Below are 110321 nucleotides of genomic sequence, written 5' to 3' on the forward strand. Positions count from 1 at the left end.
TGGACTTGGCCTGCAACATATTGAAGGCCAGCAGCATGAGTACCATGCCGCCCGCCACCTGAAAGGCGGCGATGCTGATCCCGAAGAATTGCAGGATATATTCCCCCAGGAACGCCGACGTGAGCAGCACCACGGCGACGGCGCGCGATGCCAGCTTCGCCGTGGCGAGTCGTTGTTGTGGGTCTTCGTCGCTGGTCAGGGCAATGAAAATGGGGATGGCGCCGACGGGATTGAGGATCGCGAGCAGGGCGATGAGCGTTTGCAATGCGCTGTGCAGTTCAGCGGCCACAGGCATCTGCATCGCTCCCGTGTCGCCTGTGCTGGCACAAGGCCCTTGAAAATTGCGGCGTGAGGTCGTATTTAATAGGCATCTTTTAAAGCAACAACCCAATACGGAGTCGATACAATGCCAACTTACGAGTATGTATGCAAGGATTGCGGGCACCACTTGAGCGTCGAGCAGCGCATGAGTGATCCCCGCCTGACCGACTGCCCTCATTGCGGAAAGCCGGGGCTGGAGCGGCAACTGAGCGCAGGGGGCTTCGCCCTGAAGGGCTCCGGCTGGTACCAGACCGATTTCAAGGGTGGCAGCAAGGCCGGCGAGAGCAAGCCGGAAGCAGCCGCTGTGCCTTCCTGTCCCGCCGGGGGTTGTGCCTGTCATTGACGCGGCGCGCGCCGCAAGGCTAGATTGTGCGCGGGCCTCCCGGTCGGGTGGCCCTTTTCTTGTTGACTCATACGGGACGCAGCATGCGGACACACTATTGTAACGGCATTCACGAAGGCCTGATCGGCCAGACGGTCACCCTCTGCGGCTGGGCGCAACGGCGTCGCGACCACGGTGGCGTCATTTTCATAGACCTGCGGGACCGCGAAGGTCTGGTGCAGATCGTCGCCGATCCGGACCAGGTCGACGCCTTCGCGGCCGCCAACGAATGCCGCAGCGAGTTTGTGCTGCAGGTCGAGGGTGTTCTCCGTGCCCGTCCCGCGGGTACCGAGAATCCCCACATGCCCAGTGGCAAGGTCGAGCTGGCCGCAGCGCGCATCCGTATTCTCAACCGATCCGAGCCGGTCCCCTTCCCCCTGGATGAGGAAGACATCGCCGAGAACCTCCGGCTCAAGTACCGCTATCTCGACCTGCGCCGTCCGGAAATGCTCCATCGTCTGCGCCTGCGCCATCAGGTCACCCGCTTCGTGCGCGGCTATCTGGACAATGCCGGCTTTATCGACGTGGAAACCCCCGTCCTTACCCGCTCCACCCCCGAAGGCGCCCGTGACTATCTGGTGCCGTCGCGCACCCAGCCGGGACACTTTTTCGCGCTGCCCCAGAGCCCGCAGCTCTTCAAGCAGCTTCTGATGGTGGCGGGACTGGACCGCTATTACCAGATCACCAAGTGCTTCCGCGACGAAGACTTGCGAGCCGATCGTCAGCCGGAATTCACCCAGATCGATATCGAGGCCTCGTTTGTCGATGAAGAGGCCGTCATGGGGACTGCCGAGCCCATGATTCGCGGGCTGTTTGCCGAGGTGTTGGGCGTGCAGTTGCCCGATCCCTTCCCGCGGATGACCTACCGGGACGCCATGCACCGCTTCGGCGTCGATCGCCCCGATCTACGCAATCCGCTGGAACTGACAGAGCTCACCGATCTCATGCGCGCGGTGGACTTCAAAGTGTTCCGCGAAGCCGCCGAACGTCCGCATGGGCGGGTGGCCTGCCTGCGGGTGCCCGGTGGCGCCCAGCTCAGCCGGGCGCAGATCGATGCCTATACCCAGTTCACCGCCATCTACGGGGCCAGGGGCCTGGCCTGGATCAAGGTGAATGCCCTGGATCAGGGTAACGAAGGCCTGCAATCCCCCATCGTCAAGTTCCTGCCGGAAATGGTCCTGAGCGAAATCCTCCGGCGCAGCGGCGCAGCGGCGGGCGACATCCTCTTTTTCGGCGCGGATACCGCCAAAATCGTCAACGAGGCTCTCGGCAACCTGCGTAACCGTGTCGCCGCTGATCTGGGTTTGCTGGAGGGCGAATGGTGCCCGGTCTGGATCACCGACTTCCCCATGTTCGACTATGACGACAAGGAGGATCGCTGGACTTCCACCCATCATCCTTTTACCGCGCCGCAGACGGAACACCTGGAAACCCTCGGTCAGGATCCCGGCAATGCCTTGGCGCGGGCCTACGATCTGGTGCTCAATGGCAACGAGATCGGCGGCGGCAGCATCCGCATCCATCAGGAGGCGGTACAGGAAAAGGTCTTCGCCGCCCTCGGTATCGGGGCGGAAGAAGCCCGGGACAAATTCGGCTTCCTGCTCGATGCCCTGCATTATGGGGCGCCACCCCACGGTGGTCTGGCTTTCGGGCTGGATCGACTGGTGATGCTCCTGTGCGGCGCCGAGACCATTCGTGACGTGATCGCCTTTCCCAAGACGCAAAAGGCCGGTTGCCTGCTCACCGAAGCCCCCGGTACGGTCGCCGACAAGCAGCTTCAGGAACTCGGCATCCGCCTGCGCCCCGGTGTCGGGGGTGGCGTTCCCAATCCCTGAAAGGCGGGCGCTTGACGGCTGGCGGACGGCTTCGTAACGTGAACGGATATTTTTGCACGCGCAATGGCGCCTGAGAGGGTCGGTTATGGGTGTGGAAACGGTGAGGATTCAGGGGCTGCGGAGCAGTGACGCGGCGGAATTGGATGCGCGAATCCGGCGGGCCAAGGCTGCGCTGGGCAAGCGTGCGGTCATTCTCGGCCACCACTATCAGCGCGAAGAAGTCTATCGCCACGCCGACTTTCATGGCGACTCCTTGCAACTCTCCCGTGCTGCCGCCGAGCAGGAGGCCGAGTTCATCGTCTTCTGCGGCGTTCATTTCATGGCCGAAGTGGCCGATATCCTCAGCCGCCCGGAACAGGCGAGCATCCTGCCGGACCTCAATGCTGGCTGCTCCATGGCCGATATGGCCGACATGCCCCAGGTGCAGCGTGCCTGGGAGGAGCTGGCGACGGTGATCGATGTGGAGCAGGAGGTGACACCGGTCACTTACGTGAACTCTTCGGCCGCGCTCAAGGCCTTCTGCGGTGTCCACGGCGGTACCGTCTGCACCTCCTCCAATGCCCGCAAGGTGCTCGACTGGGCCTTCGGGCAACGCCCCAAGGCCCTGTTTTTCCCGGATCAGCATCTGGGACGCTGGACCGGGTACCAACTGGGCATTCCCCTGCGCGACATGCCGGTCTGGGACCCCAGCCTGCCGCTGGGCGGCCTCACGCCGGAAGAAATCCGTCGTGCCAGAATCCTGCTCTGGAAGGGGCATTGCTCGGTCCACCAGATGTTTCAGCCGGCCCACATCGAACGCTGGCGCCGCGAGCATCCCCAGGGGCAGGTGATCGCCCATCCGGAGGCGTCTTTTGAAGTCTGCCAGATGTCCGATGCCGTCGGTTCCACGGATTTCATCCTGCGCACGGTCAAGGCCTCGCCACCCGGCAGTGCGTGGCTGGTGGGCACGGAAATCAATCTGGTCACCCGCCTGGCCAGCGAGGTGCGCGCCGAAGACAAGACCGTGGAGTTCATGTCGCCCATGGTCTGCATGTGCTCCACCATGTTCCGCATCGACCCGGAACAACTGGCGTGCTCGCTGGAGAGTCTCCTCGCGGGCCAGGTGGTCAACCGCATCCAGGTGGACCCGGAGACCGCAGCGCAAGCCCGGCTGGCGCTGGAGCGCATGCTGGCGGTTTCCTGACGAACCCCATGGGGCAACCGTCTGCGGTGGCCGACCAGGCAACGGAATGGTCCTTTACCCAGCGTGGCCTACATGCCCTGCTTTATGGCTACACCCGCTTTTATCAGGGAGGCCGCTGGGAGCGCAGCAGCGTTCCCGAGACCGGACCGGCCATCCTCGCCTGCAACCATGTTTCCGTGCTCGACCCTTTATTCCTGGTGGCCAGCAATCAGCGGATCATTTCCTTTCTGGTCGCGCAGGAATATTACGACAAGGCCTGGGTGCGCCGCCTACTGGAGCAGACCTACAGCATCCCCGTACGCCGCGACCGTCGTGACGTGGCCGCCCTCCTGCAGGCGCGACGGATGCTGGAAGACGGACGGGTGCTGGGCATATTTCCCGAGGGCGGGATCAACCGCGAGGAAACCCAGAAAGGCCTTGCCTGGCTGGTGCGGGAAAGCGCCGCGCCGGTGGTGCCCGCCCATATCAGTGGCGCGCGACAAGGCCGCTCGGACTTCAGCACCTGGGTACACCGCCAGCGGCCTTTGCTGCGTTATGGGGTGCCTCTGCATTTTCATCCGGATGCTCACGCCGATGAGGTGCTCGGCGCCACCATGAGCGCCATCGCCACGCTCGCATGACGGCATCCCCGCCTTTGCGGTACCATGAGCGATATTTACTTTTGGCAGAATAGTCCAGTGATAGAACAGGGAGTGCGTCATGTCCGGGCATAGTAAGTGGTCCACCATCAAGTTCAAGAAGGCGCTGAAGGACGCCAAGCGTGGCAAGATTTTCACCCGCCTCATCCGCGAAATCACGGTGGCGGCGCGGGCGGGCGGCGGTGATCCGGCCAGCAACTCCCGCTTGCGTCTTGCCCTGGACAAGGCCTACGGGGCCAACATGACCAAAGACACCATCGAGCGGGCGATCAAGCGCGGCACCGGCGAACTGGAAGGCGTGGACTATGAAGAAGTCACCTATGAGGGCTATGGCCCCGGCGGTGTCGCGATCCTGATCGAGACCATGACCGACAACAAGGTGCGGACCGTCGCCGAAGTGCGCCACATATTTTCCAAGCGCGGCGGCAATATGGGTACCGCAGGCTCGGTGGCCTATCAGTTCAAAAAGCTTGGTCTGATTGTTTTCCCGGCGGATGCCGATGAAGACCGGATTCTCGAAGCGGCCCTGGAAGCGGGTGCGGAAGATGTCGTCAACGAAGGCGAGCGGATCGCCGTTTATACGGCTCCATCGGATCTGCACAGCGTGGTTCTGGCCCTGGAAGCGGCGGGGCTCAAGCCGGAAGAAAGTGAAATGACGATGATCCCGGAGAATACGATCGAGGTCAGCGGTGAGGAGGCGGAAAAACTGCTGCGGCTCATCGATTTCCTCGAAGAAAACGATGACGTGCAGAACGTCTATGCCAACTACGACATCAGTGACGAAGAAATGGCCCGCCTGGAAGCGACATCCTGAACCTGCGGCGGAATTCCCGGCGAGCGTGGCGGCCGTGGCGCTGAACGGAGGGGCAACGCCTGCCTTCCTGCCCCAGGCTGCGGTGCGGATCATCGGTATCGACCCGGGTTCTTTGCGCACCGGCTACGGCATTATCGAGTCCGACGCGGCCGGAGAACTCCGGCATGTGGCCCACGGCTGCCTGAATGTGTCCGGACAGCCGTTTCTGGAGCGCATCGGCGCCATCTACCGTGAACTGAAACAGATCATCGGCACGTATCATCCCGAGGAAGCCGCCATCGAACAGGTGTTCATGGCGCGCAATGCGGATTCCGCCCTCAAGCTGGGGCAGGCGCGCGGCGCCGCCCTCGTCGCCTTGTTGGAAGCCGGGTTGCCCGTAGAGGAATACACGGCGCTGCAGATCAAAAAAGCCGCCGTCGGCGGTGGCCACGCAGCCAAGGAACAGGTGCAGAGCATGGTCCGCTGGCTCCTCAAACTCAGCGAAAACCCGCAGGCGGACGCGGCGGATGCGCTGGCCTGCGCCATTTGTCATGCCCACCATGGCCGCACCCGGCAGCGCTGGCAGCCTGCGGTCAGCCGCTGAACCCGTTACGACCAGAGGGCCCTCCGTCATGATCACCTCCCTTACCGGCACCATCCTGCAGCGGCGTCCGCCCTGGCTCTGGCTCGATGTGCAGGGCGTCGGCTATGAACTGGAGATGCCCCTGTCCGGTTTTTACCAGATGCCCGCCGAAGGCGCGGCGCTGACCGTCCACACCCACCTCACGATCCGCGAAGACGCGCATCTGCTCTATGGTTTCATGACCGTGGCGGAACGCGACATGTTTCGGCTGCTGATCCGGGTGAACGGCATCGGCGGCAAGGTGGCGCTGGCGTGTCTGTCCGGTTTGCCCGCCGAGCGGCTCAGTCAGGCCGTGGCCGAGGGCAACACGGCGCAGCTCACCGCCATCCCTGGAATCGGCCCGAAAACCGCCGAGCGGCTGGTGGTGGAACTGCGCGACAAGATGGGCGGCATCGCGCCGGGGCCGATGGGGCGCGGCGGTGCCGGTGATCCCCGTCAGGAAGCCATTGCAGCGCTGCTGACTTTAGGTTATAAGCCTGCGCAGGCGAGCCAGGCGATAGCCGGTCTGGCGGACGGACTGGGTCTGGAAGACCTCATCCGTCAGTCGCTGCAGAATTTGTCACGTCACTGATTTTTTGGAACCCGCCGCTGCACGGACGGTCAGAGCAGGATGATGGATAGAGGCCCTCTCAACCCCCAGGAAGCCCACAATGATGCAGTAGACCATGCCCTGCGTCCGCGCCGGCTGGCGGAGTACCTCGGGCAGGCCAAACTGCGGGAGTCGCTGGGCCTGTATATCGATGCCGCCAGGGGACGCAGCGAGGCGCTGGATCATGTGCTGCTCTTCGGGCCGCCCGGACTCGGCAAAACCACCCTGGCCCACATCATCGCTCAGGAGATGGGCGCGGGCCTCAAGGTCACTTCCGGCCCGGTGCTCGACAAGCCCGGCGACCTGGCCGCCATCCTCACCAACCTGCAACCCCACGACGTACTCTTCGTCGACGAGATTCACCGTCTCAGCCCGGTGGTGGAAGAAATTCTCTACCCCGCGCTGGAGGACTACGAGCTGGACATCCTCATCGGCGAAGGGCCGGCGGCGCGCTCCATCAAAATCAGCCTGCCGCCCTTCACCCTGATCGGCGCCACCACCCGCGCCGGCCTGCTGACCTCGCCGCTGCGCGACCGCTTCGGCATCAGTTTTCACCTGGAGTTCTACAGCGACGCCGAGCTGACCCAGATCGTCACCCGCTCCGCCCGGATTCTCGGCACCCCCCAGGCTTTGGAAGGCGCGCAGGAAATCGCCCGACGCGCGCGCGGCACGCCGCGCATCGCCAACCGCCTGCTGCGTCGGGTGCGGGACTACGCCCAGGTACGGGGTAACGGCGAAATTGACATGGCGACGGCACAGGCGGCCCTGACCCTCATGGAGGTGGACCGGCATGGCTTCGATGGCCAGGATCGCAAGTTGCTCCAGGCCGTCATCTCCCGTTTCGCCGGCGGACCGGTGGGGGTGGAGAGTCTGGCGGCCGCCATCGGCGAGGAGCGCGGCACCATCGAAGATGTGCTGGAGCCCTTCCTGATCCAGCGCGGTTATCTGATCCGCACGCCGCGCGGGCGCTGCGCCACCGAGCTCAGCTATCTGGCCCTCGGCCTGCCTGCGCCCAGGGAGCCGGGGGGAGCGTCCGATGCCTGTTGATGCCTCCGTCAGCCGCTTCCAGATCCGCGTTTATTATGAAGATACGGATCATGGCGGGGTGGTGTATCATGCCAACTATTTACGTTTCATGGAGCGCGCACGTACCGAGATGCTGCGCGAACGGGGTTATGAACTGGATGTGCTGGAGCAGGATGCCGGGATCATTTTCGTGGTGCGCCGCGCCCGGCTGGATTTCCGCGCGCCGGCCCGCTTCAACGACCTGCTCCTCGTGGAAACCCGGATCGTGAGCAAGAGCCCCGTGCGCATGGGCTTTCAGCAAATCGTTTCGGTGGGGGACAGAACGCTCTGTAGCGGAGAGGTGGAAGTGGTCTGCCTGGATGCCGCCGGTTTTCGTCCCCACGTCATCCCTGCAGCCTTGTTGCAGGCCATCCCGCTTTCTGTTCAGCCGTGAGAATTTATGGATCCGCATAGCATCGCCAACACCGCGCAGTCCCTCTCCCTGGGTCATCTGGTCATGAACGCCAGTTGGGTCGTGCAGGGCATCCTCGCCATACTGATGATCGCGTCCGTCATCTCGTGGACCATCATCTTCCAGAAGTGGGCCATTTTTGCCGCCGCCCAGCGTGCCCTGGAGCGATTCGAGAAGCGCTTCTGGAGCGGTGGCGAGATGAGCCAGATTTACCAGCACGTTTCCGGTAACGCCAACCTGGAAACCGGGGCCGGCAGCATCTTCTGCGCCGGTTATGAAGAATTCCAGCGTCAGCGCAACAAGATTCGTCCCAGCGATGCCCTCGATGCAGCGCGGCGCGCCATGCGGGTGGCTCAGATGCGCGAGGTCGGGCGCCTGGAAAACAATCTCGCCTTTCTTGCCTCCGTATCTTCCGTAAGCCCTTTTATCGGCCTTTTCGGTACCGTCTGGGGCATCATGACCGCCTTCATGAATATCGGCATGGCGGGACAGGCCACCCTGGCGACGGTGGCGCCTCCCGTCGCCGAAGCCCTCATCGCCACCGCGGCGGGTCTGTTCGCCGCGATCCCGGCGACCGCAGCCTATAACCGCTATATCCACCAACTGGACAAGCTCGACGCGCAATACGAAGTCTTCATGGACGAGTTCACCAACATCCTGCACCGGCAGGTGCCCGAGACGAAACCATGAAGCGACGGCGTCTCATGGCGGAGATGAACGTCGTCCCCTACATCGACGTGTCTCTCGTGCTGCTGGTGATTTTCATGCTCTCGGCGCCATTGCTGACCCAGGGCGTCAACGTCAATCTGCCCAAGGGCGTGACCAAGCCGGTATCAGACAAAATCCCGCCGGTGCTGATTTCGGTGACGCGGCAGGGCGCCATCTCGGTGCAGTACAAGGGGCACCACAGCGCTGTCGCCCTGGATGACCTCGCGACGGCGGTGGGGCATATCGCCGCCGCCAGCCACGATCAGGTGCAGGTGCTGGTGGGCGGTGACGCCCATGTCGATTACGGCAAGGTCATGGCGGTCATGGCGCGTTTGCAGGAGGCGGGCATTTCCCATGTCGGTCTGCTGACCCGCCCGGAGGGACATTGAAAAAACGCAAGTCAGCCTGGCCGCTGGTGCTGGCTATCGTGCTCAACGGCGCGATACTGCTGGCTCTGTTCTGGAGCTATCACATCAATGTGCCCGAGGCCGGGGGTACCCCCATGCAGGCGCAACTGAGCGGCGGCATGCCGGCGGCGCCGGTACCTCAGCCCGTGCCCAAACCCGCGCCGGTACCGCAGCCGGCGCCCGCCCCAGTGCCAAAGCCGGCACCGGTGCCGAAACCCAAGCCAGCCGCTCCGCCGCAGCCCAGCGCCGCGCAGATTGCCGCGGAAAAAGCGGCGCAACAAAAGGCCGCAGAGCAGAAGGCCGCACAGATCACCGCCGAAAAACACGCCGCCGAAAAGCAGGCTGAGAAACTGGCCGCGCAACGGGCGGCCGAAAAAGCCGCCGCGGAAAAGGCGGCTGCACAAAAAGCTGCTGCGCAGAAAGCCGCCGCCGAAAAGGCCGCCGCCGAAAAACAGGCGGCGCAAAAAGCGGCCGCTGCACAGCGCGCGGCGGAGCTGAAGCGGCAACTCGCCCGGCAGCAGGCAAAGGCCGCGGAAGCCGCGCGGGCCAAGGCGCTGCAGCAGCAGATGGAGGCCGGGGCCAAGCTGCGGGCCGAGGCCAACATGGCCGCGGCCCGCGCCCAGCAGGCGGCGGAAAATCAGCGTATGCTCGGGATGTTGATCAACACGATCAAAACGCGGGTATCAGAGAAGTGGAGTACTAATTTTTCTCCCGCCTTGTCCTGCGTATTACAAATCCATCTCGGACCTCAGGGTCAACTCCTGGGTGCCCCGGTCGTAGTGCGTTCCAGCGGTAATCCCGGCTTCGACCGGTCTGTAATCGCAGCAGTGGAAGCAGCAGCGCCATTCGTACCACCCATCGGGCTGGCTTACAGCACCTTTAATCAGCCGATAAACCTTAAAATGAATGCGGAGGATCTCAATCATGGCTAAACGCTTTTGGACCCTGGCCATTTTTCTGCTGGCATGGGCCTTCGTTCTTCCCGCCCAGGCGGCGCTCACGGTGGAGATCACCAAGAATGTGGCCTCGGCACTGCCTATCGCCATTCCTTCCTTTGGTCCCGGCATAGCCGGGCAGCCATCCGTTGCCGAGGTGGTCCGTAATGACCTGCGCCACAGTGGGTTGTTCCGGGTCATCGACCCTGCGGGCTACCCCGCCGACCCCCGCGCCCCCGGCGGCGTGAAGGCCGCGGACTGGACAGCGGTAGGGGCCACCGGCCTGGCCGTGGGTTCCGTGGAACCGCGGAACGGCGGCTACGCGGTCAACGTCTACGTCTACAATGTCAGCACGGGGCAAGAACTCACCGCCCACCGTTTCACCTGTTCGGCCGCCGAGTTGCATATGACCGCGCATCACGTCGCGGATGTCATCTACCAGGCGTTCACCGGCAAACCCGGCCCCTTCGCCAGTCGGATCGCCTATGTCCGGCAGACGGGTGCAAACTACGAACTGCTGGTGGCAGAATCCGACGGCTGGAATCCGCACCCCATCGTGCGCGGCCGCATGCCGGTATTCTCCCCCGTCTGGTCGCCGGATAACCGGCGTCTGGCCTATGTCACCTACGCCAACGCCCGCGCCGTGATCTATGTCCAGGATCTGGCTACCGGACAGCGTCAGTCCATCGCCCCCGGTGGCGAGATCGTCAGTGCTCCGGCCTTCTCGCCCAACGGGACGGAACTGGCCTATGCCCGCTCCTCCGGTGGCCACACCGAGCTTTACGTGGCGAACCTGCAGACCGGGCAGCGCCGGCAATTGACCCATGATGACGCCATCAACACCTCTCCCACCTGGTCGCCGGACGGCAGTCGGATCATTTTCGTCTCTGATCGTGCCGGTGGCCCGCAAATCTACGCGATGAACGCGAGCGGCGGTGCGGCGCATCGTCTGAGCTACGACGGCAGCTACAATGCCAGCCCGGTCTATTCGCCCGCGGGCAACGCGATTGCTTTCATTCATCGCACCAACGGCGTCTATGCCCTCGCGGTGATGAACCCGGACGGCAGCGGCGTGCGCGTGCTGGATGCCCAGGGCAATTGCGATCATCCGAGCTTCGCCGGCAACGGCCAGATGATCCTCTACGGCACTCAGCGCGGCGGGCGCAAGGTGCTGGCCGAGGTCAGCCTGGACGGCAAGACCATGGCCATTCTGCACAGCAACGCGGGAGAAGACAGCCAACCGGCCTGGTCCCATTAAACGGAGCCGGTGATGGAGCGCGGTTCCGGCTGGAGCCGCGCTCAGGAATCCTGATAAGGCGTGGGGTCGGCGATGCCGGCCTGACGGAATCCTTCCCGGCGCAGGCGGCAACTGTCACAGCGACCACAGGACCGGCCTTCGGCATCCAACTGATAGCAAGAGCGGGTCATTCCGTAATCCACACCCAAACGGCTGCCGAGACGAATAATCTCGCTCTTGTTGAGAAACTGCAGCGGCGCATGGATACGTGGCCCGCGGGCTTCATCGCCGAGGCGGGTGGCCACCTGCGCCAGGGCCTCAAAAGCCTGGACGAACTCCGCCCGGCAGTCGGGATAACCGCTGTAATCCTGACTGTTCACCCCCAGGAAGATATCCCTGGCGCCCAGCACCTCCGCCAGCGCCAGGGCCAGCGACAGAAAGACGGTATTGCGCGCGGGCACATAGGTGATGGGGATGCCCGGCGCCAGGCCGGTCTCGGGAATGCTGAGTTGCGGATCGGTCAGCGCTGAGCCGCCAAAGGCCGCCAGATCGATACGCAGCACCCGGTGGCTGGCCGCCCCCATGGACTGCGCCAGCAGCGCCGCATAGCGCAGCTCTTCCTTATGCCGCTGCCCGTAGTCAAAAGAGAGGGCGTGGACCGCAAAGCCGTCCCGGCGCATGAGCGCCAGCACGGTGGCGGAATCCAGTCCGCCGGAGAGCAGTACAATGGCGGGTGTGGCGGGCGTCGGCATGGTCAGTGTCCGGGCAGGTCGCCCCAGATCAGTTTGTGCAACTGAATCTGCAGGCGTACCGGCAAATGGTCGGCGAGCATCCATTCGGCGAGATCGCGCAGGGCGAGCGTGCCATGGCTGGGAGAAAAGAGTATTTCGCAGCGTTCGGCCAATGCCTCCCGAGCGAGCACCTCCTTGGCCCAGTCGTAATCGGCACGGCTGCACAGCACAAATTTAATCTGGTCCTGCGGGTTGAGTAAGGGCAGGTTTTCCCAGAGATTGCGTTCGCACTCCCCGGAATCGGGGCTTTTGAGGTCGAGCACCTTCACCACCCGGGTATCCACCCCCGCCAGTGAAAGGGCGCCGCTGGTTTCCAGAAAGACTTCATGGCCCGCATCGCAAAGCTGCGTCATCAGCGGCAACACATCGGCCTGTGCCAATGGTTCGCCACCCGTCACCACCACCAGCCGGTTTCCCCCCGCGCGCACCTGTTCCAGAATCTCGGGGATCCGCCGCCACTCGCCGCCATGAAACGCATAGGCGGTATCGCAGTAACGGCAACGCAAAGGGCAGCCCGTGAGACGCACAAAGGTCGCCGGACGCCCGACGCTGCGGGTTTCCCCTTGCAGGCTGTGGAAGATTTCCGTGATGCGGAGCCGCCCCTCCATCACTTTCCGGCGGACAACGCCTGTAACTGCGCCTCGGCCTTCTGAGCCGACGGTGTGCTCGGATACTGGCTGATGATTTTGCTGAGAACGGTGCGGGCTTTGCCGGACTGGCCGATGGCCTGATAGATTTCCGCCATCCGCAGCATGGCCTCCGGCGCCTTACTGCTCTGGGAGAACTGCGCCTCCACGACATGGAGGCTCTTCAGGGCGGCATCGTTCTGGCCCAGCACGTACTGCGCTTGCCCTAGCCAGTAGTAGGCGTCGGGCACCAGACTGCTCTGCGGGTATTTCTGAATGAAGCCCTGCAATCCGGTGACGGCCGATCCGTACTTGCCCTGCCGCAGCAGATCGAAAGCCCGTTGATAATCGGCTTGCCCCAGACCCTGAACCGCAGGCGCGGAGGTATTGCTCGCCGCGGAGGCGACGGCCGCGGCCGGACTGATGATGGCGACACCGCTGCCCAGCGCGCTGCTGGTGCTGGCGGTTGCCGCCGTGCCCCCCGTAAGCTGCGCGGTCAGGGCCTGTACCTGAGCCGCCGTAGACTGCTGCTGGGTTTGTAGGGCGTGAGTTTTGGTGTCGAGTTCGCCGCGCAGGTCGCGCACTTCCTGCTCCAGATGCTGGGTGCGCCCGAGCAGGTCGGCCAGCGCGCTCTGGCTACCCTTGTTGGCCTGTTGAACCGCCACCAGACTGCTCAGTTCGCCCTGCATGACCGCCATCTGCTGTTGCAACTGCAGCACTTTCTCGCCGGTTGACTCGGCCTGTGCGAAGGGACTCAGGCATAGTAAGGAAAGGACGGGATAAAGATGCCAGCGTTTCATCAGCATGCGCTCCTTGGTGTTCAGCCGTTATAGCCACCGCTATAAACGAAGTCCACGCGGCGGTTTCTGGCCCAGCAGGCGGAGTCGTTGGTGGTACACAAGGGATTGTCCTTGCCGAAACTCACGGTGCTGATCCGTGCCGCGCTGACGCCCTGGGACTGCAGGAACTGCTTCACCGTCTCGGCGCGCTGTTCACCGAGGGCCAGGTTGTACTCCTGGGTGCCGCGATCATCGGTATTCCCCTCCAGGCGCACCTGGACATGGGGATGGGCCACCATGAACTGCGCGTTCTGGGCGGCGATCTGTTGCGCCTGTGCATCCATGGCACCGCTGTTGAATGCGAAATGTACCCGCAAGTTCTGGGGCAAAGCGGCCAGTTCAGCCGCACTCAGGCCGCTGCTGCCACCTCCGATGGGTCCGTTGGCATTGAGATTCTGGCCATTGATGCCCTCACCGGCAAGACCAGCCGTGGCCGCCGAGTTGGCTGGCGCCACCGCGCCAGCCGTCGTGGGCGCCCCGCTCCCCACATTGTGCGCACAGCCCGCCAGCACCAGCGCTCCAGCCGCGGCAACCACCACCTTCAGAAAATCAGAACGCATATCTTCAACCCCCAGCGAAAAATTTGGAGGAATTGTAGCCCGTAGCCAGAGGCAATAGCAATGCGGCGACTTGGCGCGGTGCTCTCAGTAGGCCCCCTCTCGCCGCAAGACCACTTTGACGGTGCGCAGCAGAAGTGTGGTCTTGATCATAAAACGCTAAATGTCCTACCTTCTGTAAGGCCATTTCCCTGGCTCGCCGCCATCGTCCCGCTCATCGCCCTGATCTCCGTCCTGGCGGGTACTCTCGAAGCGCGTCAGGCCTTTCTCTCCCTCCCAGGTAGCCAAGAAAGCAAGATGCTTGTATCTTTATGTTTTTTCCCTGAGGAATCGTGCCATGACTACGGTGGAGATGGTTGAAAAAGCCGTTCAGAGCTTGCCCCCTGCCGACCTCGCAGCATTCCGACGCTGGTTCGCTGAATTTGACGCCGCTGCCTGGGATACTCAGATTGAGGCCGATGCGACGACAGGTAAACTGGACGCATTGGCGACCGAGGCGCTCGCCGAGTACCGCAGCGGCACGGCACGCGAGATTTGAGGCACTTCACATCCAGTCGATTCTGGCATTGCTTTGACGATCTGCAAGAGGGATGACAAATGATGCGCCGCAAGTGGCGACACTCTCAATAAGCCCCCTCCCGCCGCAAGACCACCTTCACCGTCAGGAGCAGGATGACGATGTCGTACCAGAGCGTCCAGTTCTTGATATACCAGGCATCGAGGTAGGCGCGTTCGTCAAAGGTGGTCTCGGAACGGCCGCTGACCTGCCACAAACCGGTAATACCCGGATAAACCATATGATACAGGCAGATATTGTCGCCGTAACGGTCAAGCTCCCGAGCCAATAATGGGCGCGGGCCCACCAGACTCATGTCGCCACGCAACACATTGAACAACTGGGGCAACTCATCCAGGCTGCCACGCCGCAGAAACTTCCCGATCCGGGTCACCCGGGGATCGTTGCGCAGCTTGAAATTTCTTTCGTACTCGGCGGCCAGTTCGGGGTGACTATGCAGGTATTGTTTCAGGCGGTCCTCCGCATCCATCACCATGCTGCGGAATTTCAGGCAACCAAAGGTGCCACCCCCTCGTCCCACACGCTCCTGGATAAAAAATACCGGCCCGCCATCCTCCCTGCGTATACGCCAGGCGACGTAGAGGAGCAGCGGCGACAGCAGAACGACGAGCAACGACGCGGCCAGCAGGTCAAAAAGGCGTTTGGCGATGCGCGGACCCGGCCGGGCCAGGTTGTCCCGCACCCGCAGCATCAGCACCTCGTGGCCAAAAAAATGCATGGCCTCCATGCCAAACAGAGGCAGACCGCGCAAGGGCGGCACCACGGTAAGGTTGGGGTAGCTGAGCCCCAGGGAGCGCACCAGTTTTTCCTGCGCGTCCCACTGATCCATGTCCAGGGCCAGCACGACATGGGGTTTGCCCAGACGGGCCAGGGTAGCCAACGGATCGTCTCCCAGAGCTTCCATGGGCGCCTGGGTGGGAAGTTCGCCAGAAGCCGGATCGCACCCCCCCGGCGTCAGCACCCGTTGTACGGCATAGCCCAGCATGGGTTCGCTGTCCAGGGCGCGGATGGCCTCGGCGGCGTTCCGTCCGCAGCCAACGACCACCACGGGCCGCATCCACACGCCCAGGCGCTGCAAGATATGGTGTACCAGCCATCGGGCCAGGGGCAACAGCACCAGCGCCAGCACCCAGGTGGAAAAAAGCCATAGCCGTGACAGAGGCCATTTGCCGGAAAAGGCAATGGTGGCATTCAATGCCAGCAAGAGCGTGAACACGCCCAGCACTTCACCAGCCTCGTCCCAAAAAGCCTTGCGCCGGGCATAATGCCCCTTGACGGCGAAGGCGGTAATGCCCAGAGCCATCAGCAACAGGAACAGAAGCACATTGACTTGCGCAAGGCTCCCCCACCAGTAGAGCAGCACCCAGCCGGGACTCAGGTGGTAATAGAAGGCGTGGGAAAGGCGGCCAAGATAAAAGGCGGCCAAAAGCGCCAGCACATCGCCCAGCACCAGCGCATAAGGCACCCATTGCGGTCCACGCAAACAGGTACGGCCCGTTGCCGCCGATTTCACGAGTTCACCGATCAGAACTGCCCATTCGCCACTCCGTCGCTCCACATCATGACGCCGAAATTAGACTTGGGAAAGTACCTGCGCGTCAAGCCGCGCAGGGCCAACCGGTACAAGCTTGGACGTTTAGCTGCTACACTCAGCGGCTGTACGAATTTGTCAGAGGATACCGCATGCCGATAGAAGATAACGCCGGAGCCGGACAGCCCCAACGCGCAAATGCCGCTTATACCATTTCCGAGGACGAGATCAGCCTGCGCGACCTGTGGGAGATCATCGCCAAACGCAAATGGCTGGTATTTCTCAGCACGGTGGTCTGTTTGGGGCTGGCGGCCGCCTACGTGAGTCTGGCGCCCACGATCTATGAGAGCACGGCCGTGGTGCAGATCGGCAAGGTCGCCGGGCAGCCGGTGGACAACGGCCTGCAGTTGGCCAGCCGGCTGATGAACCAATACACCCCGGTCAATACCGAGGAGGCACAAAAGCAGATGCCCAAGCTGTACGCCGTGACGCCGGACAAGGCCGACGGCTCCATCCTGACCCTGGAGGCCCGGGGGCGCTCACCACAAGAGGCGCAGCAGTATCTGCAGGGGGTCATCCAGCGACTGCTGGCGGAGGATCAACAACGCTATCAGCAGATCGTGGGGACCCGCCAGGCGCAATTGACACGGTTGCAGGCGCAGTATCAGCGTATGCGCACCTCCCTGAACGCCAAAAGTGGTAAAGGGCAGGCCGATTCGACGTCGACTTTGCTGTTGCTGGAGCAGTCTCGGCGCACCGACGCGCTTACCAATATACAGGCAGCCATCGCCAATATGGAAAACGCACTGGCACCCAATAACACCAGTCCCACGGTGCAAACCCTGTCACCCCGTTATGACCCCATCCCCGTCGCGCCCAAACGCGGGCTGATTCTGGTGCTGGCCGGTCTGGGTGGCCTGATGCTGGGCGTGTTTCTGGCGCTCCTGCAAAACGCATTCCGCAAACAGCAGGCGTAACGGCCCGGCAGATGCCAAGGCTGTACGCCTTGACGCCACCCACCGGACCCCCTACGCTACCCATACGTTCACCGCATGAACAAGACTATGCTCGACGACGCCACACGCTACCATTTACTCAAGCTCCTCACGGAGCACCCCGAGAGCACCCAGCGCGAGTTGGCCGCCGCCATGGGCGTGAGCTTGGGTAAGACCAATTATTGTCTCAAGGCTCTTGTGGATAAGGGCTTGGTCAAGATGGGAAATTTTCGTAGCAACCCGAACAAGGACGTCTACGCCTACCTGCTGACGCCAGAAGGCATCCAGGAAAAAGCCCGGGTCACCGTCCGCTTCCTGCACCGGAAAATGGCGGAATACGACACTCTCCAGGCGGAGATCGCCGCCCTGCGCCGGGAAGTGGACGGCCTCAGCGCATCCGGCCTCGATGCCGGGAGGGGGGCGGCATGACCGCCGCCGAGCGCCTCGCGCGCTACGAACGCCCCTTCGCCGCCATCCCTCTTTCCCTCGCCGGGCTGTGGGTGGATTGAACCCATGCGCCTCAGCCCCGAACAAATCGCCCAGATCCGCCAGGGTGCGGCGGAAAGTTTTGGCCCCAAAGCAGGCAACCCAGGTGGCCATGGCACGGCAAAGCCCCTGACATGACCGCCCCCCACCCCCGTATCGCCCGCTCCACCCTCATCAATCTGGTGGGCGCTGCCATACCTGCCGCTCTGCTGTTAATCACTGTACCCATCTATCTTCACCTCATAGGTGAAGCCCGCTACGGCGTCCTTGCCATAGTCTGGCTGCTGCTTGGCTACTTTGGGGTATTTGATTTTGGATTCGGGCGGGCAGTCGCCAACCGCATCGCCGCCCTCCACGACGCTACGGCCGAAGAGCGACAGGGTATTTTTTGGACCGGATTAGCGATCAGTGCCGTTACCGGCCTCATTGGCGGAGCCATTCTCTATCTGCTTGGGGATTGGCTGTTTGCTCATGTTTTCCACATCTCCGGCTCTTTGCGAATCGAAGCGGAAAATGCAATGCCGTGGTTGGCACTTGCGTTGCCACTAGCCATTATTATCTCGCTGCTGGCAGGCGCCCTGGAAGGGCGACAAGCCTTTCTCGCGCTTAATGGAGCACAAATTTTTGGTACGGTGCTCTATCAGCTTTTCCCGTTAGTTGTAGCCTATGCGGGATGGATAACGCTACCTTATTTGATATCGGCCGCCATTGTCGGACGGCTATTGAGCGTCCTATTACTTTTCGCTCTTAGCTATCGCCATGTACCCCTGTCGCCACGCCCCCGCTTTGCCCTCCATCAGGTGAAATCCTTGCTGCACTACGGCGGCTGGATCACGGTCACCGGGCTGGTCGGCCCCCTGTTGACCGTTTTTGACCGCTTCCTCATTGGCGCCAAGGTGGGCATGGTGGCAGTCACCGCTTACACTGTGCCTTATAACCTTGTCATGCGGCTCTCCATTCTTCCTGGCAGCCTACAAACTGCATTGTTCCCCAGATTTGCCATGGTGGACCCCACCGAGGCAAAGGTGCTGGCGGCGCGTGCCATATTATCCATAGGGGCTATCATGACCCCGATAGTGGTGATAGGGTTGCTGCTCATCAAACCCTTTCTGATCCTTTGGGTGGGCGCAGCGCTGGCGGAAAAAACCGCCCCGGTCGGACAAATACTACTCGTCGGGATATGGATCAATACCCTGGCCATTATTCCCTTTACCTATCTCCAAGGCAGAGGGCGCCCCGATTTGCCCGCCAAGTTCCATGTCCTGGAGCTTCTTCCCTACGTTGCTATCCTGTGGGTGCTTATCGACCGGCTTGGCATACCGGGCGCCGCTTGGGCCTGGGATCTGCGTGTCCTTGCGGATACCCTGCTCTTGTTCTGGGCGGCGCAGACTACCTCCGGCTTGAACCGCACCATGGCTGGTATCCTGCCCATTACCGGGGCCTTCGTTATTGCCTTTGAAATGCCTTATGACTCTGCCCTGTATGTGGGGATTTCGCTACTGTTGGCAGGTGCAAGCATTGGCTGGTCCATTGCCAGCATTCCTCAAGATCAACGCACCACCCTCTCGCGTCGCCTTTTGGCGCGAACGCCTCCTGTCAACTCAACGGTCTCGCAGGAAAAACATGGATCATGAACAGATAGAAAGTCAGCCCTGGCCCCAGGAAGGTCTGGAGCGAGTAGAACGCTGCCCGATCTGCGGTGAGGTAGACCGAGCGCTGCTTCATGACGGGCTGACGGACAAGATATTTTTTTGCGCGCCGGGGCGGTGGTCACTATATCAATGCCCGACCTGTGGTGCCGCCTACCTGGACCCAAGGCCGACCCCTGCCACCATAGCCATGGCTTATAGTGACTACTACACCCATGAAGAAGGGGATGATGCCCCCAAGGGAAGATTCGCGCATTTAAAGCGCCGTTTGCGCAATGATTACCTCAATGCCCGCTATAATGCCGATCTCCAGCCTGCATGGAAGGTCGGGCGATGGATCACCCCCCTGTTGGGCCGAAAACGAAAGCAGATAGACGAAAGCGTTCGCCACCTGCCCGCCACTGGAAAACCGGGTGTGCTGGTAGACATTGGCTGTGGCAATGGTCAGTTCCTCGGCGTCGCCATGCAGCTGGGTTGGGAAGCTTGGGGCGTTGATCTCGATCCCAAAGCAGTGAAAACTGCGCAGAAGACGGGGGCCACCGTCATACAGGGCGGCTTTCCAGACACTGGCCTACCTTCTGCACACTTCGATATTGTGACGCTCAGCCATGTGATTGAACACGTTCATGACCCCCTAGCTGCGCTTCGGGAAGCATTTCGAGTACTTAAACCTGGTGGACACCTCTGGCTTGCCACGCCAAACATGGGGAGTTTCGGCCACGTGCGCTTCGGTGCCGATTGGAGAGGGCTTGAGCCGCCGCGGCACCTCGTCCTTTTTAACAATAATAGCCTAGAAATAGCGTTAGATGGCGCTGGATTTATAGATATTAAGCAAAAGCCCTGTCTGGCGCAGGCAGCATGGTTTTACCAAAGCAGTTTGCGTATCTCTCGTTGTCAAGATCCGTACGATGCTAGCGCAAGTGGCTTGCCCCTAACTCTGTGGATTGCAGCCAAGCTCGTTGATTTCAGAGTGGCGGTGTCACCCTTTCGCTGTGAGAGCATCGTGGTAACCGCGAAACGGCCAGAATCCGATTAACGCCGAAAGGATGGTAACAGTTCATGGTTATGGAAGAAACCAACAGCGCTAAAGGTGTTACAGTGGTCACTGTAACATATGGCGAACGTCGGCATTTTCTGGAGCCCATGTTGCGTGCAACATTAGCCCAAGGTGTAGAAAGGATCATCCTTGTCAACAACGGCACCAATTGGGATGTGGCAGGACTTGCGACAGAGATCGATCGTACGCGCATCGAGCTCGTTCAATCAAGTAAAAACATGGGCTCTGCCGCTGGTTTTTCCACTGGGATATCTAAAGCCCTGGAGCAAGGCGCCGAGATGATTTGGTTATTGGACGACGACAATAGGGCAACCGAGGGGTCCTTGAAGGTGCTACTCGGTGCCTATGCAAAGTTGCGGGAGACACACCCCCATGAGGAGTTCGCCGCCCTAGCTTTTCGGCCCGAGCATCAAGCTGACGTTACCATGGGAGCATCCCAGCGGCGGGTCAATCCACGGCGCTCCAGCTTTCTTGGTTTCCATATTTTTGACATTCCTCATAAATTTTGGCGGCGGACGCCGCTGGGCAAGCGGCGTCCGAACCAAGCGTTGCCCAAAATAATCCGGCTGGACACAGCCATTTATAGTGGTCTCCTCTTTCATCGTAGGCTAGTTGATCGTATTGGTTTACCTCGGACGGACTTCGTTCTCTATGGTGACGATAATGAATTCACTTACCGCATCACCCGGTATGGGGGTGGTACCTACCTGATCACCGGAGCGTTGCTGGAAGATATGGAATCATCTTGGAATGTTAAGCGCCGACATAGCAATTCCTTTTCTGGCCTGTTGAAAGGAGAAGGCGACTTTCGAGCCTATTATGGTATGCGCAATGGCGCTTTTTTCGATACTTATTGCAAAGATCATAATCCAATGATGTATGCCATCAATCTTAGGTTTTATCTTGCTATTCTTTTTCTATTCTCCCGTATATACAATCGCCATGAGCGTTATCGCTTGCTTTCCCAAGCGGTGAAAGACGGCCTCGCGAAGAGGCTTGGCCTCCATTCAGATTATCCGTTATGAAAATATTGCACCTGAATACCTTCGACGACCCGGTCGATGGTGGAGGCGCTGAAGTTGTTCTTTGGGAACTGATACGGGGACTCGCTAGTGCAGGCCACGATAATGTTCTTCTTGCGACCCGCGACCAACCTGGGCTGCAAAGGATCGAGCGCGATGGCATTCCCATCTGGCGTGCGGGGCTCCGCAATTGGTACTGGTCAGGGAACCATACACCCAAAGGAGCCGCTCTGCGGGCCATGTGGCATGCATTCGATAGCTACAATCTCTGGATGCAGGATTACCTGCTTCGGGTATTGCGGACAGAGCGGCCTGATGTGGTGACGGTACATGGCCTATCCGGATGGTCAGCCGCATCATGGAAAACGATCCAAAGCCAAGGCATCCCCATCGTGCAAGTCCTGCATGACCATTATCTATTATGCCCAAGGGCAACCATGTTCAAAAAGGGGCGTACTTGTGAAAAACAATGTACTAGTTGCCACTTGCTGCGCATTTGGCATCCCAACTTAAGCAATGCGCTCTCTGCGGTAGTAGGGGTAAGTCGCTATATTCTTGATCGCCATATGGCATTGGGCTACTTTCAGGACGTGGCTCTGCGTGAGGTGATTCACAATGTCCGCAGCCCCAGCGCCTTGGGCCTCGATGAGCCTACGCCAGTGCGTGAATCGCCTACGGGCTTGCGTATAGGCTTTATCGGCCAGCTAGTCCCTGCCAAGGGGGTAGAGGTCCTAATGGGAGCGTTCAAAACTGCCGTGTTACCGAATGCGGAACTCTGGATTGCGGGCAGAGGTAAACCAGATTATGAGGCGTCATTGCGTAAAAACGCTGCATCAACTCCTGTGCGCTTTCTCGGTCGCATGGCACCACGAGACTTTTATCCTCAGGTGGATATTGTTGTGGTACCTTCCTTGTGGCAGGAGCCCCTTGGCTTGGTCGTGGCGGAGGCTCTCGCATTTGGTAAGCCCGTCATCGCTTCAAAGCGTGGAGGCATTCCGGAGATGATCAAAGATGGTGAGAATGGTTTGTTATTCGAGCCGAATCGTCCGGAAGATCTACAGGAATCTTTACATCGTCTTGGCAGTGATCGGGCAATGCGCGTCCGTATGGGGAAAACGGCCAAAATATCGTCCGCCAATTTTCTCGACGTAACCCGATGGATCGACGGATATATAGATATTTATAGGCAACTTGATAAGCACGGAATATAAAAAGAGGTTTATTGCATGGATGATATTTTGGCGCATGAAGCAATCCCGAATTATTTTGGTCGCCGTATGCGCGGTATGTTATCAATGTCTACTATGGTCCTCTGGACAACAACGTTATTTTTACTATCATTGGTTTGCTATGGTCCATTTCGTTATTATATGGCGAAGTTTGGCCTTGCTGAATTTGTGTATATACCCAAGATTCTGTTGTTCATTATGATACCATTCATGATAAGTTATATTGGGCGCGCTAGTAAGGCTTTAATTATTGGGGGCGCGATTGTAACGCTGTTCGCTGGGTGGGGTATGGTAGAGCTTCCTTCTCTTGATCAATCATTATTTGGAGTGTGGGTGATCATACCGTTGCTATATGGTTTGTTGTCGGCGCACTATTTTTTTAATAATACGAACGCATACAAAAAGATATTTGTTATCTTATTTATTATAGCGTTGTCAGGGGTTCTTATTAACGTTTTCGTGCAATATCCGTGGGTTGGTGCAAGCTTTAAAATTGGTGGGGAGGAAGTGCAAATTTCTCGGAGATGGTGGGCGTTTGGGATCAGTAGGATTGGCGGATTTTCCGGCGCCTCTTTCGATGCAGCCATACAGATCATGTTTTTTTCTGTCTGGCTGATGTTCGTTATAAACAGCAACGCCATAAAAGTATTGGTGTGGATTGCTTCTGGTGTAGGTGTTACGCTGACAACAACAAAGGGTGTCCTTGGAGCATATTTGATATTAACTACATTTTTTATAAGCGGAAAAGTATTTGGCCATAAATTGTTGTGGCGCCAAATCTGGGTGCTGCTTTTGTTGGCTAATCTCAGCCTGTTAGTTTTTTTGCCGTTGTCAACTGTTATTATCCATTATAATCCAACATTTCATGGTTATTTTGACCGGTTTATCTTTGCGAGTTTCGGCGATAGGCTGAACTATACATGGCCAGCGTCATTCGGCCTTTTGCACCATGATGTAGGGTGGCTTTTCGGTCGGGGGATTGGCGGAATCGGCACCCCGCAAACCTATTTCGAGCCATCAAATGCGTTGCCCGCAGATAATTTATATGTTTATTTGGCGGTTGACCTTGGGCCGATTCTCGCCGCCGTAATATTGATTGCCATTTGCTTAAAGGCAGCCCGGTCCTTTTTGAGGACGAATGATGCATCTTTAATGTTTTCTATCCTTGTTTTTTTGATAGCATACGGTATGGTGGTAAATATCGTTGAAGCACCAATACTATCCCTTTTCTTTGGGGTAGTCATTGGTAGATTATTTCAGAAGGACCGAGAGGTATGATTAAACTTGTTCTACGTTAATTCCAGAATTTTAGGTCAATCCATAACCGGCGTGCAACGCTATCTGCTGGAGTTGCTGCAGCGAATGCCTGCTGGTGGCATACAACAGATTGCCCCCCGGCACCCTATCAGCGGCGCCCGTGCTCACCTCTGGGAGCAGGCGGTCCTGCCGCTGCGGACGCGAGGGCATCTGCTATGGAGTCCAAGCAACACCGGACCCCTGGCGGTCTCCCGGCAAGTAGTGACCATCCACGATGTAGTGCCGATTGATCACCCCGAGTGGCTTAACCCGCGCTTTTCGGCGTGGTACCGCTTCCTCACGCCGAAATTGGCGCGGCGGGTCGCGCGGGTGATTACCGATTCGGAATTTACCAAGGCGCGTCTTCTGGAAACCACCGGCGTCGCTGACAATAAGGTGACTGTCGTTCCGTTGGGAGTGGATGCCCGTTTTGGTCCGCAAGACGGGGATGATGTGGAGAGCGCCATTCAAAAACTGGAATTGCCGACCAGTCGTTATGTTTTGAGCCTTGGGTCCCTGGAGCCGCGCAAGAATCTTGGCCGCCTGCTGCGCGCCTGGGCAATCATTTATCGCCGCTTGCCGGAAGATGTTTGGTTGGTCGTGAGCGGGGCGAAAGGGAAAAGCCTGGTATTTCAGGACGTACCGGAGTTGAAGGCGCTGCCGCCTCGGGTCTTTCTTACCGGCCATGTCCCCGATGAACTTCTCCCCTCTTTATACGCGGGGGCGATCGCCTTCGCGTATCTTTCCGTCTACGAAGGCTTCGGGCTGCCCCCTCTGGAGGCGATGGCATCAGGCACCCCTACGCTGGTGGGTAACTGTGCGTCATTGCCGGAGGTGGTTGGCGATGCCGCCGTGCAAGTGGACCCCTATGACATCGACGCCATTGCGGATGGTCTTCAGCGGCTGATCGAAGATGCTTCCCTGCGCGCGGTGCTACGGGAGAAGGGACTGGAGCGGGCCGGGCAGTTTAAGTGGGATAAAACCGCCGAACAGACCTGGCGGGTGCTTGCGGAGGCTGCGGAAGACTGATGCGCATCGCCATAGTGCATGACTGGCTGGTGGTTTATGCCGGCGCGGAGCGGGTGCTGGAGCGATAATGTCGGCAAATAAAGTTGCAGTGATCATTCCAACGTGGAACGGTGGCGAAGTCTGGTTGCGCTGCCTCGATGCCTTACGCCAGCAGATTCCACCGCCAGGGTATGTGTTGGTTGTAGACTCTGGCTCGAAAGATGGAACGGATGCGGCCGCATTGAAAGATGGTTTTGATGTCCTGCTCTTGGCCAAGGGGACATTCGACCACGGAGGTACGCGGCAGATGGCTGCCGAACGGCTGGCGGCATTTAATGTGCTGGTTTATCTCACCCAGGATGCGGTGCTGGCAGATCCCAATGCCTTGGCGCAGTTGGTGGCGCCATTTGCTGATCCCCGAGTAGGCGCTACTTATGGGCGCCAGTTGCCTAGGCTGGGCTCCGGCGCTATAGAGGCCCATGCGCGGCTTTTCAATTATCCACCTCGGTCGACTAAGCGAACCATTGCAGACAAGGCACGTATGGGTATCAAGGCGGCTTTTACTTCCAATTCCTTTGCGGCTTATCGCACAGAAGCGCTCATGGCGGTTGGAGGCTTTCCCCAAAGCCTGATTCTGGGTGAAGACATGGTGGTGGCCGCTCGTATGCTACAGGCAGGGTGGACCATCGCATATGTGGCCGAGGCCCAGGTGAGGCACTCGCATGGCTATAGCGTGGCGCAGGAGTTTAAGCGCTATTTTGATATTGGCGTGATGCATCAGGACCAGGCGTGGATTCTTCGGGATTTTGGAAAGCCGGAAGGCGAGGGCGGCCGCTTCGTGCGTTCCGAGATTGCCTATCTCCTACGGCATGCGCCTTGGTTACTGCCGTCTGCTTTTATTCGCACCTTGGCCAAATATCTGGGATATAAGCTTGGCCAGCATTCGTCCTCGCTGGCCTTGCCCATCAAGCGAAAACTGAGCATGCACCAAGGTTTTTGGGATAAGCATGGGTAGGAGTGCGCGCGCCTTCGTCTTCGCGGCGGAGGAGGACTTCGGTATCACCCCCCTGGAGGCCCAGTCCTGCGGCACGCCCGTCATCGCCTTTGGCAAGGGCGGGGCGCTGGAGACCATCGTTCCCCTGCCGGAGGCGGAGTGCGCAGCGTCATCCCCTGCGCCCACCGGCGTATTCTTTTACGAACAATCCGTTGCCGCCATCATCGCCGCCGTGGAGCGCTTCGAGGGAGCGGGTGCGGCCATCACCCCGGAAGCCTGCCGCGAAAACGCCCTGCGCTTCGCTCCGGAGCGCTTCCGCACGGAGTTCACGACCTTCGTGGAGCGAGAGTGGGCGGTGTTTCGGGGTGGTAAACAGGGCTGATGTTCGGCTTGATGGATTGCGTAAGGTTCGCTGGCGCCGTTGCGGTGGTGTCTGTTGCGGTTGTGTCTTGACCGGCCACTGCCTGCACCCGATAATACGCAGCCCTGTCGGGTATCTTGCAGGGTCTTTGGGGATGTAGCTCAGTCGGTAGAGCAGCGGCCTTTTAAGCCGTGGGTCGCGGGTTCGAATCCCGCCGTCCCCACCAAATAAAACAGGTAGTTACAAGAGCATCCAGACGGACCACGGCGCACAATATCAATCTGGTCCCCATACAGTCCCCACTTGGCGGGTTTTTTCGTGCTGGTGCTGCCCCTATCCACCCGCCACGAATCCGATCAGTAATCCGTCTGTGACAGTACCAGACGAAGAAAAGCCCCTGCAACATGATGGTGAGGGGATGGCTGAACGTTTACGATCAGACCGCCATTCGGGTTATGACAGAAAGCATGAGAAATCTCACTGACAAGCCCGAGCTTTAGACAGCAGAATTTATGCCAAAGGTTCCGGAAGGCTAAATTGCTTGGTGAAATCAACGGCCCGCTCTGTTCGTTCATGAAGTTGCTCTGCGGGCTTCACGGGATCTCGGTACTGCCGGCTCAGTTCTCGAGCGCATCTGTTGTGCTTAAGCGACAACCAATCGCAACGTCGGGGCCCTGGGAAGTCGGCGATGTGCATATGTTGTTGCCGGACACATCTGTAATGTACACTTTGATGTACATCATCTGACGGGAGCACATTCATGCCGGAAACCACCTTCACCGATTTACGCAACCACGCCAAGACCTGGTTCGATCTGGTCGAGAGCGGCCAGACGGTGCGCGTATTGCGCAATGGCAAGCCAATCGCCGAAATCCACCCCATCCCGGCGCAACTGCCCTCGTGGAAGCAGCGTCCGGCACGCCCGCTGGCCATCGGCGGCAAGGAGATCAGCCGGCTCATCCTCGACGAGCGCGGAGACTGATGCGCGTCTATTTCGACTCATCGGCCTTTGCCAAGCGCTACATCGACGAGACCGGCACCGCGGACGTCCTGGCGTGGTGCGGACGGGCCAGCGAACTGGCGCTGTCGGTCATCGCGGTGCCTGAACTGATCTCCGCCTTCCGTCGCCTGCAACGGGAAGGACGCCTGACGGACGCGCAATACCAGATCATCAAGCGCGCCCTTATGCTCGACATCGCCGATGCGCTGATCTGCGATACGACGCCCCAGGTCATCCAGCATGCCGTCAAGGCGTTGGAAAACCACACGCTGCGCGGCATGGACGCCATCCACCTGGGCGCCGCCCTCGCCTGCACCGCCGAAGTATTCATCTCGGCCGACGCCCGCCAATGTCGCGCCGCCGAGGCCTTCGGTCTGCAAGTGGTATCGCTGTGAAACACCCGCCGCGCTCCGGAAACCGCCTGCCGGATTTTCGCCGCGCCGAGCGTCTGCCCTGGGCGCGCGCCATGCTCGATCACCTTGACGACCCCGCCGTGCTGCATTGGGACTACGCGGAAGGCGACGGCGACATCCACACCTATGTGTGGCTGCAAGCCTTGGACTACCTGATCGTGATGAAAAAGTACCACGACGGCAGACGACGGCTGATCATGGCATTCTGGCTGGAGTATGAGAACAAGCGGCGCAAGCTGGCGCAAAAACATGCGCAGCGTCTGTTGTAGCTACCCGGAAACGAAAAGGCCAACGCACATGGCGTTGGCCCAACTCCTTCAGCCTTGAAGTTTGTGGGCAAGGCGTGCGCCAGCGACTGTCAACAGATGGTTGACACCTATGGCACTGCGGTGTAATTTTTAACAGGACGGTAACAACCTCTCCGAGGGTTCCACTTGATACGAAGTTTTGTGCATAAGGGCCTCAAGCAGGTTTTCGAAACAGGTCAATCGGCGAAAGTCGGTGCGGATTTGGTAACCCGCTGCAAGCGCAGGCTCGATGCCATAAACGCTGCGACATCCCCGGAGGAGTTGAACGTGCCGGGTTTCGACTTCCATGCTTTGGAGGGGAAACCGAAGCGGTACACGGTTCATGTGAATGGACCCTATTGCATCACCTTCGAGTGGCGTGAAGGAGATGCCTGGCGCATTGATCTGGAGAATTACCATTAAGGAAGGGGGTGTCCAATGGACGAAATGACCGTTGAGCAAGTGGATCGGATACCGACGCATCCTGGCGAGATATTGCGGGAAGAGGTACTGCCCGCACTGGATATCTCTGTAGCAGAGTTTGCCCGTGGCCTGCGGGTCTCGCGCCAGACCGTTCACGGCATCCTGTCTGAGCGCAAGGGCATCACCCCGGAGATGGCCTTGCGTATCGGCAAATATCTGGGTAACGGGCCGGGGATATGGCTACGCATGCAGCAGGCTTACGATTTGACCGTTGCAGAACGTCGGTTGGCCGAAGAACTGGCGGCCATTCACAAGCCCGAGCAGGCCGCCTGACCAAAGTCGAACGCATGGTACGCCAGCGCATCGGCCAGCAGAAATTCCGCGAAGCCATGTTGACCTACTGGGGTGGCGCCTGCGCTGTCACCGGCCTGGCCTTGCCCGACGTGCTCCGCGCCAGCCATGCCAAACCTTGGGTACCCGAGTTTCCCCTTGGCGAAAGAAAACATTCTGGCCATTCATTGGCTTAAACAGCATCTTTGGCTCTTTTTACAGGAGGTCCAGGATGCCCACACTGAAGATGACCATGAAGGCGATTCAAGAAGTGTACCCACCTGATTCAGGGTGCATCACTCCACCTCGTCGGCGGGATATTCTGTCGCGTCGTCATCGTCGCCCGCCGCTTCCGGTATGCCTTCCGACTTCGTGTGGTACTCGGTCTGGAACACGACAAGCATCCAGCCGGCGTCGTCCGCCAACCGCTTCGCTGGCAATGTCGCCCATCTTGAGCTTCGACAGGAGGGTGATGTGCTCCGGGGCGTACTGCCCGACGGCTTCCAGAATCGCGGCCTTCGGTGCTTGCTGGAGCCCAAATATTACTGCAGAATGCCATTCTATTAAAAAACTACCGTTTTTGTTTAATAGCAAAGCATCTAATTAAAGGATTACCATGTTTCGAGAAGCGACAGGCCATTACGAAACCAGCACAGCCGGGGGAGAGACTGTCCGTTCCTTCATACCTGACGCGCTGCCTCCTGTGCCGCCGCTGGAACTGAATGGTACCCGACAGGCGGCGCTGGAGCGGGCCACTCTTGCCTTGGGGCGTCTTGACAGCATCGCCCTGCTGCTGCCAGATCCACAGCTTTTCCTCTATGCATATGTTCGGCGCGAAGCGGTGCTTTCCTCGCAGATCGAAGGAATCCAGTCCTCACTGTCTGACTTGCTGCTATTCGAGTTGGATGAAACCCCCGGCGTACCATTCGACGACGTCGTGGAAGTTTCCAACTACGTCGCCGCCCTGGAGTTTGGCATGGACCGGCTGCGTGAAGGCTTTCCTCTTTGCAACCGGCTGCTGCGTGAGATACATGTTCACCTGATGGCGCGGGGACGCGGCGCGGAAAAGGCTCCAGGCGAATTCCGCCGTACCCAGAACTGGATCGGCGGCACTCGGCTTGGCAATGCCCGCTTCGTGCCTCCGCCGCCGCAGGAGGTTGAGTCCTGCATGGCGGCGTTGGAGCGCTTCATCCATGACGATGGAACCACCCTTCCTGTATTGCTGAAAGCGGCGCTCGCTCATGTCCAGTTCGAGACCATCCACCCCTTTCTGGATGGCAACGGCCGCCTGGGCCGGTTATTGATCGCCATGCTGTTGCATGAAGGTGGCCTGTTGATTCAGCCCATGCTCTACCTTAGCCTCTACTTCAAGCAGCACCGCGATATGTACTATGAGCTGCTGGATGGTGTGCGTCGCCACGGCGATTGGGAAGCCTGGGTTGACTTCTTTCTCGAAGGTGTGGAATTAACGGCCACGGGCGCGGTGAACACCGCCCGCCGCCTGGTGGATCTGTTCCAGCAGGATAGCCATCGTGTACGGGCCGTCGGACGTGGGGCCGCAAATTTCCTGCGAGTACTCGAAGCACTACGCCAGCGCCCCCTGAACGACCTTGGTCAGATCAGTCGGCAAGCTGGCATCAGTTTCCCCACAGCTTCCAAGGCTATGATGGCGTTGGTTGAAATAGGCATCGCTCGCGAACTGACCGGTCGGCGCCGCAATCGTGTTTTTGTGTACGACGCCTACATGAATATTCTCAATGAAGGGGGAGAGGCATTATGATTCAGATCAGTCAGGAATTATTGAAGCCGCGTGCCAGCAGCCGCCATCTGGTCGTACCAGCGGTATTTACTCTTCCGTCCAATGCTTGGCGTGCCCGCCCACGCTCATATCGTAGCGCAGACAGCGACTTGGTCAGAGGTGAGCCTCCCAAGGATTGATGATGGCCACGCCGGTCGGCTCGAAGTCGGCTACATTCCGGGTCACCACGGTCATGCCATGCACAAGTGCGGTGGCTGCGATATACGCGTCTCGCTCGGGGCGAGGATTGGGCACATGGAGTTGGGCACAACGAAGTGCTACAACCCCTCATCGATCGGCAGCGTGCGTTCGGAAAATTCAGGAAGAACATGGTGGTCCATCCAAGTGCGCAGCCGCGCTCCTTGAACGGCGTCACGCCGCTCCACGCGGAGAATACCAACCTCAAGTTCCATGGTGGTCACGGCCGAGATGTAGAAACTCGTTGCGTCCGTGCCCGACAGCCATGCTGTAACGTTGGCATCGGCCCTGCCGTCGCCGGCCTTGCGCAGCTCGGAAATAACATTGGTATCAAGCACGAACATCATTCAAAGGCCGCTGGCCGGGGAAACTCGCGTGAACGGGGGATCTCCATTTCGATATCGGCAATGCCCGGCATGGACAACGCCTCAACGAGGTTCCTACGCTTGCCAGTAAGTCGCCGGTATTCCTCGATGCTCAACAGCACGTGTGCTGGTTTGCCGCGATCCGTGATGAACACTGGGCCGTTCTTGGCACGAGCAACGTCCTGATTAAGTTCTCGGCTGGATAGGGTCGTGATGGTCATGGCGACACCTCCTGGATGGGATAGTGTAGGTAAGTTGCTACACGCACGCCACATTTGCAAGCTCATCTACGACCGAACTGACGCTAACCCATCAGTTTCCCTTTGTTGGCATCGAGAAACGCGGCGGTGACTTTCGGTTCGCCCGCTTCCCTGGCGGCCTTCTCGATTTTGGCCTTGGCCATGTTGCGCACGAAAGAAGGCATCTTCTCCAGGCGTTGCAGTGCGTCTTCGTCCCAGGGCAGCGTCTGTTCGCTCATTCGTCGACTCCTTCATCAGGTGGGTACAGGTAGGGGATTGCGCTTGCGCGCACAGGTATTGAGGCCATTATCAAACAGTCTGCGCGGCAAGTCACGACGCCCCTGTGACATCAGGAAAACCAACGCAGGAATGCCGCGGCGGTGAGTGCCGTGACACCCAGGCCAAAATCGGCACCCAGAACCCGGCGCTGCCCCGCGCCCGACCATCCGCTTTCAAAGCCCAGGTAGGTCATTCCGAGGATGATACCCGCAACGGCACACGCCATCTTGAGGAACAGGGCCGTCAGGGCGATCCCGTGAATGTCGGGCAAACGGCCATCATAGGCATAGCTGGTAATCCCGAAAAGGGCGCCGGTTACCCCCTGGTTAACCCATCCCAAGGTGATTACCCACACCAGCGTTCTCTGCGTGCCGGGAGAACGGCGCGCCAGCAGCAGCGCCGCGGCGCCGCCGCCGACGATGGCCACCGCCCCCAGATTGTGCAGCGCCTGAATGCAGGCATAGAGCAGAAGTTGGGTGCTGAAGAAGAAGCCCGACATGGCTACTTGACCGTAACCAAAATGCACCGGTTGACCCCGATGAGGACGTGCGCCACCGTGGCCTCCTTGATGCAGATGTCATGGGTACCGGGCGCCAATGTGCCCAGGGAAAAGGTCCCCTTCAGTTCATGGCTTAATCCGGCCATGTGGTTGTCGACGTAGAAGTGGATGTGATTGCCGTTAGGGGCCAGGGTGACATCGTAGGACAGGACCACGGGAACGCCGGCAGCGATCTCGGCGCCATTGGCGGGGGCGAGGATCTGGATATACTTCAGGCCGGAAGGCGTGGTACCGCTGCCTTGGGGCATTTTTCCAACGGGGTTGCCGTTCATGGCGAGCTGCAAGGGAGGACTGGCCGCAGCTCCGAGCGAAACCATCATCGGGCATAGCGACACAGCGGCGACCAACAGGATACGGCGGATATCGGGGCTCATAAGGCACCTCCAGTGTATGGCCGGACACTACTCCTGATTGGAGTATAGCAGGTGGGAAAGAGAATGCTTCCGTCCTAGTCCGCAACGGACACCAAACGTGCTGCACTGCGGTTGGCCCATGCGATTTTCATCGGGATAGGCCTGTTCAGGGCCGTTCGATGGTCCTTATGACAGGATTTTCTGCCAGAGACGCCTCGTTTCCCGTGATCAGGCGGGTGCCCCGTTTGAACGTGAGATAGGCCCAGAACCAGTTGAACATCACCGAGATGCGGTTGCGCAAACCCACGAGAAGAGCTACATGAATCAGGCCCCATAGCCACCAGGCCGATGCGCCGCTCACGTTGACGCCGTTGAAGCTTGCCACTGCAGCTTTCCTGCCGATGGTGGCGAGGCTGCCCATGTGGCGGTATGCAAATGGCGGTTGCTCCGACTGTCCTTGTAGTTTTCGGCGAATCGTTCTTGCCACGTAGGCCCCGCCCTGCTTCGCCGCCGGTGCCAGGCCGGGCACCGGTTTTCCCTTCCAGGCATTGGCCAGCGCGGTGTCACCGATGACAAACACGTTTGGCAGACCGGCTACCGAGAGGTCCGGTTCGACTTTCACCCTGCCGCTGCGGTCGGCTGCAGCGTTGAGCCATCGCGCCGCCGGGGATGCCACGACCCCCGCCGCCCACAATACCGTGCGAGACGCCAGGCGTTCGCCGTTGATGCGCACTCCCTCCTGATCAATGTGCTCTACCCTGCTTTCCAGCATGACCTCGACGCCCAGCCGTTCGAGTGAGCGCTGCGCCTTTTCTGATAATACTCCGGGAAAAGTCGGCAGGATGCGCGCAGCCGACTGAATCAGAACCACGCGGGCGCTGGCCGGGTCGAAATAGTGGAACTCCTTCTCCATGCCGTGGCGCACCAGTTCGGCAATGTCGCCTGCCAGCTCGACCCCTGTTGGTCCGCCTCCCACAATCACAAAGGTGAGCAGGCCCAGACGCTCGGCGGGATCTTCGGCAGATTCCGCCTGTTCGAAGGCGGAGAGAATCCGTCGCCGTATTTCCACCGCATCGTCGATGGTCTTCAATCCCGGCGCATAAGGCTCCCACTCGTCCCGTCCGAAATAGCTGTGGGACGCGCCCGTAGCAAGCACCAGGTAATCGTATGACAGGCGTCGTTTGCCGATCAACACCGCCCGTTGCGTGGTATCGATCCCGGTCACCTGACCCAGCAGCACCTGTACGTTGAGGTGATCGCAAAACAGGCCACGCACCGTAGCGGCGATATCGGCAGGGGAAAGCGAAGCCGTGGCGACCTGATATAACAAGGGCTGGAACAAGTGGTAGTTATGGCGATCGATCAGGGTCACCCGCACCGGCGTTTTGGTCAACCGCGCCGCGCATGCCAGCCCACCGAAGCCGGCGCCCACGATCACCACGTGCGGCGCACCCTCCGGCGGACATGTCTGCCTGCCGCTGATCTGCGGGAGGATAGCCGAAATCCATTTGTCGAGCGACAGATCGCCCGGCCCATACAGGCCAACCAGTGCCAGCGTCATCATGAAATAGACATCCGCCGGATCAGCCGCGCCGGCTGCATGCATCCCGGCAACGGCCAGCATAAGCAGTAGTGCGGCGGGGCGGGCGGCCAGGCCGAAAGTCACGAGCAGCGCGCCCACCAGCGCCAGCGTGGGCGCCGGGGCAAAATGGGCCAGCGACTTTTCCGGAAGCAGCTTTGTCAGCCCGACGGGTATCGAGGTTTCCGTACTTGCCGCCAGCAGTGCCAACCCAAGCCACAGACGGATAAGCAATTGATAGTACGGCCTGAGATATCGCGTAACGGCGCCCGCCAGGCGGGTCAGCGCCGTGGCGAAGGGCAGCGCGGTATCCCCCAATCCTCGGGCGAGGAGATGGTCCAGCGACAGTGGCCCCGCACCACATATCACGAACCACCCGAACAGCACCGCCGAGTACAGGTTGATATCCAGAGCGAGGTAGTTGAACTGGACCACCAGCACGAGAATGAGCATGTACAGCGCGGCCCACCGGGTTGCCAACCCCAGCGCGAGCAACATCGGGATGATCATCTGTATCGCGGCGCCCAGATAGGTGGGGCTGAGCGGCTCCACCCACGGCACGGGATATGCCGCACCGGACAGGTAGGGCTCGATGCTCAGGCCGAAAATCCTTAATACGCCCGACACAAAAAAGACTTTCGCCAGCCACAGGCGGATCAGGAGGTCCACCACAGGTCCGCCCGAATGCTCCAGCAAGCGGTAGGTGGCAGCGAGGGCGCCTGTCGGAGCCGGCAGCCACCGGGTGGCGAGGTCGCGGAGGCTTCGCTCTGCCCTGTTCAATCTACCGGACCGCGATGGCCATAGGTTTGCCGGCGCATTGCAGGTAACCTGAACCCTTGGGGGCAACAGCAGTATGCCGTGTCCATTAAATATTCCATATGATTCATAAGTTGGTATTATAGGCGGTGGGGCACATCATGGGAACGACTTGTGCTTGTAATACCCAGACGGATGAGGAGCGCGTTATGCCGCAAAGCAGCGGATTATTGGTCATTGATCTTCAGTTTGGATTTTCCCCCAAGCCGGACCTGGTGGACCGTATCAGGGATGCGGCCCAGGATTATTCGGTTGTCGTGGCTACCCGTTTCTGCAATCTGCCCGACAGCCTGTTCCGGACCCGCATGAACGACGGCAACGATGGCGGTGCGGTGATCGACGTGGGGCACGCGGTGGTGATCGATAAACCGGGTTACGGATTGAATCACGCGGCGATCACCGTCTTGCGTGAGTTTACGGGAATCACCGAATGGGGGCTGGTCGGTAGCCGGACGGGCGCCTGCATAATGGCCTGCGGGTTTTCCCTGTGGGACGCGGGGATACCCTTTCACGTCATTCGCGATCTGTGTGCTTCCGAAAAGGAGCCCATGTGCGGAGCGGTCAGCACGATCCTGCAACAGAAGTTTGGCGTGTGACCGCCGCTATTTCTTGCCTATATACACATCCACCAGCTCGCCGGGAAACAGGTTCATGTGTGCCGGAATTTTGAACTTGAAGAGAATCGGCAGCACCCGTACGTCCACTTTTTCGGTTCTTTGATTGGACAGTTCGATCTTCGGCGTCACGTAGGGCTGTATCCGTACGAACTGCAGCGGTACGCTGACATTGCTGAGTCCGCGAATGAACATTTTCGCGGTAATGTCTGCGGGGGCCGGAAGCCGTGGCACCAGTATTTCATCCAGATAGGCGCGGACCTGCATATAGGCGGTCTTCTTGCCCATCACCACGACCGGATTCATCCCCTGCGTATAGGTGCCGTAGACTCCCTGGGGGGACGCGTAGCTGCCGACGGCGGTGCTGATGCGCAGGACATCGCCGGTGACCGGCGCCCGCACCACATATTCCCGCAACAGGGCGCTGCTGGACGCGTAGGTTTTTTGCGCCGCGTCATATATGGCTTGTTGATTCCGGATATCGTAACGCCAGGCGCCGGCCCTGGTCAGCGCATACTGCGCCTGTGCCACCTTAAGATTGTTCCGGGCAATCAGGACCGAGTTTTGCACGTTCTCCAGGGCAAGTTTGCTCACCGCCTGGGGATCGATGGCCCTTTCCCTTTGGGTGATTCCCAGTTGTGCCTGCTGGTATTTCAGGCTGGCCCGGGCATATTCGACCTGTTTTTCGGCAATGGTCAGGGTCTCTTTCCGGGGTTCCGCTTTCAATTCCTGCAACAGGGCCAGGGCGGCCTGGGCCTGGGCCTTGTTCTGGGCCACCAGTTCCTTTTGCACGGAGTCATCGATGGCGAAGATCGGCGCGCCCTTCGCCACCGTCTGCCCCTCCTGGACGAAGATGCCGGTCACCCTACCGGATACCTGGGGGTAGATGTTGATGTTTTCGCCATCGGCCGCGTAACTCTCGATGATGCCGTTGGCGAATATTCCGTTGACGTAGGGATTGTAGTTGGTGGCCAGAGGGGGTTGCGGTGGCGTTTGCCGGCTGTATATGTAGGCGCTGACCAGGCCGATGAGGATGCCAACGATGGCGAGCCCGAATAGTATCTTATTTCTCATGGTCCGCTCCTGCCTCGGGGACGATCCGGCCATCTTCCATACGGATGATCCGCGTCGCGTATTCATAAATTCTGCTGTCGTGAGTCACGATGATGATCGCACGCTGCATATTCAAAATATGCTCCTTGACGAAGGCGACGATTTTCCTGCCGGTGTCCCCATCCAGGGAAGCGGTAGGCTCATCGAAAATCAGCAGGTCCGGTTGGGCAACGATGGCGCGGGCGATGGCGACCCGTTGTTGCTCGCCCCCGCTGAGTTTGTAGGGCGGCAGGCTTTCTTTTTCCGCCAGACCGACGACCTGCAGCGTTTTGCGCGCCGCCGCCAGACTCTTGTCCCAGGGCTCGCGCCGGAGAATCAGCGGAATGGCCACGTTTTCCAGGGTGGTCAGGCGGGGAAAGAGATGGTAATCCTGAAAGACGAAACCGATGGTCTGCAGACGAAAGCCGGCCAGTGCGTCACTGCCCAGCTTCCAGATATCCGTATCCTTGACCACCACATCGCCGTCATCGGGGCGCAAGATGCCGGAGATGATGCTCAACAGCGTGGTTTTGCCGGAGCCGGAGGGGCCGACGATATACAGCATCTCGCCGAAATTCACCGCGAAGCTGACATCGCGCAGCGCGTAGGTCTGGTTCGGTGCCTCGCCAAAGGATTTGGTGATATCCCGCGCGGTCAGGATCATGCTAACCCCGGAAGACGTCAAAGGGGTCGATGCGGATGACCTTGCGAATGCCGATATAGCTCGAAAAGGCGGAAATGATCAGGACCATGATCAGGGCCAGAAACAGGTTTTCGTAAGTGACCATGGCGGCGTAGTTGGCGATCTCCACTTTGGAGATGGCGATCATGGTGGAAGACAGCAGCACGCCGAAGCCGAAACCCAGGAACCCCACGACCAGCGACTGAAAGACGATCATCTGGATCAGTTCGCCGCTTTTGGCGCCAATGGCCTTGAGAGCGCCGAAATGCTCCAGATTGTCCAGAACGAACATGTAAAAGGTCTCTCCGGCGATGGATAGTCCTACGAGAAAACTGATCAGAGTCATGATCAGGATGCTGGTGCCCATCCCGGTCTGAAATTCATAGAACCGGTCGTTGCGGGTGATGAATTGCCGATCGGTCAAGGCCAGATAGCCCAGTTGCTTTACCTGCTGCTCGATGGCGGCGATATCCCGGGTGCTTTTGGGCTGCACCAGGATGTAGGAAATCAGGTAGCGGGTGGAGGGCAGGTCCTGGGTGGCGCGGTTATAGGTGGTATACAGGGTCGGCAAACCGAACAGGCCGGACACCGGGGTGTGGGCCAGGGCTACGACAACCGCGCGATGATCATTGATCTCAAAGCTGGTGCCTATTTTGGGGCTGCCCAGTTTGGCGTAGTTGGCGTCCTTGACCATGATGAAAGCGTTGTTCCTGTAAATATCCAGAATATTGCCGGAGATGATCGTCGGTCGGCCGAACAGGCTGGCGTCGTCCAGACCGATGATGGTGGCGGACTGATAGGTGCCGTCATTGAGCTTGACGAGGCCCGCACCCACATAAAAGGGCACCGCAAACTTGACGCCGGGTATGCTGCGCACCGCGTCCAGCACATAGTTGGGCATGGGGATACTGTTTTGCGGGGTTCGGACGGCGGGGTCCATCACCCACATCCTGGCACCGACATTCACGATGTTGGCCGCGGATTGATAGAGTATCCCGGAAAACATGGAGGTCATCTGCATCATCAGAAAGACGGAGAAGGTGATGCCGATGACCAGGGTGGCGAATTTGCCTTTGTCGTTGAGCAGCAGTTTCAGGGCGATGCGGAGCAGGCCGTTCATGGCTGAATGCCTTTTGGTGCGTTGCCCCTGTGCGTGATGCTGATCGCACCCATAGTTCTCCAACCTCCGCCTGATTCCAGACAACCCCGATCCTGCCGGCCCGCCAGGTAGAGATGACGCTTCCTCGCAGCCATCGTGTCACGATGCGCGATCTGCTCGCGTAAAGAAGGATAGGGGTGCGCCACGGGATGCGCAAGGTGCATCGGGGACCATCGCCCGTGCATCGGTTCGGCGCTGTGGATTTGAAGCCGCCCCCGTGGGCGTTTACACTGCAGAGCAGCGCGGGGCCTGGTGTTCCGGCCGACAATCTTTTCCGGGTGGAGAGCTTCTAAATGAGCACAGAAAATGCGGATGGCAGAGAAATAAAGCGCTTCGTCCTGGCGATCACTACTGCGCGCACACGCAGAGGGCGGTACATGAAAACGGCAACGTTATTTGTCTCTCTTATTTCCAGCCTGCTGATTCCCATGGGGGTCCTCGTTATCTATTACCTGTGGAAGCATGGCAACCAGATTCTGGACGAACAGCGCGGGGCGATCCGTCAGGGTATGAACACCGGCGAGGCGTAGGCGTAGCCCGGTGCCGGAGGTGGCGGCATGCTGCGTCTACCAACCCGGAATGCTGTTCAATCCTCCGTAAACTCCCAACCCCCCCGCCAGAATCACCACGAACAGCACCAGCCAGAGATAGGGGCCGCGCAAGCGGTGTTCGGCGGGCAGCGCCTTGATGGACAGGGCCACCAGAAAGCCCAGCACCAGGGGCAGGAGCAGCGCATTCATCACTTCGACCCCGATGTCGAGGCTGACGAGGTCGGGGATGGTGATCACTGCCGCGGCGCCAGCCGCGATGATGGTGGTGTAGATCCCGTAAAACCAGGGCGCATCTTTGGGGTGATGCTCCAGGGAGTGGCGAAAGCCGGTGACTTCCCCCCAACCCCAGGCCCCGGCGAGGGAGGCGACGATGGCCGCCACCATACCTGCCCCAAGGATGCCCAGGGAAAACACAATCCGTCCCCAGGTGTTGCCGAGATAGGGAATGATGGCCTCCGAGAGCTGATGCACCGTATTGAGGGGTGCGTTGGGGTTGAGGCGGCCAATGGTGGCGGCTGTGGCGATCAGCACCGCCGCCATGATCGCCTGGGTAATGATCGCGCCGAACGCGGTATCCCAACGGGCATGGCGGTAATGTTCGGGGTGCAGACCCTTATCAGCCACTGCCGACTGCTGGTAGAACACCATCCACGGCATGATGACGGCACCGATATTGGCGGCGACCAGCATCATGTAGTGGTCGTTGGTGATGGGGGCGTGCAGCAGGCCATCCAGGATTTCATGGATGCTGGGATGACTGGCCCAGGCGATACCAAAAAAGACCAGCTCAAAGAGGCCCATGATCAAGGCGATGCGTTCGACGCGTCGATACGAACCGGTCCAGACGACGATCAGCAGGGTGGCTGCGGCCAGGGCAACCCCGACCCAGCGCGGCAAGCCATAGAGATGGCTGACGCCCGCGACTCCTGAAAATTCCGTCAGCAAGGCGCCGGTGGTGGCGATACTGAGACCGGCGACGGAGAGATAGGCCCAGCCTTTCCCGAAGGTTTCGCTAATCAGTTCACCGTGTCCTTTACCCGTAAAAATGCCGAGACGGACCGTCAGCTCCTGCACGATGTAGAGAATAGGCATGAGGACGAATTGCAGGAGCAGCAGCTTGAAGCCCCATTGTGCGCCACTCTGGGCGGCGGTGATGATGCTGCCGACGTCGGTATCGGCGAGCATGACCACCAGGCCGGGACCCAGTACCGCGAGGAAGATACCCCAGCGCGAGCGATGGGCCAGGGATTGGATATTGCGGGCAGCGGGCGCAGCAGACATGGAATGATCCGTATTTACATTGGTAGACGAGAATGATTCCCGTTTATTGATGCCTTGTCAAGCATCAGGCCGTCCGAAAAATACCCCTAAAAGGAGCTTGTGGCCAGCCCCGGCGCGACCGTTCCATGGTCGGGAAATGCAAGCTTCGCGATGAGCCCGCCGGTTCGGGCGTTGGCGAAACGCAGCGTACCGCCGTGCAAAGCCATGATGCGCCGGCAGATGCGCAGGCCGATGCCGGAACCGTGCCCGGACTGACGGGGCAGCGTGCCGCTGTTCATCGCTTCTATATCCCGTTCAGGTACGCCGGGGCCGTGGTCGCGTAGACGGATTTCGGTGCTGTCCGGATGGCGGATGATCTGGACGTCCAGACGCCCGCCACCATACCGTCTGGCGTTGTCGAACAGGTTGCGGAACACTCTTTCCAGCGCCAAAGGGCGGCAGCGCAGGGGCGGCAAGGCGGTCGCCTCGGCAGCATGTTCTACCTGTACCTCCAGACCGTAGCGTTCGCGACCCGTTTCGGCCATTTCCATTACCCAGTCGGTCACCTCTACCCGGATGACTTTTTCCTCGTCTCCGCTGCGTACCAGGGTCAGAAACTTGTCGATGGTCTCGTCCATTTCACTGACGTCCACCAGCATGGCCGCTTTCCCGGCCAGCAGATCGGGGTCCTGAAGATGCAGGGTCAGCAGCAGACGCGACAGGGGCGTCCGCAGTTCGTGGGAAATGCCGGTGAGCAGCAGAGTGCGTTCTTCGTGCAGGCGGTGCAAATCCTTGGCCATGCTGGTGATGGCCTGTTCCAGGTGGCGTACCTCCAGGGGGCCGCCAATGGGTGCGAGGGACTCCGGCATGTCGCCTCGGCCGATGCGCGGCGCTTCCGCCGCCAGGCGGGCCAAGGGGCGATTGATCTGGCGAACGATGATCCAGGCGCCGAGCAGGGTGCAAAGGGCGATGATCCCTAGGCGTATGAACATGAAGCCCCGGCCGCCGAACTCCATGGGGGAAACGCGCAGACCCAGCCAGGGCTGGTGGTAGTCCCCGCGAATCCACATCCAGGTGGTATGGGCATCGGCGGGGCCGACCCGGAGTGCTGCGCCGGGGGCAATCCGAGCCAGATAACGGGCGCTTTGGCGCAAAAAATAGTTGTTGGCGGGGGTGCCGGGCATAACCTGGGGTGATCGCCACTGCAGGGTGCCGATGGCGCTGTGATCGGCGCCGGCCGCAATCAGGGCGTGGTCAGTCTGCCAGAGAAATTCCGCGAAGCGTTCGGCTGCGGGATTCAGCACGTACTGATGAAACAGGACATAGACGGCGCCCTGGGTCCCCAGCAGTAAAACCGCGAGCAGGAGCAGTGTCCGACCCAGAGTGCTGCGCGGCCAGAAACTCCGCATGCTCAGGGTTCCGCGACGAACAGGTAACCATGACCCCAAACCGTGCGGATGTGCCGGGGTTGGCCGGGGCTGCCGTCGAGCAGGCGGCGCAGGCGGGAGATCTGCATGTCGATGCTGCGGTCATCGTTTTCGAGTTGACGGCCACGGGTCAGCCACATGAGTTTTTCGCGGGTCAGGGGCTGGCCTTCATGCTGAATGAGGGTTGCGAGGGTCTGGAACTCGGCACTGGTGAGGGACAGGGCTTTCCCGTCACGCAGGATCTCCTGCCGGCTCATATCCACGCTAAAAGGGCCACACTGAAAGGGGGCGGTCGCCATGCCGGGTGGTCGGTCGGCCCCGCGGACCCGGCGCAGAATCGCCTGGATGCGGGCCACCAGTTCGCGGGGATGAAAGGGCTTGGCGAGGTAGTCGTCGGCGCCCATCTCCAGTCCCAGAATACGGTCTACTTCATCACCCCGCGCGGTGAGCATGAGGATGGGGACATCATGATGCTGGCGCAGGCGCCGGCAGATTTGCAGGCCGTCTTCGTGGGGCAGGCCCAGATCGAGGACGATCAGATCCACGGGCGCTTCGGCAAGCAGGCTTTCGATCTGCCGACCATCGCTCATGCCTCGCACCCCAAAGCCAAAGCCCTGCAGATGCGACTCCACCAGACCGCGCAGGCGCAGATCGTCGTCCACCACCAGAATCTGTTTCCGTGTATCCATGAGCACACTCTAACCTGTTGTTCCCGGACGGACCAACATGAATTGTAACAAGACCTTTCGGTGCGCCACAAAGTGACACTCTGTTACGTTTCAGTCCCTCTACGGCAGAGATTGTTACAGGCATCCCCGTTACCATTTGATCGGTTGCGATGACGGTATTGCAGTCTCTGTTTGCGCTTCTGGAGCGCATCCATCTTCCCGGTTGATCGAGTGAATGAGGGTTTGCATGAAAAACGCCAGGTATCCGCATGGCCACAGGCGGCAGAAGGCGGGGCGATCCGCCCCGGGCATGGCCCGGCTGGGCGTCTTGCTCGGGATTGTCGCTGCGGCCGGCTGCGCGGTGGGGCCGCAGCCTGGTGCGCCCAATGTGCGGGCGCCTGCGGCCTATAACGCCCATCCCCTGGACTTGCATGGCGGGCCGCAGCGGATTCGGTGGACGCAGCAGGAATCTCAGGCCTGGTGGTCGCTCTTTCATTCGTCCGCCCTGAACGGCTACATCCGGCAGGCCATGGAGGCCAACCCGGATATACAGGCGGCGCGGGCAGCCCTGGCGCGTGAGCAGTCCTTGATCGCGGTGGCCCAGGGCGGACTGCTGCCCAGTGTCGGTGCCGGTGCCGGAATCAGTCGTGGACGGGCACAACGCACCGGCGCGAATGGCGGGGCAAGCTACCGCATTCCCGGCAACCTCTATAGCCTGCTGCTGGGCACCATAAACGTCAGCTACAACCCCGACGTGTTTGGTCGCCAGAAGGATCTGGTACATGCGGCCAGGGCCCGGGCTGCGATCAGTCGTGCCAGTCTGCATCAAAGTGAAGTCTTTCTGGCGGCGGCCGTGAGCCGGGCGGTAATCAACGGTGCTGCGGCGCGGGCTCAGCTCGACGCCGCCCGGCAGATCGCCACTGCCGATGCCCGTCTGTTGCGCCTGCTGCAGCAGGAATATCAGTTGGGTTATCAGAATCTGCAAAGTGTGGATCAACAGGAGGCCATCACCGCAGCCGCGCAGGCGCGCATTGCCCCCTTGCAGGCCGATGTGGCGGTGGCCCGCCACGGGCTGGCGGCTTTGCTGGGCCAGTCCCCCGATACGGATCTGCCCATGCCGACACTCGCCAGTCTGCAATTGCCGTCCAGCCTGCCCACCACCCTGCCTTCGGCTCTGGCCGCGCAGCGCCCGGATATCCAGGCCGCAGCGGCGGAGCTGAAGGTGGCTGCGGCGCAGGCCGATGTGGCCACCGCCGATCTGTATCCCCAGTTCAATATCACCGCCGACATCGGTAAGGCGGCCATGACCGGGGGGATGTTCTTCAACCCGATTTCGACCCTCTGGTCCCTGGGGGCGGGGATCGCGGCGCCGATTTATAACGGTGGCGCCCTCCATGCCCAACGTCGTGCGGCGCTTGACCAGTACAAAGCGGTCAGCGACCAGTATCGCGGCACCGTACTCGACGCCTTTCGTGAAGTGGCCGATGCCCTGCGTGCTTTGCAGGGCGCCGACACGTCCTATCAACATCGTCTGGCCGCACAGACTGCCGCCGGGGCCGCCCTGCGTCTGGCGGAAGCCCGCTACCGTGACGGCGCCACCGACTATGCCACGGTGCTCGATGCCGAAATCGCATATCAACAGGACACGGTCGCTGCCATCAGCGCACGTGGTCAGCGTTATCTGGACAGCGTGGCGCTCTTTGTGGCGCTGGGCGACGGCTGGCAGCCCGAAGCCGGTGATGCCCGCACGGCCAGCGACGCGCAACCCCATTCCGCCATTCACCAATCTCCGGGAGCCCCTGCATGAAGAAGGCCTTTTTCTTACTGGGTATCGTTGTCGTGCTGCTTTTTGGCGGTGTTTATGGCTGGTATCAATGGCGTCAGGGTCGGTTGCACACACGCCTGGCGGCGGCGGCCAACCCGGTGGTCACCGTTTCTGCCACGCGCGCGCAAAACGAGTCGATGGCGGGTGAGTTGACCGCCGTGGGCGAGATCGTGCCGCAACAGGGAGCGGTGCTCAGTCCTCAGACCGGGGGGGTGGTGCAGCATATCGGCTTTCACTCCGGTGCCACAGTGCAAAAGGGACAACTGCTCCTGTCTCTCGACCCCGGCGCTTTGCCTGGCCAGTTGCAGGCCGCCAAGGCCGAGGCCGACCTCGCGCAGGTGGATTATCAGCGCGCCGAGAAGGTCTTTGCCATCCACGGCATCTCTACCGCTGCACTGGATAAGGCTCGCTATGGTGCCAGCGTGGCCCAGGCCCGGGTGACGGCCTTGCAGGAGTCTCTGGCGGATACGCAGATCCGTGCCCCTTTCAGCGGAGTATTGGGGTTGCGTACCGTGAACCTGGGGGAATATGTCCATGCGGGTATGCCGGTGGTGCATATCGAAAACCTGCAGACGCTCTACGCCGATTTCACGGTACCTCAGCGTGATGTGCAGGCGGTGCGGGCGGGCGGGCCGATACAACTTGACGTGCATGACGGGATTATCCTGCGCCATTACAGTGCCAAAGTGCAGGCAGTTTCCAGTCATGTGGATGCGCAAAACCGGGCAGTCAGCGTTCGCGCCCTCGTCGATGCGCCACTGGGCTTGAAACCGGGCATGTTCGTCCGCGTCGTCCTGCAAAAGGAGGCACCCACGGCACGCCTGATGATTCCTACGGTGGCAGTAAGCTTCAATACCTATGGGGACTTTGTCTATGTGCTGACCCCGGGACCGGACCGTACCCTGATCGCCAAAGAGCAGCCGGTGACCACGGGCCTGCAGCGCGGTAACCAGGTGGTGGTCCGTTCCGGCCTCAAGGCGGGCGACCTGGTAGTCACCGCGGGGCAGGTCAAACTGCACAGTGGTGACCATGTGCGCATCAATAACGCTGTGCATCTCTGAGTCTTCCAAGGATTTCCATGCACTTCACCGAACCCTTTATCCGCCGCCCCATCCTTGCCATCTCCCTGAGTCTGGTGCTGTTTTTCTTCGGATTGCGTTCCCTCGGCCTGATGCCCATCACCGAATATCCGCCGACCAACAGCTCCATGATCACGGTGACCACCCATTACTTCGGTGCCACCCCGAAAACCGTCAATGCCTTTATTACGGCGCCACTGGAAAAAGCCGTCGGGCAAGCCCCCGGCATCAACTATATGACGGCGGTGAGTGAGGACGGCATCTCCATTCTCACCCTCTATATGCGCATGGGCGAAGATCCCAACGCGGCCTTGTCACAGGTGCAGAGCAAGGTCAATACGGTCCTCAATCAGCTCCCCAAGGGGGTGATGCAGCCGGTGGTGCAGGAAATGTCCGGCTCCGGCGCCTACCTGATGTTGTTGAGCTACCATGGTAAAGGTTTCAATCAGCAGCAGATCACCGACTATCTGACCCGGGTGGTGCAACCCGCCATCCAGTCCGTGCCGGGGGTGGGCCTGACTTCCATCTTGCCGCCGGGCACCGGACCCAACGGCAACACCTATGCCATGCGCATCTGGCTCGACCCGCAGGAGATGTCCGTGCTCGGCATTACCCCGGAACAGATCAGTACCGCCCTGAAGCAGAACGACTTTGTGGCTGCGGTGGGGCGCCTGCGCGGTCAGTACACGGCAGTCTCCCTGAGTGCCAATACCGCCTGCACAGCGCCGCGGAATTCCGCAATCTGGTGGTGGCGACGGTGCATGGGGTGCCGATTCGACTGGGACAGGTGGCCAAAGTCTCCCTGGGCGCTCAGACATATGACTCATCCGTCATGGTGGACGGCCAGCCGGCGGTCAATATCGGCATCCAGCAGGCTCCCGGCAGTAATGCCCTGAACGTGTCCCAGGGGATTCAAAAGGTGATGGCCCAGTTGGACTCGACCATGCCGCCGGGCATGAAGGGCTACACCATCTACAATGGCGCGCAGTTCGTCAAAAGCTCTTTGCAGGAAGTGGAAGTCAATATCGCCCTCGCGCTGCTGGTGGTCATCCTGGTGATCTATTTCTTCATGGGCTCGTGGCGGGCGCTGATCGTGCCGGTGCTCGCCATCCCGGTGGCGATGGTGGGGGCGGTCACCATCCTCCATGCCCTCGGTTACACGCTGAATTTGCTTACCTTGCTGGCCATGGTGCTGGCCATCGGGCTGGTGGTGGATGACGCCATCATCGTCGTCGAAAACGTCCACCGGCATATCGAAAACGGTGCCACGCCCCTGCACGCGGCGCTGCTCAGCGCCCGTGAACTGGCCAGCCCCATCCTGGTCATGGCGACGACGCTGGTGGCGGTTTTCGCCCCTATGGCCTTCATCGGCGGGTTGGTGGGGCATTTGTTCAGCGAATTCGCCTTTACCATTGTCGCCACGGTGCTGCTGTCCATGGTGGCCGCCCTGACCCTCGCCCCCATGCTCGCCTCGCGGGTCTTGAAGGCCGGGCACGAAGGGCGGATGGCGCATCTGGTGGATCAGCTTTTCGGCCGGCTCAAGGCTTTCTATGGGCGTGTCCTTTTTGCCAGTCTGCGGGTCTGGCCGGCGACGGTGACGCTGGCGCTGATCCTCACCGTCGGCATTTATTTCCTCTTTTCCATCAGCCAGAGCGAGCTGGCACCTCCCGCCAACCAGGGCATCGTCTATGTCAACGGCGTCGCCCAGCCGACGGCGACCCTGGAGTACATGAACGCCTATGACCGTTATCTGACCAAGACGGTTTTCAATAAAATCGACAGTCGCAGCCACAGCTTCGCGGTCAATGGGGTGGGTATCGGCGGCATGTTGTTGAACAACGAGGTGATGGCAGGTGTGGTGCTCAAACCCGAGCGCGGCAGTGTCACCACCCAGCAGGTCAAAGAAAAAGTGCAGAAACTGGCCGAGCAGGTGCCGGGCATGAAGCTCTCCGCCTTCGGCCTGCCGCCCTTGCCGGGAGCGGCGGTGGGGCTGCCGGTGCAGTTCGTGCTCACCAGTACCGGCGGCGGTTACCATCAACTGGACGCCGTCTCCGGCAAGCTGGTGCGGGAGGCCAGAGCCAGCGGCCTGTTCTCCTTCGTCTGTAAAAATCTTAAGTATAACAACCAGATCCAGGAGCTTCATATCAATCGCCAGATGGCTGCCTCCTTCGGTCTGAGCATGGCGGATATCGGGCAGAATCTGGAAACCCTGCTGGGCGGCAACTATGTCAATTATTTCGACATGGACGGCCTCAGCTACCGCGTCGTGCCCCAGGTGCCGCCCGCGTTGCGCGCCAATCCGGATTTCCTGAAGGCCTACACCATCAAGACCCCATCCGGCGCGCAGGTGCCACTGTCCACCTTTGTCTCCCTGAAGTCGCGACCGGCACCCACTTTCCTGCCGCAGTTCCAGCAGTTGCCCGCGGTCTTCATTCAGGCCAATCCGGCACCAGGGGTGTCATTGGGCCAAGCCCTGCAATTCCTGCGGAACCATGCCCAGAAAATCCTGCCCGCCGGGGACCAGATCCACTATGCCGGCGTGTCCCGTCAGTACATGCATCAGGGCAGTGCCCTGGTGGTCACCTTTGGTTTTGCGCTGTTGATGGTCCTGCTGCTGCTGGCGGCGCAGTTCAATAGCTTTCGCGACGCCCTGGTGGTGCTCACCGCGGTGCCCGTCGCCCTTTTCGGGGCCTTGCTGCCCATTGCGCTGGGCGCCTCCAGCGTCAATATTTATTCCGAAGTGGGTATGGTCATGCTCATCGGGTTGATCGCCAAACAGGGCATTCTCATCGTGCAATTTGCCCGTGTCATGCAGGAGGAAAAGCATTTCGACCGGCGCCATGCGGTGGCGGAAGCGGCAATCCTGCGCCTACGCCCTATCCTCATGACGGTGGCGGCGATGATTGCCGGCGCCATACCCCTGCTCTTCGCCAGTGGCGGGAATGCCGATGCGCGGTTCTCCATGGGACTGGTCATTGTCAGCGGTCTGGGCTTCGGGTCGCTGGTTTCGCTCTTTGTGATCCCGGCGTTTTATGTGTGGTTCGGGCAGGTGGTACGGCAGCCGGAGAGCGATTTGGTGGGGTAGTAAGGAGTACCGGTTTCCCGCGAAATCCTATGGCTGGGGCTGGGGCATCCCCACCGCGTGGCAAGGATGGGCGGTCTTGGTGGCCTATGGCGTGGGGATGGCGGCGATCATCTTGCTGGTGTCGCCTGAGGAACGGCCGGTAGAGTTCTTCTCTTATATCGGTATACTCACGGCGGCACTCCTGGTGGTCTGCTGGTTCAAGGGTGAACCGCCGAAGTGGCGGTGGGGCCGCAGATGAGGTCCTAACCGGCGCTCAACCTCGCTCCCTTCGGTCGCTGGACGCTGCGTGATAAAGCCGCGCAGCGCCGGCAGGTGCGTCGCGTGGCTATGCCGCAGGCCGAGGCTGTAGAGGGTGAGATAGAACACCCGGTAGCTCAGGGTGCGGGCATAGGCGTCGATGGTCTTGGGTTGCAGGCCTTAACAACCCCTCGGCATGGAGGGGATGAAGGTGCAGAATAACAGGTCTGGAAAAGATGCATGAAGGACGAATCGCCATGTTCTCCGATGTCCTCGACTTCTGGTTTCACGAGATCGCGCCGGCGCAGTGGTGGGCGGCCGATCCGGCGTTCGACGCGCTGATCCGCAGCCGCTTTGGCGCGCTGCATGCGCAGGCGGTGCGCTGCGAACTGTACGGCTGGCGTGACCGGCCCGAGGGGCGGCTGGCGGAAATCATCGTGCTCGACCAGTTCTCGCGGAACATGTTCCGCGGCGATCCGCGCGCCTTTGCCGCCGACACCCTGGCTCTCGCGCTGGCGCAGGAGGCGGTGGCCCGCGGTGCCGATCGGGCGCTGGCGGCCGAACAGCGCAACTTCGTCTACATGCCCTATATGCACAGCGAATCGCCGGCGATTCACGTCGTCGCCGAGCAACTGTTCAAGGCCAACGGCCTGGCGGACAACTACGACTACGAACTGCGGCACAAGGCCATCGTCGACCGCTTCGGGCGCTACCCGCACCGCAACGCCATTCTCGGCCGCGAATCGACCGACGAGGAACTTGCCTTTCTCGACCAACCGGGGTCGAGCTTCTAAGCGCCCCAGGGTCTGCTCGCCGGCCCGCCTCCCGTGGGGGTCGGGGAAACTGGGGCGCCCTGCATTTTCTTGAGAACGGAGGCCCCGGTGCCGGCACGCGCATCGAAGCGGCATGCTTCAGGCGTGGGCCTTGCACGGATGCCCCCGGGTTGCAGGGCCTGCCTGCGTCGGTGGCGTTTGGGGCGAGATCGCGACGCCGGTTTCGACTTCGACGTGGCCGACCCCGATGGCACTGTCAGCGCCATGGTTATATAGTGTCGTCGTCGCAGTCGTCGACGAGCAGGCAGCAATTGCCGCAAAGGAAAATCGTCCATGAAACGCTTTTTTCTCTGGTTCGGCGTCGGTTTTCTCGTTTTGATCGCGGCCCTCGCCCTTGCGTTCAAGTTCAGCCCATGGCCTTCGGTGTTCGTGTTTTCCCAGATGTTCGCCAAGGGAGATCAGGCGACCGACGCGGCGCTGGCGCGATACGTGCCGCCGGGCATCGCGGCGCGCACCGGCATTGCCTACGGCAAGGGGGCGGACGAGACCTTCGATCTCTACTTCCCGCAAGGCCGCAAAGGCGCCTTGCCGACCATCGTCTGGGTGCATGGCGGTGGCTGGATCGGTGGAAGCACAAGCGGCATCGCCAACTATCTGAAAATCCTCGCGGGCCACGGCTACACCACGGTTGGGGTCGAATACTCCACCGGCTTCGGTTCGGCCTATCCCAGGCCGGTGCAGCAGGTCAACGCTGCGCTGCGTTATCTGCTTGCGCACGCCACCGAGTTGCACGTCGACCCAGGGCGCATCATCCTCGCCGGCGATTCGGCCGGCGCGCAGATCGCCGCGCAGATCGCGCTGCTCGGCACCGACTCGGACTATGCGCGTGAGGTCGGCATCACGCCGTCGCTCAAGGCACACCAGATTGCCGCCACCCTGCTGCTCTCCGGCGCCTACGACCTGGACGCGGTGGACTACCACGGCAATTACGCCTGGTTCCTCAAGACCGTGCTCTGGGCCTATTCGGGAACGGAGAAGTTCCTGCATGACCGGCGCTTCCGGCTGATGTCCATTACGCCGCATGTCACCGCCGCCTTTCCGCCGAGTTTCATTTCCAGCGGCAACGGTGATCCGTTGGAGCCGCAGGCCGTCGCGTTGGCGAAGAAGCTCGGCAGTCTGAGTGTTCCGGTCGAGACCCTGTTCTTCCCGGCGAACCGCCAACCGGCGCTACCCCATGAGTATCAGTTCAATCTCGACAGCGCTGCCGGGCGCGAAGCGCTGCAAAAGATGCTCGATTTCCTCGCCTCGGTTCGCGCGGGCGAGGCGGCTGTTTCATCCACCAACGCGCAATGAGACCAACGAGGGAGGAATCATGTTGAAGCGACAACCATCACATTCACCCGCGCCCGAAGGGCGTTCGCCGGGGAGCCTGTTGGCACGGTGCGTGCTGCTGTTCGCATTGGCGCTGGCCGGCACCGGGCTGACGCAGGCGGCGACACTGGAGGGGACCGCGACCTACCGCGAACGCATGATGCTGCCGCCGAGCGCGGTATTCGAGGCGACGCTGCAGGATGTGTCGAAGACGGGCGCGGCACCGAAGACGCTGGGCCGCGCGATCCTCGATCCCGCCGGGCAACCGCCATTTCGTTTCGCCATTGACTACGACGCTGCGGCCATCCAGCCCGACGGGCACTATGTCGTGAACGCCATGGTGAGTGTGCCCGGTCGGATGCTGTTCGTTGCGCTGGCGCGCCATCTGGAGTTCACCGGCACGACTGCGCCGGTGCAACTGCTGCTGGTGCGCGCGCAGAGCAATCGTTTCTCGATATTCGCCAAGCAGTTGCCCGCGTCCTATGAGCGAGAGGTGCCGGGGGCGGACAGCCTGGTCCGCTGGCATCTCGATCTGCTTCCGGGCGGGCAGTACCAGTTGCGCACCACCTACGTGGACAAACCGACGCTCAAGCCGATCGATCGCATCGGCCGCTGGCAGTATGACAGCGCACTCGGGGTGCTCAAGCTGTTCCAGAGCGACAGGTCCACACTGCTGTTCGATGTGGAAGACGCGGGCGGCCTGCTGCGGCCGCTCGATGCGCGGGGCAAGCTCGCCACATCGCCTTACAACGTGCCGCTGCGGCGCTTGCCCCGACTGGCGCTCGTCGAGCCGGAGCTGAAACTGACCGGCATGTTCTCCTACATGGCCGATGCCGCTTCGATCACCCTGTGCGAAGACGGTCGGCGGATGCCGGTGGCGATGGAGGGAGACTTCAAAGCGCTGGAACGGGCGTATGTCGACGCGCCTCACAAGTCCGGGCAGGCCTTGTATGTGCGCCTGGATGGCCGGATCGCCTCGCGTCCTTCGGCGGAGGAAAGCCAGCCGCCGCGTGCCACCCTGGTCGTCGAGAAGTTCACCGACATCCAGCCCGGCCTGAGCTGCGGCATGGTGGCGACCCACATCGCGCTGCGCGGCACCTACTGGAAACTGGTGCAGCTCAATGGGCAGGCGATCAGCCTCCCGGGCGCCGTCAGGAAGCAGGAACCGCATCTGGTGTTTTCCGCGAAAGGCGACCGCGTGTCCGGCGCCGGCGGCTGCAACGCCGTGACCGGCAGTTTCAAGGTCGACGGCGACAAGCTGCATCTGCGCCAGATGGTCAGTACGCTGCGCGCCTGCCTGACCGGCATGGAATACGAACGCGAGTTCCTGCAAACGCTGGGCAAGGTGGAGCGCTACCGCATCGTCGGCGGGCATCTCGACCTGCTCGACGAGAAGGGTGCCGTCATCGCGCGCTTCGAGGCGGTTGCGCTGCGGTGAGAAAGGGATGAGCGCCAGCCGATGATTGCGAAGTCCGACATGGTGCGGATGACGCAGCGCCGAGTCCGAGGGTCGGGAGCCGAGGCGCGGAATCGGTCCGGAGTCAGCGAAAGCGGCGGCGGACCCGTTCAGTCCGCCTTTGCCGCCTTCCCGCGCAGCACCCACGCCACGAACCGCCGTCCGTACTCCGGCTGCATCCAGATCAGCCAGCTCACCACAAGCGCGTTGAGCACCGCCACGCTGAGCAGCACAGGCTGAATAATTCGTGGCGCCGCAGCCGGCGACTCCTCCGCGTAGCGGCTTCGTCCAACAATCGCCTCGAGTGTCCCTCAAGCTAAACGTGTGCGCCGGGCATGGCGCGTTACTTCTTTTACACGCTGGTTATACCGGGTTACGTAACGTCACAAAAAAATAAACCAAATCTGCCCATATTTTTGTAGCATATTGTTTATGAATGAATAAAATAGGCATGTTAGGCGGCATCGTTCTTGCTTGACTTTAATCAGACCGAAGCAAGCAAGTGGCTTGCGAAGCGTCATCATCGTGCCAGGTGAAGCGACATTCGTTTTCAAACAAGAGAGATGGAGAAAGATGACAGCATCATTGGTTAAAGCACCGATAGTTTGTTTGCCAAAACTAAAAACGCATCTTTAGGCCCGTAGCAGCGTGAATATAAAAAAAGATTTGTTGCTGTGGTTGCCCTCTTTACTGCTTTGCTGCGCGGCCTCATCGGCCTACGCTATGACTCATGCGCAGGGAGAAATGCTCAGCGCTCAGGCTCGTGCGGGGGATGCCAGTGCATTACGCACCCTTGAAAAGGCAGCTAAAAGCGGGGACAAAACCGCCGAAAACTGGCTAGGAATTTACTACGGTGTTCAGAAAAAATATCGCAAGGCGGTATTCTGGTCGCGCAAGGCAGCCATTCAAGGTGACCCGTTGGCCGAGTTTGTCATGGGCGAGGTGTACTACTACGGTAATGGCGTCCCGAAAAGCGACCGCACTGCATTGTATTGGTATAAATTGGCAGTAGCCCAAGGCTATCAGGGTGCGCAACCCATGCTGACCAAAGTACGGCAAGAGATTGCTGCGCAGGCGGAGTTGCGCGACCACACTCAGGTCGTCGCTCGAACAGATGAACAGCCACCCGCAGGGACAAGCAGTTCTACATCTGTGACGCCGATTTCTGACAACAAGGTTGTCAGTACCCCTGCGATCAAGTCGACAACACCAATGGCAGTAACTCGTCCTTCATCCGCCCTCCTGACAGCCAAAGAACAAAACCTTCTGGGCTACGCCTACTATAGTGGCCAGGGCAAACCCAAAAATTATGAAAAGGCGGTTTATTGGTACCGCAAGGCGGCTGCCCAAGGTGATGCGAGTGCTGAGAACAATCTGGGTGTGGCCTATAACTATGGTAATGGAGTGGACAAAAATTTTTCACGCGCTGTGTACTGGTATCGAAAAGCTGCTGATCAGGGGAATCCCAGTGCCCAAACGAATCTGGGAGTTGCCTATTACCAGGGCGACGGAGTGAAAAGTAGCACCACCGAGGCTCTCCACTGGTGGACGAAAGCTGCCAAGCAGGGCGATGCGCGTGCACGTAGCTATTTGAATGTGGTAAAACTGACGTCACGGGGGACTAAGTAACCTGAAAGCGGGAGTGTCAGAATTTCTGTGTGTGAGGCGGTTTGGGACGTTTCCTCACGGGGTTTGTCGAGATTCATTCGGTGAGGCGATCAGGATGTCGCTTCTGGCGGCCGCCGCATGGATGGCCTGGGGTATCTGGATGTATTTGAAGGAGTGTCACGAGCATATGGCATACCCACAACGCCATGAAACGTACGCACATGTATGCGCACGATGCCCACCACCAGCATCTCTACAATTTCCCGGTAGTTTCGGGAATCCGGCACGGTCATCCGCATGTTCCAGGCCTGCGTCAGTTGCATAAGCATCATGCATAACTGGTTTCAGAATTTCCCTCTCCTTGCAAGGCTTGACGACGGTCCGGAAAAAAATCTGCTGATCACTGCACGACCCATAACCTGGGGATCGGGTGAAATCGTATTTCATGCAGGCGCGCCCTGCCATCAGTACTTATTGGTGCTGGAGGGACAAATCCGAGTGCAGCAAACTTCTGCGACGGGACGAGAAATCGTATTGTACCGCATCGGACCCGGAGAATCCTGCATTCTGACGACGGCTTGCCTGTTCAGCCATCGTCCCTATCCGGCCATGGGCATCACCGAATCTGCGGTTAGAGCCGTCAGCCTTTCTCAATCTGTTTTTGAGCGTCTCGTCGCGCAATCTGGCATTTTTCGGGAGTTTGTTTTCAACGCCTACGGAAACCGTTTGACTGATTTGCTCGCACTGGTTGAAGAAGTCGTTTTTACCCGTCTCGATGTGCGGCTGGCAAAAAAACTTCTGGAGTTGGGAGGCGCCACGCCGTTCATCCACATCACTCATCAGGCATTGGCCACAGAACTCGGATCAGCCCGGGAGGTAATCAGTCGTGCTCTGAAAGAGTTTGAAATACGCGGCTGGATCCAGCGTAGTTCAGGACAGATCCAGATCATTCATCCTCAAGCGCTCCGTCAATTGGCGCATTCCGAATGTTGATCCCTGATTCATTGGGTGAGTAAGTCACAGACAATCTGCCACAAACAGCCTACGATACAGTTCGGATGAGCGCACAAAAGGAGTTCAAAATGTCTGCATCTTCACTGTTTAACGAAGGCATGCCCGACCGGTTGATACGGGTCATTGTCGGGATTATTGTCATTGCACTGGTATTTGTCGGACCCAAAACCCCCTGGGGATGGTTGGGGCTTGTTCCTTTAATCACCGGTCTGGTGGGTTGGTGCCCCGCATACACGCTTTTGGGTATCAGGACTTGTCCCTTGCGGAAATCATAACGGGGCCCCTTCAGGAGCCGGACCTCTACGGCGCGGGAATGGCCGTTGACTGGTCAAGTGGCTGATTCTTCGGCGTCGGATTCACTTGCGGCCGCAGCAGCCACTAGGCTTGATTGCCTCGATGGTGGCGGAAACCAGGTAGTCCGTCACCTTGCGGCCCGACGCCCGGTCCTTGATGAACTGAGGTGCCCTGACAATAGTAGACAGTCCCATTTCAGGACGATGCCGGAAGCCCTTATCGAGCGGTGTGTGCTATATTTTCATTCCTGCAAAAGGGCGGGAGCGGGTGTGATTGCGGTATGGATGAAATCAGCGGAAAGCATCAGGCAGGGTCTTGTGGCGGGGCAGGCGCGGCCTTTGATGCGATGGACTCTGACCAAAAAGTGGCTCTGGTGCGGGCCTTGCGCTGGCCGCTGTCGGCTTCAGCGGGCGCGCGATCCTGTTTGACGACGCCGGGCCGTCCTGTCCGGCCACTGCTCGTGGACCCCAAAAATTTACCGCGGCGTCGCGCGCTGACCACTGTGGCTGGTCGATTTGCCTTGCTCCATGCCCTCACCCATATTGAATTCAATGCCATCAATCTCGCGCTGGATGCGATTTGTCGCTTCCCCGGTCTACCCGACTCAAAGCCGGAGGAGGCTTGCCTTGATTGAGCGGATACTGGGCATTGAAAGCTCCTGCGATGAAACGGGGCTTGCTCTCTATGACCGCCAGCGTGGCCTCCTCGGCGAAGTGCTGTTCAGCCAGATTGCCCTGCACGCGCCCTACGGCGGTGTCGTGCCGGAACTGGCGTCGCGGGACCATGTGCGCCGCCTGCCCTTGCTGCTCGACGAGTTGCTGGCGCAAACCGGCGGGCAGCGCCCTGACGCCATCGCCGTCACCGCCGGGCCGGGACTTATCGGTGCCCTGCTGGTGGGGGTGAATTTCGCCCGCGGCCTCGCCATGGGCTGGGATATCCCGGTGATCCCCGTGCATCATCTGGAAGGTCACCTGCTGGCCCCGCTGCTCAATGAGGTGGACCCCTTTCCGGCGGTGGCCTTGCTGGTTTCCGGTGGGCATACGATGCTAGTGGAAGTCCGTGCTCCCGGCGACTATATTTTATTGGGAGAGACGCTGGATGACGCCGCCGGTGAGGCCTTCGACAAGGCGGCGAAGATGATGGGACTGGGCTATCCCGGTGGGCCTGCGCTGGCCGCCCTGGCGGAGGGGGGAGATGCCCAGGCTTTTCGCCTGCCGCGGCCACTGCTGGACCGGCCGGGACTGGACTTCAGCTTCAGCGGTCTGAAAACGGCCTTCCGTCTGGCCTCCATGCCCATCGCGCCCGACGACGGGCAGAAGCGGGCCGATCTGGCTGCCAGTTTTCAGGCCGCGGTGGTGGAGACGCTGTTCACGAAGTGCCAGCGTGCCCTGCGGCAGACCGGGCTGAGGCGTCTGATCGTGGCCGGCGGGGTCGGCGCCAATCGGGCGCTGCGAGCGGCCCTGAACGGCCTGGTGTCCGCAGGCGTCGAAGTCTTTATAGCCGATCTCGCGCACTGTACGGATAACGCGGCGATGATCGCTCTCGCCGGTGCCCTGCACACGGAGCGGGCCCAGGCAGCCACGGCGGACTTCCCGGTGCGGGCGCGCTGGTCCCTGACGGAGGAGGAAGCGTGATGAACGAGCCATTTTCTCTGGATATGATCGTCGACGAGCTGGCGGCACAGGATGTGGACTTTCAGGAGGGCCTGGACTGGCAGCAGACGGATCATCCGCGGGAAGCGGCCATCGCCTTCCGGCGCGCACTGGAACATGGCCCGAAGAGTGCGGTGATCTGGACCTTCTACGCCTGGGCACTGTCTGCTTCCGGCGACCCACACGGGGCCATCGCTGCCTGCCGCCGCGCCATCGCCTGCGATGCAGAGTGGGGGCAGGCGTGGAATGACCTCGGTGAGTATCTGATGGACGCTGGCCGTGAAGACGAGGCGCTCTTCGTGATCCGCCGCGCCCTGAAGGCCAAACGCTTCGACAGCCCGCATCTGGCGCAGATGAATCTGGCCCGCTACTACCTGCATAAAGGCAGCATGCGCCGTGCCCTGGCCGCAGCGCAGGAGGCGCAGCGGCTGGTTCCCGGTTTTCGCCCGGCGGCGCGACTGGCGGACTGGATCAGCGACCGGATGCAGGAGTGGAACATCCGGGATTGACCGGTCTCAGCGCCTTTTGAAGGGACGTTCGCTGCCGTCCAGCAAACGGCGGATATTGCCGCGGTGCCGCCAGAGGATCAGTAGCGCCAGCACCAGAACGAGTAGCCGCATGCTCGTCGCGGCGGAGACCGCAAAGACGATAGGCACCGCGCCGACCGCCGCCAGCAGCGCCGCCAGTGATGAAACCCGCGTCACGGCGAACACCAGTATCCATACACCCAATATCGACAGGCCCAGTACCGGCAGGAGCGCCAGCAGAATACCCAGCGCCGTGGCCACCCCCTTGCCGCCGCGAAACCCAAAAAACACTGGATAGAGATGGCCGAGAAAGGTGGCGAGGGCCACCGCGGCCAGCGCCCAGTCCTCCAGTCCGAGCAGGCGGGCGATGACGATGGGGACGATGCCCTTGGTCAGGTCGCCGAGCAAAGTCAGCAAGGCGGCCTTTTTGCCACCGATGCGCAGGATATTGGTGGCGCCGGGATTGCCCGATCCGGACTGGCGCGGGTCCCCCAGACCCAGCGCGCGCGCCACCAGAATGGCGCTGGCAATGGAACCGACGGCATACCCCCCGCCGATCAGGGCAACATCCAGAAGAAGTGACATGCAGTGCTTTGGCCGGGAAATTGGTTATTATAGGCCGAGCTGCGGCGGATTGCCGCTTTTTTCGGGATAACCATGGATATTCTTTTTGTACGTGAACTGAAGGTGGACACCCGCATCGGCATCTACGACTGGGAACGTCAGGTCAAACAGACGGTGCTCATCGATCTGGATATCGCTGGGGATGCGGGGGCCGCGGCGCGGACCGACAAGGTGGAGAACACCATCAACTACCAGACCATCTGCCAGCGCCTGGTCGCCCATATCGCCGCGTCGGAGGTGGAGCTGGTAGAGACCCTGGCCGAGCAGATCGCGGATATCGTTCGCGGTGAATTCGGCGCGACCTGGGTGCAGGTGACGGTGCACAAACCCGCCGCCGTGCGCGGAACACGGGATGTGGGGGTGCGGATCGAGCGGGGCAGTCGCCTGCCCTGAGCGACCAAAGGCCCTGGTCAGGCCGACACCACCATCCCATATAAATCATGGGCATCCGCCCGGGTGATCGCCACCTCCACCCAGTCTCCGACCTGCAACCCCGCCGCCTTGCCCAGATGCACCACACCATCGATCTCCGGGGCATCGCTGGCGGAGCGGGCGATGACTCTGCCGCCCCGGGCCATTGCATCCACCAGTACCCGCTGACGCTGGCCCACCCGGCGTTGTAGCCGCTGGCGGCTGATGGCTTCCTGCACGGCCATGAATGCGGCGCGGCGTTCCTCTTTGACCGGCTCCGGCACCGCTCCGGCGATCGCGTTGGCGGGCGCGCCTTCTACAGCGGAATAGGCGAAACAACCGACCCGATCCAGCTCTGCCGCCCGCAGAAAATCCAGTAACTCCGCAAAGTCCGCATCGGTCTCGCCGGGGAAGCCGACAATGAAGGTGCTGCGGATGATCAGGTCGGGCACCGCCTGGCGCCAGCCGAGAATCCGGTCGAGGGTTTTTTCGGCGGCGGCAGGGCGACGCATGGCCTTGAGGATGCGCGGACTGCCGTGCTGCAGGGGCACATCCAGATAGGGCAGAATTTTGCCTTCCGCCATCAGGGGCAGGAGTTCGTCGATGTGCGGGTAGGGGTATACGTAGTGCAGACGCACCCAGACGCCGAGTTCCCCCAGGGCCGCGCAGAGATCGGTGATGCGGGTCTTGAGCGGACGGCCGTTGTGAAAGGCGGTGCGGTATTTGCGGTCTACCCCGTAAGCGCCGGTGTCCTGAGAAATCACCAGCAGTTCTTTGGCGCCGCCCGCCACCAGCGCCTCGGCCTCGCGCAGAATATCGTCCGGCGCACGGCTGACCAGCTTGCCGCGCATGCTGGGAATGATGCAGAAACTGCAGGACTGATTGCAGCCCTCGGAGATTTTGAGGTAGGCGTAGTGGGGCGGCGTCAGGCGCAGGCCCTGGGGCGGCACCAGATCGGTGTAGGGATCGTGGGCCGGAGGGAGTGCCGCATGGATCGCGTCGAGCACGGCGCCAGCCTGGTTGGGGCCGGTGACGGCAAGCACCTTGGGATGGGCGCCGCGCACAAAGTCGCCGCCCTCGCGGGCACCCAGGCAACCGGTGACCACCACCTTGCCGTTCTCATCCAGCGCCTCGCCGATGGCCTCCAGGGATTCCTCCACCGCCGCGTCGATAAAGCCGCAGGTATTGACGACGACCACATCGGCGTTGGCGTAATCCCCCACCAGCAGATAGCCCTCGGCGCGCAACTGGGTGAGGATGCGCTCGCTGTCCACCGTGGCCTTGGGGCAACCGAGGCTGACGAAGCCGACTTTGGGCGGCGTATTCGCGCCCGCCTTCAAAAGGTATTGCTCACGTTGACCACGCCCGGAACGGCGCCGACGATACGCTCGACCACCTGTTTGAGATCGATGACGGCGTTGGGGCAGCCGGCGCAGGCGCCTTTCATGCGGACCCGCACGTCGCGTTCGATGATTTCCACCAGTTCGATATCGCCGCCATCGCGGTGGAGGATATGGCGTACCGTCTGCACCGCCTCTGCCACAGCCGCAGGGTCGGGCAGGGGGTCGTCGGGACCGTAGCGTTTCTGGCGGTCGAGTCCGCGTTCGGCCATGGCCTGGGCGTGGGCGATTTTGGCCGCGGCGAGGGGGTCTTCCGCCTCCAGGGCGTCCAGTTCTTCTTCGCTGTAAAAGCGGATGGGGGATTTTACGGTTGAGCGCATGGCCGTCAATATAACATGCGGCCGCCATCGACGACGAGATTGTGGCCGGTGACGTAAGGCGCGTCGAAAAGCAGATAGGCGATGGCGCCGGCAATATCCTCCGGGCTGCCGACGCGCTTGAGGGCGTTGCGTTCGATGAGTCCCTGCTGGTCGCCGTCGGGCGGGTCCTTGTCCTCGGCCCAGAGCACCACGCCGGGCGAGACGCTGTTGACGCGGATCTCCGGCCCCAGCTCTTTGGCGAGGGCGCGGGTGAGGGCCAGCAGACCCGCCTTCGTCACACTGTAAGGCAGATAACCGCGCAGGGGGATTTCGGCGTGGATGTCGCCGATGTTGACGACGGCGCCGCCGGTTTTTCGCAAATGCGGTGCGGCGACCTGGGTCAGAAAGAGTGGCGCGCGCAGATGCACGGCCTCCATCGCCGCCCAGTCTTCCGGCGTGATTTCGCCGAAAGGCGCAGGGGAGTACAACGAAGCGTTGTTGACGAGGCCGTCCAGGCAACCAAAATGCCCGATAGCGGCATCAATCAGGTGCGCTGGCGTTTCCGGGGCAGCCAGGTCGCCCGCGATCAACAAGGGTTCAGTTCCATGCCGCGCGCGCAACTCCTGCGCCAGGGCTTCGGCGTCTGCGGCGGATCGCTTATAATGCAGGGCGAGCTGGCAGCCTTCCGCGGCGAGCTGGCGGGCAATGGCGGCGCCTACCCTGCGGGCGGCGCCCGTGATGAGAACGACTTTTCCGGTAGCTTTCAAGAGGTGTCCATGCGCGTAGAGCGTCCCGATTTTTTAACCCATTCTCACGGGGCGCGCAAGACAAGTCTGCCCGCCCCGGACGCCGATGCGCTGGCCCACTCGTCCGCACTGCTGACCCATATCCGGCGGGAAATCGATGCCGCAGGCGGGATGATCCCCTTTCGTCGTTATATGGAGCTCGCCCTCTACACGCCGGGGCTGGGCTATTACATGGCGGGGCAGACCCGCTTCGGTGCGGCGGGCGACTTCGTCACGGCACCGGAAATGGGACGGGTGCTGGCCGCTGTGCTGGCCCGGACCCTGCAACCCGATCTGGGGCCGGATGGCATTCTGGAATTTGGCGGTGGGAGCGGCGCGCTGGCGGGCCAGATCCGGGACATTTTGCCGGACACCCCCTACACCCTGCTCGAACCCAGCCCCGATTTGCAGGCGCGGCAACGATCAGTCGTGACTGGTATTCAGCATCTGCAAACTCTGCCGGAGCACTGGCGCGGCGTGATGCTCGCCCACGAAGTGCTGGATGCCATGCCGGTGCAGGTGCTGGAGCTGGATGCCTCCGGGCAGTTGCACGAATGCGGCGTGCGCTGGAATGGCGAGGCACTGGATTGGGTGATGCTGCCTCCGCCGGTCGCTGCGCCTCTGGCGGCGCGGCTGGCGCCCTATGTAACGCATTGGCCCCGGCCCTATCGGACGGAAATCAATCTCACTGCCGAATCCTGGCTGCGCGAGGTCGCCGCCCGCCTGGACTCCGGCGCCATCCTTCTGATCGATTACGGGTACGAGGCCGCAGAGTTTTATCATCCCCAGCGGCAGATGGGCAGCCTGCGCGCCTATTATCGCCACCACTGGCTGGATGATCCCTTTTATCTGCCAGGCCTCTGCGACCTCACCGCCCATGTGGATTATACCGCGCTGATGACCGCTGCGGTGGAGGCCGGGCTGGAGGTGGCCTTTTATGGCCATCTCGCCCGTTTTCTGGTGGAACATGGGCTGGCCGAGGTGTATGGCACCCTTTGTGCGCAGGCGGGTGAGGACGGCCGCTTCGCCCTGAATAATGAGATCAAACGGCTCACCCTGCCGCAGGAAATGGGCGAAAGCTTCAAGGTATTGATTCTGAAAAAGCGGGAGAACACTTGACCAGCGAGACCATGCAATTCAGGGTCAGGGACCGTCAGTCCGCACGGAGGCCGCGCGCCTGGAGCCATCTGTCATCCTGGCTGCGCAGGGGCCTCCTTTGGATCAGTTGACGGTATATTCTGACTGATCGCTGTGGTGTTCCAGAACACCTTCCATCCATTGCCAGAAATGCCAGGTTACGAGGCACATCGTGGGCAGGGAAAGAAAAGTCATCATCATTCCCGCAAGGTGTTCGTCCAACAACGGGGTCAGCCCCCAGAGCATATGGGACGATTGCGCGGGATTCATGCTCATGGCGCTCCAGAACCAGATGCCACCCATCGCCATCATGGCCATTTCCATGATCCACACGTAAAGCGCCTTTTGCAAATGGTTACGCAGATTCGGCCACGATGGGAATACCTGAAGAGATTGCATCCAGACAATGATTCCTGAAACCAGATAAACGCCCGGCAGCAAGGCAAAAACCAACGGACTTTTTAAGCCCAGGGACATCTGATCGGACATGTCCCATATAACCAGTATCACGGCCAGAATGACTGCGGTAACGGAAGGGCGATGCATGAATCGCAACAGCTTCCAGAAGGCGCCGTTCGTTTTTTCATCAATCAGTTTAAAAGGAATTCCAAATACGATCAGTGGTGCCGCCAGTTCGAACTCTCCCATGAGTTTTAAGGTGTACAGCGTCATCGATTCAGGCACAAAGGCATTGAGCGGAGATTCCCAAAGAAACATCGTCATCAGGATTCCGGCAACAAATGTCCATACTTTCCACTTGGACCAGTTCGCGTCAGAGCCCCGATCTGCCATGTAGCGATCATATTGTAGAAAATAGTAGGCTATCACGCCGATGGCCCCGAGCCACGGAATGGGGTTGAGGTTCATCAGCAATAACGTGGTCAGCCCGACGGGTGCGCCTGCCAGCAGATATCCCGACGCATATAAGACAATCACCGCCAGCGATATCGGTAAGGCCGTTTTCCAACGCCGCATGAGACTACTCGCCCAAACCATATATCCCATTTGCAACTGTTTCATGTCGCCACCTCTTCCTTTCGGTGTGTACGGTGCACCTCAATACCATACGGCAATTTTACCTAAAAACAAGGCATGAATCGCGTCTTGGCGCTGCTCGCCCAACCCGTCCCCTGCAGTCATGCCGCCAGCGTAAATCCCAGCGCCGGCGTACCGCCGGCATGTTCCGGAATGCGGCAACATCTGATTCCTGCGACGTGAATAATCCTATGCCCACCAGAACTCCCGTAAAATGCGGCAAATTGTCGCACCCCGATATCAGGGGCATTGTGCTGTCTCTGGTGACAGCCGCTTGCCGGAATGGGTCGGGCTGTGCGTGTCCACACATGGTGGCCGGGGAAATGCAATACTTAGCTATTGGGACCGTCGCTCGTGGAGAGCTACCCCCCCTCCGCGTCCGACCTGGCAACAGCCCCTGATGCTGCCATTTCTTGCCGACCCGAGTCCCGGGCCTGGTAGGTAGAGTTGGCCGTTGCCCCTCAAATCACCCGCGAGTAACGCACCGGCTTTTGCGCGAGGTAGGCGTCGAAGGCCATGCAGATATGGCGGATCAGCAGCCGCCCCTGCGGAGTGACCGTCAGGGTGTGAGCGTCCATGTGCAGGAGTCCATCACTCGCCATGGCCTCCAGGGCGGGCAGGCTGGCTGCGAAATGCTGGTGGAAATCCAGGCCGAACTGCCGGTTCAGCGCGGCGAAATCCAGGCTGAAATCGCAGATCAGACGGGTGATGATGTGGCGGCGCAGCAGGTCCTCGTCGCCCAGGTGCAGGCCGCGCTCCACCGGTAGGTGGCCGCTCTCCAGGGTGGTGCCCCAGGTATCCAGATCCTTGATGTTCTGACTGTAGGTGGGACCGACCATGGCGATGGCGCTCATCCCGAAGGCCAACAGATCCGTCCCGGCATGGGTGGAGTAGCCCTGAAAATTGCGATACAGACTACCTTCCCGCTGTGCGATAGCCAATTCGTCATCGGGCAGGGCGAAGTGGTCCATGCCGATATAGAGATAACCGGCCTCCTGCAGGGTGGCGATGCTTTCGGCGAGGATGCGTAGCTTGGTGTCGGGACTGGGGATGTCCGCGTCGGGAATCCGCTTCTGGGGCGGGAACCGCTCCGGCAGGTGGGCATAATTGAAGACGGACAGGCGATCCGGACGCATGGCGAGAACCGCTTCCAGCGTCCGGGCAAAGCTTTCCGGGGTCTGCAGGGGCAGGCCGTAGATCAGATCGAGGCTGACGGAGCGAAAGCCAAGCTGGCGCGCCTCGCCGATGACACCCGCAGTGAGTGCAAAACTCTGTTCGCGATGCACGGCTTTCTGCACCGCCGTATCCAGATCCTGCACCCCGATGCTGATGCGGTTGAAGCCGAAGTCGCGGAGGAGGCGGAGCGTGCCGGGCTCCAGCGCGCGCGGGTCGATTTCGATGCCGTATTCACCTCGATCATCCGGGAGCAAAAGGAAGTGTTTGCGGATGCTGTCCAGGAGGACGGTCATGTCATGCCGGCGGAGGAAAGTGGGAGTGCCGCCGCCGAAATGCAGTTGGTCCACGGGACGGTTGCCGTCGATGTGGGCGCGCGTCAGGGCCATTTCCTGGTCCAGATGGGCGACATAGGGTGTTCCCCATTCGTGGTGGCGGGTGACCACCTTGGTGCAGGCGCAGTAAAAACACAGATGCTCGCAAAAGGGGATATGGAAGTATAGAGAGAGTGGGCGACCGCTGGTATTGGAGCGGTCGAGCGCGCCTTGCAGCGATCTTTCATCGAAATCTTCGCGGAAATGGGGGGCTGTGGGGTACGAGGTGTAGCGCGGCCCCGGCTGGTCGTAACGGCGGATGAGTTCCGGGTCGAAAATCAGGCTTTGGGTGGGCGTTATGGTCATCGGTTTTCGGCTCCGTCGAAACGCGGTTGCAGGGCGATCATAAGCCTGAAATATCCTTTACCCCAAGCAGGTTGGCCGCCACGCTGGCGCGGATTTCGGCGAGGAAAGCCTGCATGTGCGGCTGCTCCGCCTGCTCCGCCGTGGTGGCCGCTTGCAGCGTTTGCCAGAGACCCTGCGATCCTAGAGGAATGGCGCGGACATAGTTTTTTTCGCCGTAACTTCCCACCGCCCAGGCTGGTAACGCGGCGATGCCCTGCCCGGAGGCGACGAGCTGAAGAATGATGACGGTGAGCTCCGCGTGGCGCCGCCGCCAGGGCTGGATACCCGCGGGCTGGAGAAACTCGCGAAAAAGATCGAGGCGGCGATCCTCTACCGGGTAGGTGATCAGGGTTTCTTCCAGAAAGTCCGCGGGGGTCAGAAAGCTGCGTTCCGCCAGAGGGTGCCGCGGATTGACCAGTGCGACGACTTCATAAGCGAAGAGCGGGTGCACGACAATATCGCAGCCCATGGCGTCCGGGGCGGTCAACACCATGAGGTCGGCCTGATGGCTCTGGAGCAGGGGTAAGGGATCCTGCTGAAAACCCGAAACCAGATCCATTTCCACGTCCGGCCAGTTCTCGCGAAAGTGGTTCATGGCGGGCGTCAGCCAGTCGAAGCAGGTATGGCATTCGACGGCGATACGCAGGCGGCCGCTGTTGCCTGCTGCCCGCCGTCGCAGTTCCTCCTGCATCTGCCGGATACGCGGCAGCACTTCCCGGGCCACGGCGAGCAAGGCCTCTCCGGCGGGGCTCATGCGTAACTGCGCGCCACGTTCCCGATCCAGGAGATTGACACCATATTCTGCTTCCAGCCCGCGCAACTGGTGGGAGAGCGCGGATTGGGTGAGGTGCAGGCGTTGCGCCGCCGCGGCGAGGCTGCCGAACTGGGCGACTGCCTCCATAGTGCGCAGGTGACGGATTTCCAGTGGCATGAGGATCCCAGTGAGCAACAGATCAGGTTGCAGTTTCCCACGAACATTGGGTAATGCAAAGACTTTTGGGGATGATGGGGATTTCGACGCGCGGCACCCCGTTCGCCGAAGGTGATCGATGACTGTATTTATAGAAAGATAACGTCATAAAAAGTTCATGAAAATGTCATAATAGTGTCATGTTGGCCCTTTACCATGGATGGCATCATTTCAAAAACACCAAAGGGGGGTTGTTGTGTTTATCAAAAACCGCATTGTCATCGCGACGGTCGCCGTCCTGTGTGGCGTCAGTGTCTCAGCCCAAGCCGAAACGCTGACCGATTTCTTTAAGCAGAGCAAGATCGATGGCCAGATCCGCTCTTATTACTTCAGCCGGGATTATGGCGCAACCGGACCCAATACCTACAATCAGGACGTCTTTAGTCTGGGGGGCATGCTGAATATCAAGACGGCACCTTTTCTGGGCGGCTTTGGTGTAGGCGTCAGTTTCTTTGCCGCGCACGGACTCGGAGCGAATGATACCAGTGGCGGGCCGGCCTACCCACATCTGGATGCGACGGTGATGGGTCCGCAGTCCATCGATGCCCTGGGGCAGGCTTACCTCCAATATGAGATTCCAAAAACGCTGTTGATCCGGGCGGGCGATCAGGAGTTGGATACGCCCTGGATGAACGGCTCAGATTCGCGCATGTTGCCCGCCACATATCAGGGTGTGTTTGCCGACATTTCACCCTATCACGATTTACACCTGTATGGCATGCGTATTTTCCGCTGGAAGAGTCGCACATCGAATAGTTATTACAATGACAACCTGTTTTATTCCGCTAATTACGAGGGGGATGAACTGTACGGTGGTGGTACACAGTTGCCGACCACCGCTCCCTCCACCAGTGGTACCCTGGCTTTTGGCGCCTCGTATTCCCTGATGGGCGCCAAGGCGACTGCCTGGTACTATGATTTTTATCAATTCGCCAAGATGTTTTATGCGACAGCGGATTATACACTGAAAACCGGGACCGGGGTTGATCCATTTGTGGGTGCCCAGTACCTGCGTGAGTGGGGTGCTTCCCTGCTATCCCGGCAAGGGGTTGACGCCACGGCCTGGGGCGTCATTGGTGGCGTGAACTACAAAACCGGTATGGGTGACGGAACCTTCAGTGTAGCCTATAACGCACTTGCGCCACAGACTGGCGGATTTTTGAACGGTGGAATAGTGTCGCCCTATACCGTGGGCTATGCCACCGATCCACTATATACGACGGCGATGATTCGTGGTCTTGCGGATAATCTGGGGCCTGGGCATGGTTACAAGATCAAGGTTGCACAACATCTTGACTTGATGGGCCAGAAATTCCTGGCCATCGCGGCCTTTGCGCACTTCACCACCTATTATAATGGTAGCAGCAGTTATCCTTATTTTGACCTGACCTATTTTCCGGGTGGCGCATTCAAGGGGCTTTCCATTCGTGACCGGGTGGAACTCGCTACCGGAACGAGCGCGCAATTTGGTAATGGCGCCGGTTTCAACAAGGGGCATTCCTTCATCTATAACCGGGTGATGCTGACCTACGCATTTTAGTTTTCCTCCCGTTTGGTTCCTCCTCTCCTCGCCTCGACCCGCAAGTCGGGGCTTTTTTGTATTCGTTCGCGGCCTATATCCCGAAGATCTGGCGGAGAACGTATTCCGGCCTGAGATCTTCCATACAGCGGTGATGTCGGAGTGGACACTCGCGCTTTCCGCATGGACTGCAGGGCAGGTCGATGCGTAGAGCCTGCGCCCCGGCGGAGAGGGGGGGGGTCATGCTGAGGGGTGTGGAGCCATAGAGCGCGATGACCCGGCTGCCGACAGCCCCTGCCACGTGCATCAGACCAGAGTCGTTGCTGACCGTCAGGGGGGCGAGCGACAGCAGGTCCAGAGCTTCCAACAGAGTGGTCCGGCCCCCCAGGTCAAGGGCTTCCGGGACGACCGCCGCTATGGCCCGAGTGATTTCTGCATCCTTGGGGCTGCCGAAAATCCACACGGCATAGCCGCGTTCGATAAGGGCTTGGGCCAGGGTACTCCAGTGGTGCACCGGCCAGCGCTTGGCCGGACCATATTCGGCACCGGGTGCCAGGGCGACCAAGGGCTGTTGTGGTGGGCTTATGCCCAGCCGCTGCAGGGTCGCGGCAAGGGCCGCCCGGTTTACCTGTAAACGGGGGGCGGGCAGTTGCGTGGGTTGTGGAAGGCGTAGCGGCAGTCCGAGGGCAACGAAGCGGTCCACGGTGCGCAGCAGTTTCTTTTTGTTCAAGCGACGGCGGTCGTTCAGGAGCAAACGGCGCCCCGCGCCGCTGAAACCGGTGCGGGTCGGGATATGTGCCCAATAAGGGACCAGCGCGGATTTGAAGCTGTTGGGCAGGCAGATGGACCAGTCATAGTTCTGTGCGCGCAGTTCCGCTGCGGTCCGGCGCCGCAGACGCAACCCCAGTTGACCGTGGTCGATGCACAGGGGCATGGCCCGCCGCACCTCCAGCATGCGTTCCGCCACCGGAATGCTGGCGGGCGGCGCCAGGACATCCACCTGCAGGCGTGGCCAGCGACGGCGCAGTACCTGCAACAATACCTGCGCCATGACCATATCCCCCACCCAGGCCGGACCGATCAGCAGCAGGCGGGCGGGATCGTAGCTGTGGGCAATGCGGGTGTTGTGCGGAACAAAGGCTTCATGTTCGTTACAGGGCGGTTCTGCTGTACCGGCATCGTGTGCATCGGGATCGTCCTGCAACTTTGGTCGTTGCTCGGCCATATTACTTGCCCATGAGCATGATCAGCGCTTCGACCGATATCAGGATGATGATGATCCATTCCAGAATCGTCTCCCGGTGGTGCCGGCTGGCCACGATCATGACTTCCAGCCCCTCATGAATGGCGTCGAGTTTTTCATCCAGGGCGCGGAACCGGCTGGTGAGCTCCAGGTCGGCGGAGAGTTCGCGGGAGAGCAGTTCCAGCCCTGGGGTTTCCCAGACGATATCGGGGTTGTCCAGCACCGCCAGACGGGAAAGGATTTCGGTGCGGGTGGCGGAAGTCGAGGCGAGAAAGCGCAGATGTCCGCCACGCCATCCCGGCAAACGCCCGGTGCGGGCCACTTCCGAGAGCAGGTTCAAGGTGGTTTCCAGCAGATTTTCGACGGCCTCTTCGTGGAGTTCCAGGGCTAGGCTCTGGGCCAGACGCAGGGCGACCAGGAGGATGCGTTCTTCATCGAGATTCTTGAGGGTGACGCCGTCACGGCCCACGCCATCACGTTCGCCGACCAGGATCGCGAGCTCTTCCACCCTGGGGCTGGCGATGGGGGTGAACTGCGCCTGCACGGTGGCGATGACTCTGGCCTGCAATGCCGGTCCTGCGCCAAAAAAGCAGATGACACCGGATCGGAAGAGCACCACCCAGGCGTCACCGTCGCGGAGCAGGCGATGGGCGGGCGTATCCTCTGCTATCTCTATCCCGAAATCTTCGCGCCAGCTTTTGAGAGAGATATGGCGTACCGGCTGGATGGCGTGCAGGATGCTGGTCATGGCTCAGGTCTCGGGGAGCAGTTTGCCGGGGTTGAGAATGGCATCAGGGTCGAAGATCCGCTTGATGGCGCGCTGGATGCTCAGGCTTTCCGGGCTCAGTTCCAGGGGGACATAGGCGCGCTTGCTGCTGCCGATGCCGTGTTCGCCGGAGAGGGTTCCATCCAGTGTCAGTACGGCCTGAAAGAGCTTTTGCAGGCCGTGCCTGGCACGGCGCATTTCATTGCCATCTTGGGGATGGACCAGAAAGTTGACGTGCAGGTTGCCGTTTCCGGCGTGCCCGAAGCTGACGATATGCAGGGACTGTTCTGCTGCGATCCCTTCTATGGCCTCCAGCAATTCGCGCAGGCGGCTGACCGGCACGACCACGTCCTCGTTGATTTTGAGGGGTGCCATGGCCTTGGTGGCGGGGGACAGGGATTTGCGCGCCGCCCACAGATCGGCGACGGCCGCCGCGTCCGTCGCCTCCAGGATTTCCAGGCTTCCCTCGCCCGCCAGAGCGGCGCGGATGGCCTGCACCTGGTCGGGGATGGTGATCGCCTCGCCATCCACCTCGACCATCAGCAGGGCGTTGCTGCCTTCGGGCAGATCCCTGGCGGCGCCCATGGCGCGCACTGCGGCCAGGGCGTAGGGGTCCATGAGTTCCAGGGCGCTGGGCGTATGGTGTTGTGCCATCACCCGCTGCACCGCCGCGCAGGCGTTGGCCGTATTGTCATAGACGGCGCGCAGGGTGGCCTGGGCCGAGGGGAGGGGGAGCAGGCGCAGGGTGGCCTCGGTGATGAGGGCAAGGGTGCCCTCGCTGCCTACCAGCAGACGGGTCAGGTCATAGCCGACCACACCTTTGCTGGTATGAACACCGCAGCACAGCGTTTCGCCGGTGCCGGTGACAGCACGCAGGCCCAGTACGTAATCGCGGGTGACGCCATATTTTACGGCGTGCGGCCCGCCGGCATTCATGGCCAGATTGCCACCGATGCGGCAGTAGGGGTTGCTGCCGGGATCGGGGGGATAAAACAGTCCGTCGGCCTGCACATAGGCACTGATCGCGGCAGTGACACATCCGGCCTCTACGGTGATGGTACGGTCCACCGCGCTGTAATCGCAGATTTTTTGCATGCACTCAAAGCTGACGACGGCGCTGCCGGGTACCGGCTGTGCCCCGCCGACATTCCCGGAACCTGCTCCGCGCGGAACAAGGGGCAGACGATGGCGGCGGGCAATGCTGACAATCGCCTGCACCTCCTCATGGCTGTGCGGGAAGAGCACCATCACGGGTATGCAACTCCCCGGAGTATCGTCGCGGCTATAGATGGCGAGGGTTTCCGCATCGTCGCGCACCCGCTCGGCATCGAGAGCGGCGCGCAGGGCGGGAATGATGGTGCTGATGCTCATGGCTGGCTCCCTCGGATTTTTTGCAGGAGCGCGGTGGTGCTCCGTTCGTGGCGAAAAGGAATGCTGAGTACCCGGCCGCCTCCGGCCTGCACCCAATCGGCACCGACGATGCGCTCTATCGGCCAGTCGCCACCTTTGATCAGTACGTCGGGTTGGAGATGTTGGATCAACTTCAGCGGGGTGTCGTCGTCAAACACCGTGACGAAATCCACCGCCTGTAATCCGGCGAGCACCGCCATACGGTCTTCCTCGCTGTTGACCGGGCGATCCGCGCCTTTGCCGAGGCGGCGCACCGAGGCATCACTGTTGACGCCTACCACCAGGCAGGCGCCTTCGGCGCGGGCTTCGGCGAGATACTGCACATGGCCCCGGTGCAATACATCGAAGACGCCGTTGGTAAAGACCAGGGGGCGACGGAAGGTGCAGGCTTCATCCAACGCCTCCCAGTCGCGGAGCACCTGGCCGGTGTGGAATACGGATGCGGGGGCATCGCCCACAAAGCTGGCATCCACACCACTGCAGAGGGCATGAATGAGGACGAGATGGACTTCCTGAATGCGTGCCGTGTTCTGCTCGGGCACCCGCAGTTCAATGTCCACGGGGCGCAGCAGTAGCGCGAGCTGCCCGCCTTCTTTGCCGGTAAGCGCCAGCACCCACATGCCGCGCTGTTGAGCGGTCCGGGCCGCGGCGATGACGTTGGTGGAGTTGCCGGAGGTGCTGAATGCGACCAGGCAGTCACCAGGACGGCCCAAGGCCTCGATCTGGCGGGCGAAAATCTGTTCATAGCAGACATCATTGGCGATGGCGGTGACCACACTGCTGTCGGTGCTGAGGGCGATGGCGGGCAGGGCGCGGCGTGTTGTCTCAAAGCGGTTGACCAGTTCCGAAGCGAGGTGCTGGGCATCTCCGGAAGAACCGCCGTTACCGCAACTGAGCACCTGCCCGCCCGCCTGCAGGGTGGCGATCAGGCGCCGACTGGCTTGCGCAAAAGGCGCTGCAAGGGCTGCGGCGGAGTGCCCCATACAGGTGATACTGTTGTGCAGGGCAGAACCTATCCAGTCATTGCCGGTCATGGGCTGGGTACTCTGAAGGCATCACGAATCCAGTCTGCCGGGGCATCACCGTCAAGGGCGACCACATCAAAGCGGCAGGGGCGTAACCCATGCTGCGGGTTACGCAGCAGAAAATATTCTGCGGCGCGAATCAACCGTTTTTGCTTGCGGCCGGTGATGCTGGCCGCCGCCCCCCCTTGCCGGTCATGGGCACGTTGGCGTACCTCCACGAAGACCAAGGTATCACCATCGAGGGTGATGATGTCAATTTCTCCCATCCGGCAACGATAGTTGCGCGTCAGGGGGTGTAGCCCGTGCCCGGCGAGCAGAGCGATCGCACTGTCCTCACCCTGCTGACCTGAGATCTGTCGTGGCGACGGCATGATTCAGGCGCCCGGCCCAGGCACTCCCGATAAAGGGACGACCTGTCCGTTCTCCACTTCCATCCATTCCATGTCCCGCACGATGCGGCCGTCGGCAGCAAAGCGGAGGACGCCTGTAGCGCCGTTCAGGCTGCCAGTCATATCCTGGTCCAGAACGCGCTCCGCCATTCGATAGGCATCCAGCCCGAAGGCCGCCATGCGCCACTGGGCGTCACTGGCGTTGGGGAGATTGGTACGCAACAGTAGTGATGCTTGCGGCCAGCTTTGCCCAGGGTTGATGATCCAGGGCATATCGACCGATTCAATGCCGGAGAGCCCCTGCGCGTCGCTGGGCAAGACTGCGCCGTGCAGCAACGCCGGACTGAAGACAGGCACAGTGGGATTGATCAGCCGGATGGCTGTGACCGCAGAGTTGGCGTTTTTCGCATCGGTAACCAAAAAGATAAAACTGTGTCGCCCGGGTGACACGCTCAACAGTTGTTGCACCTTGCTGGTGAGTGAACGACCGGGCAGGTAGGTGGTGACGCCACTGACGTCGCCGCCGAGATGCTTCCAGGCGGTGATAAAGTCCGCCTGAATGGCGGCTCCGCTGGAGTCCTGGGGATATAGCACGTAGGCATGACGATAACCCGCTGCGTAGCTCTGGGTGGCGATCTGCCGGGCCGCGACGTCCCGACTCAGGCTTAGGGTATAGAGTCCGGGCTGCCGCACATCAGATGCCGTGCCGAGGGCTATGACCGGCGGATCACTGGGCTTTCTGACGGCGGCTACCGCGTTGATATCCTGCGGCAGCCAGGGGCCGACAAAGATTTTGCAGCCTTCCCTGATCCCACGCTCAAAGAGCACGGCGGTGTAACTGGGGTTGCCGGTACTCCGCAGAACGCGCACTGCGGGTCCAGACCGTAATTGCGCTGCTGTTTCCATCCCGGCGGCAATGGCCTGGGAGAGCGGCCCATAGGACCCGCCGGAAGGTAACAAAGCGCATATGCCGCCGGGCGCGCGGTTGAGGGCGGAAGCGCCGGCGACCGTCGTGTCGTCGTCCGAGAAGTTTATGGGGGGGTGCCCCGGATGTGCCGCCAGCCAGGCACGGATCGCCGTCTGCCGCTGTTGGGGATCGGGATTCTGGCGAGTGATCAGGGCGAGGGCGATCCACTCCTGTACGAGGGGATTACCGCTACGTCCCTGCCAGTTCTGAAGTTTTGCTACCGACTGCTGGTCGAGGAGGGCATGAATGCGGCGGTGATTCTCCGCGATCGCATCGCCGCTCAGCAGGCCATCCCGTTCGATCAGAAAATTCAGTGCGGTGAGTTCATGGCCTTCCTGCGTATAGAGCGTGGCTAGAGTGCCCATGGCCCGGGCACGCACTTCCTGGGGTGTGCCGGTGATGGTCAGGATTTCTTCGAGGTTGCCCTTGGCGCTGGGGGTCTGCCCCTGATCCATGAGTCCCTGGGCGCGGACCCAGAGCGCTGCGCCACGCAGGCTGGCGTTGTCGTGCTGCAAGCGCAGTACTTCATTGGCCAGTAATATCGCAACCTGCGGCTTTTGCCCCTTCAGGGAAGCCTGTGCCGCTTTCATCAGGTAGTCGAGCTGGGCTCGCCCCCGCACAGCGGCGGCGGCGTGAATATAGTCCTTGGCCGCTTCCTGGTAGTGCCCTGTGATCATGAGCTGGTCGGCGCGCTCTGCCAGCGGTGTCTGAGAAACGGCCGTGGTCGTTTCGACAGGCGGCGGATTCGACGAAGGTGGCGCCTTATGTGGCATACTCGCGCAAGCGCTCAGGCCCGTGGCCAGGGCCAGAGTCATCAGCAGGCGGAAAGAGGCCTTCAAGGTTGCGGGAGTTGTCATGAGCAGAGTGTATGGAGAAAGGCGAAGGTGTTCAATGACCGATGCGCGGCCTCGGCCGGGAATGCGCTTATGAATGATCATGCCGAGGCAGTGGAAGGGGCCGTCGGGCAACTGACCATTATCGCCACTCCTATCGGTAACCTCGACGATCTCTCGCCGCGCGCGCAACGTGCGATTGGGGCTGCCGCCCTGATTCTGGTGGAAGACCGCCGTCACGCCCAGCGGCTCTTTCAGCATCTGGGTGTGCAGCCCAAAACGCTGGCTCTGCACGAGCATAATGAACGTGCCCTTGCCCCGCAGATTGCCCGGCGTGTTGCCGCCGGGGAGCATATTGCGTTGTTGTCAGATGCAGGAATGCCGTTGATCTCCGATCCCGGCTTTCCACTGCTGGCTCTGCTCCGTGAGCAACAGTTGCCGGTGACCATCATACCCGGGCCTAACGCCGCCCTGGCCGCGTTGGCCCTGTCCGGTCTGCCCAGCGACCGCTTTAGCTTCGAGGGTTTTCTGCCTGCCAAAGGGGGGGCGCGAAGGGCCCGGATACTGGCCTTGCAGCGGGAGCCGCGCAGCATGATTTTTTATGAGGCGCCACATCGGATCAGCGAGACACTGGCGGATATGGCGGAATTATGGGGCGCGGATCGTGGGGCGGCTCTATGTCGGGAGCTGACCAAAATATATGAGGAATGTTTGCGGGACTCCCTGGGGGGGCTGGCGGCGCTACTCCGGGCACATCCTGACAAAGTGCGCGGCGAAATGACACTGGTGGTAGGCGGCGCACCGGAACAGACTCTGGAGGAAGCCGACGCCGATCGTTTACTCGGCCCGCTGCTGGCCGAGTTGCCGCTGGCGCAGGCCGTGCGTATCGCGGCCAGTCAGAGCAGCATGGCGCATCGTTTCCTTTATGGGCGGGCCCTGGCCTTGACTTCCGGGCGGGACCCCGTTTAAATACGCGCTCTTGGCCCAGGTAGCTCAGTCGGTAGAGCAGAGGACTGAAAATCCTCGTGTCGGCGGTTCGATTCCGTCCCTGGGCACCATATAAATCAATGGCGTATACAATAAATACCCATCAGAAAAACCATTGGCACAGGCGGGCGGCACAGTAAAACCCTGCTGGATCGGTGGACAAAAAATCCTCGTGTCGTAGCAAAACCCCTGTAGCCGTCGGATGTGTATGCGCTTGAGTTTGGCACAGCCCCATATCACCTTGTTTGGAATCCGTCAGAACAAGACGGGTGAATGGCGAGCATCAATCGTCGTGGCAAGTATTGGCGGGTGCAGATCCGCAAACGGCGCCGGTGGCACCTGCGCGGCCTGTCTAGATTTGCCAGTCCTTGGGATAGTTCAGAAAGAATGGCCAGTTTGGATCGGTTGGGGGGTGAGGTATAAGGCAATGTCCATACTGACAATGATCACGCTCAACGTAATATCGTAACAAGACACGACCAGAGCCCTTGTCATTGTGCGCGTTCCTGGATCAGGAAATCAGCAAGCAGGCCACCATTGGCACCAGATTGAATATCAGGATTCCAATCTTGTAGACAGCCATCCCGGCGTAATGTATGGCATCGAAGTGCTCCGGGGAAAGCTGAAACCAACGATGATGCAGTTGATATAGCCAATCATGCGCGCCGGTAAATGCCGCGAACCAGACAATCAGCACGACATAGTTGATAACCGTACACCAAACCAGAATCTCTTGAACCTGTTCCAGAACTGTCATGATTGCCTCCGGTGTTGGCCATATGGGAAGTATTTGGGTAACCGGTTTTTCATTATGGTCGCGAACCAGCCATCACGCGTTCTCCACCGCCAAGGTCGGAGCGCCGATCAGCCTTGCTCAGGCCCGGACGGTCAGTTTTAAATGCGCGCCAACAAGCAGGGAGCCGACACCCTGTGTATCGCCGCTACGGATGGCGGGGCGGTTCATTCTGATGCCCAGAGATCCTCGTTTCGGTGCCCACCATCATGCTTTAGGCTTGGAGTGTTCTGCTCTATTGCAGAAGGAAGGTGGCTTCATCGTCTCGTGTCATCAGCTCGAAGAATAAATGCCGCAGGCGCAACAGCCAGGGTTTGAATCGCCCGGTGGGCGGAGTCGGGAAGCGTGCCATAATCTCATAGACGGCGATTTCGTTGATCATCGGCAGACCGTCCGGCTCGTCTTCCTCGTCCGGGACATCGGTTCCCGATGAAAGGGCGGCCTGATCCTCCGGGGTTACAAAGCTCAGAGCGTATCCGGGATCCGGAATCTGCAAAGCCTCCATCACGTCATCCCGTGCTATCCACACATGGATGCCGTCCGATGAGGTGGTGCGCATCTCCATTCCCTCGAAATCGACGCGCCAAATATGGACGGGTGTATTTCCTTGCTGCTTGTTCATGAGCTTTGGAACCTGCCGGGTGAATGAGGTGATCCTACCCCGAAATCTGTGATCTGTCAGCGCCGTGGTCCTGGTGCCTGATGCAATATCTGATCGGCGATGCGCCAAGGCGGGCATCTGCATCCAGGGCCTCGGTACAGTCCGCCTGGACGTTACGCGCGGCCTGAATAAAGTTGCTTGAATTGTTGGGATAATTTCTGCGCGGTGGCGTGCAAAGAGATACTGTGTGAGGGCTTCAGTGCGCGAACGCGATCACTTATTTCGCTCGCCAATCGGGGGAAGTCCGTACCTTTGTATGCAAATACGATTTTGTTGCCAGACTCTTCTGCGTCTATAACAATGACCTGATTGTCGAAGCTTGTCTGGATGCGGGCGACATAGGCATCGCATTGCCAGTCACTGCTGAGCATGTTGATCACCAGTACCCCATTCTTTCGCAGCTTGGCATAACAGTCGTTGTAGAACCTTGCGCTGCATAGTTGCCTGGGTTGGCCATCATGGTTGAAACCATCGACCAGTAGCACATCGACCGGCTTGGTGTGGTTGCTGACATATACTGCGCCATCCCCACTCAACACCTGGAAATTGGCACCATCTGGTGGGATGCCGAAGCGGTCGCGCAACTCAATGACCTTGGAATTAATCTCCACGGCAGTGAAGTGGGCATCCGGAATGTGGCGCAGACAATATTTTGCCAGTGAACCTCCACCCAGGCCGATCATGGCAATCCGTTTGGGTTTTGGCTGTAGAATCAGAAAACCCATCATGGTGCGGGTATAACCCAGGACCAGCTTATCTGGCGCAGATTTATGCATGGTACTTTGAGTCGCCGAAAGATCGAAGCGTAATGTTATAGACCGAAAATCTTCTTGCGCGAATGGTTGCGCCAGCACAGGTTGACTGGGTAGATCCGGAGAGTTGGTCAAAGAACCGGCAGATTCGTTCATATTTTTAGTGCATCCTTTTACTGCGCTGTCATCTTTTCACGATTTGGTTTTTTATGGGTCCCATTATTCATGCGCCGTGCGGTGGAAATCAACAAAAGGCTCTTTGTCGCGGTGTTATATTTGCTCCCAGGGTAGTCCATCAAAGCGCCAGCCATTCAGGCTGCTGCGGCGATGCTGATCGTTCAGATCCCCTTCAAAGCCATGCGCCACATTGTAAACGGCGCTGAAACCATTGGCCTGTAAGTACTGTCCAGCCTCCAGCGAGCGATGGCCGCTACGGCAGATCAGTAAGACGGGTCGGTTGAGAGATGTGGCGCGTCGTACCCGACACAGAAAGTCCGGGTTGATTTCCCAGTCAGGATCGTCTCGCCAGGGGATGGTTAACGCTTCTTTCGGGTGCCCGACGAACAGAAACTCCATTTCACTTCTGACGTCAATAAGCACCGCCTGCGGGTTTTTCTGCAGGAAGTGGAAGGCGTCCTGCGGGGCGAGGTTTATTACCGACTTTGTCATACTGCTCTCCTGACCAAAGCTGACCGGAAATTATATCTGTAACACGCCCGCAGCCAACAATATCCATGCAGAAATGAGCGACAGCCCACCGACGGGCGTGACGGCGCCAAGCCAACCCTTGCCGGTGATCGCCAGAAGGTAAAGACTGCCCGAAAATAACGCCGTCCCGGTCAGCATAAGCCAGCCTGACCATTGCGTAAGGCCGGATTCCGGCAGTTGCAGCGCCACCACTCCCACCAGCATCAGTCCCAGGGCATGGTAGAGGTGATACTGGCTACCGGTATGGTAAATGCTCATCATTTTGGGTGATAAGCGGTCTTTCAGGGCGTGGGCGCCGAAGGCCCCCAGCACTACCGCAGTCCCCGCGTTGGCGGCGCCCAGGGCAAGGAACCATTTGTCCGTCTGCGATATCATAACTGTTCTCCGCTGCATTATGGTATTCGGACCGCGTGTTCCCGCTTTGTAGACGGGCGGCTGTCGAGCAGGATAGCAGAAATTCGCTCCTCTGGGTGGACAACCGGGTGAGGCAGGAATGTCTGGACCAGTGCTTTGCGCCGTGGTTACACTCTGGCCACCCTTTCTCGGCCGGGAGTAGACATCGCATGTATCACGACGAACACCATCACCATGAGAAGATCGGCTGGCTCCGGGCCGGTGTGCTGGGCGCCAACGATGGTCTGCTCTCGACAGCAAGCCTCCTTGCCGGTATCGCTGCCGGACAGGCAAGCCATGAACAAATTCTGCTCGCCGGTGTTGCGGCGCTGGTCGCCGGCGCTTTTGCCATGGCGGCTGGCGAGTATGTATCCGTGAGCTCACAGGCCGATACCCAGGCCGCAGATCTCGAAACGGAAAGACGCGAACTGGAAAAAAACCCTGGAAAAGAACTGCTCGAACTCAGGGGCATCTATGTGGCGCGTGGCCTTAGCGAGGCGCTGGCCCAGCAGGTCGCCACCCAGCTTATGGAGCATGATGCCCTTGCTGCACATGCCCATGATGAACTGGGCATGACGAAAATGGCGGCGGCGCGGCCCGCCGAAGCGGCACTGGCTTCCGCCACTGCCTTTGCATGTGGAGCCCTGTTCCCGGTGCTGATCGCCGCCTTCGTCCCCCACGGCAGGGTACTACCGGCCCTGTATACGGCCAGCATCCTCCTGCTGGTGTTCCTTGGTGCGGTCGCAGCCCGGGCGGGTGGCGCCCCCATGGTGAAGGGCGCCACCCGCGTGGTCTTCTGGGGTGTTCTCTCGATGGTCGCCACCACGCTGATCGGCCATCTGCTCGGCCAGACGGGTATCTGACCGGTAACGCGCCCAACTGGATCGGTCGCGTCAAGAGCCAGGTGCGCCCGCCGAATCAGAGGATTACGACTTTCGTGCATCGTCATGGACTTCATCCATCTACGGACAGGTTATATCAATATATCCAGTTTATAGGTATCATCGCCCCAGATCCGTAAGCCTGTCATTATTTGCTTATGGATCTTCGTGCGGCACGGCGTCAAAGCGAGATGCCGCGTCACCTTTCGCATGTTTTTAATGGAGAATCCTTAATGTGCTCAATAAGTCGGAAAATGGCGGCAGAGTTCATCGGTACCTTCGGGCTCATATTTTTTGGTGGCGGTGCCGCGGCAATGGGTTATCCTCTAATCGATGTGGCCCTGGCCAACGGACTGGCCATTATGATCGCTGCGTATGTGTTTGGTGATATCAGTGGTGGCGTGGTCAACCCCGCGGTCACCCTTGGCGGGGCCATTGCAGGAAAGATAGGCTGGAAGGATGCCGGCCTGTATATGGTCGCCCAGGTTGGGGGCGGCATCGCGGCCGGTTATGTGCTTCTGGTGGTTCTTGGTGGATCGACAGGACATCTTGGGGCCACTACCATCAATACCAGCCTTGTATCGGTCTCTGGCGGTTTTATACTGGAAGCCTTGGGAACATTTTTCCTGACCACTACCGCGTTGTATACGGCCATGAGCGGTCGTACCGGTAACGCTGCTCCTCTCGCTATCGGTTTTACCTTGGTCATGGCGGTGACATTTATGGGGCCGCTGACGGGAGCAAGCCTGAATCCCGCGCGGACATTGGGTCCGGCCGTCGCTGGTGTCTACTTCCCGCACATATGGGTGTATCTCGTTGCGACGCCGGTGGGCGGGCTGATCGCCGGATTGCTCTACAATTTCATGCAGGAGCACAAGGCTGTTTCCTGACTCGTCCGTTTTGCCAGGTAGCACCGTAGTAGCGGCGGCGCCATGATTTTGTGGCGCCGCCGCCATTTTTCCCAGGGCCAGGCTTCTTCATCGTCCCCATCCCGCCACGATCCGCAGGTTCTGGTTCTATAGTTTAGGTATTGCAGGCCACCTTCTGGAGTCTCTTCATGAGTATAGAATCCATCACGCTGGTGCGGCATGGCGCGACCGAGTGGGCGGATAGCGGCAAACACACTTCGGTGACCGACGTGGCTTTGACGGCGGAGGGACGAAAAGACGCGCAGGCGCTCTGGAACCACTTTGTGGAACAGGGGCATTTTGATGGGATCTACTCCAGTCCTATGCTGCGCGCCCATCACACGGCCATTCTCGCGGGTTTTGCGGTTCCTGAACTGCATCGGGGACTCTGTGAGTGGCGCTACGGCCGCTATGAGGGAATGACGACGGCGGAAATTCGCCGGGAAAATCCGGAATGGAGCGTTTTCCGTTGTGGCGGACCGGGTGGCGAAAGCCCGGAAGCCGTCAGTAGCCGTTGTGAGGAACTGCTGAAGGAGTGGGATGAAAAAGGCCACCGACACGTGCTGTGCTTTGCCCATGGCCACATTCTGCGGGCGCTGGCCGTCCACTGGCTAGGATTGGATCTCCGTTTCGCTGACCACCTGCACCTGGACCCGGGCAGTATTTCCCGTCTGGGTTGGGAGCACGAAGTTCCCGCCCTGCACTTATGGAATTACTGCCCTCAGCGCCCGGTCTTCGGGCCACGTCCTGGCTGATTCGGCGTTGTTTCCGGTGCTGGTGGCTGTTCAGGGCAGCAGAAAGGCCGGAGCGACCTGGGCGGCCTGCTGCATGGCAGCGTGGTAGTAACGGGTGCCAGTAAAGGCCCTGGCGGCATCGATACGGAAGGCATCCATGGCGAGACCTTTGCGTCCCAATGTTGCGCTCCACCAGCCGGAGGGATAACAGAACTGCGGGAAATACAGGCTGTTCACTGCGTCGAAGCCCGCTTCCGTCATGCGACTTTGGCATTGGCGGATGAGATCGGCGTGCAGGAGCGGCGACTCGGACTGGGCGACCAGCACGCCCTGATCGGCCAGCGCATGGTGACAGGCTGCGTAAAAGTCCGTGGCGAACAGTCCAGCCGCCGGTCCGACCGGGTCGGTGGAGTCAATGATGATCACATCGTAGCGTCCCGCTTCCGCCTCTTTGATCCAGGTAATTCCATCGGTAAAATGGAAACGGGCTCGGGGATCCTGGTTGTTCTCGCAGAGTTCCGGGAAAAAACGCTCGGCGACGCGGGTAACCCGCTCATCCAGTTCCACCTGCACGGCTTCTTCCACTTCCCGATGGCGCAGCACCTCGCGCAGGGTGCCGCAGTCACCGCCGCCGATGATCAGCACCCGTTTCGGTGCCGGGTGGGTAAAGAGGGCCGGATGGCTCATCATTTCGTGATAGAGGAAATTGTCGCGGTCAGTGACCATGACCAGACCGTCCAGGGTCATGAGGGTGCCGAACTGTTCGGTCTCGAAGATTTCTATATTTTGATAAGGGCTTTGCTCACGATGCAGCACTTCGCGGATTTTCAGGCTCAATGCCGCGCCGTGCTCTTCATAGCGCTCGGTATACCACAGTTCTGTGCTCATAACCGCCTCTCTCAACGGGGATGGTGGGGTGTCCGCAGGAATTCTGCGGAAGATACGGGCAAAAGAAAAGGGTGGACCGCTGATTCCGGTCCACCCGTTACCGCTGTGAGTCATCTCAAGCGCAGAGAGCCGGCTTGACGCGCAACTCATGGGCAGGAACGCCCATCATATCCACTTGCCCGCGCTTCATCTCCATGGTGGAGACTTGCCCGGCGCCAAAGGCTTCCTTGAGATAATTCAAGGCATCCTCGGGCTGGATGATATCGCCGCAGGTGAAAACATCCACCGCTGCGTAACCATATTCCGGCCAGGTATGAATGGCCAGATGCGACTCGGCGACGATAACGGCGCCGCTTACCCCGTAGGGTGAGAAGTGGTGAAAAGTTTGCGTCACGATGGTGCAGTTGGCACGCCGGGCGGCCTCGAGCATGGCATCCGTAACAAAATCAACATCAGACAAGGTACTGCCGTCACAGTGATAAAAATCTGCAACGATTTGATGTCCCAATGAGCGCATAGGTGCCCCCCTTACCAAAGTTAAAAAAGGTTAAGAAGTAGCTCCCGTGCACCCCCAGACAGTACTTGGTTTTATGCCCTACCTTGCTGGAACGATGCATTGCTCCAAGTCTCTTAAGGACTGACCCCCTTAGTAACTGCTTTCGGTGCCGTGGAAACAGAACGCGAACTATACGCTTATATGCCGGGGATGCAAGGGTTTTCTGCGCACGGCGACGTGCGGATTTTCTAGGGTTTCCCGCTATTTCAATCGCAATCTGGCCCCATCCTGACCGTTCGGTTTATACTGCGCCTCATGACTGCGAACACAGAGAGTGCCCATGGCCGCTGAGGCTCTTGTCGAACTGGAAAACGTGCACTTTGCCCGGGGCCCGCACACGGTCCTGGACGGCGTGGGTCTGCGTATCACCCAGGGGGCCATCGTATCTATCATGGGGGCGAGCGGCGGTGGCAAGACGACCCTGCTCAACCTGATGGCCGGTACCCTCGCGCCACAGGCCGGGCGAATACGAGTGGCGGGTCAGGATCTGCAGGCTCTGAACTTTGAGGACCTGTACCGTCTGCGTCGACGTATGGGCATGCTTTTTCAGCACAGCGCCCTGTTTACGGATTTCAGCGCCTTTGAGAATGTCGCCTTTCCCCTGCGCCGCCACTTCCGGCTGGACGAGAGCGTTCTGCGCAAGCTGGTGCTGATGAAACTGGAGGCGGTGGGGTTGCGCGGAGCGGCCGGATTGATGCCCGCCGAGCTCTCCGGTGGCATGGGTCGGCGGGTGGCGCTGGCTCGTGCCATGGTGATGGACCCGATGCTGATTTTTTACGATGAGCCGTTTACCGGCCTGGACCCCATCAGTGTGGGGATTATTGCGACCCTGATCCGCCGCCTCAATGACGCCCTTGGCGCGACGAGCATCCTCGTCAGCCACGATGTGCAGGAGACTTTTTCCATCGCGGATTACGGTTACATCCTCGCGGGCGGCAAAATCATTGCCGAAGGTACGCCAGATGCCCTGCGGACCAGTGATTCGGAACTGGCACGGCAGTTTCTCGGGGGTAAGCCCGATGGGCCGGTTCCCTTCCACTACCCGGCGAAAGATGACTATGCTACTGCCCTGACCGGGGTATGGGCAGCGGGCGAGGCGATTTAAACATGGCTTTTATGGAATTCATACCCAATCTGGGGCGGCGGACCCTGCGCACGGTACCCAATCTGGGCACCGCGTCACGCTTTTTGCTGCTGAGCCTGTTTGCGGTAGCGAACCGTCATTTTAGCATTCAGCAACTGCTCAAACAGGTATACGGCTTTGGGGTGCGGTCGCTGCTGCTGATGATGGTCGCCGCATTTTTCACAGGTATGGTGCTGGGTTTTCAGGGGTATTATGCGCTGGTGCGTTTCGGTGCGACCTCCGCGCTGGGCACCCTGGTCGCCCTGTCGCTCCTGCGCGAACTGGGGCCCGTACTCACGGCGTTGCTCTTCGCGGGGCGGGCGGGCTCGGCGCTGACCGCCGAAATCAGTTCCATGAAGGCGACCGAGCAACTGAGTGCCATGGAAATGATGGCGGTCAATCCGCTCGCCTGGGTCGTGGCACCCCGGCTTTGGGCCGGGATCCTCGTCGTGCCGATCCTCTGCGTTATTTTTGACCTGGTCGGCATTTTTGGCGGATACCTCATTTCGGTGCCGGTGCTGGGTGTGGACGGTGGCACTTTCTGGGCGCAGATGCAGTCCAACGTAGCGTTTTCCGGAGATATCCTGACCGGACTGTTCAAGGCCCTCTGCTTCGGACTGGTGGTGACCTGGATTGCCGCCTGGCAGGGTTACGCCGCTCAGCCCACCGCGGAGGGCGTGGGTAATGCCACAACCATCAGCGTGGTGACGGCGTCACTGGCGGTGCTTGGGCTGGATTTCATTCTCACGGCTTTTTTATTCACCTGAGGGGTAGAGGACGCATGGAAAAACGGGCGATAGACTGGTGGGTGGGCATCTTCGTGCTCCTCGGTATCGCTGCTCTGGTAGTATTGGCGCTGCGCGTGGGCAACCTCTCTGGCTTCGCCTACAACGACGGTTATGTGCTGCATGCGGATTTCTCCAATGTCGGCAGCCTGAAACCGCGCAGCCCGGTGAAACTGGGCGGCGTTACCATTGGCGAGGTGACCCACATCGGCATGAACCCCAAGACCTTCATGGCGAAGGTGACGATGCGGATCGAACCGCAGGTGAAGTTGCCGACGGATACGGGGGCGTCCATCTACACCGAGGGGCTTCTGGGCGAACAGTATGTCTCTATTCAGCCGGGCGGCATGCCTCAGGATCTACAGCCGGGTGGTACCATTACCATGACGCAAAGCGCTGTCAATATCGATCAGCTTATCGGCCAGATGGTCTTCAGTAAGGCCTCGGGCAAGTAAATAGGGAGGATTCTGTATGCGTCAAATTTCGTTTGTTGCTCTGCTTGTTGTGCTGTTGACCTGGACCCTTCCCGCTGCTGCCGAAGATACCCAGGGGGCGGTAACGGTCGTTCAGCAGCTTACCAACAGTGTCCTGAAGGTGTTACGCTCGAACGAAGGCAAGCCCATCACGCCGTCCGTGAAGAAGGAAGTGGCCGATATCGTCCTGCCGCACATGGATTTTACCACCATGTCGCAATATGTGATGGCGCAATACTGGCGGCAGATGAGCCCGGCGCAGCAGCAGGAGTTTGTAGCGCTGTTCAAGGATCTCCTGGTGCGCACCTACAGCAATTCGCTCAACCATTATCATGGACAGACCGTAAGAATCACCGGCAGCCAGCAGATCTCCCAGAATCCGCCGGTGGCTCAGGTGAATATGGTGATCCGTCAGAACGGCGGTGGACCGGATGTTCCGGTGATCTACGCCCTGCTCTATACCAACAACACCTGGCGGATCTACAACACCTACATCGACGGGGTCAGCATGGTGCTGAACTACCGGCAAAGCTTTGGCCAGATCGCCGCGAGCCGCGGGATCCCCGCCTTGTTGCAGGACATGAAAGCCAAGGATGACGTAGGCGGCGCGCCAGACAAAAGGGCGGCCGCCGCTTGAGCGCAGCGAACTCCTGGGAGCGGCGGACGGTCGACGGTGCTGGCTGGCTGTTCCTCCGGGGGGACTGGCGGGTGGCACAGTTGGATAAGGCCCTTCAGTTCTTTTCGTGGGCGAAGGACGGTCGGGATTGTACGGAGATTTCCGTCGCGGAGCTGGATGCGGCAGACAGCGCCACCCTCGCCGTGCTGTTGGAGTGGACTCAGCAGGCCGCCGGGCGTGGCGTTCCGCTGCGTATTCATGGGGCATCTCCCAAGCTGCGGGAACTGGCAAGCTTGTACAGTCTGCAGGATATTCTGCCCCTTTGCCATGATTGATTCCCTGGCCATTCACATCGCCGGGTTGCGCAAGCTCTACGGGAGCGGGCATCTGGCCCTGGCGGGTGTGGACCTGGATGTGCATGCCGGAGAATTTTTTGGGCTGCTGGGTCCCAATGGCGCGGGCAAGTCTTCGCTGATCAACATCCTGGCCGGGACTGTGCGCCGTTCCAGCGGCGTGGCGGAGATATTCGGCTTTGACGTGGAGCAGGATTTTCGCCGAAGTCGTCGGTTGTTGGGCGTCGTACCGCAGGAACTGGCCTATGACCCGTTTTTTACCGTGCGGGAATTCCTGCGTATGCAATCGGGTTATTTCGGGCTGCGTCATAATGAGGACTGGCTGGATGAACTGATGGCGGAGCTGGATCTGACGGACAAGGCCGATACCAATTTGCGCGCCTTGTCCGGCGGTATGAAGCGGCGGGTGCTCATCGCCCAGGCTTTGGTACACAAGCCCCCGGTGGTGGTGCTGGATGAGCCGACCGCCGGGGTGGATGTGGAGCTCCGGCAGGGTCTCTGGCGTTTCATGCGGCGGTATAATGAGGAGGGTCACACGGTCATCCTCACTACCCATTATCTGGAAGAGGCCGAAGAGCTTTGTCAGCGAATCGCCATTCTCCAGCAGGGGCGACTCGTTGCCCTGGATAGCAAGGATGAATTGCTGCGTAGCACCGGCTGGCGGGTACTGACGGTGACTTTCGATCGCGATCCGGGCACACTTCCTCCCGAGTTGGCAGACCTGCTGACGGGTGCCGCAGAAAATACCCGGGTACTCAGAATCGACGCCCACAGCAACCCGTTGGGGGACGTCCTGATACGGTTGCAGGCACTGCCCGCCCAGATCGTGGATCTGCACCTGCAGGAACCGCGCCTGGAAGACGCATTTACGGATATTCTTGGACAAGGGCGTTAAGCTTGGCAGGCCATTTGCGCATCGATCTTTTCCTCAAGATGTCACGTCTGATCAAGCGGCGCAGTCTGGCCAAGGAAATCTGCGATGCCGGTTGTGTGCAGATCAACGGGCGGGTCGCCAAAGCGGGGGCGTTGGTGCAGGTGGATGATGTGTTGACCATGGATATTCGTGACCGTCTCCTGCGGGTGCGGGTCTTGCGTATTCCGCAGCGGATCGAAGGGCCGGAAGGGGTGGTGGAAGTGCTGCCCGGGGAGGTTGAGGAATGATCACGGAGCCACGTTTGCTGCTGACCGTGGGGGAACCCGCGGGTATTGGTCCGGATATCTGTTTGCAACTGGCCTTCCATGCCCTGCCCTCGGGGGTGCTGCTCATCGGGGATCTGCACTGTCTGCGCAGCCGCGCCCTGACTTTGGGCTTGTCGCTGCGACTGGAGCCCTGGCTGGAAGGCAATCCCTGGCCGGCGCTGGAAAGGGGCGTGTTGCATGTGCTGGATGTGCCCCTGGCTCAGCCTTGTCGGCCCGGTCGTCTGGATATGGCCAATGCGCCGGCGGTACTGGCTACTCTGGATAAGGCGATGCATCTGCTACGGGCAGGTGCCGCGGATGCGCTGGTGACGGCCCCGGTGCACAAGGGCATCATCAACGACGCGGGGATTCCCTTTACCGGACATACGGAATATCTCGCGGCAGCGTGTGGCAGCCCGAAGGTGGTCATGCTGCTCGCCGGTCGCGGCTTGCGGGTGGCACTGGCAACGACGCATCTGCCGTTGGCGCAAGTGGCGGCGGCCGTTACCCAGGAGGGGCTGGAGGGCACGCTGCGCATTCTGCACCGGGCGTTGCGCGAAGACTTCGCGCTCTCGGAACCCCGTATTCTGGTCGCCGGCCTGAATCCCCATGCCGGGGAGGGCGGGCATCTGGGGCACGAGGAGCAGGATGTCATTGCGCCGGTAATAGCGGCCCTGCAGGGAGAAAGTCTGCGGATCAGCGGTCCGTGGCCGGCCGATACGCTGTTTACCCCGCGCCTGCTCGAAGATGCCGATGCGGTACTGGCCATGTATCATGATCAGGGCCTGCCGGTACTGAAGTACCATGCCTTCGGTGAGGCGGTGAATATTACTCTGGGCTTGCCCATCGTGCGCACCAGTGTGGACCACGGCACGGCGCTGGACATCGCGGGCACAGGCCGGGCAGAAGGCGGCAGCCTGCTCCGGGCCCTGGACAATGCTGCGGAAATCGTTCGCAACCGGCGCGCCGCCGGTTGCTGATGTCTGCGGCGCGCCGATCTGCAGGCTCAAAAAACGCGATGGCGTCCTTCCGGCACCTGGGCGATCAGGAACTCCATCTGATCGGCGAGAATGCGCCGGTTACTGAGCAGCAGATATTCGGCCCAGGTCGGAGTAAAAGGCACCGCGAGCAGCGGCATATGGGCCTCCTCGGGGGTGCGATTGTCCTTGCGGCTGTTGCAACTGCGGCAGGCAGTCACCACGTTGGTCCAGATATCCCTGCCCTTGCGGGAGATGGGAATGATGTGGTCACGGGTGAGTTCGCGGAGAGGGAAATGTTTGCCACAGTACATGCAGAGATGATGATCGCGATGGAACAAGGTCTGATTGGACAGGGCCGGAGGCCGAATCTTGCCCTGATGGCGACCGCGGACGGCGATGACCGGATGAATGTCGAGTTGCGAGAGGACACCACTGCGGCGGCAGATGCCGCCGTGGGCGGTAAAGAAAGGACTCCCCAGTGTCCAGGCAACGTTACCCCGGACATAATGGGCCGCGGCTTCTTCCCAGGTTTCCCAGGCCATGGGACGACCACCGACGTCAAGGCGCAGCACGAGGTGCATAGACTTTCCGTTTCGCATCGCCTACTGGAGGCGTCGACCGAATATAGCATGAAGATGCGCTGATGATGCAAGAGGGGGGGCTGCCGCGCGCCAAAAAGCGTTTCGGGCAGAATTTTTTGGTTCAGCCGCAGATTGTCGAGCGCATTGTGGCGGCTATCCGCCCGGCGTCCGGCGATCATCTGGTGGAGATCGGGCCGGGGCCGGGGGCGCTGACCAAGTCCCTGCTGCGCCTCTTGCCGCAGTTCACGGTGGTGGAACTGGATCGGGATATGATTGCCGGTTTACGCGCACTCGCGCCACCGGAGCAGTTGCGGGTCTTGCAGGCCGATGCACTGGAGGTCGACTTCGCGGCGCTGGCCGGCGCCGGGAATGCCCTGCGGATAGTCGGCAACCTCCCCTACAACGTGGCGACACCGCTGATTTTCCATATTCTGGAACACGCAGAACAGGTGCGGGATATGCACTTCATGCTGCAAAAAGAGGTGGTGGACCGGGTGGTGGCGATGCCGGGAAGCAAGGCGTACGGACGGCTTTCGGTGATGATACAGGCGTACTGCGCGGTGGAATCCCTGTTCACGGTGGCCCCGGGGAATTTCTTTCCGGTGCCCAAGGTGGATTCGGCCTTCATGCGTCTGATACCGCATCGTCCGGGGTTGCTGCCCCCGCACCTGCAGGCGCCCTTCGCACGGATTGTGGCCACCAGTTTTGCCCAGCGCCGCAAGACTCTCGCCAATAATCTGCGCGGCATTTTGAGTGCGGACGACTTGCGGGGTTTGCAGATCGATCCCGGCAGCCGTGCCGAGACGCTGGATCAGGCCGCCTTTTTTCGCCTCGCCGAGGCCACCGTTGAACAGGGAAACCGATCATGAATCATTTGGAAGTTGCCGAGAAGCTGTTTGCCGAACTGGAATGGGAAGCGAAAACGCTGCCCGATTATCCGGTTCTCACTTGCGCGGTGCAGGTACCCAATGGCGTTCTGGATATTTTTTGCCATGTGCATGGCGAACGGGAGCGTATCCTGTTTTACTTGCGTCCCCAGAATCTGGAGATAACGATGGAAAAACGCCTGGCGGTGGCGGAGTTTCTGACTCGGGCCAACTATGGGCTGGCTCTGGGTAACTTTGAGCTCGATATGGAGGATGGAGAAATCAACTTCAAGACGATTCTCCAGGCGCCTCTCACGGTGTTGAGCACTACCCTGCTGCGTCCTTATCTGCTGGTTGGCGTAGAGACCATCAACCACTATCTGCCAGGGCTGGAACGGGTGCTGAGTGGCCAGGAAACCCCGGCTGCCGCGATTAAGGCGCTGGAGATTGCGACAGCGGTACATTGACCCCGGAGCCGATGATTCCGCTGCCCAGCAGCAGCGGGGTGATGCCCATGCCGCGGATTTTGGCAAGGGTGGGCTGGGCCGCTGCCAGAGAATCGAAGGTGTTGGTGCGGAGCCGGTAGAGGGTGCTGTTATCGCCCGCTTCCGCCTTTTCCATCTGGGTGCTGACCCCCAGCAGGGCGAGGCGATCGCGCAGGACGACGGCGGCGGCGCGGTTGGTGAAGGCGCCCACCTGAATGGTCACCGGCTGATGAACGACACTGGTACTGCTGGCGGTCGCTGCACTGGGGATGCCGGGACCGCTGCCGAGGATGTCGGCAGGAATATCCACATGCATGGCGGGCAATATCTGATAAAAATTGAAATCGACGCCGCTGCGGGTGGCGGCTGTGGAGGTCGCGGAAGCCGCAGCGGAGGTGGCGACGGTGAGCGGGCCGCCCCGCGAGGAGAGTGCAGCCGCGCTAATCGGTACGGGTGCTGACGGTCGGGTGGTTGCCGGGCTGTCAGGCGGTTTCTGCCCGGTCGCCGCCGCGTTGTTGCGGGATGTCGCCGCCGTCGATGCTTCCGTCCCGCTACGGGACAGGCCTGGCCTGCCGGTGGCGATGGGGATCTGTGCGATCCACCACCAGACCCCCGCACTCAGCGCGATCACCAGAAGCAGCAACACCCAGGGCCAGTGCCGTGCCCGAGGGGACGGTGTTTCCTCGGCATCATCTTCCGGAGTTACCCGCTGTCGTGGCGGGACGGGCGGGCGCGGCTCCTGCACTTGCGGGCGGCTGGTCTGATTTTTGTAGTCGCGCATGGTCCTTTTACATCTGTTCCGGCGCGCTGACGCCAAGCAGTCGTAACCCATTGGCAATACTCTGTGCGACGGCCAGACAAAGCGTCAGGCGGGCGTGGCGTAGCGGTGTTTCCTCCACCAGAATTCGGGTCGAATTGTAGTAGGTGTGGAAGGCTGCCGCCAACTCCCTGAGGTAGAAGGCGATCTGGTGCGGTTCGCGATCCCGGGCCGCCGTGGCCACTACTTCCGGGAAGCGCCAGAGGGCGTCGGCAAGCGCGATTTCGCGGGACTCCTGCAGAATTTCCAGACCGACGCCGTCTGCTGGCGGCAGGCTGAGTCCCTTTTCTACCGACTGGCGCAGCAGGGAATAGACCCGGGCGTGGGCATACTGGATATAAAATACCGGGTTTTCCTCGGAGTGCTTTTTGGCCAGTTCCAGATCAAAGTCCAGATGCTGGTCGGCGCGGCGCAGCACATAGAAGAAGCGCGCGGCATCATTGCCCACTTCCTCGCGCAGTTCACGGAGGGTGACAAACTCGCCGGCGCGGGTAGACATGGAGATCTTTTCCGTACCGCGATAGAGGATGGCGAACTGGACGAGGACGACTTCCAGTTGCTGGTCGTCGAGGCCGAGGGCGCGCAGGGCGGCCTTGACCCTGGGCACATAGCCGTGATGGTCCGCACCCCACATGTCGATGACGTGGGTGAAGCCGCGGGCAAATTTTTCGGCATGGTAGGCCACATCGGAGGCAAAGTAGGTATAGGCGCCATTGTCGCGACGCAGAACCCGGTCCTTGTCGTCATCAAAGGCGGTGGCACGGAACCAGAGGGCGCCTTCCTGGGTATAACAGTGTCCGGCCTTTTCGAGGGCCGCGACGGCGCTATCGACCGCCCCCGTATCCATCAGGCTGCCCTCGGAATACCAGCGTTCGTAATGCACGCCAAAGCCCTCCAGGTCGTCACGGATGTCGGCGAGAATCTCGTCCAGTCCGGCGCTGTGCAAGGTGCGATAGTCTTCGCCGAGCGACTGCTTCAGGTGGGCGATGAGGGTGTCGATGGCGATATCACCGTCGCTCATCTGGGGCAGGTTCGGTAATCCGACCGCCGCGTGCCGTAAGCGGTCGCCGACCTGCTCCCGGAGATGGGCCGCTATTTCACGCACATAGTCGCCGCGATAACCGTTCTCCGGGAAGGGCCAGGGCAGCGCCTTGTCGGCTTCGAGATAGCGCAGGTAGACGCTGGCCGCGAGAATGTCCATTTGCCGCCCGGCGTCGTTGACATAGTATTCGCAAAAGATGTCGAAGCCGTTAAAGCGGAGGATGTTGGCGAGGCTGGCGCCATAGGCGGCGCCGCGCCCATGCCCGACGTGCAGGGGGCCGGTGGGATTGGCGGAGACGAACTCCATTTGCAGGCGCTGGCCGGCGCCGTTCCGGTTGGCACCGAAGTGCTCTTTTTCGGTGCGTACCCGATGGATGACGGCGTGAAAGGCGGCAGGCTGCAAAAAGAAATTGATGAAGCCGGGACCGGCAATCTCGGTGCGGGCGATCCAGTCCGAGGCAGGCAGGGCCGCGACGATGTCGTCGGCGATGTCCCGGGGCTTGCGCCCGACCGCTTTGGCGAGGAGCAGGGCGACGTTGCTGGCGAGATGGCCGTGTTCCACCTGCTTGGGGCGATCCAGCTCCAGGGTGGCGGGAATCCCTGGAATGCGGCCCTGGGCGTGGAGTTGTTGAAGCGCCCCTTGCAGGGCCTGGCTGACAAATGCTTTCACAGGGCTACCTTATGCACGAAATTTTTGCCTTAGTGTAACCGAAGCAAACATTTTACGGCAGAGGTGGTGTGTTCTGGATACTCTGCCGGCATAACCGCAGATCTGCTTCCCTTGTCCGGAAGGTGGTGGCCGCCTCGCCTCAGGAAGATATGCCCGCGCCCTCCCCCATTGGCGCACCGGCCGTTATGGGAAACTCGTCCTCTTCCTCCTCCACATAATTGCGCGGACCGTCGGTGCTGCGCAGGGTGCTGGGCGGAATGATAAAGACGTAGGCGGCTATGGCGGCTGCCAGGCAGGCCCACATGGACAGGCGCAGCAGGTTGTCGATGCTCAGGGTGCCTGCCTGCGCGCTGATCAGGGCGTGCAGGTGCTGAGCTGAGAGTGTGGTGTGCCCGCCAAAGCGACTGACATGGCTACGCAGGTGGTCGCCAGCAAGGGCGCTGTAACGGGTCCAGTAGACGCTCAGCAGGCTCACCCCGATGTTGGCGCTGAAGACGCGAATGAAATTGCTGGTGGTGGCTGCTGACGGAATTTCCTGGGCACTGAGGCCGGAGAGAATCACCATGGTGAGCGGTACGAAGAGCATGCCCACCCCCATGCCGATGAACAGCACCGGCCAGAACAGGTCGCCCAGGCTGCTGATGGGACTGAGATAGGCGCTGCCGTAGGCGAAGGCAAAAATGGCAAAGCAGAGGGTCGTCAGACGGCGCAGGCCCAATAATCCGTGCAGGCGGTCCATCAGGGTCGACAAGGGGATGGCGCCGAGGGCAAGGGGAACGAGCACCGCACTCCCCCAGAACCCGTTGAAACCGAGTGTTTCCTCCGCCCAGAGGGGCAGCAGGGAGGCCCAGCCCATGAACATGGCCCAGCCCAGGCACAGCAGCAGCAGCCCCAGCCAGTAATTGCGCCGACGCAAAAAGTGCAGTTGCAGCAGGGGATGGCGGGTCTCGCTTTCGCGCCAGGCAAAGAGCAGCAGGAAGATGAAAGCGAACAGGGTCGTTTTCAGGATGAAGGCCGAATGCCACCAGCCGTACTGCTCGCCCTGATCCAGTACTACCTGCATGCTCATCAGTCCGCCGTAGAGCAGGCCGAAACCCCAGCCGTCGAAGGGCGGCGTCCGGGGGTCACCGCGATCTTTGGGAACGCCCGCGCTGCCCAGAAACAGGGCGACGCCCCAGATCGGCAAGGACAGCAGAAAAATGCTGCGATAACCGAGTTCTGTCGCCAGCAGGCCGCCAATGGCCGGCCCGAAGAAAAATGGCACCAGCATGGCGTTGCTCCAGAAGATGGTGACCATGCCGTGGTGCGCTTTCGGACTGTGGCGTAAAAAGAGGCTCTGGCTGAGGGGGACAAGAATTCCTGCGGCGATACCCTGCAGGGCGCGGGACAGCAGCATGATCCAGAGATTGTCGGTCACCGCACTGATGAGGGTACCCGCCATGGCCACGATAACCGCCACCTGAAAGACGCGGCGCATGCCGAAGCGGGCGGTTGTCCACGGCATCAGGGAGATCCCCAGTGACCAGTGAACGATAAAGTAGGTGAGAGTCCAGAGGGCGTGATCGCTGCTGGTGGAGAGGCCGCCCGCGACGTAGGGAAAAATGCCCTGTAGCGCGGCGCCATCGAAAGAGCCCATGCCAAGGGCAAGGCCAACCCCCGCGAAGAGGGGCCAGATTTGGGAGAGGGATGGTAATGTTTCCACGCCGTGGGATCCTCGAAAGTTGCCATAATTTAACGTCAACACTAATATTCAACTAATAGATTGATTTATGTTGATTCATCGGAAATACCAATGAGAATTCATGCAGAAGAATTGCTGACCTTTCTGGCGGTGGCGGAGGCTGGGGGGGTAGGGGCCGGAGCACAGATCCTGCGGCGCAGCCAGCCTGCGGTTTCCGAGCGGTTGCGCGCACTGCAGGCCGCGGTCGGTGAGCCCCTGTACCAGCGTGCCGGGAGGGGCATCCGTCTGACCGCCGCGGGGGAGTCCCTGTTGCCCTATGCCCGTCGCCTGCGGGAAGGTCTCGGCGAAGTGGAAAACTGGTCGGCGCGGCGGCATGCACTGCAGGAAGGAAGCCTGCGCATCGCGGCCAGCAATACCGTGGCGAATTACTTTCTCATGGAGCATCTGGCGCGTTTTCGCGGACGCTATCCCGGCGTTCAACTGCAACTCAGGACCGGACCGCTGACCGACAACCTGCCGTTGAGCGCCTGGGATTTACTCTTCACCGAAGAGCAGATCGAGCGCAGTGGCTTGCCGCCGCATATGGAGTTGGAGGCTTGGCGGGAGGATGAACTGGTGGCGATCCTTCCCCAGGATCATCCCTGGGTGCGGGCGGGCCGGGGATGGGTACGCTGGGAGGAGGTGCTGGCGGAGCCCATCGTCTGGCGCGAGCCGTATTCGGGGATCCGCCGGCGGGTGGAGGCGGCCATTGTCCGTGCCGGATTGCGTGCGCGCTACAGCGTCGAGGTGACTGGGGTGGAGGCGTTGCGAGACGCCGTCGCCGCCGGGCTGGGCATAGGCTTCGCTTCGGTAGAGGCCTTGGATAAGGTGCGCTGGCCGCTGGCTTCCCTGCGCCTCGATCCGCCCCATGGCCTGTTCTGGACCCTGTACCTCATGCGCCCTCAGGCCGATTTTCAGTCGCGGGCGGTGCGCGCTTTCCTGGACCTGCTGGCGACGCCGGACTGAGGCTGCGCAGGATGCCTAAAATCCGCCGTCGGCCGCGGCTACCACTAGAAAGGCGCCGGAACCTCCGGCCGGATGTTCCAGCCAGATCAGGGGCAGGTCGGGACGGCGGCGGATGAGGGCTTCTTCGGCATCGCCGGTTTCTACCACGAGGACGCCGCCCCCCTCCAGGTGATGTGGTGCTTGCTCCAGAAGGGGGAGCAGGCAGTCCAGACCATCCTCACCGGCGGCCAGGGCGAGACGAGGCTCGTGCCGGTATTCCGGGGTCAATTCCGCCATGGCTATCGCGTCCACATAGGGCGGGTTGCTGAGAATCAGGTCATAGCGTCGTCCCTCCAGAGCGGCAAAGAGGTCGGACTGATGCAGATGCACACGGTCTTCCAGACCGTAACGCCGGATATTGGCGTGTGCCACGGAGAGGGCATCTGCAGAGATGTCCACTGCATCCACTTCCGCCTCCGGAAAGCGCAGGGCCAGGGTAATGGCCATGCAGCCGGAGCCCGTGCCGATCTCCAGAATGCGGCGCACCTGCGACGCCTCTACCCAGGGCGCGAAGCCCTCCTCGATGAAAGGTTCGAGCAGGCTGCGGGGGATGAGGACACGTTCATCGACGCTGAAACGCAGTCCCGCGAACCAGGCTTCGCCGGTAATATAGGCGGCGGGCCGACGGAGTATTTCCCTTTGATAGAAGTGCTTGAAGATCGTGGTTTTTTCGCGGTCCAGCAGGCGTGCCGCGCCGAGTTCCCCAAGGTCTTCCGGCTCGAGGTGCAGTGCCGCGGCCAGGAGCGCGTCGGCTTCGCCGCGGGGTTGCTGCTGGCCCTGACTGAAATCGAGCCCTGCGGCGGCAAAACGGCTGGCGCCCCAGCGCCGGAAATCGGTGATCGTCTGCAGCGTGTCGCCGGCGAGGGCGATGTATTGTTCCAGGTTCATTCAATCCAACTCCAGCCAGACCGGGCAATGATCGGAGCCGGTCACATCGGTGGCGATCCCCGCTCCGCGCAGGCGCGGCAACAGGCTCTCATGTATCCAGAAATAATCGAGGCGCCAGCCAATATTGCGGGCGCGGGCGTCGGTGCGCTGACTCCACCAGGAATACTCCACGGCATCCGGGTGAAGGTGGCGGAAGCTGTCCACCCAGCCCGCCGCTGCCCATTGGTCCAGACAGGCCCTTTCCTCGGGGAGAAAACCGGATATTCTCGCGTTTTCTTTGGGGCGTGCAAGGTCGATGGCCTGATGGGCGGTGTTGACGTCGCCACAGAATACCACCGCCCGGCCGGCGGCGACCCGCGCGTTGATCAGTTCCAGGAAGGCGGCATAGAAATCCAGCTTGAAGGCGAGGCGTTCCGTATCCTTCTTGCCGTTGGGAAAGTAGACGTTATACAGGTCGAAATCACCGCAGTCGGTGACGACCACGCGCCCCTCCCGGTCGAAGCGCGGGATGCCCAGGCCCGTTGTCAGCGGCCGGCAGGGCGCTCTGCTGAAGGTGGCGACGCCGCTGTAACCCGGGCGTTCAGCGACCGCCCAGCGGGCATCGTAACCATCCAGTGCGGTTTCCGTCGCCGGCAGGCGGTCCGGGTCGGCCTTGATTTCCTGGAAGCAGAGCGCATCCGCCTGCACCGTCGCGACCCATTCGCGCAACCCTTTGCGACAGGCGGCGCGCCAGCCGTTCACGTTCCAGCTATACAGGCGCATGGCCATGACCACTCAACGCGTCACCCGCACCGCCAGAAAGTCCCCTTCCGCCAGCACCCGTTCCAGGATGGCCCGCCCCGCATCACCGGCGGGACCCGCTGCGGCGAGCAGGGCGAGCCCTTCCCGCGCTGCCGTCGGACTGATGACGCCATGGCGCAGTGCCAGTTGATAGAGTACGGCAACACTGATTTCCTGGTCGGGTTGTTTGACCAGTTCTCCCTGGAGCTGTGCGAGGGGGCCGCCATACAGAAGCAGCTTGCACACATGGTCGATATTGGGCAGCGTCGTGGTACTCATGGTGGTTCCTTGTTGATAAGTCATCCGTTAAAGTGCACTGGCGGTTTCGGTGCTGGCCCCGGCCAGCCCTGGCAACGCAGGGACCACAACCCACCACCTTGCGGCGCACTGAGCAGTGGACCCAATTCCGTCAGTGCGGCGGCCAGTGCCTCGCGCAGACCCCAGGGTGGGTTCACCACGATCAGTCCGCTGCCGAAAAGCTGTTCCCGACCCTCTTCCGGCATCTGCAGCAGTTCGCAGGCAAAGGCGGGCAGACGCTCGCGCAACGCCTGCCACAGGCGGGTGATCGTACCGCGGATTTTCACCGGGTACCAGACGAGATACACCCCCTGCGGCCAGCGTTGATAGGCGCGGATCAGGGTGTCCGTAAGGCGCTCCCATTCATCCCTGCGTTCAAAAGGCGGATCGATGAGGACCAGCCCGCGTTTTTCCGGCGGGGGGATCTGCCCGAACAGGGTGCGATAGCCGTCTTCACCGACGACGCTGGTATGGGCCCGTTTCCCTATCGCCTTGCGCAGGCGTGTCGCGACTTCCGGCTGTTCCTCGCAGAGCACCATCCGGTCGGTCGGCCGGAGCAGTGCGGCCGCGAGGGCTGGCGAGCCGGGATAGTGGCGCAACGTGCCGTCAGCATTCTCATTGCTGACGATCTTCAACCATGCGCCCGCATGTGGCAGGCTCCGTCGGTCTGCCCACAGGCGCGAAACACCCTGCAGGTGTTCCCCCTGTGTTCCCAGGGCATATCGCCCTGCTCCGGCATGGGTCTCGATATAGGCAAGGGGGCTGTCCTTGCGGACCAGGGTTTGCAAGGTGAGGCTCAGGGCCAGATGCTTGACGCAGTCGGCGGTGTTGCCCGCGTGATATTGATGGTCATAATTCATGGCGCGCTGGTCTTTCCGGGGTTGGCTTGGGGCGATGCTTTCGTCATGATAACAGATAGCGGTCGGACTCGGCAGAAAAGGAGAGATGACGATGCGACTTTATGCGACGCAGACCAGTCCCTATGCCCGGAAAGTGCATATCGCGCTGCTGGAAAAAAACATCCCCTGTGATGTGGAGTGGGTGGATCTCCGCGCTCCCGGCCACGCGGCCCTGGAGCACAACCCCCTGGGCAAGATCCCCGTGCTGGTGCGGGATGACGGTTCGTCGGTATATGATTCCGCAGTGATCATCCAGTACCTGGAAGTCCTGCGTCCGGAACCTGCCATCATCCCCCACGACCCCGAAGCCCGCATCGAGGCATTGCGGATCGAGGCGCTGGCGAGCGGCATCATGGATACGACCATTGCCTGGGTGCTGGAGCAGCGCCATGCCAGTGATTGCCAGGATGCCGCCATGCTGCAGCGCGCCCGTGGCAAGATCCTTGCCGCCTTGGCGATGCTCCAGGAAGAGACGGACGCATGGCAGGATGCCGGCACCGTGTCGGTGCTGACTCTGGCGCAGATTGCGACGGTCGCGGCCGTGGGTTACGTTGATCTGCGTGTGCCGGATTTCCTGGTGCAATTCCCGGATTTGACGACCTGGATGCACACCATGCGCCTGCGCCCCAGCGTCAGCGCCACGGCCCCCCGGTAATCTTCGTGAAAATTGCGACCTGGAACGTCAACTCCCTCAAGGTACGCCTCCCCCAGGTGTTGGAATGGCTGGGCAGCGAGCAGCCGGATGTCCTTTGTCTGCAAGAGACCAAGTTGGCCGATGCGCGTTTCCCGGTGGCCGAGTTGGCGGATGCCGGTTATCGGGCGCTCTATCACGGTCAACCGACGTATAATGGGGTTGCCATACTGAGCCGCACATCACCCAGTGACGTCCGCTGCGACTGGCCGGATGGCGGCGACGGGCAGGCGCGGCTGTGCGCCGCCAGCTTCGGCGACCTGCGCGTCGTCAACGTCTATGTGCCCAACGGCCAAGCCCTGGACAGCGACAAGTATCCCTACAAGTTGCAATGGCTGGAGCGCCTGCGCGGATTGATCGCCGGAGAATTGCAGGGTTGGCCGCAACTGCTGCTGGTGGGCGACTTCAATATCGCCCCCGATACCCGTGACGTTTACGACGCTGCAGAGTGGGGGGAGGGCATCCTCTGCTCGGCGCCGGAGCGGGCGGCGTTGGGTGCCCTGTTGGAACTCGGGCTGCACGACAGCTACCGCAAGATGCATCCCGACGCGCGGGCGTGGAGCTGGTGGGATTACCGCGCAGCGGCGTTTCGGCGCAATCAGGGCCTGCGCATCGATCTGATTCTGGCTTCATCCCCCGTTCTCTCGCGCACGCGGGAGGTGGTCATCGACCGTGCCGCCCGGGCGGCGGAGCGTCCCTCGGATCACGCACCCGTCTGCATCACGCTGGAGAGCAGCGCGTGATCGGTATTCTGGTCGTCAATCTCGGCACCCCCGATGCGCCCACGGCCCCGGCGGTGCGCCGCTACCTGCGCGAGTTTCTCAGCGATACCCGAGTAGTAGAGCTTCCCAGGATGCTTTGGTGGCCCATCCTGAACGGTCCCATTCTGCGGTTTCGTCCCGCCCGCTCGGCGCGCAATTATGCCAGCATCTGGCTTCCCGATGGATCGCCCCTGATGGTTTACAGTCAGCGCCAGTGCGATGCGCTTCAGGCCCGCTGGGATCGCCAGTTTCCCGGTCAGGTTCGGGTGAAACTGGCCATGCGGTATGGCAATCCCTCCGTCGCAAAGGGCATGGCGGCCTTGCGCGACGCCGGATGTGGCAGGATACTGGTGGTTCCGCTGTATCCCCAATATGCGGCGGCCACCACGGCCTCCACTTTTGATGCGGTTGCCAAAGAATTGCGGAAATGGCGCGAAATCCCCGAGATGCGCATGATTCGAGACTGGCATGCGCATCCCGCCTATATTGGCGCCCTGGCGGACAGCATCCGCGCCTGGTGGCAGGCGCACGGGCAGGCGGAGCGCCTGCTCATCACCTTCCACGGCTTACCGGAAAGCTCCGTCCTGAAGGGCGACCCGTATCGTGCCCAGTGCGAAAAGACCACCGCGTTGCTGGTACAGGCGCTGGGCCTGGCCGATGATCAGTGGGTGCAAAGCTTCCAAAGCCGCTTCGGCGCTGCCAGATGGCTGGAGCCCTATACGGACAGAACCCTCGTCGGGCTGGCGCGCGCCGGTGTGTCCCGTGTGGATGCCGTGTGTCCCGGGTTTGCTGCGGATTGCGTGGAAACATTGCAGGAAATAGCCCTCGAAGGCAAAGAAACTTTCCTCCATGCCGGTGGGCAGGAATTGCGCTATATCCCCGCGCTCAACGATAATCCTCTCTGGATAGCAGCATTCAGCCGGATTCTGGAGCCTCATTGGCGTGATTGGGATGCCCTGGAAAACTTTGCCGTTTCCCCAGAGTCAGGCTAAAATCGAGCCGCACCGCCAATGTAGAACAGCATTTTCCCTCGGCCCTCCAACCTACAGGACTCGCGCCATGATAATCAGCAAAGACAAAGTCGTCACTATCGACTATTCCCTGACCGATGAAGAAGGAGAGCTGATCGACAGCTCTGTGGGGGAAGAACCCCTCGTCTATCTGCATGGCCACCATGGCGTCATCCCCGGTCTGGAGCAGGCCCTGGCGGGGCGTCGTGTCGGCGACAGGCTGGAGGTCTCCATCCCTCCCGAGGAGGGCTATGGTGACTGGGACGAAGATCTGGTGGAAGTGGTGGGTGCCGAAGATTTCGACGACGCCGAAGAGCTGGAGATCGGCACCCAGTTTGAGACCATGACCGAGGATGGCACACGCCTGGCCACGATAATCGACATCGAAGGTGACGAGATTACCGTCGATCTCAATCATCCCCTGGCCGGAATGACCCTGAACTTCGACGTGACGGTGCTGGAAGTACGGGATGCCACCGCTGAAGAGCTGGCCCACGGCCATGTCCATGGTCACGGCGAGCACGACGAGGGTCACTGAGGTGCCGTTGCCGCTCCGGCCGCAGCGCGTTCCGACCCGATAGCCGCCTTGCGTGGCCTGGGGTTGATGTCGGGCACCAGTGCCGATGGTGTGGATGCCGCGGTGCTGGATTTGGCCGTCGCCGGCTGTGGGGGGTATCGGGGCGTTTTCACGCACGCCTTTGAGCCCGCACTGCGCACGGAAGTGCTGGCCGCCAACGGGCCATTGGGTGTCGAGGCGATGGCGCAACTCGACCGACGTCTGGGTGCCTGTTATGCACGGGTGGCCCGAGAGGCCGTGGACCGCTTGGGTCCGGTGGACTTCATCGCCCTGCATGGACAGACCATTCGTCATCAGCCGCGGGGTGAGCCCGGTTTCACGTTGCAAATTGGTGCGGCGGCGGATATCGCGGTGGCCACAGGTCTGACCGTGGTCCACGATTTCCGGCGTACGGATGTGGCAGCAGGGGGGGAGGGCGCACCGCTGGTGCCGCCTTTCCATCAATACTGCTTTCAGGATGAACAACCGCGTCTGGTACTCAATCTCGGTGGCATGGCCAATGTGACCTGGTTGCCGGGTACCGGCGACCCGCGCCCGCTGCTGGCATTCGACTGCGGTCCTGGTAACGTGCTCATGGACGCCGCCGTAGAGTTGTGCAGCGCCGGACAGGCTACCTGCGACGTGGATGGCCGGTTGGCGGCTGCCGGACAGTGCGATGTGGTACGCCTGGAGGAATGGCTGGACCACGTGTTCTTCCGGCAAGCACCCCCCAAAAGCACGGGCCGGGAGACTTTCGGCATGCCGCTGGTGACGCGTTGGTGGTCTTCCTGGCGGGGTTCCGCGGCGGATTTTCTGGCGACACTGACGGCATTGACCGCCGAGTCCGTGGCACGGGCGGTGAGAGCCTGGACACCGGGTGCCGCGGAGATGCTGGTATTCGGCGGTGGGGCCGAAAACCAGGCCCTGATGCAGGCCCTGCAGGACGCCATGAAGGAGACCAGGGTGCTCCACGGCGGCCGGCACAGCGGTATCCCCGGACAGGCCCTGGAGGCGCTGGCCTTTGCCTGGCTGGGCAGCCAGTGCCTGCTGGGGAAGCGCCTGGACCTGGAGCGGGTTACGGGGGCGCAGCACCCCATGATCCTGGGTAATATTCTGCCCGGAGATAACTGGCCGGATCTGCTCGTCCAACTCTCGCAACAGCCGGAAATCACCGCCAGGGAAGGCCCCTATCGTGCCCTCCGCTCAGTCTGACCTCCGGCATTGCTGGCACCCCGACGGAGGCACTTCCGTCTATGGCATTCTGGGGTTTCCTGTCAACCACAGCCTCTCGCCGTGGCTGCATCGTCTCTTCGCGGCGCAGCAGGAACTGGATCTGGTGTATGTGCCTTTTCCGGTGCGCGAAGAGGATATCGCCGTGGCACTGGCCGGTTTGCCGGCGCTCGGGATCCGGGGCGTGAATGTCACGGTCCCGCACAAGGAGGCCGTATTGCCGCTGATGCAGTGGCTCAGCGCGGAGGCGCTGGCCATCGGGGCGGTGAACACCATCTGTTTCACGCCCTCGGGCATGCAAGGGCACAACACCGATGCACCGGGATTTTTGCGGGCGCTGGAACGTGCGACGGGGGACGGCTGGCGGCAGTGTCCGGCGACTGTAATCGGCGCCGGGGGGGCTGCCCGGGCCATCGTCTACGCCCTCGGCCATGCCGGATGTCCGGCGATTTATCTGGCGAATCGCCACCTGCCGCGTGCCGAAGTTCTGGCGGCGCAGTTTCCCGGCCTCCCGGTGCATCCCATCCCGCTGGACCGGGCGGCATTGTCCGCTGTGTTGCCCCGCAGCAGGTTGCTCGTCAACACCAGCACGCGAGGCCTGCACGGCGAGGGCCATCCGGAGCTGGATCTGGCCCGCATGCCCGGGAATGGCAGTGTGTACGATATCGTCTATAACCCATTGGAAACGCCCCTGCTGCAAGCCGCCCGGCAAGCCGGGCTGGGTGCGGTGGATGGGCTGGGTATGCTGGTGGAGCAGGGCGCGGAGAGTTTTCGAATATGGACCGGAACATTGCCGCAGACCGCCGCCGTGGAGGAGATATTGCGTCGATGGCTACAAACCCGGAACACATCTCGTTAACACCAGTATTGCGGGCACTCGTCAGTAACGGTTTAAGCGACGAGGCGCGCTTGCAAAGCCTTGCCGCCGATCCGGCCCGCGGTAAGACGCCGCTGCTGTTTTATGTGGTTGAGAAGGGCGCCGTCCCGGCCGCGGTGCTCATGGCGCACCTTTCCGCGCGCTACAACATGCCCATGCTCGATCTCGACGCAGCGGTGATCGATGCGTTGCTCATCCGCAAGCTCGACAAAGGGCTGATGACCCGCTATCTGGTGCTGCCCTTATCGAAGCATGGGGACACCCTCTACCTCGCCATGGCCGATCCCACGGACTTCAAGGCGGTGGAGGATGTGAAATTTAATTCCGGTTTGCAGGTGATGCCGGTGCTGGTCGAGGCCAATAAACTGGTCAAGGCGGTACATGCTGCGGTCAACAGCTTGCAGGGCGGGATCGACGACGTATTCGTGGATAAGCCGCACGGTGAGGAAGATCCGGAAGAATTCGACCTCGCCCAGGAGAACGACGGCAGTGTCGAGGATGCGCCGGTGGTGCGCTTTGTCCGACAACTGCTGCTGGATGCCATTCAGCGCGAGGTGTCCGATATTCATCTGGAGCCCTATGAAAAGGATTTTCGGGTACGTTACCGCCTCGATGGCGTACTGCAGGACGCGCTGCATCCGCCCGTGGCGTTGCGGGACGGGGTCACCTCGCGCCTGAAGATTCTTTGCCGTCTGGACATTTCCGAGCGACGTCTGCCTCAGGACGGCCGACTGCGCGTCCGCGTGCCCCCGGCCCGGGTCATCGATTTTCGCGTCTCCTTTCTGCCCACCAGTTTCGGCGAAACGGTCGTGCTGCGCCTGCTGGATCCCGCCAGTTCCAGGGTGCCCATCGAGCAACTGGGCTTTTTACCAGAGCAGCGCAAAGCCTTTGAGGACGCCATCCATCGGCCCTACGGCATGATTCTGGTCACCGGGCCCACGGGTTCCGGCAAGACCACGACCCTCTATACCGCCCTGAACATCCTCAACACTGGTGACTGCAACATCAGTACCGCAGAGGACCCCGTGGAAATCCCGGTGTACGGGATCAATCAGGTGAACATCAACGAGCGCATCGGCCTCACCTTCGCCGCAGCCCTGCGCTCCTTCCTGCGCCAGGACCCGGATATCATCATGGTCGGCGAGGTACGCGATCTGGAAACCGCCGAAACCGCCATCAAGGCCGCCCAGACGGGCCATCTGGTATTGGCCACCCTGCACACCAATGATGCTCCACAGAGTCTCACCCGCCTCGAGAACATGGGTATTCCCACCTATAACATCGCCGGCAGCGTACATCTGGTGATGGCGCAGCGACTCGTCCGCAAGCTCTGTCCGCACTGTAAGAAATCCCTGCGCATACCCGAACGGGCCCTGATCGAGGCGGGCTTTGCGCCCGAGGATCTGCAGGGTTGGCGCCCTCTGGGTGCCGTGGGCTGCGAACAGTGCAATAAAACCGGATATAAGGGCCGGATGGGGCTTTATCAGGTGATGCCGGTGAGCGACGCCATGCGCGAAATCATCATGCATGGCGGCACTTCCATCGACTTGGCGCGGCAGGCGGCACAGGAGGGGGTGCTGACCATGCGGCAGAATGGGCTGAAGCGGATCCGGGAGGGCGTGACCAGTCTGGAGGAGGTGCTGCGGGTGACCAATCTTTGATGCCGTCGCGTGGTGTCTGCAGATATGTGGTGCCGGAAGTCACCCACGGAGCGCCGAGGGGTGACCGGCGGACGCACGCCGGCACGGGTAAGGCCCTGCAGGACGGCGCGGCGGGTTGGTACATGACATGGCGGAGATGATGGGTGACTGGCGGCGACTTTGGGGCATCTCCGCCTATCGGTTGCTGATCGCGGCCGCCATCGCCATCCTGGTGCGCTTACCGGCCAGTGAAACCATCATCGATCTGGGAGGGCATGCCGAACTGCTGCACATCCTGACCTTGGTGGCCGCCTTGGTCAGCCTCGTCTACCTGCTGGGACTGCTGTTGCGATGGCCGACACAACCGCGCCGCCACGCCTGGATTCAGGTATCGACGGACACCCTGCTGGTGCTGCTGCTGCTGCATTTCGGTGGCGGTGTCAGCGGTCCCTTCAGCATCCTGCCCTTTCTGCTGCTGGTATCCACGGCAAGTCTCCTGCGCGGCAAAAGCGCTTTTGTTTTCGTGTGGATATTGCTGGCGCTGCTGGTAGGTGAGTCGCTATTCGGCGGGATGACCGCCGTGCATCCGCCCCTCGGTCAGCTTTTCATTTATCTCCTCGCACTGGTAGCGGTGGCGGTACTGGCCGACAGTCTGGTGGCGAGTCTGGAACGTGGCAACCGTCTGGCGCTGCAAAGGGATGCAGAGGTCGTCAATCTGAATGCGTTGAATCAGGAAATCGTGCAGCATATGGATGTGGGCGTTTTTGTGCTGGATCGGCAAAGTCGCGTGGTGCTCAGCAACCCCGTGGCACGGATGCTTTCGGGTTACCGGAAATGGACCTCCAGGCCTATCGCCATCGGCGTAGTGCAGCCGCGTCTGGCCATGATGCTACGACAGGCCGCGGCCAACGACAGCGAGATGGTGATCACGACAAGCGGGCGTGACCCAACTCTGCAGGACAGCGCCCTGACCCTGCTGGTGCGCAGGATCGCCCTGCCCGACAGCTCCTACCGGCTGCTCCTCCTCCGTGATGCATCCGCACTGCGTGCCCGGGAACGAGAAGCGCAACTGGCGGCGCTCGGTCGTCTGGCGGCCAATATCGCCCATGAGATCCGTAATCCTCTCAGCGTGATTCGCCACGCCGGCAACCTTCTCGCTGAGCGCATGGACGACCCCGCTTCACAGCATCTTTTGGATATTCTGGAACGGGAGACGGTACGCATCAATGCCATCGTCGAATCGGTGCTGGAGATGGCCCGTCCGAGTCCGGCACATTCCGAACCCATTTCCTTGCGGAGCTGGTTACCGATGCTCACTGCCCAGTTGCAGGCGGATCCATTGTTGGCACCCATGAGCATTGTCATCGGTGAAATCTCGCCGCAGCTTACGGTTTATGCCGATCCCGCGCAGTTGCGGCGGGTGTTCTGGAATCTGCTGCATAACAGTGCGCAGTACGGCGTGGCGGAAGATGCTACGATGCGTGTCGAAATCGATGCCGTCCCCGAGGACGAAGGGAGCATCATGGTGACGCTGCGGGATTTTGGACCGGGCGTAAAGGCGGAAGTGATGGAGCGCATTTTTGAGCCGTTTTTTACCACCAACCCCCGAGGTACCGGGCTGGGTTTATCCATGGTGCGGGAACTGCTGCGCATCAACGACGGGCGCATAACCTGTGAAAATCACCCGCAGGGCGGCGTACTGTTCCGGATTTTTCTGCCCCGCAGGGGGTGGGCGGAGAGGCGTGATGGCTGACTATTCCGTATTGCCGCCCGCCCTGATCGTAGATGACGAGCCGGGCATCGTCGAACTGCTGGGCATTACGCTGCAGGGTATGGGGATCGCTGTCACGGGCGCATATTCCCTTGCAGAAGCCCGCGCCCGCCTCGCCGAAGGCGCCCCTTCTTTATGTCTGAGCGATCTGCGTTTGCCCGACGGTTCCGGTCTTGATCTGGTCCGCCGTTTGCGCGAGTTGTATCCACAAGTGCCGGTCGCCGTGATTACGGCCTATTCTTCCGCCGATGGTGCCGTCGAAGCGATGCAGGCAGGGGCCTTCGATTACATGGCCAAGCCCATCGAACTGGCGCGTCTGCGGCGATTGATATCCCAGGCCGTTGATCTCAGCCGCCTGTCCCCGGCGGGCCTGGGCGGCACGCAACGACTGGTCGGCGATGCTCCGGTCATGCAGCGGTTGCGCGACGATATCCGCCGAGTAGCGCGGAGTAACGCGCCGGTACACATCACCGGTAAGTCCGGTACGGGCAAGGAACTGGCCGCACGCGCCATTCACGCCTCGGGACCCCGTCACGACAAGCCCTTCGTGGCCGTCAACTGCGGCGCCATTCCCGAGGGATTGGTGGAGAGTGAACTGTTCGGTGCCGAAAAGGGGGCTTATTCCGGTGCCGTACAGCGTCGCGAAGGACTCTTTGCGGCGGCCAACGGGGGCACTATTTTTCTGGATGAGATCGGCGATCTGCCGATGATGATGCAGGTCAAGCTGCTGCGGGCCATTCAGGAACGGGCCATTCGCCCCCTGGGCGCGGCGCGGGAAATCTCCCTGGACCTGCGCTTCATTTCCGCCACCCACCGTGACCTGCAGGAAATGGTTGCGGCCGGAAAGTTTCGTCAGGATCTCCGGTATCGTCTGGATGTGGTAAGACTCCATATGCCGGCCCTGCGGGAACATCCGGAAGACATCCCGCAACTGGCAGAGGTGATTCTGCAACGTATCGGCGTGGCACCGCAGGATATTCCAGCGCTGCTGTCCCCAGGCACTTTGGAGCGGCTGGGTAGTTACGCCTTCCCCGGCAACGTTCGCGAGTTGGAAAACTTTCTGGAGCGGAGCCTTGCCCTCAAGCAGGAAGGGATGCTGCTCGACGAAGGGATGTCCTCCCCCGCCGGCCCGGTGTCAAAAAGCAACGGGCCGGCGTTGGCACCGGTAATCGCCGTACCGGCCGCTTTTGACGCGGCGGAGGCCGCATTGCTGCGGCAGGTGCTCGATCAGGCCGAAGGGGATCGGCGTCATGCCGCCGTTCTGCTGGGGATCAGTCTGCAGTCGCTGGATCTGCGGCTGCACCGATTATTCCCGGAGGGTGACGCATGACGCAGACCCTCCTGGGGGCGGCCTATGTCCTGACCACGCTGCTCGGCCTGCTCGTGGGCAGTTTTTTGAACGTGGTGGTACACCGGGTGCCCCGCCGCGAATCCATCATTCATCCCGCGTCCCACTGCCCACACTGTGGCCATGTGTTGCGCCCTTGGGAAAATATCCCGGTCCTGAGCTGGATGGCGCTGCGTGGCCGTTGCCATGCCTGCGGCGAGTCCATTGCCTGGCGTTATCCGGCGCTGGAACTGCTGAGCGGACTGGCCAGCCTGGTGGTGGTCTGGCAATTGGGCCTGACCTGGCGTCTGCTTCCCGCCCTGGTATTCACCTGGGCACTGCTGGCGCTGACCATGATCGATCTGGAGACACAGCTTCTGCCTGATCGTCTTACCAAACCGGGTATGTTGGCCGGGCTGCTGCTCAACGGGTCGGCACTTTTCTGGCCCGGGCTGGCGCTGGTAACGCCCCTGGACGCCTTGCTCGGTATGATCATCGGCTACGGTAGCCTGTGGTTGCTGGCTACCGTGTACTATAGGATCGCAGGACGTCACGGCATGGGGGGAGGGGATCTCAAATTGCTCGGCATGATCGGTGCGTGGCTGGGCTGGCAGGCCGTATTCCTGACCCTGTTTATCGCCGCCCTGGGCGGCGGACTGGTTGCTCTGGGTTTTCTGCTGGGTGGCAAGGGACGGGACTATGCCATGCCCTTCGGTCCTTATCTGGCGCTGGGGGGTTGGCTCATGCTGCTGTGGCCACAAGCCATCCTTTCCGGTTACCTGCACCTGCTGGGTTCCTGAATGGCGCTGCGGATCGGTCTGACGGGGGGAGTGGCCTGCGGCAAAAGCACGGTCGCCGAGATGCTCAAAGCGGCTGGCGCCCATGTGCTGGATGCCGATGTCATTGCGCGCGAACTGGTGGCTCCGGGCAGCCCTGCCCTGCGGGCCATCATCGCCCATTTTGGCCCGGCCTTTTCCGCCCCGGGGGGTGGGCTGGATCGTGCGGCGTTGCGCGCCCGCATTTTTGCGGACCCGGCGGCGAAAACCTGGCTGGAAGCCCTTCTCCATCCCCTTATTCGGGCCACTTTCATGACGGCCAGCGCCGCGTTGGCCGAACAGCATCCGCAAACGCCGCTGGTCTGGGTGGTGCCGCTGCTGGTCGAAAATGACTATCGCCCATTGCTGGATCAGGTGCTGGTGGTCGATTGTCCCCGCTCCGTACAAGTGGAGCGCCTGCGCGCCCGTCCTGGCTGGACAAAGGAACAAGTCACCGCGGTGCTGGCGGCGCAATGTGATCGTGCCGCGCGTAATGCGGCTGCCGACTGGATCATTACCAATGAGGGCACCCTGACCGAGCTGCAAACCCAGGTGGGTCTCTATCTTCGTCATTTGCGTGGAACCGGACGATTTGCTTAGGGAAAGCGCCTGTGGCACCCTGACGGGACGTTGCCCGAAAATGGTGCATGCGACCGCTGCCTGGCGTTGGGGCCCGCGGTCGCGTGCGGCGGCAGCGGCTTCTGAATGAGGTTACGGCATGGCCGTTTACGAACACCCGCTCCATGAACGCGCCCGCCTGCTGCTGCGTCTGGAAAGCGTCTTTGCACAACTACAGCAGGGGCCGGCCGATGCTGGCTGCCTGCGTAACGCCCTGCGCGCCTATAATGAACTGCTGGATTTTTGCAGCCGCCCGGAGTTGCGCCTGGATCTCATTCTGGAGCTGGAGCGTCTGGCCCAGAGCCTTGCCATCTGGTCGCAGAGTCCCGAGGCGGACGAAGGCCCTTTGCGCGCCTGGCAGTTTCGCATAGACCTGCAACTCAAAGCGCTGCGCGAGTATCGCGAACCCTTCGGGCAACTGTTGCGCCACCAGGATATCATCCAGCTTGCACGGGGCAGGATGGGGGTGGCCGGAGGTCTCGCCGACTGTGATCTGCCGGTTCTGGCCTTCTGGAAATATCAGCCCCCCGAGCGTATCGCGGGACTCCTGCGGGGTTGGCGGGAGAGTCTGTCGATCTTGCAGGATAGCACCGATCTGATCCTCGCCTTGCTGCGGGACTCCTGCTCGTGGTCCGGCGTGGAAGCCCCGGAGGGGCGTTATGGCGCGCTTCTGGACGCACGCCATCCGCCTTCCCTGATCTGCCTGGAGTTGTCGGATCGTGCGGATTACTATCCCAAAATCAGTGGGGGTATCCATCGTTTTCACATCCAGTGGCTGCCATGGTTGGACCAGGGAACGGCGCGCGCGATAGAATCCACCATAAAATTTCGCCTGGGACTCAGTGCCCTCTGACCTCTTCACTCTTTTGTAAAGGATTCCGGCATGCACATCGGTACCACCCTCAGCCAGTTCATCATTGAAGAAACCCGTCTTTATCCCGGTGCCTCCGGCGACTTCGCCGGGTTACTCAACGATCTCACCACTTCCTGCAAGTTTATCGGCGCCCAGGTCTACCGTGGCGCGCTGGTGGGGGCGCTGGGCAGCGCCGGCACCGACAACGTCCAGGGGGAGGTGCAGAAAAAGCTGGACATCATCTCCAATGAGGCCATTCTCAAATCCATGGACTGGACGGGGCATCTGGCCGGCATGGCCTCCGAGGAGATGGATGACCCCTATCCCATCCCCCGCAACATCCCGCGCGGCAAGTATCTGCTGCTTTTTGATCCGTTGGACGGTTCCAGCAATACCGATGTCGGCATCAGCGTGGGGACCATTTTCAGCATCCTCAAGGCGCCGGTGGCGGGGCGCGATGCGGAACTCG

The 110321-nt window shown here is 60.8% G+C and carries 124 protein-coding genes, 2 tRNA genes and 1 pseudogene (2 of these 127 cut by a window edge); 80 read left to right on the forward strand and 47 right to left on the reverse strand.

All coding sequences use genetic code 11. The features are described 5' to 3' along the window. Positions 1-295, reverse strand: the 5' end (the start) of a protein-coding gene (locus tag AFE_RS00260; RefSeq protein ID WP_012535764.1) for a MarC family protein. 362 nt of this gene lie to the left of the window's left edge; 295 of the gene's 657 nt are visible here — the first part of the coding sequence; its start codon is at positions 293-295; its stop codon lies beyond the left edge, outside the window. A 111-nt stretch (positions 296-406) separates the two neighbouring features. Here AFE_RS00260 and AFE_RS00265 point away from each other — a divergent pair, with 111 nt between their 5' ends. From AFE_RS00265 to tolB, 13 genes are all read left to right on the forward strand, one after another. Then, the gene (locus AFE_RS00265) at positions 407-664 is read left to right on the forward strand and encodes an FmdB family zinc ribbon protein (RefSeq protein WP_009565541.1); all 258 of its coding nucleotides are present in this window, start codon (positions 407-409) and stop codon (positions 662-664) included. Between the two features lie 83 nt (positions 665-747). Then, complete coding sequence (gene aspS / locus AFE_RS00270) at positions 748-2538, forward strand: aspartate--tRNA ligase (RefSeq protein ID WP_012535765.1); 1791 nt, start codon at positions 748-750, stop codon at positions 2536-2538. Between the two features lie 85 nt (positions 2539-2623). After that, entirely contained in the window at positions 2624-3721 is a 1098-nt protein-coding gene (gene nadA, locus AFE_RS00275; protein ID WP_012535766.1) for a quinolinate synthase NadA, read from the forward strand. An 8-nt stretch (positions 3722-3729) separates the two neighbouring features. Next, positions 3730-4341: a lysophospholipid acyltransferase family protein gene (locus AFE_RS00280; protein ID WP_009567689.1), complete on the forward strand. Its 612-nt coding sequence runs from the start codon at positions 3730-3732 to the stop codon at positions 4339-4341. A gap of 79 nt (positions 4342-4420) precedes the next feature. Continuing rightward, positions 4421-5173, forward strand: a complete 753-nt coding sequence (locus AFE_RS00285; RefSeq protein ID WP_009567690.1) for a YebC/PmpR family DNA-binding transcriptional regulator — start codon at positions 4421-4423, stop codon at positions 5171-5173. Positions 5174-5255: 82 nt separating this feature from the next. After that, positions 5256-5756: a crossover junction endodeoxyribonuclease RuvC gene (gene ruvC / locus AFE_RS00290; protein WP_012606485.1), complete on the forward strand. Its 501-nt coding sequence runs from the start codon at positions 5256-5258 to the stop codon at positions 5754-5756. 28 nt (positions 5757-5784) lie between these two features. Further along, positions 5785-6366 (forward strand): Holliday junction branch migration protein RuvA, encoded by a 582-nt coding sequence (gene ruvA / locus AFE_RS00295; protein ID WP_009567692.1) that lies wholly within the window; start codon positions 5785-5787, stop codon positions 6364-6366. Positions 6367-6405: 39 nt separating this feature from the next. Further along, positions 6406-7431, forward strand: a complete 1026-nt coding sequence (gene ruvB, locus AFE_RS00300; protein WP_180830462.1) for a Holliday junction branch migration DNA helicase RuvB — start codon at positions 6406-6408, stop codon at positions 7429-7431. Next, entirely contained in the window at positions 7421-7843 is a 423-nt protein-coding gene (gene ybgC, locus AFE_RS00305; protein WP_009560861.1) for a tol-pal system-associated acyl-CoA thioesterase, read from the forward strand. The genes ruvB and ybgC overlap by 11 nt, the downstream gene beginning before the upstream one ends. Before the next feature lie 6 nt (positions 7844-7849). Continuing rightward, positions 7850-8551 (forward strand): protein TolQ, encoded by a 702-nt coding sequence (gene tolQ, locus AFE_RS00310; protein ID WP_012535768.1) that lies wholly within the window; start codon positions 7850-7852, stop codon positions 8549-8551. Continuing rightward, a complete protein-coding gene (gene tolR, locus AFE_RS00315; protein WP_009567656.1) occupies positions 8548-8958 on the forward strand; it encodes a protein TolR in 411 nt (136 codons plus the stop codon). Before tolQ ends, tolR begins: the two co-directional genes overlap by 4 nt. After that, complete coding sequence (gene tolA, locus AFE_RS00320; protein WP_012535769.1) at positions 8955-9908, forward strand: cell envelope integrity protein TolA; 954 nt, start codon at positions 8955-8957, stop codon at positions 9906-9908. The genes tolR and tolA overlap by 4 nt, the downstream gene beginning before the upstream one ends. Further along, on the forward strand, positions 9901-11169 hold the full coding sequence (gene tolB, locus AFE_RS00325; RefSeq protein WP_012535770.1) for a Tol-Pal system beta propeller repeat protein TolB: 1269 nt from the start codon (positions 9901-9903) through the stop codon (positions 11167-11169). The genes tolA and tolB overlap by 8 nt, the downstream gene beginning before the upstream one ends. Before the next feature lie 41 nt (positions 11170-11210). On the opposite strand, the gene queC is transcribed toward tolB, so the two are convergent. Genes queC through pal form a run of 4 tightly spaced genes read right to left on the reverse strand, consistent with a single transcriptional unit; the run spans position 11211 to position 13964 of the window. After that, a complete protein-coding gene (gene queC / locus AFE_RS00330) occupies positions 11211-11900 on the reverse strand; it encodes a 7-cyano-7-deazaguanine synthase QueC (RefSeq protein ID WP_012535771.1) in 690 nt (229 codons plus the stop codon). Positions 11901-11902: 2 nt separating this feature from the next. Further along, on the reverse strand, positions 11903-12547 hold the full coding sequence (gene queE / locus AFE_RS00335; protein WP_012535772.1) for a 7-carboxy-7-deazaguanine synthase QueE: 645 nt from the start codon (positions 12545-12547) through the stop codon (positions 11903-11905). Then, positions 12547-13365 (reverse strand): tol-pal system protein YbgF, encoded by an 819-nt coding sequence (gene ybgF / locus AFE_RS00340; RefSeq protein WP_012535773.1) that lies wholly within the window; start codon positions 13363-13365, stop codon positions 12547-12549. The genes queE and ybgF overlap by 1 nt, the downstream gene beginning before the upstream one ends. Before the next feature lie 20 nt (positions 13366-13385). Next, positions 13386-13964 (reverse strand): peptidoglycan-associated lipoprotein Pal, encoded by a 579-nt coding sequence (pal, locus tag AFE_RS00345; protein ID WP_009567122.1) that lies wholly within the window; start codon positions 13962-13964, stop codon positions 13386-13388. Between the two features lie 334 nt (positions 13965-14298). Between pal and AFE_RS00350 the strand changes: the two genes are divergently transcribed. After that, entirely contained in the window at positions 14299-14499 is a 201-nt protein-coding gene (locus AFE_RS00350; protein ID WP_009567123.1) for a hypothetical protein, read from the forward strand. 85 nt (positions 14500-14584) lie between these two features. Here AFE_RS00350 and AFE_RS00355 read toward each other — a convergent pair whose 3' ends face one another. After that, complete coding sequence (locus AFE_RS00355) at positions 14585-16003, reverse strand: sugar transferase (protein WP_012535775.1); 1419 nt, start codon at positions 16001-16003, stop codon at positions 14585-14587. A 218-nt stretch (positions 16004-16221) separates the two neighbouring features. Here AFE_RS00355 and AFE_RS00360 point away from each other — a divergent pair, with 218 nt between their 5' ends. The 17 genes from AFE_RS00360 (at position 16222) to AFE_RS00445 (ending at position 28816) form a co-directional block, all read left to right on the forward strand. Beyond that, a complete protein-coding gene (locus tag AFE_RS00360; protein ID WP_009567125.1) occupies positions 16222-17046 on the forward strand; it encodes a Wzz/FepE/Etk N-terminal domain-containing protein in 825 nt (274 codons plus the stop codon). A 75-nt stretch (positions 17047-17121) separates the two neighbouring features. Next, entirely contained in the window at positions 17122-17493 is a 372-nt protein-coding gene (locus AFE_RS00365; protein ID WP_012535776.1) for a MarR family EPS-associated transcriptional regulator, read from the forward strand. A 191-nt stretch (positions 17494-17684) separates the two neighbouring features. Continuing rightward, complete coding sequence (locus tag AFE_RS00370) at positions 17685-19184, forward strand: flippase (RefSeq protein ID WP_009567128.1); 1500 nt, start codon at positions 17685-17687, stop codon at positions 19182-19184. Next, the gene (locus AFE_RS00375; protein WP_012535777.1) at positions 19174-20235 is read left to right on the forward strand and encodes a class I SAM-dependent methyltransferase; all 1062 of its coding nucleotides are present in this window, start codon (positions 19174-19176) and stop codon (positions 20233-20235) included. Before AFE_RS00370 ends, AFE_RS00375 begins: the two co-directional genes overlap by 11 nt. A 23-nt stretch (positions 20236-20258) precedes the next feature. Then, entirely contained in the window at positions 20259-21281 is a 1023-nt protein-coding gene (locus AFE_RS00380; protein ID WP_009561152.1) for a glycosyltransferase, read from the forward strand. Continuing rightward, positions 21278-22489, forward strand: coding sequence for a glycosyltransferase family 4 protein (locus AFE_RS00385; protein WP_009561151.1), 1212 nt, complete (start codon positions 21278-21280; stop codon positions 22487-22489). Before AFE_RS00380 ends, AFE_RS00385 begins: the two co-directional genes overlap by 4 nt. Before the next feature lie 15 nt (positions 22490-22504). Then, the gene (locus AFE_RS00390) at positions 22505-23785 is read left to right on the forward strand and encodes a hypothetical protein (RefSeq protein WP_012535778.1); all 1281 of its coding nucleotides are present in this window, start codon (positions 22505-22507) and stop codon (positions 23783-23785) included. 6 nt (positions 23786-23791) lie between these two features. Beyond that, a complete protein-coding gene (locus tag AFE_RS00395; protein ID WP_012535779.1) occupies positions 23792-24832 on the forward strand; it encodes a glycosyltransferase family 4 protein in 1041 nt (346 codons plus the stop codon). Between the two features lie 67 nt (positions 24833-24899). Further along, the gene (locus AFE_RS00400) at positions 24900-25826 is read left to right on the forward strand and encodes a glycosyltransferase family 2 protein (protein ID WP_012535780.1); all 927 of its coding nucleotides are present in this window, start codon (positions 24900-24902) and stop codon (positions 25824-25826) included. Further along, on the forward strand, positions 25819-26187 hold the full coding sequence (locus AFE_RS00405) for a glycosyltransferase (RefSeq protein WP_012535781.1): 369 nt from the start codon (positions 25819-25821) through the stop codon (positions 26185-26187). Before AFE_RS00400 ends, AFE_RS00405 begins: the two co-directional genes overlap by 8 nt. A 129-nt stretch (positions 26188-26316) precedes the next feature. Continuing rightward, a tRNA-Lys gene (locus AFE_RS00410) sits at positions 26317-26392 on the forward strand. A 534-nt stretch (positions 26393-26926) separates the two neighbouring features. Further along, positions 26927-27148, forward strand: a complete 222-nt coding sequence (locus AFE_RS00420) for a type II toxin-antitoxin system Phd/YefM family antitoxin (RefSeq protein WP_009566302.1) — start codon at positions 26927-26929, stop codon at positions 27146-27148. Then, positions 27148-27561 (forward strand): type II toxin-antitoxin system VapC family toxin, encoded by a 414-nt coding sequence (locus AFE_RS00425; protein WP_009566301.1) that lies wholly within the window; start codon positions 27148-27150, stop codon positions 27559-27561. Before AFE_RS00420 ends, AFE_RS00425 begins: the two co-directional genes overlap by 1 nt. Next, on the forward strand, positions 27558-27848 hold the full coding sequence (locus AFE_RS00430; protein WP_009566300.1) for a hypothetical protein: 291 nt from the start codon (positions 27558-27560) through the stop codon (positions 27846-27848). The genes AFE_RS00425 and AFE_RS00430 overlap by 4 nt, the downstream gene beginning before the upstream one ends. A 180-nt stretch (positions 27849-28028) precedes the next feature. Continuing rightward, entirely contained in the window at positions 28029-28289 is a 261-nt protein-coding gene (locus AFE_RS00435) for a type II toxin-antitoxin system RelE/ParE family toxin (protein WP_009566299.1), read from the forward strand. Positions 28290-28304: 15 nt separating this feature from the next. Further along, positions 28305-28622 carry a HigA family addiction module antitoxin gene (locus tag AFE_RS00440; protein ID WP_009566298.1) on the forward strand — a complete coding sequence of 106 codons (318 nt, stop codon included), beginning with the start codon at positions 28305-28307 and terminating at the stop codon, positions 28620-28622. Between the two features lie 14 nt (positions 28623-28636). After that, positions 28637-28816 carry a type 2 periplasmic-binding domain-containing protein gene (locus tag AFE_RS00445; protein ID WP_009566297.1) on the forward strand — a complete coding sequence of 60 codons (180 nt, stop codon included), beginning with the start codon at positions 28637-28639 and terminating at the stop codon, positions 28814-28816. Positions 28817-28915: 99 nt separating this feature from the next. On the opposite strand, the gene AFE_RS16880 is transcribed toward AFE_RS00445, so the two are convergent. Further along, positions 28916-29044 carry a hypothetical protein gene (locus AFE_RS16880; RefSeq protein ID WP_257246670.1) on the reverse strand — a complete coding sequence of 43 codons (129 nt, stop codon included), beginning with the start codon at positions 29042-29044 and terminating at the stop codon, positions 28916-28918. 191 nt (positions 29045-29235) lie between these two features. Here AFE_RS16880 and AFE_RS00450 point away from each other — a divergent pair, with 191 nt between their 5' ends. Next, positions 29236-30399, forward strand: coding sequence for a Fic family protein (locus tag AFE_RS00450; RefSeq protein ID WP_009566294.1), 1164 nt, complete (start codon positions 29236-29238; stop codon positions 30397-30399). Between the two features lie 296 nt (positions 30400-30695). Here the strand turns inward: AFE_RS00450 and AFE_RS16560 are convergent, their stop codons facing one another. The 6 genes from AFE_RS16560 to AFE_RS00480 form a co-directional block, all read right to left on the reverse strand. Next, a complete protein-coding gene (locus tag AFE_RS16560; RefSeq protein ID WP_196491178.1) occupies positions 30696-30962 on the reverse strand; it encodes a PIN domain-containing protein in 267 nt (88 codons plus the stop codon). Next, positions 30959-31201 (reverse strand): type II toxin-antitoxin system prevent-host-death family antitoxin, encoded by a 243-nt coding sequence (locus tag AFE_RS00460; RefSeq protein WP_012535785.1) that lies wholly within the window; start codon positions 31199-31201, stop codon positions 30959-30961. The genes AFE_RS16560 and AFE_RS00460 overlap by 4 nt, the downstream gene beginning before the upstream one ends. Positions 31202-31284: 83 nt before the next feature. Continuing rightward, a complete protein-coding gene (locus AFE_RS00465) occupies positions 31285-31458 on the reverse strand; it encodes a PCP reductase family protein (RefSeq protein WP_009562770.1) in 174 nt (57 codons plus the stop codon). Positions 31459-31568: 110 nt separating this feature from the next. Further along, positions 31569-31997 carry a hypothetical protein gene (locus AFE_RS00470; RefSeq protein WP_009562768.1) on the reverse strand — a complete coding sequence of 143 codons (429 nt, stop codon included), beginning with the start codon at positions 31995-31997 and terminating at the stop codon, positions 31569-31571. Positions 31998-31999: 2 nt separating this feature from the next. After that, positions 32000-32431 (reverse strand): hypothetical protein, encoded by a 432-nt coding sequence (locus AFE_RS00475; protein ID WP_009562767.1) that lies wholly within the window; start codon positions 32429-32431, stop codon positions 32000-32002. 145 nt (positions 32432-32576) lie between these two features. Beyond that, positions 32577-34769, reverse strand: a complete 2193-nt coding sequence (locus tag AFE_RS00480; RefSeq protein WP_012535786.1) for an FAD-dependent oxidoreductase — start codon at positions 34767-34769, stop codon at positions 32577-32579. Positions 34770-34954: 185 nt separating this feature from the next. Between AFE_RS00480 and AFE_RS00485 the strand changes: the two genes are divergently transcribed. Continuing rightward, positions 34955-35401, forward strand: coding sequence for a cysteine hydrolase family protein (locus tag AFE_RS00485; RefSeq protein WP_009562765.1), 447 nt, complete (start codon positions 34955-34957; stop codon positions 35399-35401). 6 nt (positions 35402-35407) lie between these two features. Here AFE_RS00485 and AFE_RS00490 read toward each other — a convergent pair whose 3' ends face one another. From AFE_RS00490 to AFE_RS00500, 3 genes are read right to left on the reverse strand one after another with little or no spacing between them, the layout of a single operon-like run. Then, positions 35408-36493 carry an HlyD family secretion protein gene (locus AFE_RS00490; protein WP_012535787.1) on the reverse strand — a complete coding sequence of 362 codons (1086 nt, stop codon included), beginning with the start codon at positions 36491-36493 and terminating at the stop codon, positions 35408-35410. Then, complete coding sequence (locus AFE_RS00495) at positions 36483-37175, reverse strand: ABC transporter ATP-binding protein (protein WP_012535788.1); 693 nt, start codon at positions 37173-37175, stop codon at positions 36483-36485. Before AFE_RS00495 ends, AFE_RS00490 begins: the two co-directional genes overlap by 11 nt. A gap of 1 nt (position 37176) precedes the next feature. Further along, entirely contained in the window at positions 37177-38313 is a 1137-nt protein-coding gene (locus tag AFE_RS00500; protein ID WP_009562763.1) for an ABC transporter permease, read from the reverse strand. Between the two features lie 332 nt (positions 38314-38645). Here AFE_RS00500 and AFE_RS00505 point away from each other — a divergent pair, with 332 nt between their 5' ends. Then, entirely contained in the window at positions 38646-38882 is a 237-nt protein-coding gene (locus tag AFE_RS00505; RefSeq protein ID WP_009562759.1) for a hypothetical protein, read from the forward strand. A 36-nt stretch (positions 38883-38918) separates the two neighbouring features. Here AFE_RS00505 and AFE_RS00510 read toward each other — a convergent pair whose 3' ends face one another. The 3 genes from AFE_RS00510 to AFE_RS00520 form a co-directional block, all read right to left on the reverse strand. Further along, a complete protein-coding gene (locus AFE_RS00510) occupies positions 38919-40184 on the reverse strand; it encodes an NRAMP family divalent metal transporter (RefSeq protein WP_012535789.1) in 1266 nt (421 codons plus the stop codon). Between the two features lie 86 nt (positions 40185-40270). Next, positions 40271-41572 (reverse strand): ATP-binding protein, encoded by a 1302-nt coding sequence (locus AFE_RS00515; protein ID WP_012535790.1) that lies wholly within the window; start codon positions 41570-41572, stop codon positions 40271-40273. A 2-nt stretch (positions 41573-41574) separates the two neighbouring features. Next, positions 41575-42279 (reverse strand): response regulator, encoded by a 705-nt coding sequence (locus AFE_RS00520; RefSeq protein WP_012535791.1) that lies wholly within the window; start codon positions 42277-42279, stop codon positions 41575-41577. Positions 42280-42505: 226 nt separating this feature from the next. Here AFE_RS00520 and AFE_RS00525 point away from each other — a divergent pair, with 226 nt between their 5' ends. The 14 genes and pseudogenes from AFE_RS00525 to AFE_RS00585 all read left to right on the forward strand — a co-directional run bounded on the left by AFE_RS00525 (position 42506) and on the right by AFE_RS00585 (position 57161). Continuing rightward, on the forward strand, positions 42506-44065 hold the full coding sequence (locus tag AFE_RS00525; RefSeq protein WP_009565495.1) for an efflux transporter outer membrane subunit: 1560 nt from the start codon (positions 42506-42508) through the stop codon (positions 44063-44065). Next, positions 44062-45144: an efflux RND transporter periplasmic adaptor subunit gene (locus AFE_RS00530; protein WP_012535792.1), complete on the forward strand. Its 1083-nt coding sequence runs from the start codon at positions 44062-44064 to the stop codon at positions 45142-45144. Before AFE_RS00525 ends, AFE_RS00530 begins: the two co-directional genes overlap by 4 nt. A gap of 17 nt (positions 45145-45161) precedes the next feature. Next, positions 45162-48247 (forward strand): annotated as a pseudogene (locus AFE_RS00535) (efflux RND transporter permease subunit). Positions 48248-48323: 76 nt separating this feature from the next. Beyond that, positions 48324-48485 carry a hypothetical protein gene (locus tag AFE_RS16565; RefSeq protein ID WP_009560889.1) on the forward strand — a complete coding sequence of 54 codons (162 nt, stop codon included), beginning with the start codon at positions 48324-48326 and terminating at the stop codon, positions 48483-48485. Between the two features lie 256 nt (positions 48486-48741). Beyond that, positions 48742-49278, forward strand: a complete 537-nt coding sequence (locus AFE_RS00545) for a DUF924 family protein (protein ID WP_012535794.1) — start codon at positions 48742-48744, stop codon at positions 49276-49278. 312 nt (positions 49279-49590) lie between these two features. Continuing rightward, the gene (locus AFE_RS00550; protein WP_012535795.1) at positions 49591-50610 is read left to right on the forward strand and encodes an alpha/beta hydrolase; all 1020 of its coding nucleotides are present in this window, start codon (positions 49591-49593) and stop codon (positions 50608-50610) included. Between the two features lie 19 nt (positions 50611-50629). Then, positions 50630-52066, forward strand: a complete 1437-nt coding sequence (locus AFE_RS00555) for an META domain-containing protein (RefSeq protein WP_012535796.1) — start codon at positions 50630-50632, stop codon at positions 52064-52066. Between the two features lie 21 nt (positions 52067-52087). Continuing rightward, positions 52088-52324 carry a hypothetical protein gene (locus AFE_RS16300; protein ID WP_012535797.1) on the forward strand — a complete coding sequence of 79 codons (237 nt, stop codon included), beginning with the start codon at positions 52088-52090 and terminating at the stop codon, positions 52322-52324. A gap of 408 nt (positions 52325-52732) precedes the next feature. Beyond that, positions 52733-53713 (forward strand): tetratricopeptide repeat protein, encoded by a 981-nt coding sequence (locus AFE_RS00560; RefSeq protein ID WP_225487358.1) that lies wholly within the window; start codon positions 52733-52735, stop codon positions 53711-53713. 309 nt (positions 53714-54022) lie between these two features. After that, the gene (locus tag AFE_RS00570; protein ID WP_012606500.1) at positions 54023-54685 is read left to right on the forward strand and encodes a Crp/Fnr family transcriptional regulator; all 663 of its coding nucleotides are present in this window, start codon (positions 54023-54025) and stop codon (positions 54683-54685) included. Between the two features lie 89 nt (positions 54686-54774). After that, entirely contained in the window at positions 54775-54981 is a 207-nt protein-coding gene (locus AFE_RS15420; RefSeq protein WP_009560750.1) for a YgaP family membrane protein, read from the forward strand. A gap of 299 nt (positions 54982-55280) precedes the next feature. Then, positions 55281-55634: a DUF455 family protein gene (locus tag AFE_RS00575; RefSeq protein ID WP_012535801.1), complete on the forward strand. Its 354-nt coding sequence runs from the start codon at positions 55281-55283 to the stop codon at positions 55632-55634. Then, positions 55627-56634: a tRNA (adenosine(37)-N6)-threonylcarbamoyltransferase complex transferase subunit TsaD gene (gene tsaD / locus AFE_RS00580; protein ID WP_009560747.1), complete on the forward strand. Its 1008-nt coding sequence runs from the start codon at positions 55627-55629 to the stop codon at positions 56632-56634. The genes AFE_RS00575 and tsaD overlap by 8 nt, the downstream gene beginning before the upstream one ends. Beyond that, positions 56634-57161 carry a tetratricopeptide repeat protein gene (locus tag AFE_RS00585; protein ID WP_009560746.1) on the forward strand — a complete coding sequence of 176 codons (528 nt, stop codon included), beginning with the start codon at positions 56634-56636 and terminating at the stop codon, positions 57159-57161. The genes tsaD and AFE_RS00585 overlap by 1 nt, the downstream gene beginning before the upstream one ends. Before the next feature lie 6 nt (positions 57162-57167). Here AFE_RS00585 and plsY read toward each other — a convergent pair whose 3' ends face one another. Next, positions 57168-57764 (reverse strand): glycerol-3-phosphate 1-O-acyltransferase PlsY, encoded by a 597-nt coding sequence (gene plsY, locus AFE_RS00590; protein WP_012535802.1) that lies wholly within the window; start codon positions 57762-57764, stop codon positions 57168-57170. 72 nt (positions 57765-57836) lie between these two features. Here plsY and folB point away from each other — a divergent pair, with 72 nt between their 5' ends. Further along, positions 57837-58196 (forward strand): dihydroneopterin aldolase, encoded by a 360-nt coding sequence (gene folB / locus AFE_RS00595; protein ID WP_012535803.1) that lies wholly within the window; start codon positions 57837-57839, stop codon positions 58194-58196. A gap of 17 nt (positions 58197-58213) precedes the next feature. Here folB and rimO read toward each other — a convergent pair whose 3' ends face one another. Genes rimO through AFE_RS00610 form a run of 3 tightly spaced genes read right to left on the reverse strand, consistent with a single transcriptional unit; the run spans position 58214 to position 60680 of the window. Then, a complete protein-coding gene (gene rimO, locus AFE_RS00600) occupies positions 58214-59554 on the reverse strand; it encodes a 30S ribosomal protein S12 methylthiotransferase RimO (protein ID WP_009560743.1) in 1341 nt (446 codons plus the stop codon). Continuing rightward, entirely contained in the window at positions 59551-59934 is a 384-nt protein-coding gene (locus AFE_RS00605; RefSeq protein ID WP_012535965.1) for a NifU family protein, read from the reverse strand. The genes rimO and AFE_RS00605 overlap by 4 nt, the downstream gene beginning before the upstream one ends. Positions 59935-59939: 5 nt before the next feature. Next, positions 59940-60680, reverse strand: a complete 741-nt coding sequence (locus tag AFE_RS00610) for a pteridine reductase (RefSeq protein ID WP_012535966.1) — start codon at positions 60678-60680, stop codon at positions 59940-59942. A gap of 9 nt (positions 60681-60689) precedes the next feature. Here AFE_RS00610 and AFE_RS00615 point away from each other — a divergent pair, with 9 nt between their 5' ends. Further along, complete coding sequence (locus AFE_RS00615; RefSeq protein ID WP_012535967.1) at positions 60690-61817, forward strand: class I SAM-dependent methyltransferase; 1128 nt, start codon at positions 60690-60692, stop codon at positions 61815-61817. 102 nt (positions 61818-61919) lie between these two features. Here the strand turns inward: AFE_RS00615 and AFE_RS00620 are convergent, their stop codons facing one another. From AFE_RS00620 to AFE_RS00630, 3 genes are all read right to left on the reverse strand, one after another. Then, the gene (locus AFE_RS00620; protein ID WP_012535968.1) at positions 61920-62855 is read right to left on the reverse strand and encodes a cytochrome c oxidase assembly protein; all 936 of its coding nucleotides are present in this window, start codon (positions 62853-62855) and stop codon (positions 61920-61922) included. Positions 62856-63331: 476 nt separating this feature from the next. Beyond that, positions 63332-64723: an oxygen-independent coproporphyrinogen III oxidase gene (gene hemN / locus AFE_RS00625; RefSeq protein ID WP_009564895.1), complete on the reverse strand. Its 1392-nt coding sequence runs from the start codon at positions 64721-64723 to the stop codon at positions 63332-63334. 37 nt (positions 64724-64760) lie between these two features. Beyond that, positions 64761-65693: a LysR family transcriptional regulator gene (locus tag AFE_RS00630; protein ID WP_012535969.1), complete on the reverse strand. Its 933-nt coding sequence runs from the start codon at positions 65691-65693 to the stop codon at positions 64761-64763. Between the two features lie 235 nt (positions 65694-65928). Here AFE_RS00630 and AFE_RS00635 point away from each other — a divergent pair, with 235 nt between their 5' ends. After that, positions 65929-67272 (forward strand): OprD family outer membrane porin, encoded by a 1344-nt coding sequence (locus AFE_RS00635; protein ID WP_012606505.1) that lies wholly within the window; start codon positions 65929-65931, stop codon positions 67270-67272. Positions 67273-67345: 73 nt separating this feature from the next. Here AFE_RS00635 and waaF read toward each other — a convergent pair whose 3' ends face one another. The 6 genes from waaF to AFE_RS00665 are packed head-to-tail and all read right to left on the reverse strand — an operon-like array spanning position 67346 to position 73890. Then, positions 67346-68476: a lipopolysaccharide heptosyltransferase II gene (gene waaF, locus AFE_RS00640; RefSeq protein ID WP_012535972.1), complete on the reverse strand. Its 1131-nt coding sequence runs from the start codon at positions 68474-68476 to the stop codon at positions 67346-67348. Position 68477: 1 nt separating this feature from the next. Then, on the reverse strand, positions 68478-69242 hold the full coding sequence (locus AFE_RS00645; RefSeq protein WP_009566816.1) for an RMD1 family protein: 765 nt from the start codon (positions 69240-69242) through the stop codon (positions 68478-68480). Between the two features lie 3 nt (positions 69243-69245). After that, complete coding sequence (locus AFE_RS00650) at positions 69246-70631, reverse strand: FAD-binding oxidoreductase (protein WP_009566815.1); 1386 nt, start codon at positions 70629-70631, stop codon at positions 69246-69248. Next, positions 70628-71704, reverse strand: a complete 1077-nt coding sequence (gene rfaE2, locus AFE_RS17165) for a D-glycero-beta-D-manno-heptose 1-phosphate adenylyltransferase (protein ID WP_012535973.1) — start codon at positions 71702-71704, stop codon at positions 70628-70630. Before rfaE2 ends, AFE_RS00650 begins: the two co-directional genes overlap by 4 nt. Then, a complete protein-coding gene (locus tag AFE_RS00660) occupies positions 71701-72066 on the reverse strand; it encodes a YraN family protein (protein WP_012535974.1) in 366 nt (121 codons plus the stop codon). The genes rfaE2 and AFE_RS00660 overlap by 4 nt, the downstream gene beginning before the upstream one ends. Positions 72067-72069: 3 nt before the next feature. Beyond that, entirely contained in the window at positions 72070-73890 is a 1821-nt protein-coding gene (locus tag AFE_RS00665; RefSeq protein ID WP_009567037.1) for a penicillin-binding protein activator, read from the reverse strand. Positions 73891-73977: 87 nt separating this feature from the next. Here AFE_RS00665 and rsmI point away from each other — a divergent pair, with 87 nt between their 5' ends. Both rsmI and AFE_RS00675 read left to right on the forward strand, forming a co-directional pair. Further along, positions 73978-74853 carry a 16S rRNA (cytidine(1402)-2'-O)-methyltransferase gene (gene rsmI / locus AFE_RS00670; protein ID WP_012535976.1) on the forward strand — a complete coding sequence of 292 codons (876 nt, stop codon included), beginning with the start codon at positions 73978-73980 and terminating at the stop codon, positions 74851-74853. A gap of 13 nt (positions 74854-74866) precedes the next feature. Then, a tRNA-Phe gene (locus tag AFE_RS00675) sits at positions 74867-74942 on the forward strand. A 440-nt stretch (positions 74943-75382) separates the two neighbouring features. On the opposite strand, the gene AFE_RS00680 is transcribed toward AFE_RS00675, so the two are convergent. The 5 genes from AFE_RS00680 to AFE_RS00700 all read right to left on the reverse strand — a co-directional run bounded on the left by AFE_RS00680 (position 75383) and on the right by AFE_RS00700 (position 78160). Then, entirely contained in the window at positions 75383-75628 is a 246-nt protein-coding gene (locus AFE_RS00680; RefSeq protein WP_009569274.1) for a DUF6868 family protein, read from the reverse strand. Between the two features lie 271 nt (positions 75629-75899). Continuing rightward, positions 75900-76409, reverse strand: coding sequence for a BRO-N domain-containing protein (locus AFE_RS00685; RefSeq protein WP_012535978.1), 510 nt, complete (start codon positions 76407-76409; stop codon positions 75900-75902). 29 nt (positions 76410-76438) lie between these two features. Next, positions 76439-77233 carry a spermine/spermidine synthase domain-containing protein gene (locus AFE_RS00690; protein ID WP_009565818.1) on the reverse strand — a complete coding sequence of 265 codons (795 nt, stop codon included), beginning with the start codon at positions 77231-77233 and terminating at the stop codon, positions 76439-76441. 114 nt (positions 77234-77347) lie between these two features. Then, the gene (locus tag AFE_RS00695) at positions 77348-77746 is read right to left on the reverse strand and encodes a rhodanese-like domain-containing protein (protein ID WP_012535979.1); all 399 of its coding nucleotides are present in this window, start codon (positions 77744-77746) and stop codon (positions 77348-77350) included. Between the two features lie 30 nt (positions 77747-77776). Then, positions 77777-78160, reverse strand: coding sequence for a DUF423 domain-containing protein (locus tag AFE_RS00700; protein WP_012606510.1), 384 nt, complete (start codon positions 78158-78160; stop codon positions 77777-77779). A gap of 188 nt (positions 78161-78348) precedes the next feature. Here AFE_RS00700 and AFE_RS00705 point away from each other — a divergent pair, with 188 nt between their 5' ends. From AFE_RS00705 to AFE_RS00715, 3 genes are all read left to right on the forward strand, one after another. Beyond that, positions 78349-79041, forward strand: coding sequence for a VIT1/CCC1 transporter family protein (locus AFE_RS00705; RefSeq protein ID WP_012535986.1), 693 nt, complete (start codon positions 78349-78351; stop codon positions 79039-79041). Between the two features lie 251 nt (positions 79042-79292). Further along, positions 79293-79949, forward strand: a complete 657-nt coding sequence (locus AFE_RS00710; RefSeq protein ID WP_012535987.1) for an MIP/aquaporin family protein — start codon at positions 79293-79295, stop codon at positions 79947-79949. Positions 79950-80116: 167 nt separating this feature from the next. Further along, positions 80117-80722, forward strand: coding sequence for a histidine phosphatase family protein (locus AFE_RS00715; RefSeq protein ID WP_012535988.1), 606 nt, complete (start codon positions 80117-80119; stop codon positions 80720-80722). Positions 80723-80752: 30 nt separating this feature from the next. Here AFE_RS00715 and speE read toward each other — a convergent pair whose 3' ends face one another. Both speE and speD read right to left on the reverse strand, forming a co-directional pair. Next, positions 80753-81589 (reverse strand): polyamine aminopropyltransferase, encoded by an 837-nt coding sequence (speE, locus tag AFE_RS00720; RefSeq protein WP_009567116.1) that lies wholly within the window; start codon positions 81587-81589, stop codon positions 80753-80755. Between the two features lie 115 nt (positions 81590-81704). Continuing rightward, complete coding sequence (gene speD, locus AFE_RS00725) at positions 81705-82106, reverse strand: adenosylmethionine decarboxylase (RefSeq protein ID WP_012535989.1); 402 nt, start codon at positions 82104-82106, stop codon at positions 81705-81707. 319 nt (positions 82107-82425) lie between these two features. Between speD and AFE_RS00730 the strand changes: the two genes are divergently transcribed. Genes AFE_RS00730 through pdxA form a run of 8 tightly spaced genes read left to right on the forward strand, consistent with a single transcriptional unit; the run spans position 82426 to position 87654 of the window. Further along, a complete protein-coding gene (locus tag AFE_RS00730; RefSeq protein ID WP_012535990.1) occupies positions 82426-83250 on the forward strand; it encodes an ABC transporter ATP-binding protein in 825 nt (274 codons plus the stop codon). Positions 83251-83252: 2 nt separating this feature from the next. After that, positions 83253-84035, forward strand: coding sequence for a lipid asymmetry maintenance ABC transporter permease subunit MlaE (gene mlaE, locus AFE_RS00735; protein ID WP_012535991.1), 783 nt, complete (start codon positions 83253-83255; stop codon positions 84033-84035). Between the two features lie 14 nt (positions 84036-84049). After that, on the forward strand, positions 84050-84508 hold the full coding sequence (gene mlaD / locus AFE_RS00740) for an outer membrane lipid asymmetry maintenance protein MlaD (RefSeq protein ID WP_012535992.1): 459 nt from the start codon (positions 84050-84052) through the stop codon (positions 84506-84508). Between the two features lie 16 nt (positions 84509-84524). Further along, on the forward strand, positions 84525-85163 hold the full coding sequence (locus AFE_RS00745; RefSeq protein WP_009563461.1) for an MlaC/ttg2D family ABC transporter substrate-binding protein: 639 nt from the start codon (positions 84525-84527) through the stop codon (positions 85161-85163). After that, positions 85160-85477 carry an STAS domain-containing protein gene (locus AFE_RS00750; protein ID WP_009563460.1) on the forward strand — a complete coding sequence of 106 codons (318 nt, stop codon included), beginning with the start codon at positions 85160-85162 and terminating at the stop codon, positions 85475-85477. The genes AFE_RS00745 and AFE_RS00750 overlap by 4 nt, the downstream gene beginning before the upstream one ends. Then, positions 85470-86390: an ABC transporter ATP-binding protein gene (locus tag AFE_RS00755; protein WP_009563459.1), complete on the forward strand. Its 921-nt coding sequence runs from the start codon at positions 85470-85472 to the stop codon at positions 86388-86390. Before AFE_RS00750 ends, AFE_RS00755 begins: the two co-directional genes overlap by 8 nt. A gap of 2 nt (positions 86391-86392) precedes the next feature. Next, on the forward strand, positions 86393-86656 hold the full coding sequence (locus AFE_RS00760) for a S4 domain-containing protein (protein WP_009563458.1): 264 nt from the start codon (positions 86393-86395) through the stop codon (positions 86654-86656). Further along, positions 86653-87654, forward strand: coding sequence for a 4-hydroxythreonine-4-phosphate dehydrogenase PdxA (pdxA, locus tag AFE_RS00765; protein WP_009563457.1), 1002 nt, complete (start codon positions 86653-86655; stop codon positions 87652-87654). The genes AFE_RS00760 and pdxA overlap by 4 nt, the downstream gene beginning before the upstream one ends. Positions 87655-87680: 26 nt before the next feature. Here pdxA and AFE_RS00770 read toward each other — a convergent pair whose 3' ends face one another. Then, positions 87681-88235 (reverse strand): HNH endonuclease, encoded by a 555-nt coding sequence (locus tag AFE_RS00770; protein ID WP_012535993.1) that lies wholly within the window; start codon positions 88233-88235, stop codon positions 87681-87683. A 62-nt stretch (positions 88236-88297) separates the two neighbouring features. Here AFE_RS00770 and rsmA point away from each other — a divergent pair, with 62 nt between their 5' ends. Then, on the forward strand, positions 88298-89104 hold the full coding sequence (gene rsmA, locus AFE_RS00775) for a 16S rRNA (adenine(1518)-N(6)/adenine(1519)-N(6))-dimethyltransferase RsmA (protein ID WP_012535994.1): 807 nt from the start codon (positions 88298-88300) through the stop codon (positions 89102-89104). Then, positions 89101-89568, forward strand: coding sequence for a YbjN domain-containing protein (locus AFE_RS00780; protein ID WP_012535995.1), 468 nt, complete (start codon positions 89101-89103; stop codon positions 89566-89568). Before rsmA ends, AFE_RS00780 begins: the two co-directional genes overlap by 4 nt. Here AFE_RS00780 and AFE_RS00785 read toward each other — a convergent pair. The 3 genes from AFE_RS00785 to AFE_RS00795 all read right to left on the reverse strand — a co-directional run bounded on the left by AFE_RS00785 (position 89534) and on the right by AFE_RS00795 (position 93816). Then, positions 89534-90367, reverse strand: a complete 834-nt coding sequence (locus tag AFE_RS00785) for an SPOR domain-containing protein (protein WP_012535996.1) — start codon at positions 90365-90367, stop codon at positions 89534-89536. The two genes, AFE_RS00780 and AFE_RS00785, sit on opposite strands and share 35 nt — an antisense overlap. 7 nt (positions 90368-90374) lie before the next feature. Continuing rightward, entirely contained in the window at positions 90375-92114 is a 1740-nt protein-coding gene (gene argS, locus AFE_RS00790; protein ID WP_012535997.1) for an arginine--tRNA ligase, read from the reverse strand. A 139-nt stretch (positions 92115-92253) separates the two neighbouring features. Continuing rightward, entirely contained in the window at positions 92254-93816 is a 1563-nt protein-coding gene (locus AFE_RS00795; protein WP_012535998.1) for an MFS transporter, read from the reverse strand. Positions 93817-93906: 90 nt separating this feature from the next. Here AFE_RS00795 and AFE_RS00800 point away from each other — a divergent pair, with 90 nt between their 5' ends. Continuing rightward, complete coding sequence (locus AFE_RS00800; protein ID WP_012535999.1) at positions 93907-94800, forward strand: LysR substrate-binding domain-containing protein; 894 nt, start codon at positions 93907-93909, stop codon at positions 94798-94800. 15 nt (positions 94801-94815) lie between these two features. Here the strand turns inward: AFE_RS00800 and prmB are convergent, their stop codons facing one another. The 4 genes from prmB to AFE_RS00820 are packed head-to-tail and all read right to left on the reverse strand — an operon-like array spanning position 94816 to position 97664. Beyond that, positions 94816-95727, reverse strand: coding sequence for a 50S ribosomal protein L3 N(5)-glutamine methyltransferase (gene prmB / locus AFE_RS00805; protein ID WP_012536000.1), 912 nt, complete (start codon positions 95725-95727; stop codon positions 94816-94818). Further along, positions 95728-96495: an exodeoxyribonuclease III gene (locus tag AFE_RS00810; RefSeq protein WP_012536001.1), complete on the reverse strand. Its 768-nt coding sequence runs from the start codon at positions 96493-96495 to the stop codon at positions 95728-95730. 6 nt (positions 96496-96501) lie between these two features. Continuing rightward, positions 96502-96786, reverse strand: coding sequence for a DUF2322 family protein (locus AFE_RS00815; RefSeq protein ID WP_009562598.1), 285 nt, complete (start codon positions 96784-96786; stop codon positions 96502-96504). Positions 96787-96806: 20 nt separating this feature from the next. After that, positions 96807-97664 (reverse strand): 23S rRNA (adenine(2030)-N(6))-methyltransferase RlmJ, encoded by an 858-nt coding sequence (locus tag AFE_RS00820; protein ID WP_009562600.1) that lies wholly within the window; start codon positions 97662-97664, stop codon positions 96807-96809. Positions 97665-97749: 85 nt separating this feature from the next. On the opposite strand from AFE_RS00820, the gene AFE_RS00825 reads away from it, so the two are divergent. The 13 genes from AFE_RS00825 to AFE_RS00885 all read left to right on the forward strand — a co-directional run. Continuing rightward, on the forward strand, positions 97750-98358 hold the full coding sequence (locus AFE_RS00825; protein ID WP_225487397.1) for a glutathione S-transferase N-terminal domain-containing protein: 609 nt from the start codon (positions 97750-97752) through the stop codon (positions 98356-98358). Positions 98359-98363: 5 nt separating this feature from the next. Further along, positions 98364-99137, forward strand: a complete 774-nt coding sequence (xth, locus tag AFE_RS00830) for an exodeoxyribonuclease III (RefSeq protein WP_012536003.1) — start codon at positions 98364-98366, stop codon at positions 99135-99137. Continuing rightward, positions 99134-100147 (forward strand): ferrochelatase, encoded by a 1014-nt coding sequence (gene hemH, locus AFE_RS00835; RefSeq protein ID WP_009562604.1) that lies wholly within the window; start codon positions 99134-99136, stop codon positions 100145-100147. The genes xth and hemH overlap by 4 nt, the downstream gene beginning before the upstream one ends. Positions 100148-100214: 67 nt before the next feature. Further along, entirely contained in the window at positions 100215-100703 is a 489-nt protein-coding gene (locus AFE_RS00840) for an FKBP-type peptidyl-prolyl cis-trans isomerase (RefSeq protein ID WP_009562607.1), read from the forward strand. A 66-nt stretch (positions 100704-100769) separates the two neighbouring features. Next, the gene (locus AFE_RS00845; RefSeq protein ID WP_012536004.1) at positions 100770-101933 is read left to right on the forward strand and encodes an anhydro-N-acetylmuramic acid kinase; all 1164 of its coding nucleotides are present in this window, start codon (positions 100770-100772) and stop codon (positions 101931-101933) included. After that, a complete protein-coding gene (gene aroE / locus AFE_RS00850) occupies positions 101914-102810 on the forward strand; it encodes a shikimate dehydrogenase (protein WP_009562611.1) in 897 nt (298 codons plus the stop codon). Before AFE_RS00845 ends, aroE begins: the two co-directional genes overlap by 20 nt. Next, positions 102780-104489 carry a type IV-A pilus assembly ATPase PilB gene (pilB, locus tag AFE_RS00855; RefSeq protein ID WP_012536005.1) on the forward strand — a complete coding sequence of 570 codons (1710 nt, stop codon included), beginning with the start codon at positions 102780-102782 and terminating at the stop codon, positions 104487-104489. Before aroE ends, pilB begins: the two co-directional genes overlap by 31 nt. A gap of 115 nt (positions 104490-104604) precedes the next feature. Continuing rightward, on the forward strand, positions 104605-106221 hold the full coding sequence (locus AFE_RS00860; RefSeq protein ID WP_236608970.1) for a two-component system sensor histidine kinase NtrB: 1617 nt from the start codon (positions 104605-104607) through the stop codon (positions 106219-106221). After that, positions 106214-107569 carry a sigma-54-dependent transcriptional regulator gene (locus tag AFE_RS00865; RefSeq protein ID WP_041645259.1) on the forward strand — a complete coding sequence of 452 codons (1356 nt, stop codon included), beginning with the start codon at positions 106214-106216 and terminating at the stop codon, positions 107567-107569. The genes AFE_RS00860 and AFE_RS00865 overlap by 8 nt, the downstream gene beginning before the upstream one ends. Next, positions 107566-108366: a prepilin peptidase gene (locus tag AFE_RS00870; protein ID WP_012536008.1), complete on the forward strand. Its 801-nt coding sequence runs from the start codon at positions 107566-107568 to the stop codon at positions 108364-108366. The genes AFE_RS00865 and AFE_RS00870 overlap by 4 nt, the downstream gene beginning before the upstream one ends. Beyond that, a complete protein-coding gene (gene coaE / locus AFE_RS00875; protein WP_009562646.1) occupies positions 108367-108981 on the forward strand; it encodes a dephospho-CoA kinase in 615 nt (204 codons plus the stop codon). A 118-nt stretch (positions 108982-109099) separates the two neighbouring features. After that, the gene (locus AFE_RS00880) at positions 109100-109852 is read left to right on the forward strand and encodes a cell division protein ZapD (protein ID WP_009562645.1); all 753 of its coding nucleotides are present in this window, start codon (positions 109100-109102) and stop codon (positions 109850-109852) included. Between the two features lie 30 nt (positions 109853-109882). Further along, positions 109883-110321 carry the start of a class 1 fructose-bisphosphatase gene (locus AFE_RS00885; RefSeq protein ID WP_012536009.1) on the forward strand. It continues 581 nt past the right edge of the window, so 439 of the gene's 1020 nt are visible here — the first part of the coding sequence; the start codon lies at positions 109883-109885; its stop codon lies off the right edge, out of view.

It is taken from the genome of Acidithiobacillus ferrooxidans ATCC 23270 (assembly GCF_000021485.1).
Lineage (GTDB): Bacteria > Pseudomonadota > Gammaproteobacteria > Acidithiobacillales > Acidithiobacillaceae > Acidithiobacillus > Acidithiobacillus ferrooxidans.

Coding starts and splice junctions, on each gene's coding strand:
- AFE_RS00870 (WP_012536008.1), top strand. CDS start 107,566: ATGACGCAGACCCTCCTGGGGGCGGCCTATGTCCTGACCACGCTGCTC.
- AFE_RS00375 (WP_012535777.1), top strand. CDS start 19,174: ATGGATCATGAACAGATAGAAAGTCAGCCCTGGCCCCAGGAAGGTCTG.
- AFE_RS00800 (WP_012535999.1), top strand. CDS start 93,907: ATGAGAATTCATGCAGAAGAATTGCTGACCTTTCTGGCGGTGGCGGAG.
- AFE_RS00385 (WP_009561151.1), top strand. CDS start 21,278: ATGAAAATATTGCACCTGAATACCTTCGACGACCCGGTCGATGGTGGA.
- AFE_RS00780 (WP_012535995.1), top strand. CDS start 89,101: ATGAATCATTTGGAAGTTGCCGAGAAGCTGTTTGCCGAACTGGAATGG.
- AFE_RS00570 (WP_012606500.1), top strand. CDS start 54,023: ATGCATAACTGGTTTCAGAATTTCCCTCTCCTTGCAAGGCTTGACGAC.
- tolQ (WP_012535768.1), top strand. CDS start 7,850: ATGGATCCGCATAGCATCGCCAACACCGCGCAGTCCCTCTCCCTGGGT.
- AFE_RS15420 (WP_009560750.1), top strand. CDS start 54,775: ATGTCTGCATCTTCACTGTTTAACGAAGGCATGCCCGACCGGTTGATA.
- AFE_RS00730 (WP_012535990.1), top strand. CDS start 82,426: ATGGCCGCTGAGGCTCTTGTCGAACTGGAAAACGTGCACTTTGCCCGG.
- AFE_RS00660 (WP_012535974.1), bottom strand. CDS start 72,066: ATGCCGTCGCCACGACAGATCTCAGGTCAGCAGGGTGAGGACAGTGCG.
- AFE_RS00365 (WP_012535776.1), top strand. CDS start 17,122: ATGAACAAGACTATGCTCGACGACGCCACACGCTACCATTTACTCAAG.
- AFE_RS00265 (WP_009565541.1), top strand. CDS start 407: ATGCCAACTTACGAGTATGTATGCAAGGATTGCGGGCACCACTTGAGC.
- AFE_RS00605 (WP_012535965.1), bottom strand. CDS start 59,934: ATGCGCTCAACCGTAAAATCCCCCATCCGCTTTTACAGCGAAGAAGAA.
- waaF (WP_012535972.1), bottom strand. CDS start 68,476: ATGGCCGAGCAACGACCAAAGTTGCAGGACGATCCCGATGCACACGAT.
- AFE_RS00470 (WP_009562768.1), bottom strand. CDS start 31,997: ATGTCGGGCTTCTTCTTCAGCACCCAACTTCTGCTCTATGCCTGCATT.
- AFE_RS00425 (WP_009566301.1), top strand. CDS start 27,148: ATGCGCGTCTATTTCGACTCATCGGCCTTTGCCAAGCGCTACATCGAC.
- AFE_RS00505 (WP_009562759.1), top strand. CDS start 38,646: ATGAGCACAGAAAATGCGGATGGCAGAGAAATAAAGCGCTTCGTCCTG.
- AFE_RS00400 (WP_012535780.1), top strand. CDS start 24,900: ATGTCGGCAAATAAAGTTGCAGTGATCATTCCAACGTGGAACGGTGGC.
- AFE_RS00465 (WP_009562770.1), bottom strand. CDS start 31,458: ATGAGCGAACAGACGCTGCCCTGGGACGAAGACGCACTGCAACGCCTG.
- AFE_RS00380 (WP_009561152.1), top strand. CDS start 20,259: ATGGTTATGGAAGAAACCAACAGCGCTAAAGGTGTTACAGTGGTCACT.
- speE (WP_009567116.1), bottom strand. CDS start 81,589: ATGAGCACAGAACTGTGGTATACCGAGCGCTATGAAGAGCACGGCGCG.
- AFE_RS00370 (WP_009567128.1), top strand. CDS start 17,685: ATGACCGCCCCCCACCCCCGTATCGCCCGCTCCACCCTCATCAATCTG.
- coaE (WP_009562646.1), top strand. CDS start 108,367: ATGGCGCTGCGGATCGGTCTGACGGGGGGAGTGGCCTGCGGCAAAAGC.
- AFE_RS00615 (WP_012535967.1), top strand. CDS start 60,690: ATGCGCGTAGAGCGTCCCGATTTTTTAACCCATTCTCACGGGGCGCGC.
- queE (WP_012535772.1), bottom strand. CDS start 12,547: ATGGAGGGGCGGCTCCGCATCACGGAAATCTTCCACAGCCTGCAAGGG.
- AFE_RS00815 (WP_009562598.1), bottom strand. CDS start 96,786: ATGAGTACCACGACGCTGCCCAATATCGACCATGTGTGCAAGCTGCTT.
- pdxA (WP_009563457.1), top strand. CDS start 86,653: ATGATCACGGAGCCACGTTTGCTGCTGACCGTGGGGGAACCCGCGGGT.
- AFE_RS00840 (WP_009562607.1), top strand. CDS start 100,215: ATGATAATCAGCAAAGACAAAGTCGTCACTATCGACTATTCCCTGACC.
- AFE_RS00770 (WP_012535993.1), bottom strand. CDS start 88,235: ATGCACCTCGTGCTGCGCCTTGACGTCGGTGGTCGTCCCATGGCCTGG.
- rfaE2 (WP_012535973.1), bottom strand. CDS start 71,704: ATGACCGGCAATGACTGGATAGGTTCTGCCCTGCACAACAGTATCACC.
- AFE_RS00390 (WP_012535778.1), top strand. CDS start 22,505: ATGGATGATATTTTGGCGCATGAAGCAATCCCGAATTATTTTGGTCGC.
- AFE_RS00490 (WP_012535787.1), bottom strand. CDS start 36,493: ATGAGAAATAAGATACTATTCGGGCTCGCCATCGTTGGCATCCTCATC.
- AFE_RS00585 (WP_009560746.1), top strand. CDS start 56,634: ATGAACGAGCCATTTTCTCTGGATATGATCGTCGACGAGCTGGCGGCA.
- rsmA (WP_012535994.1), top strand. CDS start 88,298: ATGATGCAAGAGGGGGGGCTGCCGCGCGCCAAAAAGCGTTTCGGGCAG.
- AFE_RS00695 (WP_012535979.1), bottom strand. CDS start 77,746: ATGACAAAGTCGGTAATAAACCTCGCCCCGCAGGACGCCTTCCACTTC.
- AFE_RS00745 (WP_009563461.1), top strand. CDS start 84,525: ATGCGTCAAATTTCGTTTGTTGCTCTGCTTGTTGTGCTGTTGACCTGG.
- AFE_RS00705 (WP_012535986.1), top strand. CDS start 78,349: ATGTATCACGACGAACACCATCACCATGAGAAGATCGGCTGGCTCCGG.
- AFE_RS00880 (WP_009562645.1), top strand. CDS start 109,100: ATGGCCGTTTACGAACACCCGCTCCATGAACGCGCCCGCCTGCTGCTG.
- AFE_RS00575 (WP_012535801.1), top strand. CDS start 55,281: ATGGATGAAATCAGCGGAAAGCATCAGGCAGGGTCTTGTGGCGGGGCA.
- AFE_RS00650 (WP_009566815.1), bottom strand. CDS start 70,631: ATGAGCATCAGCACCATCATTCCCGCCCTGCGCGCCGCTCTCGATGCC.
- pal (WP_009567122.1), bottom strand. CDS start 13,964: ATGCGTTCTGATTTTCTGAAGGTGGTGGTTGCCGCGGCTGGAGCGCTG.
- nadA (WP_012535766.1), top strand. CDS start 2,624: ATGGGTGTGGAAACGGTGAGGATTCAGGGGCTGCGGAGCAGTGACGCG.
- AFE_RS00555 (WP_012535796.1), top strand. CDS start 50,630: ATGTTGAAGCGACAACCATCACATTCACCCGCGCCCGAAGGGCGTTCG.
- rsmI (WP_012535976.1), top strand. CDS start 73,978: ATGAATGATCATGCCGAGGCAGTGGAAGGGGCCGTCGGGCAACTGACC.
- AFE_RS00405 (WP_012535781.1), top strand. CDS start 25,819: ATGGGTAGGAGTGCGCGCGCCTTCGTCTTCGCGGCGGAGGAGGACTTC.
- AFE_RS00485 (WP_009562765.1), top strand. CDS start 34,955: ATGCCGCAAAGCAGCGGATTATTGGTCATTGATCTTCAGTTTGGATTT.
- AFE_RS00820 (WP_009562600.1), bottom strand. CDS start 97,664: ATGAATTATGACCATCAATATCACGCGGGCAACACCGCCGACTGCGTC.
- mlaD (WP_012535992.1), top strand. CDS start 84,050: ATGGAAAAACGGGCGATAGACTGGTGGGTGGGCATCTTCGTGCTCCTC.
- AFE_RS00500 (WP_009562763.1), bottom strand. CDS start 38,313: ATGAACGGCCTGCTCCGCATCGCCCTGAAACTGCTGCTCAACGACAAA.
- queC (WP_012535771.1), bottom strand. CDS start 11,900: ATGCCGACGCCCGCCACACCCGCCATTGTACTGCTCTCCGGCGGACTG.
- AFE_RS00845 (WP_012536004.1), top strand. CDS start 100,770: ATGTCGGGCACCAGTGCCGATGGTGTGGATGCCGCGGTGCTGGATTTG.
- prmB (WP_012536000.1), bottom strand. CDS start 95,727: ATGAACCTGGAACAATACATCGCCCTCGCCGGCGACACGCTGCAGACG.
- AFE_RS00510 (WP_012535789.1), bottom strand. CDS start 40,184: ATGTCTGCTGCGCCCGCTGCCCGCAATATCCAATCCCTGGCCCATCGC.
- AFE_RS00515 (WP_012535790.1), bottom strand. CDS start 41,572: ATGCGGAGTTTCTGGCCGCGCAGCACTCTGGGTCGGACACTGCTCCTG.
- AFE_RS00630 (WP_012535969.1), bottom strand. CDS start 65,693: ATGCCACTGGAAATCCGTCACCTGCGCACTATGGAGGCAGTCGCCCAG.
- AFE_RS00520 (WP_012535791.1), bottom strand. CDS start 42,279: ATGGATACACGGAAACAGATTCTGGTGGTGGACGACGATCTGCGCCTG.
- ruvB (WP_180830462.1), top strand. CDS start 6,406: ATGATGGATAGAGGCCCTCTCAACCCCCAGGAAGCCCACAATGATGCA.
- AFE_RS00450 (WP_009566294.1), top strand. CDS start 29,236: ATGTTTCGAGAAGCGACAGGCCATTACGAAACCAGCACAGCCGGGGGA.
- AFE_RS00680 (WP_009569274.1), bottom strand. CDS start 75,628: ATGACAGTTCTGGAACAGGTTCAAGAGATTCTGGTTTGGTGTACGGTT.
- AFE_RS00700 (WP_012606510.1), bottom strand. CDS start 78,160: ATGATATCGCAGACGGACAAATGGTTCCTTGCCCTGGGCGCCGCCAAC.
- pilB (WP_012536005.1), top strand. CDS start 102,780: ATGGCTACAAACCCGGAACACATCTCGTTAACACCAGTATTGCGGGCA.
- AFE_RS00280 (WP_009567689.1), top strand. CDS start 3,730: ATGGGGCAACCGTCTGCGGTGGCCGACCAGGCAACGGAATGGTCCTTT.
- AFE_RS00350 (WP_009567123.1), top strand. CDS start 14,299: ATGACTACGGTGGAGATGGTTGAAAAAGCCGTTCAGAGCTTGCCCCCT.
- AFE_RS00645 (WP_009566816.1), bottom strand. CDS start 69,242: ATGACCAGCATCCTGCACGCCATCCAGCCGGTACGCCATATCTCTCTC.
- AFE_RS00685 (WP_012535978.1), bottom strand. CDS start 76,409: ATGCAGATGCCCGCCTTGGCGCATCGCCGATCAGATATTGCATCAGGC.
- AFE_RS00530 (WP_012535792.1), top strand. CDS start 44,062: ATGAAGAAGGCCTTTTTCTTACTGGGTATCGTTGTCGTGCTGCTTTTT.
- AFE_RS16300 (WP_012535797.1), top strand. CDS start 52,088: ATGATTGCGAAGTCCGACATGGTGCGGATGACGCAGCGCCGAGTCCGA.
- AFE_RS00620 (WP_012535968.1), bottom strand. CDS start 62,855: ATGAAACAGTTGCAAATGGGATATATGGTTTGGGCGAGTAGTCTCATG.
- AFE_RS00420 (WP_009566302.1), top strand. CDS start 26,927: ATGCCGGAAACCACCTTCACCGATTTACGCAACCACGCCAAGACCTGG.
- AFE_RS00715 (WP_012535988.1), top strand. CDS start 80,117: ATGAGTATAGAATCCATCACGCTGGTGCGGCATGGCGCGACCGAGTGG.
- plsY (WP_012535802.1), bottom strand. CDS start 57,764: ATGTCACTTCTTCTGGATGTTGCCCTGATCGGCGGGGGGTATGCCGTC.
- AFE_RS00440 (WP_009566298.1), top strand. CDS start 28,305: ATGGACGAAATGACCGTTGAGCAAGTGGATCGGATACCGACGCATCCT.
- AFE_RS00545 (WP_012535794.1), top strand. CDS start 48,742: ATGTTCTCCGATGTCCTCGACTTCTGGTTTCACGAGATCGCGCCGGCG.
- AFE_RS00710 (WP_012535987.1), top strand. CDS start 79,293: ATGTGCTCAATAAGTCGGAAAATGGCGGCAGAGTTCATCGGTACCTTC.
- tolR (WP_009567656.1), top strand. CDS start 8,548: ATGAAGCGACGGCGTCTCATGGCGGAGATGAACGTCGTCCCCTACATC.
- speD (WP_012535989.1), bottom strand. CDS start 82,106: ATGCGCTCATTGGGACATCAAATCGTTGCAGATTTTTATCACTGTGAC.
- tolB (WP_012535770.1), top strand. CDS start 9,901: ATGGCTAAACGCTTTTGGACCCTGGCCATTTTTCTGCTGGCATGGGCC.
- aspS (WP_012535765.1), top strand. CDS start 748: ATGCGGACACACTATTGTAACGGCATTCACGAAGGCCTGATCGGCCAG.
- AFE_RS00865 (WP_041645259.1), top strand. CDS start 106,214: ATGGCTGACTATTCCGTATTGCCGCCCGCCCTGATCGTAGATGACGAG.
- AFE_RS00825 (WP_225487397.1), top strand. CDS start 97,750: ATGACGATGCGACTTTATGCGACGCAGACCAGTCCCTATGCCCGGAAA.
- AFE_RS00360 (WP_009567125.1), top strand. CDS start 16,222: ATGCCGATAGAAGATAACGCCGGAGCCGGACAGCCCCAACGCGCAAAT.
- AFE_RS00810 (WP_012536001.1), bottom strand. CDS start 96,495: ATGGCCATGCGCCTGTATAGCTGGAACGTGAACGGCTGGCGCGCCGCC.
- AFE_RS00285 (WP_009567690.1), top strand. CDS start 4,421: ATGTCCGGGCATAGTAAGTGGTCCACCATCAAGTTCAAGAAGGCGCTG.
- AFE_RS00690 (WP_009565818.1), bottom strand. CDS start 77,233: ATGAACGAATCTGCCGGTTCTTTGACCAACTCTCCGGATCTACCCAGT.
- hemN (WP_009564895.1), bottom strand. CDS start 64,723: ATGACCATAACGCCCACCCAAAGCCTGATTTTCGACCCGGAACTCATC.
- folB (WP_012535803.1), top strand. CDS start 57,837: ATGGATATTCTTTTTGTACGTGAACTGAAGGTGGACACCCGCATCGGC.
- AFE_RS16560 (WP_196491178.1), bottom strand. CDS start 30,962: ATGATGTTCGTGCTTGATACCAATGTTATTTCCGAGCTGCGCAAGGCC.
- AFE_RS00475 (WP_009562767.1), bottom strand. CDS start 32,431: ATGAGCCCCGATATCCGCCGTATCCTGTTGGTCGCCGCTGTGTCGCTA.
- AFE_RS00495 (WP_012535788.1), bottom strand. CDS start 37,175: ATGATCCTGACCGCGCGGGATATCACCAAATCCTTTGGCGAGGCACCG.
- AFE_RS00755 (WP_009563459.1), top strand. CDS start 85,470: ATGATTGATTCCCTGGCCATTCACATCGCCGGGTTGCGCAAGCTCTAC.
- AFE_RS00525 (WP_009565495.1), top strand. CDS start 42,506: ATGAAAAACGCCAGGTATCCGCATGGCCACAGGCGGCAGAAGGCGGGG.
- AFE_RS00785 (WP_012535996.1), bottom strand. CDS start 90,367: ATGCGCGACTACAAAAATCAGACCAGCCGCCCGCAAGTGCAGGAGCCG.
- mlaE (WP_012535991.1), top strand. CDS start 83,253: ATGGCTTTTATGGAATTCATACCCAATCTGGGGCGGCGGACCCTGCGC.
- AFE_RS00445 (WP_009566297.1), top strand. CDS start 28,637: ATGGTACGCCAGCGCATCGGCCAGCAGAAATTCCGCGAAGCCATGTTG.
- AFE_RS00550 (WP_012535795.1), top strand. CDS start 49,591: ATGAAACGCTTTTTTCTCTGGTTCGGCGTCGGTTTTCTCGTTTTGATC.
- ybgF (WP_012535773.1), bottom strand. CDS start 13,365: ATGAAACGCTGGCATCTTTATCCCGTCCTTTCCTTACTATGCCTGAGT.
- ybgC (WP_009560861.1), top strand. CDS start 7,421: ATGCCTGTTGATGCCTCCGTCAGCCGCTTCCAGATCCGCGTTTATTAT.
- AFE_RS00460 (WP_012535785.1), bottom strand. CDS start 31,201: ATGACCATCACGACCCTATCCAGCCGAGAACTTAATCAGGACGTTGCT.
- ruvA (WP_009567692.1), top strand. CDS start 5,785: ATGATCACCTCCCTTACCGGCACCATCCTGCAGCGGCGTCCGCCCTGG.